At 47.4% G+C, this 112580-nt stretch carries 117 protein-coding genes, 1 tRNA gene and 1 riboswitch (2 of these 119 running past the window's edge); of the genes, 69 read left to right on the top strand and 49 right to left on the bottom strand.

Annotation, left to right across the window (positions count from 1 at the left end):
* Positions 1–211 carry the 3' end of a phosphotransferase family protein gene (locus tag UM402_RS07690; RefSeq protein WP_322295275.1) on the top strand. Its footprint begins 872 nt before the window's first position, so 211 of the gene's 1083 nt are visible here — the last part of the coding sequence; its start codon lies beyond the left edge, outside the window; it ends in the stop codon at positions 209–211.
* Between the two features lie 29 nt (positions 212–240).
* Complete coding sequence (locus UM402_RS07685) at positions 241–1011, top strand: SDR family oxidoreductase (RefSeq protein WP_058578980.1); 771 nt, start codon at positions 241–243, stop codon at positions 1009–1011.
* Positions 1012–1013: 2 nt separating this feature from the next.
* Here UM402_RS07685 and UM402_RS07680 read toward each other — a convergent pair whose 3' ends face one another.
* Positions 1014–1466: a hypothetical protein gene (locus UM402_RS07680; protein ID WP_058578981.1), complete on the bottom strand. Its 453-nt coding sequence runs from the start codon at positions 1464–1466 to the stop codon at positions 1014–1016.
* Between the two features lie 102 nt (positions 1467–1568).
* Here UM402_RS07680 and UM402_RS07675 point away from each other — a divergent pair, with 102 nt between their 5' ends.
* From UM402_RS07675 to glnS, 6 genes are read left to right on the top strand one after another with little or no spacing between them, the layout of a single operon-like run.
* Entirely contained in the window at positions 1569–1832 is a 264-nt protein-coding gene (locus UM402_RS07675; protein ID WP_058578982.1) for a hypothetical protein, read from the top strand.
* Positions 1833–1861: 29 nt separating this feature from the next.
* Positions 1862–2269 carry a hypothetical protein gene (locus UM402_RS07670; protein WP_053952355.1) on the top strand — a complete coding sequence of 136 codons (408 nt, stop codon included), beginning with the start codon at positions 1862–1864 and terminating at the stop codon, positions 2267–2269.
* The gene (locus UM402_RS07665; protein ID WP_058578983.1) at positions 2270–3025 is read left to right on the top strand and encodes a 5-oxoprolinase subunit PxpA; all 756 of its coding nucleotides are present in this window, start codon (positions 2270–2272) and stop codon (positions 3023–3025) included. It begins immediately after the preceding gene.
* Entirely contained in the window at positions 3018–3746 is a 729-nt protein-coding gene (gene pxpB, locus UM402_RS07660; RefSeq protein WP_058578984.1) for a 5-oxoprolinase subunit PxpB, read from the top strand. The genes UM402_RS07665 and pxpB overlap by 8 nt, the downstream gene beginning before the upstream one ends.
* Positions 3743–4696: a biotin-dependent carboxyltransferase family protein gene (locus UM402_RS07655; RefSeq protein ID WP_058578985.1), complete on the top strand. Its 954-nt coding sequence runs from the start codon at positions 3743–3745 to the stop codon at positions 4694–4696. The genes pxpB and UM402_RS07655 overlap by 4 nt, the downstream gene beginning before the upstream one ends.
* Before the next feature lie 48 nt (positions 4697–4744).
* Positions 4745–6430, top strand: a complete 1686-nt coding sequence (glnS, locus tag UM402_RS07650) for a glutamine--tRNA ligase (protein WP_058578986.1) — start codon at positions 4745–4747, stop codon at positions 6428–6430.
* On the opposite strand, the gene UM402_RS07645 is transcribed toward glnS, so the two are convergent.
* The 5 genes from UM402_RS07645 to UM402_RS07625 all read right to left on the bottom strand — a co-directional run bounded on the left by UM402_RS07645 (position 6417) and on the right by UM402_RS07625 (position 9656).
* Positions 6417–7454 (bottom strand): saccharopine dehydrogenase family protein, encoded by a 1038-nt coding sequence (locus tag UM402_RS07645; RefSeq protein ID WP_058578987.1) that lies wholly within the window; start codon positions 7452–7454, stop codon positions 6417–6419. The genes glnS and UM402_RS07645 overlap by 14 nt on opposite strands.
* Before the next feature lies 1 nt (position 7455).
* Entirely contained in the window at positions 7456–7902 is a 447-nt protein-coding gene (gene fur, locus UM402_RS07640) for a ferric iron uptake transcriptional regulator (RefSeq protein WP_053952349.1), read from the bottom strand.
* A 46-nt stretch (positions 7903–7948) separates the two neighbouring features.
* Positions 7949–8482: a flavodoxin FldA gene (fldA, locus tag UM402_RS07635; RefSeq protein ID WP_053952348.1), complete on the bottom strand. Its 534-nt coding sequence runs from the start codon at positions 8480–8482 to the stop codon at positions 7949–7951.
* A gap of 94 nt (positions 8483–8576) precedes the next feature.
* On the bottom strand, positions 8577–8792 hold the full coding sequence (locus UM402_RS07630; protein WP_053952347.1) for a DUF2788 domain-containing protein: 216 nt from the start codon (positions 8790–8792) through the stop codon (positions 8577–8579).
* An 87-nt stretch (positions 8793–8879) separates the two neighbouring features.
* Positions 8880–9656 carry an alpha/beta fold hydrolase gene (locus UM402_RS07625; RefSeq protein ID WP_058578988.1) on the bottom strand — a complete coding sequence of 259 codons (777 nt, stop codon included), beginning with the start codon at positions 9654–9656 and terminating at the stop codon, positions 8880–8882.
* 107 nt (positions 9657–9763) lie between these two features.
* Between UM402_RS07625 and UM402_RS07620 the strand changes: the two genes are divergently transcribed.
* Both UM402_RS07620 and pgm read left to right on the top strand, forming a co-directional pair.
* Positions 9764–10252, top strand: coding sequence for an N-carbamoyl-L-amino acid amidohydrolase (locus UM402_RS07620; RefSeq protein ID WP_058578989.1), 489 nt, complete (start codon positions 9764–9766; stop codon positions 10250–10252).
* Positions 10252–11892, top strand: coding sequence for a phosphoglucomutase (alpha-D-glucose-1,6-bisphosphate-dependent) (gene pgm / locus UM402_RS07615; protein ID WP_058578990.1), 1641 nt, complete (start codon positions 10252–10254; stop codon positions 11890–11892). The genes UM402_RS07620 and pgm overlap by 1 nt, the downstream gene beginning before the upstream one ends.
* Positions 11893–11899: 7 nt before the next feature.
* Here the strand turns inward: pgm and UM402_RS07610 are convergent, their stop codons facing one another.
* Positions 11900–13198, bottom strand: a complete 1299-nt coding sequence (locus UM402_RS07610) for an MFS transporter (RefSeq protein ID WP_058578991.1) — start codon at positions 13196–13198, stop codon at positions 11900–11902.
* Between the two features lie 152 nt (positions 13199–13350).
* On the opposite strand from UM402_RS07610, the gene UM402_RS07605 reads away from it, so the two are divergent.
* Together UM402_RS07605 and hda are read left to right on the top strand one after the other, a co-directional pair.
* Positions 13351–14436 (top strand): DUF2066 domain-containing protein, encoded by a 1086-nt coding sequence (locus tag UM402_RS07605; protein WP_058578992.1) that lies wholly within the window; start codon positions 13351–13353, stop codon positions 14434–14436.
* Entirely contained in the window at positions 14436–15149 is a 714-nt protein-coding gene (hda, locus tag UM402_RS07600) for a DnaA regulatory inactivator Hda (RefSeq protein ID WP_058578993.1), read from the top strand. The genes UM402_RS07605 and hda overlap by 1 nt, the downstream gene beginning before the upstream one ends.
* Here hda and UM402_RS07595 read toward each other — a convergent pair.
* From UM402_RS07595 to arsC, 3 genes are read right to left on the bottom strand one after another with little or no spacing between them, the layout of a single operon-like run.
* Complete coding sequence (locus tag UM402_RS07595; protein WP_058578994.1) at positions 15146–15535, bottom strand: DUF2069 domain-containing protein; 390 nt, start codon at positions 15533–15535, stop codon at positions 15146–15148. The two genes, hda and UM402_RS07595, sit on opposite strands and share 4 nt — an antisense overlap.
* 9 nt (positions 15536–15544) lie before the next feature.
* The gene (gene wrbA / locus UM402_RS07590) at positions 15545–16102 is read right to left on the bottom strand and encodes an NAD(P)H:quinone oxidoreductase (protein ID WP_058578995.1); all 558 of its coding nucleotides are present in this window, start codon (positions 16100–16102) and stop codon (positions 15545–15547) included.
* Positions 16102–16449, bottom strand: coding sequence for an arsenate reductase (glutaredoxin) (gene arsC, locus UM402_RS07585; protein WP_053952338.1), 348 nt, complete (start codon positions 16447–16449; stop codon positions 16102–16104). The genes wrbA and arsC overlap by 1 nt, the downstream gene beginning before the upstream one ends.
* Before the next feature lie 58 nt (positions 16450–16507).
* On the opposite strand from arsC, the gene UM402_RS07580 reads away from it, so the two are divergent.
* Entirely contained in the window at positions 16508–16954 is a 447-nt protein-coding gene (locus UM402_RS07580) for a TlpA disulfide reductase family protein (protein WP_058578996.1), read from the top strand.
* 2 nt (positions 16955–16956) lie between these two features.
* Here the strand turns inward: UM402_RS07580 and UM402_RS07575 are convergent, their stop codons facing one another.
* On the bottom strand, positions 16957–18408 hold the full coding sequence (locus tag UM402_RS07575; RefSeq protein ID WP_058578997.1) for a M48 family metalloprotease: 1452 nt from the start codon (positions 18406–18408) through the stop codon (positions 16957–16959).
* 152 nt (positions 18409–18560) lie between these two features.
* On the opposite strand from UM402_RS07575, the gene UM402_RS07570 reads away from it, so the two are divergent.
* Positions 18561–19655, top strand: a complete 1095-nt coding sequence (locus UM402_RS07570) for an AI-2E family transporter (protein ID WP_058578998.1) — start codon at positions 18561–18563, stop codon at positions 19653–19655.
* Between the two features lie 34 nt (positions 19656–19689).
* On the opposite strand, the gene bcp is transcribed toward UM402_RS07570, so the two are convergent.
* The gene (gene bcp / locus UM402_RS07565; protein ID WP_058578999.1) at positions 19690–20157 is read right to left on the bottom strand and encodes a thioredoxin-dependent thiol peroxidase; all 468 of its coding nucleotides are present in this window, start codon (positions 20155–20157) and stop codon (positions 19690–19692) included.
* Between the two features lie 186 nt (positions 20158–20343).
* Here bcp and dapA point away from each other — a divergent pair, with 186 nt between their 5' ends.
* Genes dapA through purC form a run of 3 tightly spaced genes read left to right on the top strand, consistent with a single transcriptional unit; the run spans position 20344 to position 23052 of the window.
* Positions 20344–21234, top strand: coding sequence for a 4-hydroxy-tetrahydrodipicolinate synthase (dapA, locus tag UM402_RS07560; RefSeq protein WP_058579000.1), 891 nt, complete (start codon positions 20344–20346; stop codon positions 21232–21234).
* On the top strand, positions 21234–22319 hold the full coding sequence (bamC, locus tag UM402_RS07555; protein WP_058579001.1) for an outer membrane protein assembly factor BamC: 1086 nt from the start codon (positions 21234–21236) through the stop codon (positions 22317–22319). Before dapA ends, bamC begins: the two co-directional genes overlap by 1 nt.
* Before the next feature lie 22 nt (positions 22320–22341).
* The gene (gene purC, locus UM402_RS07550) at positions 22342–23052 is read left to right on the top strand and encodes a phosphoribosylaminoimidazolesuccinocarboxamide synthase (protein ID WP_053952331.1); all 711 of its coding nucleotides are present in this window, start codon (positions 22342–22344) and stop codon (positions 23050–23052) included.
* Here the strand turns inward: purC and UM402_RS07545 are convergent.
* Genes UM402_RS07545 through UM402_RS07525 form a run of 5 tightly spaced genes read right to left on the bottom strand, consistent with a single transcriptional unit; the run spans position 23049 to position 25845 of the window.
* Complete coding sequence (locus UM402_RS07545) at positions 23049–23210, bottom strand: DUF2897 family protein (protein WP_058579002.1); 162 nt, start codon at positions 23208–23210, stop codon at positions 23049–23051. The genes purC and UM402_RS07545 overlap by 4 nt on opposite strands.
* Positions 23183–23893, bottom strand: a complete 711-nt coding sequence (locus tag UM402_RS07540) for a M15 family metallopeptidase (protein WP_058579003.1) — start codon at positions 23891–23893, stop codon at positions 23183–23185. Before UM402_RS07540 ends, UM402_RS07545 begins: the two co-directional genes overlap by 28 nt.
* On the bottom strand, positions 23887–25017 hold the full coding sequence (gene dapE / locus UM402_RS07535) for a succinyl-diaminopimelate desuccinylase (RefSeq protein WP_058579004.1): 1131 nt from the start codon (positions 25015–25017) through the stop codon (positions 23887–23889). The genes UM402_RS07540 and dapE overlap by 7 nt, the downstream gene beginning before the upstream one ends.
* Entirely contained in the window at positions 25014–25358 is a 345-nt protein-coding gene (locus UM402_RS07530) for an arsenate reductase (protein WP_058579005.1), read from the bottom strand. The genes dapE and UM402_RS07530 overlap by 4 nt, the downstream gene beginning before the upstream one ends.
* Before the next feature lie 7 nt (positions 25359–25365).
* Entirely contained in the window at positions 25366–25845 is a 480-nt protein-coding gene (locus tag UM402_RS07525) for a PTS glucose transporter subunit IIA (protein ID WP_322295274.1), read from the bottom strand.
* 214 nt (positions 25846–26059) lie between these two features.
* On the opposite strand from UM402_RS07525, the gene yfbV reads away from it, so the two are divergent.
* Positions 26060–26494 (top strand): terminus macrodomain insulation protein YfbV, encoded by a 435-nt coding sequence (gene yfbV / locus UM402_RS07520; RefSeq protein WP_058579007.1) that lies wholly within the window; start codon positions 26060–26062, stop codon positions 26492–26494.
* A gap of 2 nt (positions 26495–26496) precedes the next feature.
* On the opposite strand, the gene xthA is transcribed toward yfbV, so the two are convergent.
* Positions 26497–27306: an exodeoxyribonuclease III gene (xthA, locus tag UM402_RS07515; protein WP_058579008.1), complete on the bottom strand. Its 810-nt coding sequence runs from the start codon at positions 27304–27306 to the stop codon at positions 26497–26499.
* A gap of 120 nt (positions 27307–27426) precedes the next feature.
* On the opposite strand from xthA, the gene UM402_RS07510 reads away from it, so the two are divergent.
* Positions 27427–27750 (top strand): DUF3392 domain-containing protein, encoded by a 324-nt coding sequence (locus UM402_RS07510; protein ID WP_058579009.1) that lies wholly within the window; start codon positions 27427–27429, stop codon positions 27748–27750.
* Between the two features lie 15 nt (positions 27751–27765).
* On the top strand, positions 27766–28833 hold the full coding sequence (locus tag UM402_RS07505; RefSeq protein WP_058579010.1) for a hypothetical protein: 1068 nt from the start codon (positions 27766–27768) through the stop codon (positions 28831–28833).
* A gap of 12 nt (positions 28834–28845) precedes the next feature.
* Here the strand turns inward: UM402_RS07505 and UM402_RS07500 are convergent, their stop codons facing one another.
* Positions 28846–29316: a hypothetical protein gene (locus tag UM402_RS07500; protein ID WP_058579011.1), complete on the bottom strand. Its 471-nt coding sequence runs from the start codon at positions 29314–29316 to the stop codon at positions 28846–28848.
* A 96-nt stretch (positions 29317–29412) separates the two neighbouring features.
* Here UM402_RS07500 and UM402_RS07495 point away from each other — a divergent pair, with 96 nt between their 5' ends.
* From UM402_RS07495 to UM402_RS07480, 4 genes are read left to right on the top strand one after another with little or no spacing between them, the layout of a single operon-like run.
* Positions 29413–31350 carry a PAS domain-containing hybrid sensor histidine kinase/response regulator gene (locus UM402_RS07495; RefSeq protein ID WP_053952321.1) on the top strand — a complete coding sequence of 646 codons (1938 nt, stop codon included), beginning with the start codon at positions 29413–29415 and terminating at the stop codon, positions 31348–31350.
* A gap of 43 nt (positions 31351–31393) precedes the next feature.
* Positions 31394–32227, top strand: coding sequence for an AAA family ATPase (locus UM402_RS07490; protein ID WP_053952320.1), 834 nt, complete (start codon positions 31394–31396; stop codon positions 32225–32227).
* Between the two features lie 5 nt (positions 32228–32232).
* Complete coding sequence (locus UM402_RS07485; RefSeq protein WP_058579012.1) at positions 32233–33402, top strand: vWA domain-containing protein; 1170 nt, start codon at positions 32233–32235, stop codon at positions 33400–33402.
* Positions 33399–34784, top strand: coding sequence for a phospholipase D-like domain-containing protein (locus UM402_RS07480; protein WP_058579013.1), 1386 nt, complete (start codon positions 33399–33401; stop codon positions 34782–34784). The genes UM402_RS07485 and UM402_RS07480 overlap by 4 nt, the downstream gene beginning before the upstream one ends.
* Here the strand turns inward: UM402_RS07480 and UM402_RS07475 are convergent.
* A complete protein-coding gene (locus tag UM402_RS07475) occupies positions 34781–36592 on the bottom strand; it encodes a DUF885 domain-containing protein (protein WP_058579014.1) in 1812 nt (603 codons plus the stop codon). The two genes, UM402_RS07480 and UM402_RS07475, sit on opposite strands and share 4 nt — an antisense overlap.
* Positions 36593–36707: 115 nt before the next feature.
* Here UM402_RS07475 and UM402_RS07470 point away from each other — a divergent pair, with 115 nt between their 5' ends.
* The 5 genes from UM402_RS07470 (at position 36708) to UM402_RS07450 (ending at position 41777) form a co-directional block, all read left to right on the top strand.
* Positions 36708–37757: an NAD(P)-dependent alcohol dehydrogenase gene (locus tag UM402_RS07470; RefSeq protein WP_058579015.1), complete on the top strand. Its 1050-nt coding sequence runs from the start codon at positions 36708–36710 to the stop codon at positions 37755–37757.
* A 32-nt stretch (positions 37758–37789) separates the two neighbouring features.
* Positions 37790–37951: riboswitch (Lysine riboswitch) on the top strand.
* A gap of 50 nt (positions 37952–38001) precedes the next feature.
* Positions 38002–39357 carry a lysine-sensitive aspartokinase 3 gene (gene lysC / locus UM402_RS07465; protein WP_058579016.1) on the top strand — a complete coding sequence of 452 codons (1356 nt, stop codon included), beginning with the start codon at positions 38002–38004 and terminating at the stop codon, positions 39355–39357.
* Between the two features lie 71 nt (positions 39358–39428).
* Entirely contained in the window at positions 39429–40226 is a 798-nt protein-coding gene (locus UM402_RS07460; RefSeq protein WP_058579017.1) for an undecaprenyl-diphosphate phosphatase, read from the top strand.
* Positions 40227–40229: 3 nt separating this feature from the next.
* Positions 40230–41081, top strand: a complete 852-nt coding sequence (locus UM402_RS07455; RefSeq protein WP_058579018.1) for an ion transporter — start codon at positions 40230–40232, stop codon at positions 41079–41081.
* A 3-nt stretch (positions 41082–41084) separates the two neighbouring features.
* A complete protein-coding gene (locus tag UM402_RS07450; RefSeq protein WP_058579019.1) occupies positions 41085–41777 on the top strand; it encodes a M48 family metallopeptidase in 693 nt (230 codons plus the stop codon).
* On the opposite strand, the gene UM402_RS07445 is transcribed toward UM402_RS07450, so the two are convergent.
* Positions 41774–41995 (bottom strand): hypothetical protein, encoded by a 222-nt coding sequence (locus UM402_RS07445; protein ID WP_053952634.1) that lies wholly within the window; start codon positions 41993–41995, stop codon positions 41774–41776. The two genes, UM402_RS07450 and UM402_RS07445, sit on opposite strands and share 4 nt — an antisense overlap.
* A gap of 85 nt (positions 41996–42080) precedes the next feature.
* Between UM402_RS07445 and UM402_RS07440 the strand changes: the two genes are divergently transcribed.
* From UM402_RS07440 to UM402_RS07430, 3 genes are all read left to right on the top strand, one after another.
* Positions 42081–42521, top strand: coding sequence for a VOC family protein (locus UM402_RS07440; RefSeq protein ID WP_058579020.1), 441 nt, complete (start codon positions 42081–42083; stop codon positions 42519–42521).
* A gap of 74 nt (positions 42522–42595) precedes the next feature.
* Positions 42596–44821 (top strand): NADP-dependent isocitrate dehydrogenase, encoded by a 2226-nt coding sequence (locus UM402_RS07435; protein WP_058579021.1) that lies wholly within the window; start codon positions 42596–42598, stop codon positions 44819–44821.
* A 90-nt stretch (positions 44822–44911) separates the two neighbouring features.
* Positions 44912–45382, top strand: a complete 471-nt coding sequence (locus tag UM402_RS07430; RefSeq protein WP_058579022.1) for a hotdog fold domain-containing protein — start codon at positions 44912–44914, stop codon at positions 45380–45382.
* Positions 45383–45444: 62 nt separating this feature from the next.
* On the opposite strand, the gene UM402_RS07425 is transcribed toward UM402_RS07430, so the two are convergent.
* Together UM402_RS07425 and UM402_RS07420 are read right to left on the bottom strand one after the other, a co-directional pair.
* Positions 45445–46998 carry a peptide MFS transporter gene (locus UM402_RS07425; protein WP_058579023.1) on the bottom strand — a complete coding sequence of 518 codons (1554 nt, stop codon included), beginning with the start codon at positions 46996–46998 and terminating at the stop codon, positions 45445–45447.
* A gap of 133 nt (positions 46999–47131) precedes the next feature.
* Positions 47132–49297 (bottom strand): putative bifunctional diguanylate cyclase/phosphodiesterase, encoded by a 2166-nt coding sequence (locus UM402_RS07420; RefSeq protein ID WP_058579024.1) that lies wholly within the window; start codon positions 49295–49297, stop codon positions 47132–47134.
* A gap of 171 nt (positions 49298–49468) precedes the next feature.
* Here UM402_RS07420 and UM402_RS07415 point away from each other — a divergent pair, with 171 nt between their 5' ends.
* The 5 genes from UM402_RS07415 to prpF are packed head-to-tail and all read left to right on the top strand — an operon-like array spanning position 49469 to position 55979.
* Positions 49469–50167 carry a GntR family transcriptional regulator gene (locus tag UM402_RS07415; RefSeq protein WP_053952306.1) on the top strand — a complete coding sequence of 233 codons (699 nt, stop codon included), beginning with the start codon at positions 49469–49471 and terminating at the stop codon, positions 50165–50167.
* Entirely contained in the window at positions 50164–51042 is an 879-nt protein-coding gene (prpB, locus tag UM402_RS07410) for a methylisocitrate lyase (RefSeq protein WP_058579025.1), read from the top strand. The genes UM402_RS07415 and prpB overlap by 4 nt, the downstream gene beginning before the upstream one ends.
* Before the next feature lie 22 nt (positions 51043–51064).
* The gene (gene prpC, locus UM402_RS07405; protein WP_058579026.1) at positions 51065–52189 is read left to right on the top strand and encodes a 2-methylcitrate synthase; all 1125 of its coding nucleotides are present in this window, start codon (positions 51065–51067) and stop codon (positions 52187–52189) included.
* Between the two features lies 1 nt (position 52190).
* On the top strand, positions 52191–54788 hold the full coding sequence (gene acnD, locus UM402_RS07400) for a Fe/S-dependent 2-methylisocitrate dehydratase AcnD (protein WP_053952303.1): 2598 nt from the start codon (positions 52191–52193) through the stop codon (positions 54786–54788).
* Between the two features lie 12 nt (positions 54789–54800).
* A complete protein-coding gene (gene prpF, locus UM402_RS07395) occupies positions 54801–55979 on the top strand; it encodes a 2-methylaconitate cis-trans isomerase PrpF (protein ID WP_058579027.1) in 1179 nt (392 codons plus the stop codon).
* Positions 55980–56028: 49 nt separating this feature from the next.
* Here the strand turns inward: prpF and UM402_RS07390 are convergent, their stop codons facing one another.
* Positions 56029–56637: a hypothetical protein gene (locus UM402_RS07390; protein WP_058579028.1), complete on the bottom strand. Its 609-nt coding sequence runs from the start codon at positions 56635–56637 to the stop codon at positions 56029–56031.
* Between the two features lie 17 nt (positions 56638–56654).
* Here UM402_RS07390 and UM402_RS07385 point away from each other — a divergent pair, with 17 nt between their 5' ends.
* On the top strand, positions 56655–57638 hold the full coding sequence (locus UM402_RS07385) for a GGDEF domain-containing protein (RefSeq protein WP_322295273.1): 984 nt from the start codon (positions 56655–56657) through the stop codon (positions 57636–57638).
* Here UM402_RS07385 and UM402_RS07380 read toward each other — a convergent pair.
* From UM402_RS07380 to UM402_RS07360, 5 genes are all read right to left on the bottom strand, one after another.
* Positions 57635–58372, bottom strand: a complete 738-nt coding sequence (locus tag UM402_RS07380; RefSeq protein ID WP_058579030.1) for a 3'-5' exonuclease — start codon at positions 58370–58372, stop codon at positions 57635–57637. The genes UM402_RS07385 and UM402_RS07380 overlap by 4 nt on opposite strands.
* Positions 58373–58374: 2 nt before the next feature.
* Entirely contained in the window at positions 58375–60231 is a 1857-nt protein-coding gene (locus tag UM402_RS07375) for a DUF294 nucleotidyltransferase-like domain-containing protein (RefSeq protein WP_058579031.1), read from the bottom strand.
* 52 nt (positions 60232–60283) lie between these two features.
* Positions 60284–61978, bottom strand: a complete 1695-nt coding sequence (locus UM402_RS07370) for a BCCT family transporter (RefSeq protein ID WP_058579032.1) — start codon at positions 61976–61978, stop codon at positions 60284–60286.
* Between the two features lie 200 nt (positions 61979–62178).
* A complete protein-coding gene (locus UM402_RS07365; RefSeq protein WP_058579033.1) occupies positions 62179–62787 on the bottom strand; it encodes an outer membrane beta-barrel protein in 609 nt (202 codons plus the stop codon).
* Positions 62788–62888: 101 nt separating this feature from the next.
* Positions 62889–64064: a M14 family metallopeptidase gene (locus UM402_RS07360; protein WP_273268661.1), complete on the bottom strand. Its 1176-nt coding sequence runs from the start codon at positions 64062–64064 to the stop codon at positions 62889–62891.
* A 245-nt stretch (positions 64065–64309) separates the two neighbouring features.
* Here UM402_RS07360 and katG point away from each other — a divergent pair, with 245 nt between their 5' ends.
* Positions 64310–66565: a catalase/peroxidase HPI gene (gene katG, locus UM402_RS07355; RefSeq protein ID WP_058579035.1), complete on the top strand. Its 2256-nt coding sequence runs from the start codon at positions 64310–64312 to the stop codon at positions 66563–66565.
* Positions 66566–66597: 32 nt separating this feature from the next.
* Here the strand turns inward: katG and UM402_RS07350 are convergent, their stop codons facing one another.
* The gene (locus UM402_RS07350) at positions 66598–67209 is read right to left on the bottom strand and encodes a DUF502 domain-containing protein (protein WP_058579036.1); all 612 of its coding nucleotides are present in this window, start codon (positions 67207–67209) and stop codon (positions 66598–66600) included.
* Positions 67210–67333: 124 nt separating this feature from the next.
* On the opposite strand from UM402_RS07350, the gene UM402_RS07345 reads away from it, so the two are divergent.
* A complete protein-coding gene (locus UM402_RS07345) occupies positions 67334–68350 on the top strand; it encodes a helix-turn-helix transcriptional regulator (RefSeq protein ID WP_058579037.1) in 1017 nt (338 codons plus the stop codon).
* A 1-nt stretch (position 68351) separates the two neighbouring features.
* On the opposite strand, the gene UM402_RS07340 is transcribed toward UM402_RS07345, so the two are convergent.
* Positions 68352–69275, bottom strand: coding sequence for a metallophosphoesterase (locus UM402_RS07340; protein ID WP_058579038.1), 924 nt, complete (start codon positions 69273–69275; stop codon positions 68352–68354).
* Between the two features lie 12 nt (positions 69276–69287).
* The gene (locus tag UM402_RS07335; protein ID WP_058579039.1) at positions 69288–69725 is read right to left on the bottom strand and encodes a hypothetical protein; all 438 of its coding nucleotides are present in this window, start codon (positions 69723–69725) and stop codon (positions 69288–69290) included.
* A gap of 305 nt (positions 69726–70030) precedes the next feature.
* Between UM402_RS07335 and UM402_RS07330 the strand changes: the two genes are divergently transcribed.
* Positions 70031–71734, top strand: a complete 1704-nt coding sequence (locus UM402_RS07330) for a class I SAM-dependent methyltransferase (RefSeq protein WP_058579040.1) — start codon at positions 70031–70033, stop codon at positions 71732–71734.
* 49 nt (positions 71735–71783) lie between these two features.
* On the opposite strand, the gene UM402_RS07325 is transcribed toward UM402_RS07330, so the two are convergent.
* Positions 71784–72071 (bottom strand): type II toxin-antitoxin system RelE/ParE family toxin, encoded by a 288-nt coding sequence (locus UM402_RS07325; RefSeq protein WP_273268645.1) that lies wholly within the window; start codon positions 72069–72071, stop codon positions 71784–71786.
* Positions 72072–72073: 2 nt separating this feature from the next.
* Entirely contained in the window at positions 72074–72304 is a 231-nt protein-coding gene (locus tag UM402_RS07320) for a ribbon-helix-helix domain-containing protein (protein ID WP_058579041.1), read from the bottom strand.
* A gap of 396 nt (positions 72305–72700) precedes the next feature.
* Between UM402_RS07320 and UM402_RS07315 the strand changes: the two genes are divergently transcribed.
* Entirely contained in the window at positions 72701–73141 is a 441-nt protein-coding gene (locus UM402_RS07315) for a helix-turn-helix domain-containing protein (RefSeq protein ID WP_058579042.1), read from the top strand.
* Between the two features lie 95 nt (positions 73142–73236).
* On the opposite strand, the gene UM402_RS07310 is transcribed toward UM402_RS07315, so the two are convergent.
* Entirely contained in the window at positions 73237–74235 is a 999-nt protein-coding gene (locus UM402_RS07310; protein ID WP_058579043.1) for an NADP-dependent oxidoreductase, read from the bottom strand.
* A 203-nt stretch (positions 74236–74438) separates the two neighbouring features.
* On the opposite strand from UM402_RS07310, the gene UM402_RS07305 reads away from it, so the two are divergent.
* A complete protein-coding gene (locus UM402_RS07305; RefSeq protein ID WP_058579044.1) occupies positions 74439–75032 on the top strand; it encodes a hypothetical protein in 594 nt (197 codons plus the stop codon).
* A 9-nt stretch (positions 75033–75041) separates the two neighbouring features.
* On the opposite strand, the gene UM402_RS07300 is transcribed toward UM402_RS07305, so the two are convergent.
* Positions 75042–75118, bottom strand: a tRNA-Val gene (locus UM402_RS07300).
* Between the two features lie 98 nt (positions 75119–75216).
* The gene (locus UM402_RS07295; protein ID WP_058579045.1) at positions 75217–76260 is read right to left on the bottom strand and encodes a DUF3080 domain-containing protein; all 1044 of its coding nucleotides are present in this window, start codon (positions 76258–76260) and stop codon (positions 75217–75219) included.
* Between the two features lie 30 nt (positions 76261–76290).
* Here UM402_RS07295 and UM402_RS07290 point away from each other — a divergent pair, with 30 nt between their 5' ends.
* The gene (locus tag UM402_RS07290) at positions 76291–76899 is read left to right on the top strand and encodes a riboflavin synthase (protein WP_058579046.1); all 609 of its coding nucleotides are present in this window, start codon (positions 76291–76293) and stop codon (positions 76897–76899) included.
* On the opposite strand, the gene UM402_RS07285 is transcribed toward UM402_RS07290, so the two are convergent.
* On the bottom strand, positions 76893–77102 hold the full coding sequence (locus UM402_RS07285; protein WP_053953839.1) for a CPXCG motif-containing cysteine-rich protein: 210 nt from the start codon (positions 77100–77102) through the stop codon (positions 76893–76895). The genes UM402_RS07290 and UM402_RS07285 overlap by 7 nt on opposite strands.
* 282 nt (positions 77103–77384) lie before the next feature.
* Here UM402_RS07285 and thrS point away from each other — a divergent pair, with 282 nt between their 5' ends.
* The 7 genes from thrS to UM402_RS07250 all read left to right on the top strand — a co-directional run bounded on the left by thrS (position 77385) and on the right by UM402_RS07250 (position 84331).
* Complete coding sequence (gene thrS / locus UM402_RS07280) at positions 77385–79298, top strand: threonine--tRNA ligase (RefSeq protein WP_058579047.1); 1914 nt, start codon at positions 77385–77387, stop codon at positions 79296–79298.
* Between the two features lie 22 nt (positions 79299–79320).
* The gene (infC, locus tag UM402_RS07275; protein WP_129496489.1) at positions 79321–79866 is read left to right on the top strand and encodes a translation initiation factor IF-3; all 546 of its coding nucleotides are present in this window, start codon (positions 79321–79323) and stop codon (positions 79864–79866) included.
* Between the two features lie 73 nt (positions 79867–79939).
* Positions 79940–80137, top strand: coding sequence for a 50S ribosomal protein L35 (gene rpmI, locus UM402_RS07270; RefSeq protein ID WP_053953836.1), 198 nt, complete (start codon positions 79940–79942; stop codon positions 80135–80137).
* Between the two features lie 14 nt (positions 80138–80151).
* Positions 80152–80505: a 50S ribosomal protein L20 gene (gene rplT, locus UM402_RS07265; protein ID WP_053953835.1), complete on the top strand. Its 354-nt coding sequence runs from the start codon at positions 80152–80154 to the stop codon at positions 80503–80505.
* A 134-nt stretch (positions 80506–80639) separates the two neighbouring features.
* Entirely contained in the window at positions 80640–81620 is a 981-nt protein-coding gene (gene pheS, locus UM402_RS07260) for a phenylalanine--tRNA ligase subunit alpha (RefSeq protein WP_058579049.1), read from the top strand.
* Between the two features lie 26 nt (positions 81621–81646).
* Positions 81647–84034, top strand: a complete 2388-nt coding sequence (gene pheT / locus UM402_RS07255) for a phenylalanine--tRNA ligase subunit beta (RefSeq protein ID WP_058579050.1) — start codon at positions 81647–81649, stop codon at positions 84032–84034.
* Between the two features lie 3 nt (positions 84035–84037).
* Positions 84038–84331 carry an integration host factor subunit alpha gene (locus tag UM402_RS07250; RefSeq protein WP_058579051.1) on the top strand — a complete coding sequence of 98 codons (294 nt, stop codon included), beginning with the start codon at positions 84038–84040 and terminating at the stop codon, positions 84329–84331.
* 26 nt (positions 84332–84357) lie between these two features.
* Here UM402_RS07250 and UM402_RS07245 read toward each other — a convergent pair whose 3' ends face one another.
* From UM402_RS07245 to UM402_RS07235, 3 genes are all read right to left on the bottom strand, one after another.
* Positions 84358–85038, bottom strand: a complete 681-nt coding sequence (locus tag UM402_RS07245) for a ChrR family anti-sigma-E factor (RefSeq protein WP_058579052.1) — start codon at positions 85036–85038, stop codon at positions 84358–84360.
* Positions 85028–85648, bottom strand: coding sequence for a sigma-70 family RNA polymerase sigma factor (locus UM402_RS07240; RefSeq protein WP_058579053.1), 621 nt, complete (start codon positions 85646–85648; stop codon positions 85028–85030). Before UM402_RS07240 ends, UM402_RS07245 begins: the two co-directional genes overlap by 11 nt.
* Before the next feature lie 82 nt (positions 85649–85730).
* Complete coding sequence (locus tag UM402_RS07235; RefSeq protein WP_058579054.1) at positions 85731–86312, bottom strand: LON peptidase substrate-binding domain-containing protein; 582 nt, start codon at positions 86310–86312, stop codon at positions 85731–85733.
* A 137-nt stretch (positions 86313–86449) separates the two neighbouring features.
* Here UM402_RS07235 and UM402_RS07230 point away from each other — a divergent pair, with 137 nt between their 5' ends.
* The 11 genes from UM402_RS07230 to UM402_RS07180 all read left to right on the top strand — a co-directional run bounded on the left by UM402_RS07230 (position 86450) and on the right by UM402_RS07180 (position 95142).
* Positions 86450–87418 carry a YbgA family protein gene (locus UM402_RS07230; RefSeq protein WP_058579055.1) on the top strand — a complete coding sequence of 323 codons (969 nt, stop codon included), beginning with the start codon at positions 86450–86452 and terminating at the stop codon, positions 87416–87418.
* Positions 87419–87430: 12 nt separating this feature from the next.
* Complete coding sequence (phrB, locus tag UM402_RS07225; protein WP_058579056.1) at positions 87431–88837, top strand: deoxyribodipyrimidine photo-lyase; 1407 nt, start codon at positions 87431–87433, stop codon at positions 88835–88837.
* Positions 88830–89264, top strand: a complete 435-nt coding sequence (locus tag UM402_RS07220; protein ID WP_053953826.1) for a nuclear transport factor 2 family protein — start codon at positions 88830–88832, stop codon at positions 89262–89264. Before phrB ends, UM402_RS07220 begins: the two co-directional genes overlap by 8 nt.
* Entirely contained in the window at positions 89261–89986 is a 726-nt protein-coding gene (locus tag UM402_RS07215; protein WP_058579057.1) for an SDR family NAD(P)-dependent oxidoreductase, read from the top strand. The genes UM402_RS07220 and UM402_RS07215 overlap by 4 nt, the downstream gene beginning before the upstream one ends.
* A complete protein-coding gene (locus UM402_RS07210) occupies positions 89987–91261 on the top strand; it encodes an NAD(P)/FAD-dependent oxidoreductase (RefSeq protein WP_058579058.1) in 1275 nt (424 codons plus the stop codon). It abuts the gene before it with no gap.
* Entirely contained in the window at positions 91258–91977 is a 720-nt protein-coding gene (locus UM402_RS07205; protein WP_058579059.1) for a DUF1365 domain-containing protein, read from the top strand. Before UM402_RS07210 ends, UM402_RS07205 begins: the two co-directional genes overlap by 4 nt.
* Before the next feature lie 21 nt (positions 91978–91998).
* Positions 91999–93234 (top strand): SAM-dependent methyltransferase, encoded by a 1236-nt coding sequence (locus UM402_RS07200; protein WP_058579060.1) that lies wholly within the window; start codon positions 91999–92001, stop codon positions 93232–93234.
* A 27-nt stretch (positions 93235–93261) separates the two neighbouring features.
* The gene (locus UM402_RS07195) at positions 93262–93762 is read left to right on the top strand and encodes a DUF2878 domain-containing protein (protein WP_058579061.1); all 501 of its coding nucleotides are present in this window, start codon (positions 93262–93264) and stop codon (positions 93760–93762) included.
* Entirely contained in the window at positions 93759–94277 is a 519-nt protein-coding gene (locus UM402_RS07190; RefSeq protein WP_058579062.1) for a chalcone isomerase family protein, read from the top strand. Before UM402_RS07195 ends, UM402_RS07190 begins: the two co-directional genes overlap by 4 nt.
* Positions 94277–94807 carry a DUF3833 domain-containing protein gene (locus UM402_RS07185; protein WP_058579063.1) on the top strand — a complete coding sequence of 177 codons (531 nt, stop codon included), beginning with the start codon at positions 94277–94279 and terminating at the stop codon, positions 94805–94807. Before UM402_RS07190 ends, UM402_RS07185 begins: the two co-directional genes overlap by 1 nt.
* A 77-nt stretch (positions 94808–94884) precedes the next feature.
* Positions 94885–95142 (top strand): DUF3912 family protein, encoded by a 258-nt coding sequence (locus UM402_RS07180; RefSeq protein ID WP_058579064.1) that lies wholly within the window; start codon positions 94885–94887, stop codon positions 95140–95142.
* A 75-nt stretch (positions 95143–95217) separates the two neighbouring features.
* Here UM402_RS07180 and UM402_RS07175 read toward each other — a convergent pair whose 3' ends face one another.
* Positions 95218–95634, bottom strand: a complete 417-nt coding sequence (locus UM402_RS07175; protein ID WP_058579065.1) for a hypothetical protein — start codon at positions 95632–95634, stop codon at positions 95218–95220.
* 139 nt (positions 95635–95773) lie between these two features.
* On the opposite strand from UM402_RS07175, the gene UM402_RS07170 reads away from it, so the two are divergent.
* The 3 genes from UM402_RS07170 to UM402_RS07160 are packed head-to-tail and all read left to right on the top strand — an operon-like array spanning position 95774 to position 98192.
* Positions 95774–96535 (top strand): Nif3-like dinuclear metal center hexameric protein, encoded by a 762-nt coding sequence (locus tag UM402_RS07170; RefSeq protein ID WP_058579066.1) that lies wholly within the window; start codon positions 95774–95776, stop codon positions 96533–96535.
* An 11-nt stretch (positions 96536–96546) separates the two neighbouring features.
* Positions 96547–97326 carry a methyltransferase domain-containing protein gene (locus UM402_RS07165; protein WP_058579067.1) on the top strand — a complete coding sequence of 260 codons (780 nt, stop codon included), beginning with the start codon at positions 96547–96549 and terminating at the stop codon, positions 97324–97326.
* A complete protein-coding gene (locus UM402_RS07160) occupies positions 97323–98192 on the top strand; it encodes an NAD(P)-dependent oxidoreductase (RefSeq protein WP_058579068.1) in 870 nt (289 codons plus the stop codon). Before UM402_RS07165 ends, UM402_RS07160 begins: the two co-directional genes overlap by 4 nt.
* Positions 98193–98309: 117 nt before the next feature.
* On the opposite strand, the gene UM402_RS07155 is transcribed toward UM402_RS07160, so the two are convergent.
* Positions 98310–99659: a DUF1329 domain-containing protein gene (locus UM402_RS07155; protein ID WP_058579069.1), complete on the bottom strand. Its 1350-nt coding sequence runs from the start codon at positions 99657–99659 to the stop codon at positions 98310–98312.
* Between the two features lie 162 nt (positions 99660–99821).
* Between UM402_RS07155 and UM402_RS07150 the strand changes: the two genes are divergently transcribed.
* Entirely contained in the window at positions 99822–100997 is a 1176-nt protein-coding gene (locus UM402_RS07150; protein WP_058579070.1) for a WD40/YVTN/BNR-like repeat-containing protein, read from the top strand.
* 2 nt (positions 100998–100999) lie between these two features.
* Positions 101000–103333: an efflux RND transporter permease subunit gene (locus UM402_RS07145; protein ID WP_058579071.1), complete on the top strand. Its 2334-nt coding sequence runs from the start codon at positions 101000–101002 to the stop codon at positions 103331–103333.
* 30 nt (positions 103334–103363) lie between these two features.
* Here the strand turns inward: UM402_RS07145 and UM402_RS07140 are convergent, their stop codons facing one another.
* From UM402_RS07140 to UM402_RS07130, 3 genes are all read right to left on the bottom strand, one after another.
* Positions 103364–104998, bottom strand: coding sequence for a GMC family oxidoreductase (locus tag UM402_RS07140; protein WP_322295272.1), 1635 nt, complete (start codon positions 104996–104998; stop codon positions 103364–103366).
* Complete coding sequence (gene sbcB, locus UM402_RS07135) at positions 104976–106415, bottom strand: exodeoxyribonuclease I (protein WP_322295271.1); 1440 nt, start codon at positions 106413–106415, stop codon at positions 104976–104978. The genes UM402_RS07140 and sbcB overlap by 23 nt, the downstream gene beginning before the upstream one ends.
* Before the next feature lie 92 nt (positions 106416–106507).
* A complete protein-coding gene (locus UM402_RS07130) occupies positions 106508–106747 on the bottom strand; it encodes a hypothetical protein (RefSeq protein ID WP_058579124.1) in 240 nt (79 codons plus the stop codon).
* Between the two features lie 89 nt (positions 106748–106836).
* Here UM402_RS07130 and UM402_RS07125 point away from each other — a divergent pair, with 89 nt between their 5' ends.
* Positions 106837–107868, top strand: coding sequence for an isoaspartyl peptidase/L-asparaginase family protein (locus UM402_RS07125; RefSeq protein ID WP_058579125.1), 1032 nt, complete (start codon positions 106837–106839; stop codon positions 107866–107868).
* 11 nt (positions 107869–107879) lie between these two features.
* Entirely contained in the window at positions 107880–111803 is a 3924-nt protein-coding gene (gene hrpA / locus UM402_RS07120) for an ATP-dependent RNA helicase HrpA (RefSeq protein WP_058579126.1), read from the top strand.
* A 35-nt stretch (positions 111804–111838) separates the two neighbouring features.
* On the opposite strand, the gene UM402_RS07115 is transcribed toward hrpA, so the two are convergent.
* The 3 genes from UM402_RS07115 to nrdB form a co-directional block, all read right to left on the bottom strand.
* The gene (locus UM402_RS07115) at positions 111839–112105 is read right to left on the bottom strand and encodes a GrxA family glutaredoxin (RefSeq protein WP_053953811.1); all 267 of its coding nucleotides are present in this window, start codon (positions 112103–112105) and stop codon (positions 111839–111841) included.
* 115 nt (positions 112106–112220) lie between these two features.
* A complete protein-coding gene (gene yfaE, locus UM402_RS07110) occupies positions 112221–112481 on the bottom strand; it encodes a class I ribonucleotide reductase maintenance protein YfaE (protein WP_058579127.1) in 261 nt (86 codons plus the stop codon).
* A gap of 3 nt (positions 112482–112484) precedes the next feature.
* On the bottom strand, positions 112485–112580 hold the end of the coding sequence (gene nrdB / locus UM402_RS07105) for a class Ia ribonucleoside-diphosphate reductase subunit beta (protein ID WP_053953809.1). 1038 nt of this gene lie beyond the right edge of the window; 96 of the gene's 1134 nt are visible here — the last part of the coding sequence; its start codon lies beyond the right edge, outside the window; it ends in the stop codon at positions 112485–112487.

The raw sequence follows: 112580 nt of genomic DNA, 5'->3' as shown, positions 1-112580 counted from the left end.
AATTATCGATTACTACTGCGAACGCACTGGCACCAAGGTGGAAGACTTTGCCTTTTATGAGGTGTTTGGCTTGTTTCGCTTGGCGGTTATTGCGCAGCAAATTTACTATCGGTACCACCATAAGCAAACCAATAACAAAGCTTTTAAGAACTTCTGGTTCCTGGTGAATTATTTGCTGTGGCGCTGCCGTCGCCGTATCGCTAAAGCTTAACGAATTATAATAAAAAAGAGAGCTCAACAATGCCGCAAGAACGGAAGACTATTTTAATTACCGGTGCCAGTTCTGGCTTAGGACAGGGCATGGCGCGCGAATTTGCTGCAGAGGGCAAAAACTTATGCCTGTGCGCCCGCCGTTTAGATCGCTTAGAGGCGCTAAAAAACGAACTGGAAGAAAAGCATTCCGGTATAACTGTCAGCATTAAAACGCTGGATGTAAACGCTCATGACGACGTATTCCGCGTCTTTCAGGAATTTAAGCAAGAGCAGGGACACATTGATCGCTTTGTTATCAATGCCGGCATGGGCAAAGGCGCGGCGTTAGGTACGGGTTATTTTGAGGCTAATAAAGCCACGGCAGAAACAAACTTCGTAGCGGCGCTGGCGCAATGCGAAGCCGCTATGGAAATTCTGCGCGAGCAAAAGGGTGGGCATTTGGTGACTATTTCGTCCATGAGTGCCTTCCGTGGCATGCCACGGGCGATGACGGTGTATGCGGCAACCAAAGCTGGTTTGGCGTCGTTAACCGAGGGTATTCGTGCGGACTTAATGAAAACCTACGGCAGCAACAGCCCAATTAAAGTGTCGACCATTTATCCGGGTTACATTCGCTCTGAAATTAATGAAAAAGTGAAAAATACGCCTTTTATGGTGGATACCGAGACAGGTTGCCGATTACTGGCGAAGGCCATTAATAAAGAGCCAGTAAAAGCCTATGTTCCTTACTGGCCCTGGGCGTTAATGGCGTTCCTAATGAAACGCCTGCCACTGAAATGGGTGTTAAAGCTCGCCTAGCTTTACTTGCCAGAACAAGCGGCGTCGCCGGCGGTAGACACTTGTACCGATAGTGACTGACTCACTCCGTTGGCGTCGTTATATAAAAATACCGGTTCCACCAAGTTCATATTGCCGCGATCACCGTCGTGGTTAATGTCCAATTGCTGCTCGCTCAGCGTTAATTTCATGCAGCCGTCGTGCTCGGTTGTCAGTATACGCTGCCACTTTTCAACACGGGGCTCATAAAGCCACACTTCATGTCCTTGCCACTGCTTGTCGCTACCGCGCTCACACCAGTAGGCATGTGCTTCTAAAGAGCCGTCGCCATTATTCACCAGTTGCTGAATATTGCAGTCTTCGTCGGTGGGTAAGTCGGGCTGCATGGTGGTCTTTTGGTAAATAACCGCGCTGCCAAGAATAACCCCAACGGTAATAATAATGGCGGCAAGTGCTAGTAGAATTCGTTTTAACATATGGCCTCAGAAGCTGATACAGTATAGAGTCAGTACAGTAAAACGATTAGTATAAAGCGATTAACAACAAGAACAACTATAAGAACAAAACGTGGGGGATGTATGTGGCAAAGAGTACTTGCTCTTTTAATACTAATAGCCGGGCTGTTAATGGCGGTTTTGGGTGTTGTTAGTGACAACGACACCAATGTTCGCCTGGCCGGTGCGGCATTGATGTTGGTAGGTATTATTTGGCTGTATCGCCAGCCAACGCTGAGCTCGCTCGACTCAAAAGGGCAGACAGCACCGTTAAAATGGTATCAGTCGCCTATTTTGTGGATACCCATTATCGCGATTATTATTTTTATTATCAGCCTCTTCGTTTAAGAGCCTAATTAGGACATCGGGAATTATTCATGGATTTAAAAAAGCGGATTGTCATTTTAGCCGGTGCAGTAGGGCTGTTTTTCTACTCAGCCACTCAAGAGCAGCTGATTAGCGTTATAGCGGACTACAACCTGGGCTGGTATCAGCTGGGTATGCCAATTGCCTGGGGGGTGGTACTCGGCGGTGTTTGCGCGTTGCTGAAATTTCGTTGGTTGCTGTCGTGGTTACCGCCGGTTGTGTTAATTGCCAGTGCCATAACGACTATGGGTATTATTGGTGGTGTGGCTGTTTATGTGAAGCATCAGCTGTTTGTACTGGCGTTACCGCCGCTTCAGCTGGGCGCTATAGGTATTGGCTTGTATTTGTTTGCAGTCAGTTTGACGCGACTGTTAGGTGACATTGAAGCACGAAGCTCAGAGTCAGAGAAAAAGTCGTAAATGAAGAAGGTAACTCTTAACGCAGATATTGGTGAGAGCTTTGGTGCCTGGAAAATGGGCGCCGATGAGCTCATTATGCCGCATATAGACTGTGCGAATATTGCTTGTGGTTTTCATGCGTCTGACCCGCTCACTATGATGGATACCGTACGTCTGGCGAAAGAATATGGGGTTACTATTGGTGCGCACCCTGCGTATCCCGATTTGGTCGGTTTTGGGCGTCGGCACATGGTTTGTAAGCCGGAAGAAGTGACGGCGATGGTGCAGTATCAGGTGGGTGCTTTGCAGGGCATTTGTGCCGGTGAGCACGCTAAAGTGGAATACGTAAAGCCACACGGTGCGCTGTATAATGACATGCTGAATGACGGACCACTGTTCGACGCTGTATGTCAGGCCATTGCGGCTTTGCAGGGTAACGACGAGTTGCCGCTTATGATTATGGCAACACCAGAGAACCACGCATGGAAAGAACGTGCCGCACAATTTGGTGTAACCTTATGGTTTGAGGGCTTTGCTGACCGCGCCTATGACGACAACGGTAAGCTTCGCTCGCGTAAGCACGACGATGCGGTACACAGCGAAACCGAAGCTATGCTGGAGCAGGCACAGGCCTTTACCGAAGGAAAGCCTATTACCAGCGTTAATGGTACGCCACTGAGTATTCAAATTGATTCGTTATGTGTGCATGGCGACAACCCCCGGGCCATAGACACCGTCAAACAGTTGAGAGAAATAGTAAAAGGAAGTGATGAGTAACGCAGAGAGTGCTTTTCCTAAAATAGTCACCGCCGGTGCTGACGCCATTTTGGTGTATCTGGGCGAAGGTATTGACCCCGAGGTGAACGATCGAATCATGGCACTAACTAACCGTGTTAGCAGCGCATTAGGTAACAACCTCTATGATTTGGTGCCTTCATACAATTCTCTGATGATCTACTACAACGTGCTGTCGCTTTCTGAGGACGAGCTGCGTGAATGTGTGCGTAAGCTTATTGATGAATTGCAGCAAGACGGTGATGCAAGCGGTGCTTCCAAGCAGAGCGCCTTGCATACCATTGACGTTTACTACGACCCCAGCGTCGGGCCAGATTTAGAGCGTGCGGCAGATCAAACCTCCTTGTCGATTGATGACATTATTAAAATGCACACCGAGCAAGAGTATCGAGTGTACGCTATGGGCTTTGCGCCGGGGTTCGCATATTTAGGTGAGTTGCCAGAGAAGCTGCGCTTGCCGCGCTTAGATAACCCAAGAACTAAAATACCAGCGGGCAGTGTGGCCATAGCAGAGGCACAAACGGCGGTGTATCCGTCGGCCTCGCCAGGGGGGTGGAACATTATTGGCCGCACGGCAGAAACTCTCTATGACCCGCAGGCAGACAGCATTAGCCCAATGAAAGTAGGCGATCGAGTGCAGTTTAAAGCGGTCTCGAAAGATGAATTTGAGCAAGCCGGTGGCTCGCTGGAGTCGTTGTCATGATAAAAATTCTTGATGCAGGCATGAGAACGACGGTTCAGGATTTTGGCCGTTTCGGTTATTTGTCCAAAGGTTTAACTCGCGGCGGTCCGGTGGACGAACACGCATTTTTATGGGCAAATCGGTTGCTTGGCAACAACTTTAACGCAGCCCAGCTCGAAATTACTCTGGGCGGTTTGGAAGTTGAGTTTCAGCAAGGTGGCTGTTTTGCACTGACTGGTGCTGACGCTGAGGCGCATCTGGACGATGAGCCGTTAACTTTGTGGCAAAACTTTGAAGTAAAAGCTGGGCAACGCTTGAAAGTTGGCTATGCTAGAGCAGGCTTACGCTTATATTTGGCGGTGCAGGGTGGTTTTCAGGTAGAGCCAAAATGGCACAGTTGCGCCACGGTTGAACGCGATAGTGTCGGTGGCTTGTCGGGTGACGGCTCTCCGTTGCAAAGCGGTGATACTCTGCATTTTCACTGTGACACACCGCAACCGTCCAGGCGCGTGAGTTGGGCGTATCGCAGCGACTACACGAAGGCTCCCGTGCTGGGGCTTATCCCGGGGTATCAGTATGACGACTTCCCAATGTCGGCGCGTGAAGCCTTTTGCTACGAAGATTTTGAAGTCAGTAAAGACAGTAACCGCATGGGTATTCGTTTAGCCGGCGAAGCGCTGGAAACGCCGAAACAAGGTTTGGTTTCCGAAGGCATTAACATTGGTTCGGTTCAGGTGCCTTCAGATGGACAGCCTATTATTATGATGCACGACCGACAAACGCTGGGCGGATACCCGAAACTGGGGGTTATTAACCCGGTCGACCTGGGCAAGCTGGCGCAATTACAGCCAGGCCAAAAAGTGCGTTTCAGCCGTGTTGAAGCGTCGGTTGCACAACAGCAGTTGCGCCGCTTTTATCAGTTTTTTAATGTGCGTCTGCCTTGTCAGGGCGGCGATAACCTGCGATCATAGCGCCTTTCTAATTTCCCGTGTTCATTCTGTAGCGGAGACAACAATTTAATGGCTGATACCGATTCTCGTCCCAGTAACTTTATTCGCCAAATCATCGATAAAGATTTGGCCAGTGGTAAACACTCAACAGTGCACACCCGTTTCCCGCCGGAGCCGAATGGCTTTCTGCATATTGGTCATGCCAAATCAATCGTGTTGAACTTTGGCATTGCGGAAGACTACAAAGGTACGTGCAATTTACGTTTTGACGACACCAACCCTTTGAAAGAAAAGGTCGACTACGTTAATTCGATTAAGCAGGACGTTGAGTGGCTGGGGTATCAATGGGAAGGCGAGCCACGTTATTCGTCAAATTACTTCGATCAGCTGCACGCCTATGCGGTAGAGCTTATCGAGAAAGGCTTGGCCTATGTCGACTTTTCGTCGCAGGAAGAAATGCGCGAAATGCGCGGCACTTTAAAAGAGCCGGGTAAAAACAGTCCTTATCGTGACACCTCGGTTGAAGAGAACCTGAAACACTTTGCTGACATGACAGCCGGTAAGTACGAAGAAGGCAAAGCAGCGCTGCGAGCCAAAATCGATATGAGCTCGCCGTTTATGTGTATGCGTGACCCGGTTATTTACCGTGTGCGTTTTGCGCATCATCATCAAACCGGTGACAAGTGGTGTGTCTACCCAATGTACGACTTTACCCACTGCATTTCCGATGCGCTGGAAGGCATTACGCATTCTTTATGTACGTTGGAGTTCCAGGACAACCGTCGTCTGTACGACTGGGTACTGGACAACATCAGCATTGACTGCCACCCGCAGCAAATTGAGTTTTCACGCTTAAACCTGCAGTACACGGTCATGAGTAAGCGCATTATTAATACGCTGGTAGAAGAAGGCAAAGTAACCGGATGGGATGACCCCCGTGTTGCCAGTATTGCCGGTTTGCGCCGCCGCGGTTATACACCGGAGTCTATTCGTGAATTCTGCCGTCGTATTGGCGTGACGAAAATGGATAACCAGGTTGAAATGAGCATGCTCGAAGCCTGTATCCGTGACGATTTAAACGAAAATGCGCCGCGTACAATGGCTGTGATGGATCCGGTTAAAGTGGTTATTGAAAACTATCCGGAAGGCCAAACCGAGTCGTTAAATGCGCCGAATCATCCGAATAAGCCGGAAATGGGCGAACGTGATGTTACCTTCAGTCGCGAACTGTGGATAGAGCGTGAAGACTTCCGTGAGTCAGCGAATAAGAAGTTCAAGCGCTTGGTGCTGGATAAAGAGGTGCGCTTAAGAAATGCGTACGTTATTCGTGCCGACAGAGTCGAGAAGGACGCTGACGGCAACATCACGACTATTTACTGTCACTACGACGCAGACACTTTGGGCAAAGACCCGGCGGACGGCCGTAAGGTCAAAGGTGTCATTCATTGGGTATCGGCAGAAACGGCGAAAGACGCGGAGTTCCGTGTGTACGATCGCTTATTCCAGGTACCAAACCCGGCCGCCGAGGAAGATTTATTCTCAACGCTAAACCCAGAGTCTTTGGTCATTAAGAAAGGCTTTGTGGAAGCGAACCTGGCGAACGCGAAGTTAGGTGAAAACTTCCAGTTTGAACGCTTGGGTTACTACTGCTTAGATACGGATGCCGAGAAAGAAGGGCGTCTTATTTTCAACCAAACGGTCGGCCTACGCGACAGCTGGGCGAAAATAGAGCAGCAACAGGCTACTGAATCGTAAATTGGTCCAGTAGCTTAGCGCCGTATAAACGAGAGGGGGTGTAAAAGCCCCCTGTGTGTTTCTGGCTTAAGGTATGTACGGCCAACTCAACAGCACCCTCGGCTGTTAACGAGTAACCGTTTTTCACTTTTACGCGCAACTCTTTTGTGTTGCCGCGACCATCAGAAATTTCGCCCCAAACATAGGTCGGGTTGTCTTTTCGTTCTTTCTCTTCTGGGCCGGCTGGCTGAGACTCGAGCTTTTGCTTCAGTTTGCGCTGTACCCACTTCCAGTTAAAGACAAAGCGGAACCAGTTCATGCGGCGCATTTTCTTGACCAAACGCGGACTGGCTGGAATGTACACCTCAATGTTGGGAATATCAGTGGTGTAGTAAGCGGTTGAAACGTCGCCCCACGGAATGGTCATGGCGCATTTTTTACCGTTACCAAAGTCTATCCATTGCGAATGCCAGGCGTGCGGTACATCGACGATTTGTCCATTTACCCGCGCAGCGCCACCGCGGCCTAAGCGTTCAATACTGGTTTTAGCGGTACCGCGACTCATGCGCGAGCCGGAATCAAAGCCGAGTTTTAAGCGCGTTGCTTCGGGCATTTGTGCGTTTAAACGCGCCGCCACACAGTCGGTTGGAATAACGTCAAAGCCAACACCAGGACATAGTACAATACCGGCGTCTTTGGCTGCCTGATGTTTGGAGTGGGCGTATTCGAACACATCAATTTCCCCGGTAATATCCAGGTAATGTGTTTTGGTATCGATACAAGCTTGAATAAGAGGGGCGGCTGTTTTGCTAAACGGCCCGGCGCAATTCAGAACTAAATCGACATCGCTCAGTTGGCTTTTAAGAGTGTCGATATTGTCTAGCGGGAAACTGCGGTATGCAAATTCGAGATGACGCGCCACTGGCTCCAGTGACGCTTCATTACGACCGGCGAGAATAGGGTGGTAACCTCGGCGTTTGGCTTGATGTGCGATAAGCTTCCCTGAATACCCGTAGGCACCATAAATGAGCCATCGCAATGCCATACTATTCTGCCTCTATTGCCAGTTTGTACTCACAGTTTTCACCGCGCTGGCATTCACCGTACAAATACAAGCTGTGGTTGGTCAACGTCAGTTTATTAGTCTTCGCCACTTTTTCCTGGCGCTCTTCAATGACGTCGTCTTCAAACTCAAAAACGTGACCGCAGGTCAGGCACACTAAGTGGTCATGGTGCTCTTTAGCGCTCAGTTCGAATACCGAGCGACCACCTTCAAAGTGGTGACGAGTAATAATGCCTGCATCGTCAAACTGGTTCAGAACACGATAAACCGTGGCTAAGCCGATTTCGTCTTTTTGCTCAAGCAGGATTTTGTACACGTCCTCAGCGCTAATGTGCTGGTTCTCTGGCTTTTTCAGAATCTCCAGAATTTTCATGCGTGGAGATGTGACTTTTAAGCCTGCTTTTTTTAACTGTTCGTCGTTACTCGCCATAATTATTCTTAATCTCAGTCAAACTTAGTAAACAGCATACCCTGTATTAACTGTCATTTGCCAGTTCTGCCAGGCACATTTCTTCGTAGACTTGTTCGCACCACTTTTTGACGCGCTCTTTAGTCAGTTCAGGCTGACGGTCTTCGTCAATACCCAGACCGACAAAGTGGTCGTCGTCGACTAAGCCTTTAGAGTCTTCAAAGTTGTAGCCTTCGGTTGGCCAGTGACCAATAATGATGCCGCCTTTAGCCTCAACAATGTCACGCACCATGCCCATAGCGTCAAGGAAGTACTCTGCGTAGTCTTCTTGGTCGCCACAGCCAAAAATGCCGATTAATTTATCGGTAAAGTCGATTTCTTCCAGCTCTGGGAAAAAGTCGTCCCAGTCGCACTGAGCTTCACCGTAGTACCACGTAGGAATACCGAACAGCAGTAAATCGTAATTGGCAATGTCTTCTTTGCTGGACTTAGCGATGTCTTTTACATCGACCAGCTTTTTCCCAAGCTCTTTTTGAATCATCTGAGCGACGGCTTCTGTGTTGCCTGTGTCGCTACCAAAGAAAATTCCAACCGTTGCCATAAATTATTTTCACCTGTTTATACGAATCAACAATACTGAATGGATTATTTCGTAATTAAATAGAACGGAACCATTCAGTGACGTAAATAATTTTTTAAATACCCGACTCCCACAGGACTTGGATAATGCCTTTTGCAATGAAGCCAAAACAACCCAGGAATAACACCAGCCAAACAATAATTTGACCAAACTTGGGTACTGAGGAGCGTTTTAAAACGTCTCGTATTGCCAGACCAATCAGCAAGAAAAGAATTCCCAGCGTTATATTGGTGCCAAGAATTTCCAGTTGTTCATAATATTCAGCCAACATACAACGACTCCTTGCTGACATCTGTCACTAATACGGGACTTGTTTTGAGCCGCCGTAGAATAGCATAAAGTCGTTAAAGTAGCGACCTTAGGCCGTTAGAAAGTCGCGCACCAAACGGTTAAATATACGAGGTTTTTCGGCATGCAGCCAATGACCTGTGTCATCAATAACCTTAACCGATGCGTTGGAAAAACGCTTTTTCACGGCGTCTTCGTGTTTCTCCGTCAGATAATTCGAGTTTCCGCCTTTAATAAAAAGTGCTTTCCCGTCGTAGGTGTTTTCACTCACAGCGCCGGATATTTCGCTGTAGCACTCTTTCAGTGCGTTTAGGTTTAAGCGCCACTGATAACCGTCGTCGGTACGTTTCAGGTTCTTCAGCAGAAACTGACGCACGCCTTTCTCAGCAATGGCATCGGACAGTTGCTTGTCTGCGTCACCACGGCTTTTAACCTGAGAAAGGTCAAGTGCACAAAGTGCCTCCATAATGCGGTCGTGGGTGCCTTCATAAGCTGCAGGAGATATATCGGCGAATACCGCTGACAACACTCGTTTGGGAGCGCTCATAGCAACTTCCATAGCAATTTTGCCACCCATAGAGTGACCGACTAAATGAAACGAATCTAGGTTAAGGTCGTCGGCAAGCGCAATAATGTCACCAGCCATGCTTGGGTAGGTCATGTCGTTGCTGTGGAAGGAGTCGCCGTGGTTTCTGACGTCTGTTAATACACAGAAAAAGTCAGACTCTAGCTCGCGAGCCAGTCGCTTGAGGTTGTCTTTGTCGCCAAAAAGCCCGTGAATGATGATAACTGCCGGGTTCTTAGAGTTACCAAGCGTTTCATGATTCAATTGTTTAGAGTCTGCCATCGAGTCGCCTTTAGTGATAAACTTTGCGGTCTATTTTCAAGGCTTTGTAGTGCCGATGCAAGCGACAAAGCCATACATAATGGTTTATTAGAGGTCGGTCATTAATAATGAAACGGATAGACATTGACGACGATTTGTACGCCTATATAGCTAGCCACACTCGCGAAATTGGAGAAAGTGCTTCCGATATTCTGCGCCGTCTGCTGGATGTTGATAAAACGACAGAGCCGGCACCTGCCAAGCCGGAAAAGACGAAAACAGACAGTGTTTTTAACCGCTTGAATGAGCAGGACGTGCGCATTCAAAAGAGTGTTGTTGCCCGCTTTTTATACATATTAAGCATGCTGTACAAAAGTCACAGTGACCGTTTTGCTGACGTGTTGGACATACGCGGCCGTGACCGTCAGTACTTTGCGCGCACCGAAGACGCGCTGCTGAGCACCGGTAACAGCACCAATCCGAAACAAATACCCGATGCGCCGTACTGGGTTATAACCAACACCAATACGACCAAGAAAAAGTCAATGCTGACGCAGGTTGCAAAGACGTTAGGCTACAGCTCTGCTGATGCAGAAAAGATAAGGGATTTTTTATAATGGCAAATTCATCGCGCGCCGGGCAATTGGCGCAAGCTAGTGACTTAACCAATATTGCACAGTTGACCAGTGCCTACTATGTGTACGAGCCAGACCCGCGCAAAGCCGAACAAAAAGTCAGTTTTGGTACTTCGGGTCACCGAGGTAGTTCGTTAAAGCGTTCCTTTAATGAAGCACATATTTTGGCGATTGCACAAGCGATTTGCGCGTACCGCGAGGAGCAGGGCATTACCGGTCCTATTTTGGTGGCTAAAGACACTCACGCACTGTCTGAGTCGGCGTATTTAAGTGCTTTAGATGTGTTTTTAGGCAATGGTCTGGAAGTGCATGTTCAGGCAGCGCACGACTACACGCCAACACCGGTATTGAGTCGAGCGGTTATTCAATGGAACAAGAATAATAGCGCCAAAGCCGATGGTGTGGTTATTACGCCGTCGCACAATCCACCGCAGGACGGCGGCTTCAAATACAACCCGCCACACGGTGGTCCAGCGGGCGGTGACGCCACTAAGACCATTGAAAAGTACGCAAATGCGTTGCTGTCGTCGGGGCTCATTGGTGTGAACACCTGTGAAAGTGAAGATGTTCTCGAACACCCGGGGCTGACGTTTGTAGATTGGCGCAAAGATTACATTGAGCATTTAACCGACTGCGTGGACATGGACGCTATTGCGAAAGCTAACTTAACTCTGGGCGTTGATGCTATGGGTGGCTCGGGTGCAAAGTACTGGTTACAAATTGCTGAGCATTATGGGCTCAATATTGATGTCAAAAACGCGGTAGTCGATGCGACTTTCTCGTTCATGTCGCTCGATAAAGACGAAAAGATCCGCATGGACTGCTCGTCACCTCATGCCATGGCGTCACTGCTGGAGCTGAAAGACAAATACGATTTAGCCATGGGTAATGACCCGGACTATGATCGTCACGGTATTGTGACACCAACGCATGGTTTGATGAACCCAAACCATTATTTATCGGTCGCTATTGATTATTTGTGTAAGCACCGTTCCTGGTCAGACGCTGCCGCTATCGGTAAGACTTTGGTGTCCAGTGCCATGATAGACCGCGTTGTCGCCGCAAATGATCGAAAACTGATGGAAGTGCCGGTTGGTTTTAAATGGTTTGCGGAAGGCTTGGCGGATAAGAGTATTGCATTTGCCGGTGAAGAGAGTGCCGGAGCAACCATGCTGGACCACAATGGTGATACCTGGACGACTGACAAAGATGGTATTGTTTTAGCCTTGCTGGCCGCTGAGATTCTGGCGACAACGGGCAAGAACCCCAGTCAGTACTATGATGAACTGTGCGAGCAGCATGGTACGTCGTTTTATCGCCGTGTTGATACGGCATCCTCAACAGAAATGAATCAGCGCTTTAAAGGCATTCGTGCCTATAAAGTGAAGTTGCCAACGCTTGCTGATGAAGTTGTGACGGATATTACGACCAAAGCGAAAGGGAACGACGCGCAGTTTGGCGGCATTAAAGTGACCACAGAGAATGGTTGGTTTGCAGCGCGGCCTTCAGGCACTGAGCCGGTTTATAAGATCTACGCTGAAAGCTTTGTTGGTGAAGAGCATTTAGATGCGATACTCCAGCAAGCCGCTGAGTGGGTCAACGACTTACTGGCTGATAAATAACCTTCTGCTAACGGAGGATAGCGTTACTTTCTATTTCGCTATCCTCGTCTTCCTCTTCTTCCTCAAGACTTTCAGGCGCTTCTTCCGCCATTGATGTTAAGAGCTCGTCAGAGGTTTGTGACGGTGCCAAAATAGCGAAGTTGCTGTGTAGCTGGTCTTCTGCTTTTGCACGACGAGTCACTCGATACAGCGTATACAAGCACACCAGCGCGGTAAGACTGGCCAACAGTAAGAAGAAGAAATTTATGGCGCCAAACTGCATGAGTGCGGCAACGGCCGGTGCGCCGATAATAGAGCCTGCACCACCTATTTTGATAATAGCGCCGGTGGCACCAACCATCTGATCCTTTTCCAGGTAGTCATTGGTGTGCGCCATGCCTAGCGAGTACAGAGGCAAGATAAAGGCACCCAGTAAACCTACCGCCAGGTAAATTAAAATAGCGTTGGATGCGCCCAGTTGTGAGAGCAATACGGCAACACCCGTGCCGCCGGCCGCACAAATAGCGATAACAAAACGGCGGTCAATTCTGTCCGATAAAAGCCCAAATGGCGCCTGCGAAATGAGTCCGCCTAAAATGAAGGCCGCCATAAAGATGGTAATTTGGAAGACACTTAGGCCAATGTAAGAGGCATACATGGGTCCAATGCCGTAAAACATTGCGTAGCAGGCCTGCATAACGAACGCATTCACAACCCCTAACGGCACCGTTTTCAACAACAGTGAAACCGGCACTTTTTTGTTTTCATGAGTGGTTGGCTCGACCGTAACGCTGACCAAAATGGGTATAAGCGCCAGGTTAATGAGCAGGGCAACAATAGCGAAAGCAACGAAGCCAGCAGGGTCGGCGACGCCTAGTATCAGCTGGCCGGCAATGAGTCCGCTGTAGATAATCACCAGGTAAACAGACAGCAGGGTGCCGCGGCTTTTGTTGTCGGCCATGGTATTGAGCCAGCTTTCAACAATGACGAAAATACCGGAAATGGCAAAGCCGGTAATAAAGCGCATAACAAACCAGACAACCGGGTCGACCCATATTGCCTGCATTAAAATACTGAACGCGGCAAGAGCGGCGAGGCCACCAAACGAGCGAATATAGCCGACACGACGAATGTCTTTAGGTGCGCGGGTTGACCCAAATAAATAGCCAATAAAATAGGCTGACATGATAAAACCGGTGACTAACGTACCGAAGTCTTCGATAGTGGCACGTAAACTTAACAGGGTACTGGTCATTCCCACTACAACACCAATGAGACTGATGCTGGTAAGCAGTGAGCTGATTCCCCGAAGTTGTTGTTTTAGCATGTCTTTACCGCTGTTTTTGAATTTATGGCAATCATAGCGTCAGTTGCCGTTTTTTCATAGGGGAGATTCCCACAAGCTTATCCACAAGTTGTTACTTGCTGTTCTGGTTTTGGCTGTTTAATATGCTCTCAAAGTCTTATTAGGATGATGTCATGTCACGGTTGCTAAGTCGCTTTGTGTTTATTGCGTCAATTACATTGCTGACAATGCTATACAACGGCAGCGCTCAGGCAAAGCTGGTTGATAACCTTTATGCAGCGGAGGTTGAAGTTGCCTCGCAAAGTAATTCGCATCGGCAACAAGCCATTCGAGAAGCGTTTGAACGGGTTATTTTGAAAGTGACCGGACAACCTGAGTCTATCGAGCACGAAGCGGTTGAGCGGGCGCTACGCAGCGTCAGTAACTATCTCATTCAGTACGGTTACAGTGACAACCAAGGGCAGCGCACATTAACCGCGACCTTTGATGGTACCAAAGTACGTTCATTGTTAGCAGAGCATCAATTGCCGTATTGGGGTAGCCGCCGACCAGAGCTGTTAATGTGGATTGTGACCGAAAACGAAGATGGTCGCAGAACCATACTCGACAGTTCCGGACAGTCGGTTTTTCAGCAGCAACTCAGTTTTTTCGCACGCCAGTTAAGTTTGCCAATACGTATGCCTTTAATGGATTTAACGGACTCTTTTACGATTTCGCCAACCGATGTATGGGCGCGTTTCATGCAACCTATTAAAGAAACGTCTAAACGTTATGGTTCCGATGGACTTTTTGTCGGAAAAATAATGCGCAACGCGGAAAGTGAAGAGCCATGGGTTCTGGACTGGTCAGTGGAAGTGGGCGACAGACGTTTGTACGGTAAAGTCTCTGCAACAAGCAAAGACTGGTTGGCAGAGCCGTTAATGCAACAGTTGATGGCTAAGCTGTCTTCTATCTACAGCGTGACAGCGTCGGACGAAAGTGTGAGCCAAACCATGGCCATAAAGGTTGAAGGGCTAAACAAACTTCAGCATGTATTAGCGCTTGAGTCGTTCTTAAAAAGTATTGTGTCAGTGCAGGACGTGACATTAAAACATTACTCTCAGAGTCTTTCTGAGTTCGATATTGTGATTAACGGCTCGTTAGATCATGTTATTCAGTCGATAAACCTCGACGGTCGTTTAAAAGTGCGTGACATGGGACCTTTTGTCAGCATGAGCGAGAATCAGGTACAGACTTATGAATGGCGCGGGGGCAATTAATGCCTCCTCAGCAGTTGCCTTTAGCCGTTCAGTTACCTGACGATGAGACCTTTGAAACCTTTCACAAAGGCAGTAATGAAACGGCGTTAAAATGGTTGCATACGTTGCCTCAAAAGCAGGCACCGTTAGAAACCAGTGAACAGCTGACCTGGCTGTCCGGGCCTGAGGGCGTTGGCAAGAGCCATTTGCTGCATAGTCTGGTTGCCTCTTCTTCTAACACTAACCGCGTGTTTTATTTCCCGCTGAAGGAGCTTGTAGAGGTTCAGCCGGGCGCTGTGCTTCAGGGAGCTGAGAAGGCCAGTATTATTTGCCTGGACGACGTCGACCGCGTTACCGACAATGAGAGCTGGTGTTACGAGCTGTTTGCACTGATTAACCGCGTAACTGACAACGAATACAGCCGCTTAGTTATGACTGCGCAGCAGTCTGCCGTAAAAACAAACGTCAGTTTGCCCGATTTACACTCCCGTTTTCAGTGGGCAACGGCTTTTCAGTTACAACCATTAACCGATGAAGATAAGGCGCAGGTACTGTCCTTAAGAGCTCAGTTCCGGGGGCTGGAATTACCCGATGATGTTGCGGCTTTCATGATACAACGCCTGGGGCGCTCAATGCGCGAGCTAATGAATACGTTGAACGAGTTGGATAAGGCGTCGATTACTTATCAACGCCGTTTAACCATACCTTTTATTAAAAAGATCTTGTCGGTTTAGTCCTGATCTTTCAATTTCTTTAAGCCCAATCCTAATTCGCGACCTTTATAGCGGGCAAAACCCGTTGCTCCGATAAAAGCACCAACCGCAAAAAGTAACTCTAATGCAGCCCATACGCGCTCATCCGGGTGTGTCCATAAAGTGGTTAAAGCATGCAGAAAGTAAAGCATCAGAATAAAGTTCGCCCAGGCGTGCGTGTATGGCTTACCGCGCACAAGCCCGGTTAGCGGGAATAGCAGCGGTAATACCCAAAACAGCAAAGAAAGCGAAGTAGGCAAGGATCCCGGCTCCGAACTCGGTAGGCTATGCCACAAGATGACAAGAACCAGCAGGGGCCAGTAACAAAGCTGCGTTAAGACACGATAAAACTGTGGAGATGTTGGCATGAATAAATCCTAAGACATTAGCTTTTGAGCGGCTGAGGCAACGCGTTTACCCAAAGCAACCGCAAGTTGGCGTTCATGCTCGGTGAGTTTACCTGAGCCGTCGACATGACTTGCACCATAAGGAGACCCGCCAGACTCGGTTTTATGCAGAGCGGGTTCAGAGTAGGGCAAACCCACCAGCAGCATACCGTGATGCAACAACGGCAGAGCCAGGCTTAGTAACGTCGACTCCTGACCACCATGTAAAGAGCTGGAGGAGGTAAAAACAGCTCCGGGTTTGTCGGCTAAGGTAGCGGATAGCCACTGGGCAGATGTGCCTTCCCAGAACTTCTGTAGGCTTGAGGCCATGTGCCCGAAGCGTGTAGGGCTGCCAAGAATCAGTGCATCGCATTGCTCTAAGTCATCGTTGCTGACATCGAGATCGCGTTCGCTGGCAGCATCACTGGCCGTATTAACGGTTCTCAATACGGCCTCGCCACCAGCGCTCGCAACACCTTCAGCAATAGCATCGGCTAACTGCTGGGTTGCTCCACTGCGGCTGTAATAGAGGATTAGAACTCTCGCCATTAAAGAATATCCAGTACCGACTCCGGAGGCCGCCCAATAGCCGCTTTATCGCCTTTAATGACTATAGGGCGTTCGATAAGCTTAGGGTTATTGACCATGGCGGTAATCAATTCATTTTCGTCACTGACACCAGCAAGCCCCAACTCTTTGTAGATAGCCTCTTTTTTCCGCATAAGCTCGTCTGCAGAAAGTCCAAGTTTGCTCAGAATGTCTTTTAATTCAGCAGCGTTTGGCGGCGTTTTGAGGTACTCGACAACTTCTGGTTCAATAGACTTCTCTTTGAGAAGCTCAAGGGTTTGTCTTGATTTTGAACAACGTGGGTTATGATAAATTGTTACTTCACTCATTTTTGTCGTACCTTGTAGTCTCTCGTAATGCATTAATACTAACTAAACGGGGTTAAGAATGAAACTCGCAGTCATTGCTTTCGTTGCTTCTTTTATGTTGTTGGGCTGCTCTGAGTCAGCCGATGTCAAGACCGATACCGGTAACACTTACGACTGGTCTTCAATGCAGGGGCAAACGGTGGTGGTTAACTATTTTGCCGAGTGGTGCGCTCCGTGCTTAAGAGAGTTACCCGAACTGAATGAGTTTCACCACCAAAAGCCTGAAAACGTCACGCTTATTGGTGTCAGCTTTGATCCTATGTCGAATGAAGATTTAGCCGCGTTGAAGAAAAAGCACGGTATTGAATTTCCGCTGTCACTGACTCAGCCGGCACCCGCATTTCCATTCGAGCGACCCAATATGCTGCCGGCAACCTATGTGATCCGACCGGATGGCAGTGTTGATGGACCGCTCATGGGCGAGCAAACGTTGGACTCCCTGAATAACGCTGTGGGCGCCGAGTAACATCACATAATGTTTCTGGCTTGGTTTTCGAGCGCTCGCAGTTGGTCTATGCGAGCGTTAATGCGCTTACGGGTAATATCATTGGCCGTGTGGTTATGCGCTGTGTGCAGCTGATTAATGGCCAGCGAAAAGTTGCCACGTAACGCCAAAGCCTCGGCGCGAGTTTCGTACATGGCGGCTCGCTTCCCACTTTTCTCATACACGCGGGTCAGTAAGTCGAGTGCTAACGGGTGGTTCGGGTTTTGCAGCAAAAACTCGCGCAATAGCTTTTCAGCGAGCTTACCGTTACCGGATGTGAGTGCTGCATTGGCAAAGTTAATGGTAATAACAGGCTCTGTCGGCTGACGGATATACTTACCTTCCAGCCAATCCATAACGTATTCGTAGTTTTCCTGCCCCAGTAAAATATCGGTTTGTACGTCAATGTAAAACGGGTTGTTCGGCTCGTCTTTAAGCAAGGTGTTGATATGCTCTGAAGCTGTGTTGTAATGGCCCCGGTCGAGAGCAATTATCGCCAGGCCATAAGTGCCGGCACGTTGGTTAATTGGGTTACTGCTGTTCGCCATATCCTGGAAGTCGGAGACCGACGGGTTCTCGGCGTAACGAGCTTCAACACGAGCTTTCGCTAATGCAAACTCAAGACTGGGTTTTACATCGATACGACGCATCGACTCCGCGCGTGCTCGGGTGTCAGCAATACGTGATTCGGGGAGCGGGTGAGTCATGAGCATTTCCGGTGGTTTACTGACGTAACGATATTTTTCCGCTAAACGACCGAAAAAATCCGGAGCCCCCATGGGATCAAAGCCAGCGGCTAACAGAACAGACAAACCAATGCGGTCAGCTTCTTTTTCATATAGCCGAGTGTAGTTAATTTGCGACTGTCCAGTTGCCCCCAATGTCGTATACAAACCAGCCATACCGGCTTCCGGGTTAGCCATACCTAAGAGAATTGAGCCAATAACGCCGGCAATGGTCATGGGCATATTCTGTTGTTGCTCTTGCATGCGGCGGACAATATGGCGCTGTGTGACGTGAGCGACTTCGTGCCCGAGCACAGCGGCCAGCTCGGACTCCGTACGGGCTTCCTGAATAAGCCCGGTATGCACACCCACGTAGCCGCCCATAAACGCAAAGGCGTTAATTTCGTTATTGCGTATCCAGAAAAAGTTAAAGGGGTATTTCACGCCACTGCTGTGGCGCACGAGGCGCTGCCCTAAATTGCTCAGGTAGCTTTCGAGTACCGGGTCATAAATAATAGGTGCCTGAGCCCGTACCTGACGCATGTAAAAGTCGCCAACCACTTGCTCGCGCTCAATGCTTAGAAATGCTGCGCCAGTGGTGCCTATTTCAGGAAGTCTGCGACTGTCTTGTGCGCTGTAAGCAAATGCAGTAAAAAAGGTGGTAACAGCAATAACAGCGGGCAGCAAAGTTTTTAGCAGCGTTTTATACATCGACGACTCAATTAGTGAAGTTACAAATACTCAGGTTTTGTCACTGATAAGAGTGATTTTTTCATCTTTAGTTCCTTTTTACTCTATGGGGTTATGGAAAGATTGCAAGGACTGATATTATCCTTGTAAGAATCTCCGGGAGATAACAGTTCATGTTTGATTACATAAAGCAGTGGTATCAACGTAAGTTTTCAGATCCTAACGCGGTTACCTTATTCCTGTTACTGGTGGTGACAGTCGTTGTCATTGTTCTGTTTGGTAACTTACTGGCGCCGCTTATTGTTGCTATTGCGCTTGCTTACCTGCTTGACTGGCCGGTGACTCGTCTTATGTATATGGGAATGTCGCGGTTAACGGCCACTATTATCACTTTTGTAGCGTTTTTGGCGCTGGCTGTTCTGGTGCTGCTGACACTGGTTCCGGTTATATGGCAGCAAAGCACCATGCTTATTCAAGAGTTACCAAATATGATAGGTAACCTACAGATATGGCTGCATAAACTGCCGGAAATGTTCCCAAGTGTTATTGATGAAAGCCAGATTAATGAGCTGACTCAGTCGTTGAAGAATCGTGTTGTTGGCTTTGGCGAAAGCCTGGTAACAGTCTCTGTCACTTCGTTAATAAATCTTATGGCTATGTTGGTTTATTTAATCGTCGTGCCGCTGCTTATTTTCTTCATGCTGAAAGACCGTGATGTGTTAATGGCTAACTTCAGTAAGTTACTGCCTTCTAACCGCGCACTTATTACTCAGGTCGGGCAGGAGATGAACCTGCAAATTATGAATTACATTCGCGGTAAGGTTATTGAAATTATCGTTGTCGCTATAGTGTCCTTTGTAACCTTTAGCTTATTTGGGCTTCAGTATGCGTTGTTATTGGCTATTTTAGTCGGCTTCTCAGTTCTTATTCCATACATTGGTGCAGCGGTGGTCACAATTCCTGTCGTTTTAGTCGCGTTGTTCCAGTTTGGACCTACTGCCCCGTTTGTTTGGGTGACGGTTGCTTATCTTATTATTCAGGCGCTCGATGGTAACTTACTGGTGCCGCTGCTGTTCTCCGAAGCAGTGAGTTTAAACCCGGTCTACATTATTGCTGCGGTATTGATATTTGGTGGTATTTGGGGGTTCTGGGGTGTGTTCTTTGCGATCCCGCTGGCTAGCTTGGTTAAAGCTGTGATAACCGCCTGGGACACCGGAACTAGCAATATAGAACAAACGGAAGCGAAAACAGAAAAAGCCTCGTCATAAAGTGACGAGGCTTAGTGTCTAATATGAGTAAAGCTTAGCTTTTCAGGTGCTCTAAGACCACGTCGTGGTGTTCTTTGGTTTTGAACTTATTGAATACCTTTGAAATGGTTCCGCCTTGTTCAACCAAAAAGCTAATACGATGAATACCGTCGTATTCTTTGCCCATAAATTTCTTCAGGCCCCAAACACCGAAGTCTTCAGCAACTTTATGATCTTCGTCGCTAAGCAGGGTGAAGTTCAATTCGTCACGTTCAGTGAACTTCGCCAAACGCTTAGGAGCGTCAGGGCTAATACCCACTGAAACAACGTTATGCTTCGCCAGCTCGTCGCGCTGGTCTCGCAGGTTTTGAGCTTGCACGGTGCAGCCTGGTGTCATGGCTTTCGGATAAAAGTAAACCAGTACACGGTGCTCTTTCAGCAAGTCTTTTAGCGACACTTCGTTTTCATTTGCGTCTAGTAGCGTGAACTCAGGCGCTTTGTCGCCAGCTTGTAATGTATTCATGACTGTCTCCTTAGTCTTCCAATAAATGAATAGGGGTATCTTAACCAACAGCTTATACGTTAGGAAAGCTTAGTCCGGTTTTTCTTAGGTTTACGGAACCTTCTGACTAAGATACGTTCCTATCACTTGTGTTTCGTTAGGGCTGGCATTAACATTGTTGCCCAAAATTTAGGACTTGGAGAAGGTATGCTGAAAGGCAGTATCGTTGCACTGGTCACTCCTTTTACCAAATACGGTAATGTGGACTACAGCGAACTTGAGTTTCTGGTAGAACAACATATAAAAGCAGGAACCGACGCTATTGTTGCCGTGGGAACAACAGGCGAGTCAACGACATTAACCCACGAAGAGCATATTAATGTGGTCAATGCGGTGGTGGAGCTGAGCGCTGGGCGTATAAGTGTTATTGCCGGAAATGGCTCAAACTCTACCAGTGAAGCCGTGCAACTGACCGAAAAAATGACCCAAGCCGGCGTTGACGGCTTTTTGAATGTCACACCATATTACAATAAGCCTTCTATGGCTGGACTGATGGCGCACTTCGAAGCCTGTGCCGACGTTACCGACAAGCCTCAAATTCTTTATAACGTGCCGGGCAGAACTTGCTCTGACATGACGCCGGATATCATCGAGAAGCTGGCGCAGATTCCAGGCGTGGTTGGTGTAAAAGAAGCCAATGGCGATGTCAGCCGTGTGGCCGAGCTTAAAAAACGCTGCGGTGACGATTTTATTTTGCTAAGCGGCGATGACCCAACGTCTCGTGAGTTCATGCTCGCAGGTGGTCATGGTGTTATTAGCGTCACAGCAAATATAGCGCCAGAGCAGGTGAAAGCCATGGTTGATGCAGCCGTTAAAGGCGACTCTGAGACCGCAAACAAACTCGATGAACAACTAGCGCCGCTGCACGACATGCTATTTATTGAATCTAACCCTATTCCAGTCAAATGGGCGTTAGCGCTCATGGGTTGGTGCAGTGCCAATTATCGCCTTCCGTTAACACCGCCAGAAGAGGCTAATCAGGCCATTATTGAGTCGGTGTTGGAGAAAGCTAATCTTATTAATACTCAGGAGTCATAATGAAATTGTCCTACCTTGCCCTGGCGCTAACCGCAGCGACGCTTGCTGGTTGTTCCGCGGCAGATAGAGAAAGAGCCAGTGGCGGTTTTGATTACGTCAATATTCAACCAACTGATACCTTGACGTTGCCTGGCGATCTTGAGCGTCCTGAGCGGGATTCTGATTACGCTGTGCCGCAGACCGATATAAAAAATGCTCTGATTGGGCAGCGTGTCAACATTACAGCCCCTCAACAAGTGCGTCCATTAGGCCTAGGTAGCCGGGTACTGGAGACTGAAACTGAAACGCGGGCGTATTTCGATATTGTTGATGGTATGGGTGATTCTGTTACTGAATTTGTAAAAGAGGCCGCAGAAACGGTGCTTGAGCGTCGTGGTATTAGCTATGACGTGCAAAGTGATGGTCACTGGTTAACTGAAACGATGAGTCTTCAGCAAACACTGGACGGCGAGGGTGGTTTTCTCGGCTTTGGTGGTGAAGAGGATAAGCTACAAGAGCGTACATTCCGTTACGAAATTATTCAGGAAACTGAGTCGCACAACCGCACCACGTCACTGCGAGTTAACATTGATAACTTTACGCAAAAAGTTGATGGTCGCACGGTGGATGTTGCGCCAGTAGTCGGAAATAACCTCGAAGCAGACTTACTTAATGCTATTATTTCTGAAGTAAACCGTAAGCAACAGCAGGCTGTGGCACAGCTTAAAGCTGAAGGTATTGATACCCAGCTGACTCAGTCTGACGCTGGAGAAAATATCTTGTTGGTTGAAGATAGCTTTGATCAAGCATGGCCATTGGTGAATCTTGCGCTACAAAGCATTGGCTTTGAAGTCGAAGACTTAAACCGTGAAACCGGTACTTATTTTGTTAGCTACAGCGAACCGGACAGCGGCTTCTTGTTTATTGGCGGCGACGACTACGAACCGCTGAATATCGAAGAAGGTGAGTACGAATTTAGATTGCTTGAGTCTGGAGAGAATACTGCTGTACGCGTCTATCAAGATGATACAATGGTACCTGAGCAGTGGCTGCAAGCGGTTTATGAGAATTTCCGAGCAGCTGTCAAACAGCAAAGTAAACTGTAATTAAGTGCGAGTGGAACAATCAATGGAAAAGCGCAGTGAGTTGTACCGGGGTAAAGCGAAGACGGTTTACCACACCGATGATCCAGACCGTTTAATTCTGGAGTTTCGTAACGATACATCGGCTTTTGACGGTGAAAAAGTTGAGCAGCTTGACGATAAAGGCAAGGTAAACAATAAGTTTAACCACTTTATTATGAGTAAGCTGGAAGAAGCCGGTATTCCAACCCAGTTGGATGAATGTATCAGCGATACCGAGTCGGTAGTGAAAAAGCTCGACATGATTCCAGTCGAGTGCGTGGTGCGCAACTATGCTGCGGGCTCTTTGGTTAAACGCTTAGGCGTTAAAGAAGGTATGGAATTAAATCCACCAACCTTTGAGTTCTTCCTGAAGAACGACGCGCTGCACGATCCAATGATCAACGAGTATCACATTCAGGCATTTGGTTGGGCAAAAGCTGAGCAAATTGAGAAAATGAAAGAATTGACGTTCAAAGTGAACGATGTTCTGAAAAAGCTCTTTGCTGATGCAGGCTTGCTGCTGGTTGATTATAAGCTTGAGTTTGGTGTCTTTAACGGCGAAATCATGTTAGGCGACGAATTTAGCCCGGATGGCTGCCGCTTATGGGACGCCGAAACCCGTGAAAAGCTCGACAAAGATCGTTTCCGCCAGGGTCTTGGTGGTGTTGTTGAAGCGTATCGCGAAGTAGCTAAGCGACTAGGCGCGGATATTTAATCCTGCTTGTCTTTGTGGTCCGTTTCAGAGTCGTCTTTCTTTTCTGACGACTTTGTTCCGGGCCATTTAAATTTCGCACTGTACTTTAAGACCATCAGGTTACTGACAATAACGCCTATTACCAGGGCTATTAGTAACCACACCAAATGTTCGTCCATCCTTCATCCTCAGTTATTGTATCAATATAATGTTTTTTTATCGTTGGCAGGTTATCCAGAATACAGGGTTTGCCTTCAAGATCGAGCGCACTGATAGTGCCCTCCAGAACCTCTAATGACAGCAGCTTGTGACACTGACTGGAAATTGGCCGGTAACTTAAGTGCCAGGGCTCTTGTGCGACACCGCCCTGATAACGGGCATACGGGAAAAAGAAGCCATACTCATGAGCGTGCTGAGTAAGCCATTGCCATAGTTCATAGCACGGGCCGGATTCATTGACGTACTCACTGGGCACGAGCTCCAATTTTAGCGTTTTGTCAGCTTCGAAAGGGCGCGGATCATAAACGTCTAAATCTGTTCCCCAATGATGTCGACTGCCACCTGGAAGTGCCGACCAGTGCAATATCGCCCACAACTTTTCAGTATCGCTTAAGGCATTGGCGTTAATAATATCGCCATTTTTATTGCGCAGAGTGAGCTCTCCCCGCCACTTGCGATTCCAAATTGACAGCTGGCGATCTAAAGAACGGAATCCCGATGCAATACGAACTTCAATGCCGTTATTCGAAGCCGCTTGTTTGAGCTTAACGTAGGCCCTTGCCGCTTGTTCTTCGAGTCGCTGGTTTTCTATATCGACCAAATGCGATTCGTCGGCGCCGGTGACTTGCCTTAGCGTTAACACAGCAGGTTCTCCATACAACGCAGGTAGAGCGCGCTGAGTTTGTCCAGATCGTCGGCCTTCACTCGCTCGTTCACTTTATGAATGGTGGCATTCACCGGCCCTAACTCAACGACTTGTGCACCGGTTGGCGCAATAAAGCGACCGTCAGATGTGCCGCCGCCGGTAGATAACTCAGTCTCGAATCCGCATTCATCCTGTATGGCGTGGGTAACCGCTTCAATTAAACCGCCGGAATCGGTTAAAAATGGTGGGCCGTTGAGCTTCCATGTCAGTGAGTATTTTAAGTTGTGCTTGTCCAGAATAGCTTCTGTGCGCTGTTTTAATTCTTCAGCAGTGACTTCTGTGGAAAAGCGAAAATTAAACTGGGTGTCTATACGACCGGGTATCACATTGCCCGCACCGGTGCCGGCGTTTATGTTGGACACTTGAAACGTTGTCGGAGGGAAGCTTGCGTTGCCTTCGTCCCATTGCTCATTAACCAGGTCACTTAACGCGGGCGCTATTTTATGCACTGGGTTATCCGCCAGGTGAGGGTAAGCAACATGCCCCTGAATGCCCAGTACCGTTAAGTCGCCGGTTAAACTGCCACGGCGCCCGTTTTTAACCACGTCACCGAGCTTATCGGTGCTTGACGGTTCACCAACAATGCACCAATCAATTGGCTCATTACGTGCTTGTAAAGTCTCTATCACACGTTTGGTGCCGTTTATGAAAGGGCCTTCTTCGTCACTGGTAATGAGAAAGGCGATATCCGCATCAACATTGGGGTGTTTTTCGATAAAAGCTTCGGTGGCCGTCACCATAGCCGCCAGGCTGCCTTTCATGTCGGCAGCACCTCGGCCGTATAAGTACCCGTCATGAATAGTGGGTTCAAATGGCGGAAACTGCCAGTCGTTGACATCACCCGGTGGAACAACATCTGTGTGCCCGGCAAAGCAGAACACTCTACGCCCCTGACCGCGGCGTGCCCATAAGTTGGTGGTGTCTTCAAACACCATGGTTTCCAGTTCAAACCCCAGTGCTGCCAAACATTCACCAATAACTTGCTGGCAACCTTCGTCTTCTGGTGTGACAGAGGGCCGGGAAATAAGCTCTTTGGCTAATGCCAGTGTTTCGGAACTCATAAGTAGCGTTCACTCCACTGTGCATCTTTAAAGCCACAGTGAATACCGTCACTGTCTTTTACTAATGGACGTTTAAATAAGGTCGGTTGCTCTGCTACCAGTTCGGCCAGCTGGTTATTATCGGTTAAGGCTTTTTGGTCGTCAGAAAGATTACGCCAACTGGTGCTGCGTTTATTAATGAGTTGCTCAGCCGGCAGTTCACTCAGCCAGTCCAGAACCGTTTCTTTTTCCAGAGGTTGCTCACGAACATCAATAAACTGATAGTCAACGCTGTGTTTATCTAACCACTTCAGCGACTTCTTAACAGTGTCACAGTTTTTAATTCCGTAAATGGTCAACATACTTCTATTACTCCGGTTCTTCGTTAAGACAGGTTTCATTGGCAAAAACACGGCCGCTTTGCAGCCAGTGCACGGGCAATTCACTTGCTTGCTCGGTTAATGCAGATAATAACACGCTTAACCCTTGCTGTGACTGCGGTAAACTGCGTAGTCTGGGGAGGTTTAACGAGGCAAGCGGTGCACCTTGCTCCACTCGCTTGGTCTGGCGGCAAAGCACTTTTAGCGCGTCATGCGTTAAGTATTGTTCACCACGACCTAAAATGAGTTGCAGGGAAAAGTGCTCGTTGACTTTAATGGCGATATAATCGCCACTCTGGCTTAAGTGCAGCAATTCGCCGGATACTGGCGCATATAAGGTACTGCCTGTTATGCTGAGTTGCAGGCCTCGGCCAAGCAATTCGCTTCCCGGAATAGCAGAGGCAGAACGCGCCGACTGAACCCGCCCGGTTATGGGCGCGTATATTGATGGAAGCTGAGGTTGGGGCACTGCGGTTGACCCTCTTATGGCGTTAATTTTAAGAGTATAGTGACAAAGCGCGGGAAGCTTATCAACTGTATCCACATTATCTGTGGATATCTTTGTGCACTACACGGTTGTAACAGTGTAAGGCACTGAAAAGTAAAGGTTATTTGTAAAGGTCGAATATCGTACAGCGGTCATTTAATTGATCATTAATGCAGCGGTTTTAGGAGTTATTCAGTTGAGCCAGTCGTTTTTTCAAACACTTCGTGACGGAAAAACCTACGCTGAAACGTGGCCTCACCACTCAGTGGTTGCGGCAATGACAGAGTCCCGGGTTATTCCAATGACACGTAAAGGTGTCAAATGGGTGCCGGGTATAGCAGTAATTAATGCATTACTGACCTGGCAGTTTTTGCCACAGGAGCAGTTGGCAACAGGCATTATGCTGTCGTTGATTATGCTGAGTTTACCGTTACAGGGAATCTATTGGCTGGGGTGGCGTTCACAGCAGCAGCTGAAGCCGCAGTTAAAACGTTGGTATTTGGAGCTAAGGCAGAAGCTTGAGGCGCAAGGTATTCCGGTTAAAGCGGCTAACAACAAAGCGCCTCGATACATGGATTTAGCCATTGTTCTGCGACAGGCGCTTGATCAGCTCCCGCCGCATGAACATTAATATTACACGTTAAAGGTCGACCAAACCGGAGCGTGGTCAGAAGGCTTTTCTATACCGCGAAGCTCGTAATCAATGCCGGTATCTTCACATTTCTCGGCCAGGCTCTCGGTCGCTAAAATTAAGTCAATGCGAAGGCCCCGGTTGTCGTCAAAGCCACGAGAGCGATAGTCAAACCAGCTAAATTCGTTGTCCGTATCCGGGTTCAGCAGGCGGTAAGTGTCCTGGAAGCCCCAGTTCATCAGTGTTTGAATCCACTCACGCTCTTCGGGTAAGAAGCTGCATTTACCGGTGCGTAGCCAGCGCTTGGCGTTGTTTTCACCAATACCAATGTCATGGTCAATGCGCGAAATGTTCATATCGCCCATAACAATCACCGGGTCGTCGGCAGAGAGTTCGGTATTCAGGTAATTCATTAAGTCCTGATAAAACTTCTCTTTAGCCGGGAATTTGGTGGGGTGGTCACGACTTTCGCCCTGTGGGAAGTAGCCATTCAATACACGTACACGTTGACCACTTTCAAGTGGGTAGTCACCCATAATCATTCGGCGCTGCGCGTCTTCACCGTCAGTCGGGTAGCCAAACTGTGGGTTTTCTAACGGCTTTTTGCTGAGCATGGCAACACCGTAGTGACCTTTTTGGCCATAATAAATGACGTGATAACCCATCGCCTCGACATCTGCCAGGGGAAATTGGTCGTCATGAACTTTGGTTTCCTGCAAACCGATAACATCGGGCTGGTGTTTATCGATAACCGCCTGAAGTTGGTGCAAACGTGCGCGAATACCGTTGATATTGAATGATATTACTTTCATTGAGTGTCCTGTCGTCATGCAATTTTGCCAAAAGCATAACATAAGCGGAGAAAAACTTGGGATGCGAAAATATAAGAAAGTTCGTATACTCGGGCGGGCGTTAGGTAGGGAGAATAAGACGTGCAGCAGCTACTTAATAATTTAGGAATGATGATTCGTCCGCATTTTTATGAAATTGCGATGATGATTGTGGCCACTTTGTTGGTCATTTACGGTAATGAAATTAATAAAATGGTAAAGCGCCAGGTCGCGCATTGGCACTTCCTTTTCAGAACCTTAGTGTTTGTAGTCGTGTGCGCCTTTGGCTATGGTTGGCTGTTGGTTTGGTTTACACCGGTTTTAGCCGGCTGGCTGGGTCACATACCACTTCAGTTTGTAGCTGTCAGCACTATAGGCATTGTCTTTTTGCTGGGTATTCTCGCCGAACGAAAGAAACAATTATAAATCAGGGACAGTAGTATGAGCGACTGGATTGATATTAAAGCCGGTGCGCAAGCGTATCAGCACATTCAGGAAAAGCAGTTAACCGCTGACGACATTGGCTTGTTGTTGGGCGCCTCAGGCGGACCAAAGTGGTTTGTGCTGCAGGGCATTGACCGTTGGATGTTCGGCGACTTTTTTAAAAATAACGACAAGCCCTTAAACACACTGGGCACCTCTGCCGGTGCATGGCGTTTTGCGGCGCTTGGTCAGCAGGACCCGGTCGCTGCCAGTGACTTGTTTTGTCAGCTCTACAGCACACAAACCTACAGTGAAAAGCCCGATCGGGCGGAAATTACCCGCGAAGCCAAAATACTGCTCGATAAGTACATTTCTGACAAAGCCGTTGAAGAAATATTGGGGCAGTCAGCGTTCCGTCATCACTTTATTGTTGCCCGGTGTCGCGGGTGGACAGCCTCGGAGTCACGTCGACAACTCGTTGGACTGTTGAATTCAGCGGTTGCCAATGGCATTAACCGACGTTGGTTAGGTCGCTTTTATGAGCGTGTTATTTTCCACCATCCGGACTCTGATGCCGCGTTTACAAAAGACTGGAATGATTTACCCACTACCCGAGTCGCGCTGAGCCAAGAGAACTTCCAGCCCGCTATTTTGGCGACTGGCTCAATTCCTTTAGTGCTCGATGGAGTTAAGGACATTCCTGGTGCGCCTAAAGGCATTTACCGTGACGGCGGTGTCACTGACTACCACTTCGATCTCGACTTCAGCAATGTCGACGGTTTGGTGCTATACCCGCACTTTAATCGCGACGTTATTCCGGGCTGGTTCGATAAACGACTTACCTGGCGTCGGACTACTGGCAAGAAGTGGCCTAATGTCATTTTTATTAGTCCGTCAGAAGCGTTTATAAAATCGTTACCTTACGGAAAAATTCCGGACAGAACCGACTTTGCTAATTTAGATGCAGAAACACGGATGAACTACTGGCGTAAAGCAATTGACGCTGGACGTCGAATGGGTGACCAATTACAAGACTGGGTAGAAAACGGCACGTTAAGAGAAAAAGTAAAACTCTGGACGCCTTAGTTGTTAAAACCCTTACAAGCCGTGAGTATCAAAACTGGCGTCGCATAACTGTTCAAAACGCTCGGCGGCCAAGCGTCGGGCGCTATTCAGTTGTTTTGCGGTTAATTGATGAATCAGTGACTGCAGCAGTTCGCTTGCTCCCTCTTCACCGGCATTTTCTGCCAATGTTAACCAACAGCAGGCATGAAAAATACTGTGGGGTAAGTCGCGACCTTGCATAAACATTTGGCCTAAATACAGCATGGCTTTGCTGTGTCCGAACAGTGCAGCGCGGCGAAAATGCTTAGCTGCTTCAAAACCCTGACCTTCTTTCATTAAATTGGCTGCTCGTACGTAGTGGTGTTTAGCAAAGCGTTGCCAGTACTCAGGACCACGAACCGTGGGTTTATTTTTAGCGGGCAGGCGAGTCTTGGCCAGCTCAATGAGCTGATCAACCTGTTGTAATAATGCGTTTTGCCATTCGTTGACGTTCGCCTGACTCATCCGGAATTGGTTATTTTTATGTTATTGTTGGCGTCAGTGTACACTATGTTTTTCAGTGGGCAAACTGCCTGAGTAACAAGGACTATTCGCGCTTCAATGAAAACGCCAATTTCAAATGATAACCTCGCCGCGCTATTAAACGCAGGGAACTGCCTGAGTCTTTTTATTTGGGAAGATGTGCCGGGCTGGCCGGTTCTGTTCGTGTCAGACAATGTCGAAGCGCTTTTGGGTTACCCGAAAGACCAGTTAATGAATCGCGATATCGAGTATCAGTCGCTGGTGCACGAAGAAGACTTGCCTCGGGTTCTGACAGAAGTTGAAGCACTCACCAGTCTTGAGTCTGGAGAGTCTATTACTCACGAAGACTACCGCTTAAAGCATGCCAATGGGCACGATATTTGGGTATCGGATACCACGGTGGTTATCACCGACGATGATGGCGTGAATTACTTGTACGGGTATCTTATTGATATTACCGAGCGTAAGCAGTTGGAGCTAGCCTTAGAAACAGAGCGTAATCGCCTTAAACTCTTGCTGGATGCGACACGTTTGGGTACCTGGGAATGGAACCCGCAAACCGGTGTGACTTTGTATAACGAGCGCTGGGCACAGATGTTTGGTTGGGAGCTGCATGAACTAGAAGCGCACGTGGCGAACTGGTCCAGTATTTTGCACCCCGACGACTATGAGCAAGTGTGGGAGTCGATAAAGAACCACCTTGATGGTGTAACGCCTTATTACGAGAGCGAGCACCGTATTCGTCACAGAAATGGCAGTTGGGTTTATGTGTTGGACCGCGGAAAAGTCATTGAGCATGACGAAAACGGCAGAGCCACTCGTTTTACCGGAACCGTGACTGACCTGACTGAACAGAAGCAGTCTGAATTAGACGCAAAACGAGCAGCGCACGCGAAAAACGTATTTTTGGCGAACATGTCTCATGAAATACGCACGCCATTGCACGGTATTCTCGGAGTTACGTCGGTTTTAGAAGCGTCAGAGCTCAACAGTAAGCAGCGTGATCTGGTTGAAACCATTAAAGACAGTGGCGACTATTTGCTGACTACTTTGAACGATATTCTCGACCTGACCAAAGCGGAAGAAGGGCAGTTAAAGCTGGTTTTGGGCTCGCATTCGCCTAAAAAAGTGCTTGAGCACATTGCGCATTTGTTTGAAAAGCCAATCGTCGACAAAGGCCTCAAGTTTACTCTGAATATAGCCCCGGATATTCCTGAAGTGACACAAATGGATCAGTCGCGTACGGCGCAAGTGGTCAGTAATTTGGTGAATAATGCCATGAAGTTTACTGAGACCGGCGAAATTAGTCTTTCTGCTAGCTGGGACCGGGAGTCTGACTTTGTCGGAGAGCTTATTATAGAAGTGAAAGACACCGGCGTAGGCATTGAAAATACCCAGCGTATTTGGCAGCTGTTTGAGCAGGAAAAGTACGGTTTGAACAGGCCGAAGGGCGGCAGTGGTTTGGGACTGGCAATTGTCCGAAGTTTGGTGCAGTTGCTCGATGGCACTATTCGGGTCGACAGTGTGCCCGGCGAAGGTTCGTGTTTTACTGTCGTGCTTCCCATGAGGACACAAACAGGAGCAAGTGCGCATACGCCCAAAAGAGAGCTGCCAAGCCTTGCGACCCACCGTGTTTTGGTGGTTGATGACAACCGAGTTAACCAGCTAATTATCAAAGAAATGCTGATGTCGCTTGGGCAAAAAGTGGAAATTGTCAGCAATGCCGAAAAGGCCTTTAAATTGTTCGGTACGCATTCCTACGACGCGCTGTTTATGGACGTGCACATGCCGAATATTGACGGCATGCAGGCTACCCAAAAGCTGCGTGGAATGAAGATAAAACAGCCGTATATTGTGGCGCTAACAGCGGATGCCTTTCCCGAAACTCGCAGACAAGCGATAGATGCGGGGATGGATGATTATGTCACTAAACCTTTTGTTAAAATGGATATTGCCGAAGCCCTTAAACGCTTTGAAGAGCGTCAGAATTCGCACACGCATAAGCGTTTGCGATAGTATGGGCACCACTTTTAAGACAAAAACAGAATAGGATCGCCGAATGGAGTTTAACAGTCGTTCTTACGTAGTATCTAAAGAGTTGGCGACAGCCGTTAATGCAGCGGTAACACTGGAGAAACCCTTATTACTAAAAGGGGAGCCTGGTACTGGTAAAACACGCCTGGCAGAAGAGTTGGCCGATGCATTGAGCACCGAGCTGCTGACCTGGTCTATTAAGTCGACCACTAAAGCGCAACAGGGGCTGTATGAATATGATGCCGTGTCGCGCTTGCGCGACAGCCAACTCGGTAGTGACAAAGTTCATGACATTAGCAACTACATTCGCCCCGGTAAACTTTGGCAGGCCTTTACTGCCGATAGACGGCCGGTACTGCTCATTGATGAAATTGACAAAGCCGATGTGGAGTTTCCCAACGACTTACTGCATGAACTCGACCAAATGGCGTTCCATGTTTACGAAACCGGAGAGCAAGTAAAGGCGCGTGTACGTCCTATTGTTCTCATTACCTCGAATAACGAAAAGGCGTTGCCGGATGCTTTTTTAAGACGCTGTTTTTTCCACTACATCCAGTTTCCTGACGAGGCGACTCTGAAACAAATTGTTGATGTGCATTATCCGGATATTCAGAAAGAGCTGATTGATACAGCATTGTCGCTGTTCTTTGATTTGCGCGAAGTGCCCGGGCTTAAGAAAAAGCCGTCAACATCTGAACTGTTAGATTGGTTACGCCTGTTACTGACTGAAGATGTCAGTGCCAGCCAGTTAAAACAAAGCCAGCAAAGTGGTGACTTATTGCCGCTCTCTGGTGCGTTATTGAAACATGAGCAGGATATTGAACGAGTGACTGAACTTGCCCGCATGCAGCGCCGGTAGTTGTTATGTTTGTTGAGTTTTTTCAGACATTACGTCGACATGGGCTAAAAACCAGCATTACGGAGTGGTTAGATTTATTGGCGGCAATGAAGGCTAACCTCGCGTTTGCCGATGTTGACCAGTTCTACCATTTGTCGCGGCTCATTCTGGTTAAAGATGAGTCGTACTATGACAAGTTTGACCGCGCGTTTAGCGAGTACGTCGAAAAGGTGGCAAAGACCGATGTCGCCGACAAAATTCCGAACGACTGGCTTGAGAACGCCTTAAAGCGTGAGCTTAGTGAGGAAGAAAAACAAAAAGTTCAGCAGCTTGGTAGCCTGGAAGAGTTAATTAAAACCTTTCACGAGCGCCTTAAGGAGCAGCAAAAGCGGCACCAAGGCGGTTCTAAGTGGATAGGCACCGGTGGTACCTCGCCGTTTGGGGCTTACGGGTATCATCCGGGCGGCATTCGCATTGGCCAGGACGGTAATCGGAATCGCAGCGCGTCAAAGGTTTGGGATAAGCGAGAGTTTAAAGACTTAGATAAGAACGCGCGGCTGGAGCAACGGGGCTTTCAGGTCGCGTTGCGTAAATTAAGGCAATTCGCGCGTACCGGAGCTGCGTCAGAGCTTGATCTTGATGAAACTATAGCCGCAACGTCCAGAAAAGGTGGTTTGCTTGATTTAAAATGGCGAGCAGAGCGGCATAATGCCGTTAAAATCATTCTTCTGCTGGACGTTGGCGGCTCAATGGACGACTACATTTATCAGTGTGAACAGCTATTTACGGCACTGAAAAGTGAATTTAAACACTTAGAACTGTTTTATTTTCACAACTGCGTGTATGAAGGTGTTTGGCGTGCGAACAGCCGTCGCCGGGAAGAGCAGATTCCTACTCAGCAACTGATTCAAACCTACGGCGAAGACTATAAGTTGTTGTTTGTGGGGGATGCCACTATGGGTCCGTACGAAATTGCTTACCCCGGAGGCAGTGTTGAGCATTGGAATGAAGAACCTGGTCAGGCATGGCTGGAGCGCTTAACTCGCCATTTTGACAAAGTGGCTTGGTTAAACCCGCAACCTAAGCAATATTGGCAGTATTACATGTCGGTTCGAATGATAAACGACTTAATGGCCGGTCGAATGTATCCGCTGACCATTGAAGGACTTGAAGAGGCTATGGAAAAGCTACGATGACACCCAAGGCTAAAGTTGCACAGGCCAGTCAATTTCAACTGCTGTCCGATGCGCATCAGGCACTTATTGAGCGGGTAAAGCTGTTGCGCTCGGCGAAGCAGCATATTGCTCTGCAATACTACCTGTGGCGACCGGATACCAGCGGTTTAACGCTGTTGAAAGAGCTGCTTAACGCGGTTGAGCGGGGCGTTACTGTCGACTTGTTACTCGATGATCACCACAGCAAGCCCATCGAGCCTTTACTACGCGACCTGTCCAGTCGCAGCAACTTTAACGTTAAGTTTTTTAACCCATTCAAACACCGCCGCTGGCGCTGGGTGAACTGGCTGACAGACTTTAAGCGTATGAACCGGCGGATGCACAATAAAGCCATGATCATCGACGATCGCATTGCTATTGTCGGAGGCCGTAATGTCGGCGACGAATATTTCGGTACGCATGCTGGTCAGCTTTTCTCGGACTTAGACGTAATTGCCCGAGGCCCGGTAGTTGCCAAAATAATGGAAGACTGGCGTCACTATTGGCTGTGTGCACTGTCTCGGTCTATTTCGCTGATAAAACGAAGTCACCGCAGTCGACTGTTTGAAGAGATTTGGAAAGTCTTTGAGTCTAAGCAGGAAACCAAAGATTTGAATCAATACGTGTTGTCCGATAAACAGCTGACGGATGATACCAAAGCCATACCGGCATTTTCGGCGTTGGCACAAGTAGTGAGTGATGACCCTTTAAAAGCAGACCTATCCTCAAAACCAAAACGCTCTTTAACCCAGCAGATAGCGAAAACTATTGGTTCGGCCAGGCAGTCTATTTTGTTGGTATCGCCATACTTTGTACCAACGGCAACAGGTGTGAAAGAGTTAGAAAAACTGGCAGAGCAGGGGGTTGAGGTACGAGTATTGACCAACTCCCTGGCGGTGACGGACGTACCAGCGGTGCATGCCGGTTATCAGCGTCGCCGTCGTCGTTTATTACTGGCCGGCGTAAAGTTGTTTGAACTTCGCCGAACAGAAGAAACGCTTCGAAAAGACATGAAACCGTACTTTCGTCGTTCGGCGTCGAGCCTGCACGCAAAAACAGTAACGGTTGACGGTAACAAGGTATTCGTTGGTTCGTTTAACTTCGATCCAAGATCAGCTCAGATTAACACAGAGTCCGGTATTATCATTGAATCGGAAGCGATGGCCATGCAAATTAACTCAATGTTTGACCACGAGTTACCCATGCGTACTTACGAAGCGAGGTTGAATCGGTTTTATAAACTGTATTGGCTTGATAAAAGCCAAATTCCGGCGCAAAAGCTTTACAAAGAGCCTGGGGCAGGCATCGGCAGACGCTTAACGGTGTGGTTAACCGCACGCCTGCCGGTCGATCATCTGCTCTAAAGTCGTTCGGCTATCCAACGTCTGACCTTTTGCTCCAGTATAACCAGCGGTACAGCGCCGTCTTCCAGTACCACACGGTGAAACTCTTTAATATCAAATTTGTCACCAAGCTTGTCTTCCGCACGGCGACGTAATTCACTGATTTTTAATTCACCGACTTTGTAGGCAAGAGCTTGCCCCGGTAGCGCCATAAAACGCTCTGCTTCAGAAACTGCCCGCGCCTCAGCTACCGGCGCATTTGCATACATATAGTCAAGCACCTCCTGACGCGTCCAGCCTTTTGAATGAATGCCAGTATCCATGACTAATCGAATAGAGCGCCACAATTCAGCAGCCAGCTGGCCAAAGCGTTGGTATGGGTCGTCATATAAACCTAAATCGTAACCCAATGCTTCAGAATACAGTCCCCAGCCCTCTGTATAAGCGGTTTCACGACCGTACTTGCGGAACTCGGGCAAGTCTTCAAGTTCCTGCTGAATGGAAATTTGAAAGTGGTGGCCCGGCGCGGCTTCGTGTAAAAACAGTGCCGTTTTAGCCCAATTCGGGCGCGAGCCTAAATCATAGGTGTTCAGGTAAAATATCGCCGGGCGTGAGCCATCGACAGGCGCTGACTGATAAGACCCCGAACTGGCTGATTGCTCGCGGAATTCTTCCACTTTTCTGACTTCGTAGTCTGCTTTAGGAAAAATATCGAAAAGTTGGCTGACTCGTTCGTCGACCTTGCTGCGCAGTGAACGGTAGTCTTCAATCATAGCCTCGCGGCTTTCGTAAATAAATTGCGGATCATTGGTCATGAAGTCAAAGAACTGCGCTAAGTTACCATCGAATTCAATTTCTTCCATAATGTCGCGCATTTCCGAGTGAATGCGCGCTACTTCGTCTTTGCCTATTTTATGAATGCGATCGGCGCTGAGTTGAGTCGAGGTGTTGGCTTCAATTCTGTGTTGATACCATGCATCGCCACCCGGGAGTTGGCCAATGCCAAAGCTTTCGGTGCGAGTGTGTGGTAAATATTCTTCTTTTAGATAGGTGGCCAACTTTTTATAGGCAGGCATAACTGTATCACTTAATACCTGTTTGTAGCGTTGTTGAAGCTGCTTTGCTTCTGACTCTGTGACAGACTCCGGCATATTAGTTATAGGTGCCCAAAACAAGGTGTTTTCTACATTCTCATCAATGTGTGCGGTAATTTGCGGTATGGCTTTTTCAATCAGCACGCGTGGTTGAACAATGTTTTTTTCTACACCTTCTTTCATATTGGCAATGGCTTGTTCAAATAAACGCGGAATTTGTTCCATTCGCAGTGCCCAGTTTTCATAATCCTGAACTGTATTAAAAGGTTGTGCAGACTCACCGGAGCCAAGCATCGCTAAACGTCCTGCGAGGTTATAAAACTGGTTAATTGGAATAAGATGCTCTGGATACTTCAGACCTTCTAGCTCCAATTCCAGCTTGCGTTTAAAAATGTCGTAGCTGATGCGTTGACTGCGCGACAATTGTTCGACATTAATGCCGGATATTTTCTCCAAAAAGCGCTGGTTTAAGTCACGCTGCTTGGCAATATGTTGTTTGGAAAGGTAATTGGGTAACTGGTCATTGTACCGCTTATCGCCAATGTAAGTCGCCAGCAGCGGGTTCAGTTTGAGGTTCTGTTCAAAGTAGTCGTTATAAATAGTATCGAGCTGCTCGGAAACGGATGACTGCTTGATAACTGAACCGGCTTTTTCAGAGCCAGAGCTATTGGTTGCATCGCCGCAGCCACCTAGTAGTAAAGAAATAGAAACCGCAATCAGTGCCTTTTTCATCATTGAACCTTTAATTATCGTTATTGTTGCTAAAATACTAGGGGTTTGGATGTTATGGTGCAATCCAAAATGCGAAATGCACAGTAGAAGTACTACACCGTTTTAAGAAGGAGTTTTTATGACCAAGGCATACGCAGCAGAATCTGAACACTCAGGTTTAGCCCCTTACGGTATTGAACGTCGCGAACTAAGAGACGATGACGTTGCTATCGATATTCTTTATTGTGGTGTGTGTCATACAGACATTCACTATGCTGAAAATGATTGGGGCGGCACCATTTATCCGGTGGTTCCGGGCCATGAAATTATTGGTCGCGTCACGTCTGTAGGTAAGGATGTTAAGAATTACAGCGAAGGTGACTTAGTGGGTGTTGGCTGTATGGTCGACTCATGTCGTGAGTGCAGTTCGTGCGACCAGGGCTTAGAGCAATACTGTCTGAATGGCATGGTGCCAACATACAACGGCGAAGACCTGCATGATAAAAGCATTACTTACGGTGGTTACTCAGAAAAAATTGTTGTCAGTGACCGTTTTGTGGTTCGGGTTCCTGAAAATCTGGATGCTGCGAAGGCGGCGCCATTGCTTTGTGCGGGTATTACAACCTACTCACCGCTACGACACTTCGGTGTGAAAGAAGGCCATAAAGTTGGTGTCATTGGTATGGGTGGCTTAGGTCACATGGGTGTAAAGTTTGCCAAAGCCATGGGTGCTGAAGTCACTATTTTCACGCGCTCTGAGAGCAAAGTCAGCGAAGCTAAAAAGCAAGGCGCTGACCACGTTATTATCTCGACCGATGAAAAACAAATGGAAGAGGCGACAGAAACCTTCGATTTCCTGCTCGATACGGTACCGGTTCAGCACGACTTAAACCCTTACATTAACTGCCTGAAAGTCGATGGCACGCATATTCTGGTTGGCTTATTGGAGCCGGTGGATCCTGCTTTGCAGGCTGGGCAATTAGTGCTGAAACGTCGCGTACTGGCCGGGTCACTTATTGGTGGTATTCCTGAGACTCAGGAAATGTTGGACTTTTGTGCTGAGCATGACATTCACTGCGACGTTGAAATGCTGGATATCAAAAACATCAATGACGCGTTCAAACGCATGAAAAAAGGCGATGTGAAATATCGTTTTGTGATTGATATGGACACGTTAAAGCAGTCGTAGATTGAATTTAAACCACAATTTGTGGTTTACTAACGTCTGGAAGAGGTGCGGTACTCAGGCAGCTTAGCAAGCATCTACCAAAGAGCTAAGCGAGGGGAGTAACCGCCGAGGCGCAAGTGCATGGAATGGCTTGCGTCGGCCGTCGAGTTTGAACACTTGCGGCTGTCACCGCTAGGTGGAGAGCTTCTGGAGACCCTCCTTTTTAAGCTCTCTGAACGTTGTTGTATTCAGTTCAGGGGAAACTATGTTACCCATTCATGTTGCGAAGTTCGGCGGCACCAGTATGGCCAATGCCGAATCGATACAAGCCTGTGTCGACGTTGTTGAACGTCAGGATAATCCGACGCTTGTTGTGGTCAGCGCTTGTGCCGGTGTCACCAACCGCTTAGTTGCAATAAGCCATTCTCACACGCAAACAGAACGCCAACGCTTGTTCGATGAAATTGTCGATATTCATTGCCAGGCGGCGTCTGCGTTACCTAAAGAAAATGCGGTACATCATCATCTCTCGCAGTTGCATCAGCTGTTACACATTTTGGTTCAACAAGCGCCTGACGCATTGGAAAGCCATCAACGGCAAAAGCGGGATGAGCTATTAAGTTTTGGTGAGCGCTGTTCGTCTCGTTTGTTTGCGGCCTACTGGTCAAAAACATCAGCGACAAATGCCGAAGTCGCTGATGCGCGCTCTTTGCTGGTGACCAATAATAACTTTGGTAATGCGTCCCCCAATATTGAAAAGACCCGAGAGCACTGTGCTGATTTACGGGAACAGTTAAATCAAGGCGCCAGAGTGGTGACTCAGGGCTTTATTGGCTCCAGCGAGGAGGGCAATACTACGACCTTAGGGCGCGGAGGTAGTGACTACAGCGCGGCAATACTGGCTGCTGCCCTCGATGCTGAACAGCTGAATATCTGGACGGATGTCGCCGGTATTTACACAACTGACCCGCGTATTTGCTCAGACGCCAGACCTATAGAGCAAATTAGCTTTGCCGAGGCTGCAGAATTGGCGACCTTCGGTGCAAAAGTGCTGCATCCTAAAAGTCTGAAACCTGCTATTGAAAACGGCATTAAGGTCTTTGTGGGTCATAGTCGTTATCCAGAAAAAGACGGCACGCTTATTTTGCCTGAGCCCGATGAACGCCCCTCTATTCGTGCATTGGCGCGCCGGAAAAATCAGACGCTGTTGACGGTAAATAGTGTCGATATGTTGCATGCGACCGGCTTTTTAGCGCGTCTATTCGACATTCTGGCACGCTATGATATCAGTGTGGACTTAGTGACCACCTCTGAGGTGAGCATTGCACTGACTCTGGACGAGGAAGGCTCGCAAGCGAATGGCCTTTCTGTGTTACCCGAAGCCATGTTGGAGGAGTTGCGGGAATTTGCGACCGTAACGATTGAGCAGGGTCTGAGTCTTATTGCTGTCATTGGCAATGATATTGGCCACTTTGGCGATATTTCTCCCTGGGTGTTAGAAGCTGCATCGCCAGTGCCTATACGTCTGATTTGTCAGGGAGCAAGTCGGCATAATCTGTGCTTTTTAGTGACAGACGAACAGGCGGAAAACATCATTAAAAAACTTCATGCAAAACTATGACGGTAGTGCCCACTTCGGTTTATAATGCTCGCCAATTTCTGGGCAATTAAAGACAAAGAGCGAGTCGTTAAATGGAGCTTTGGCAAGCCATTATACTAGGGATAGTGCAGGGTATTACTGAGTTTTTACCGATTTCTAGTTCAGCGCACCTTATTCTCATGCCAGTGCTTACTGGTTGGGATGACCAGGGCGTTGGCTTTGATTTGTCGGTGCATGTGGGGACTTTGCTGGCGGTTATCCTGTACTTCCGAAAAGACGTCGGTGCGCTGTTTTCAGACGGTCTTCGCTCTATTCCGGCCCAACAAAATGTTGGCCGTAGTAAGCTGGGCTGGATGGTTGTTATTGCCACCATCCCTGCCTGCGTTTTCGGCGTACTTCTGCTTGACTATATTGACACGGTATTACGAGCGGTGTGGGTGATTATCACGACCACGGTGGTGTTTGCAGTGCTACTTGCTGTTGCTGACCGTTGGGGACGCGGCCGTCGCCAGCTTGATGCTATTGGGCTGAAAGATGCCATTATTGTCGGTCTGGCTCAGGCCGTTGCGCTTATTCCCGGCACCTCGCGTTCAGGAGCGACAATTACCGCAGGCCTGTTTATGGGGCTCGATCGCGAAACGGCTTCAAAGTTCTCGTTTTTTATGGCCATACCAATTACGACAGCCGCTGCGTTAATAAAGCTGCTGAGCATATACAACGACGGCATAGCGGTTGACTGGAATGGCTTTATCGTGGGCGGTGTCGCTTCTTTTATTACCGCTATTACCGCCATTCATTTCTTTTTAAAATGGCTTAATGACTTTGGTATGTGGCCTTACGTTATTTATCGCCTGGTGCTTGCTGCTGTCCTATTTTGGGTGTTTGCGTAAACCATGTACGAGAATGTAAAAAAACAATTATTTGCGCTAAAAAGTAACCGGATTTTTGAATTTGCGGTTATTGCCGTCATTATTATTTCTGCATTAGAAATTGGTGCGAAAACTTATGAGCTTCCGGGCATCGCTAATAACCTATTGTTGGGCTTGGACTGGTTTATTACCATTTTCTTTGTGGTTGAAATTAGCATTCGCTTCATTGCTGATCACGATAAAAAGAACTTCTTTAAAAACGGCTGGAATGTATTTGACACTCTGGTTGTTGTGGTCAGCCTGATACCAATAAATGACTCAGAGCTGGCGCTTTTAGCCCGCTTAGTTCGAATATTCCGCGTGCTTCGGATGATTTCTATTATCCCTGAGCTTCGCACCCTTATTACCTCGCTGTTAAAAGCACTGCCGCAAATGGGTTATGTGGTATTGCTGATGTTTATTATCTTCTACATCTATGCCGCAGTAGGCAGTTATTTGTTTGCTGATATTAACCCATTCTTGTGGGAAAACATTGCGGTATCTATGCTGACACTGTTCCGTGTTATGACCTTCGAAGACTGGACGGACGTTCAATACGAAACCATGGAAGTGTATCCGTGGAGCTGGCTATTTTATATGTCCTTTATATTCCTCACCGCTTTTGCGTTTTTGAATATGGTCATTGGTATTGTCGTGAATGTCATGGACAAAGAAAGTCAGGCTGAGGCCGAGGAATTACGCCAGCAGCTTGAAGAAGAGCAGGGGCCCGAGCCGACTATGCGAGAACTGCAGGATGAGATTCGAGAGTTAAAAACTTTATTGCAGGGCCAGCATGCACAAGTCAGCCAGCACTCTGCACGAGAAACAAGTGAGTAAATCATGTATGTAGGCGATTGCAAAGTTGAGTTAACTCGCAAGCGCATTAAACACCTTTACCTACGGATAAAAGAGCCCGGCTGCGTTCATGTGTCAGCACCAAAACATTGGCCGGGAGACTATATACAGTCGGTTATAGAAGCCCGAAGTGAATGGATAAAAGAGCAACAGCAGAAGCTGCTGCAGAGGCAAGAAACAACGCCCCGGGCTCAGTCTTACGAAGACCACGAGGAGATAGTTGTTGAAGGGCAAAGCTACTGTTTAAAGGCGGTACGAAAAAGCGCATTTCCCCAGCTTAGTGCGGTAACGCTTTGCCGTGAAACCAAGACACTCACCTTAAGTATGTCTGATCCGTCCAACTTAGAAGCCCGTAAAAAACAACTGGATAAATGGCTTCGGGCCCAGTTAAAAGAGCGTATTGCGCAGCTACTGGAACATTGGCAACCCATTATGGGCGTAGCTGCCAGTGACTTTGGCGTACGGAAGATGAAGACCCGTTGGGGCAGCTGTAATATTCGTACCCATAAAATTTGGTTAAACTTTGATTTAATGAGTAAAGCGGCTGAGAGCCTCGAATACGTTGTGGTGCATGAACTCACGCATTTGTATGAGCGTTACCACAACAAACGCTTTTATCGTCTTATGGACAAGTATCTACCAGACTGGCGAGAGCGCAAACAACGGCTGAATAGTTAGCGCAGACTTTGCCCTAACTGATTTTGCGCAATAAGACGGAAAACATAAGCGACTTTAAATAAGCCGGCTAGAATCACTTGCGATAAGTGTAGGAACACGAGCAGCATCAGTGGCAGGTTTTCTTCCTGAAACCAAGCTAGATAAAACACAACAATTGAAAGCAGAAGAAACACCACCATAGAGGTGTTAGAGGTTTTGAGTAACGTATTAGGTTTCATAATAAACATTCCCAATGCATGTTTAATAAGTGCATATTAAATGTATCTTTAATATAGATCAAGAAAAATGCTCAAGGAGTAGGCAATGCGATATTTACATACAATGGTTCGGGTTCACGATTTGGAACGTTCGTTACACTTTTATTGCGACTTGCTTGGTATGAAAGAGGTGTCGCGTAAGGAAGTTGAGAAGGGCCGATTTACCTTGGTTTACCTTGCTGCTTCTGATGACTTCGAGCTCGCTAAGGAAAAGCGCTCTCCAGAGCTTGAGCTCACTTACAACTGGGATCCAGAAACCTATAGTGGCGGTCGTAACTTCGGGCACTTAGCTTTTGAAGTAGAGAATATTTATGAGTTATGTCAGAAGCTAAAAGATAATGGAATTATTATTAATCGCCCACCGCGCGATGGTCATATGGCGTTTGTTCGCTCACCAGATAATATTTCAATTGAATTGCTGCAAAAAGGTGAACGCTTACCAGAACAGGAGCCTTGGGTGTCAATGGAAAACATTGGTACATGGTAATTTAAGGCCAAATCGCCTATAATCGTGCCACTTTTTTTGCATATTTACTTTAGGTCCAACGAATAGGAATGACTATGTCGACTGATAAAGCAAAGATTATTTACACTGAAACGGACGAGGCGCCACGCTTGGCGACATACTCGTTGTTGCCAATTATTGAAGCGTTCACAAAAGCGGCTGGTGTTTCAGTGGAGACCCGCGATATTTCTTTGGCTGGTCGTATTATTTCGCAGTTTCCGGAGTACCTGACCGAAGAGCAACGTCAGTCGGACGCTTTAGCTGAACTGGGCGAAATGGCGAAAACCGCTGAAGCAAACATCATTAAACTGCCAAACATTAGTGCGTCTATTCCACAAATGACGGCTTGTATTAAAGAGCTTCAGGAACAAGGCTACAAACTGCCTAACTTCCCGTTTGACCCGCAAACAGACGAAGAAAAAGACGTTCGCGCACGTTACGACAAAGTTAAAGGCAGTGCGGTAAACCCAGTGTTGCGTGAAGGTAACTCAGACCGTCGCGCACCAAGTGCTGTTAAAAATTATGCAAAGAAGAACCCACATCGCATGGGCGAGTGGTCTAAAGATTCTAAGTCTCACGTAGCTCACATGAGCGACGGCGACTTCTACAGCAGCGAAAAATCAATGACATCTGCTGCTGATGACAGCTTCAAAATTGTCTTAGAAGCGAACGGTGAGCAAAAAGTACTGAAAGAATCTGTACCAGTACTGGCCGGTGAAGTGATTGACGCTGCAACAATGAGCAAAAAGCAGTTGCAGGCGTTCTTTGAAAAAGAAACTGCTGCGGCAAAAGAAGAAGGCGTTTTACTGTCGTTGCACTTAAAAGCAACCATGATGAAAGTGTCAGATCCCATTATGTTTGGCCATGCTGTACGTGTTTTCTTTAAAGACGTTCTAGAGAAGCATGCCGATGTCATGAAAGACATTGAGTTTGACGCCAGCAACGGTATTGGTGACTTGTACAATAAGCTTGAGAAGTTGGACGCTGATAAGCGCGCTGAAGTTGAGTCTGACCTGGAAGCGGTTTACTCGAAGCAGCCAGAACTGGCTATGGTTAACTCGCACAAAGGTATTACTAACCTGCACGTACCGAGTGATGTCATCATTGACGCATCAATGCCTGCAATGATTCGTGATTCGGGCAAAATGTGGGACAAAAACGACAGCCGTCAAGACGCCAAAGCAATGATCCCTGATCGCTGCTATGCCGGCCTTTACCAAGAAACCATTAACTTCTGTAAAGAAAACGGCGCGTTCGACCCATCCACTATGGGTACAGTACCTAACGTGGGCCTAATGGCACAAAAAGCAGAAGAGTACGGTTCGCACGATAAAACCTTCGAAATTCCGGCAGACGGTGTTGTCAAAGTCTTAAACAAAGCGGGCGACGTTGTGTTTGAACACAAGGTTGAGGAAGGCGATATCTGGCGTATGTGTCAGGTGAAAGACGCACCTATCCGTGACTGGGTGAAACTGGCGGTTAACCGTTCACGCTTAAGCGGTATGCCTGCGGTATTCTGGCTGGACAGCAACCGTGCACACGACGCTCAGTTAATTAAGAAAGTCGAAGAGTATTTAAAAGAGCACGACACCGACGGTCTTGATATCCAAATTATGGCGCCGGTAGAAGCGACTCGCCACACATTGCAGCGTGTTAAAGAAGGTAAGGACACTATTTCGGTTACTGGTAACGTTCTGCGTGACTACCTGACCGACTTATTCCCAATTCTGGAACTGGGTACATCAGCGAAAATGCTGTCTATTGTGCCTCTGATGAACGGCGGCGGTCTATTTGAAACAGGCGCTGGCGGTTCTGCACCTAAGCACGTTCAGCAGTTTGTTGAAGAAAACCACTTACGTTGGGACTCTTTAGGTGAATTCCTGGCGCTGGCGGCATCTCTTGAGCACCTGAGCCGCACTTTTGACAATAAACGTGCACAAGTGCTGGCTGACAGCCTTGACGTAGCAACGGCCAAGTTCCTGGATGAGAACAAGTCGCCGTCGCGTAAAGCCGGTGAGATTGATAACCGTGGTTCTCACTTCTACCTGGCTATGTACTGGGCAGAAGCGTTGGCGAATCAAAACGACGATGCTGAGCTTAACGAGCGCTTCAGTAAGTTGTCTGAAAAGCTGTCTGGCAATGAGCAAGCGATTATTGACGAGCTGAACGGCGTTCAGGGCAAGAAAGTGGATATTGGTGGTTACTACCAGCCAAACCCAGAGAAAGTGTCTGCAGCAATGCGCCCTTGCTCTGTATTGAATGAAACCTTAGCAAGCTTATAATTAAGCGAGCTAAGCTCATTGAAAAAGCAGGCTTCGGCCTGCTTTTTTTATTGCTTATAAGTTATCGACTAAATTTCAGGAGTATAACGAGTGGCCAATGGCAACTATTTAATTAATTTGTACGAGCGTTGTTTGAAACTGCCGTTTGGGCGCAAGATTTTCTCTGCAATGTTTGCTCGAAAAGCGCCTTATTTTGCAACCATTAAACCGCTTATCACTGAATTAGAGCCTAACTTTTGTCAGCTTACGTTCAAAAAGCGCAAAGCTGTTCAGAACCACATTGGTACGGTGCACGCTATTGCGGTGTGCAATGGTATGGAAATGGCGATGGGAGCATTAGCTGAAGCTTCTATTCCAAAGCATTTGCGTTGGATCCCCAAAGGTATGAATGTTCAGTATCTGGCAAAAACAAACAGTGACGTGACTATTGAGGCGAAGGCATCAGATCAGACTTGGCAAGTGGGTGAGCAACCAATAACCGTGGAAGCGAAACGGGATGATGGTACCGTGGTTGCTGCTGGTGAGATTATTATCTACGTTTCCGAAAAGCCTAAAAAGTAAATCGGACATACTAAAAAAGGGACCCAAAGGTCCCTTTTTAAATGCTAATTTCTTAACCTTTATTAAGGCTTGCCAACCGGCTCGTTAGCATCAATAACTGCACCTGGGTGTTCGTCTTCGCCATCGTCCGGCGCCAGTTTTTCCCATTTACGGGTAAACAGAGCCAATACGAATACCGCCGCACCAACGCTTACACCGAACACAAAGATGGTCCAGTAAAGCTCAGGCATTGCTTGTGGGTTCTCCGGGTCAAGGCCACCAGCCAACAAGCCAGCAACAACGTTACCGATGGAGTAGGTGAGTACGAAGATACCCATCATCTGGCCTGCCATACGCTTCGGTGACAACTTACTCACAGCACTCAGGGCAACTGGGCTTAAGCACAGTTCACCAACGGTGTGAATGAAGTAAACCGCAACGAGCCAGTATGGCGCCACTTTAAGTCCACTTGCAGCGGCTTGTGAGGCGAAGAACATGACAATGAAGCCTGTCGCCATAATGATAAGGCCAATAGCACTCTTAAAGCCGTACGACGGGTTGATCATACGCTTGCTTAGGTTAATCCAAAGCGCAGCGAAGAACGGCGACATAATGACCAGGAATATTGAGTTCAGCGACTGGAACCAAGTGGTTGGTATCTCAAAGTCACCGACCATACGGTCTGTTAAGTCACGGGCAAACAGGTTAAACGAAGACCCTGCCTGTTCGAAGCCTGCCCAGAACATGGTTGAGGCGATACAAACCAAGAATAGAGCGCCGAGGCGCTTCATTTCGTCCCGGGTGAGCTTACCGAAGATAAAAACTGACAGGTAATAAAGGAAAAAGATAACCGTAAAAATAATAGCGACATTTTCAGCAACGATTGTAGGATTAATCGTTACGTAGTCATTCAGCGCTAAGTAGGTATAAACGGCTACGCCGGCTAACAACAGCCAAATGATTCCCCAACTGCGTTTCGTACCTTTAGGACTCATTGGTTTCGGTGGCTTTTCGCCAACGCCGTTCAATTTACGCTGAGTCAGTTTGTACTGGATAAGACCGAATGCCATACCAACAGCTGCTGCACCGAAACCCCAATGGTAACCCGCGTTTTCCATTAGGTAACCGGTAACAAAGTAACCGATGATTGAACCAATGTTGATACCCATGTAATACAGGGTATAGCCACCATCACGACGATCATCGTCAGAGCTGTACAGCTGACCGACCATAGCAGTGATGTTTGGCTTTAACAGGCCGGTACCCAGTACCACCAAAATCATACCAACAAAGAAGCCTGCTTCACTAGGAATGGCCAATACAATGTGGCCAAGCATAATGATGATGCCGCCGTACCAGGTGGCGCGTTGACCACCTAACAAACGGTCGGCAATCCAACCGCCTGGTAAGCCCATGAAATAGACCGCACCGGTGTATAGGCCGTAGATAGCGGTTGCAGAGGCAACGGTTATTGCGAGTCCACCTTCTTGCAGACTGGCGGTCATGAATAAAACGAGTAGCGCGCGCATGCCATAGTAACTCATGCGCTCCCACATTTCGGTAAAGAACAGGGTTTGTAAGCCCCCTGGCTGTCCGAAAAAGCTTGAGTCTTTATCGACTATATTTTTAGGATCCATTCTTGTTATCCATTTTGTTATTTAACATCAAATAGTTATGTCTATTTTTAGCTTATTCGACTAAAGTCGGAGTCGAAAAAGGTGGCAATACTTTACTAGCGGTAGCCACAGAATGGAACCGAAAACGACGAATTCACTGGTTTTGCTGTCTAAACTCGGGCTCGGCAACAGGTTTGCTGAATAAATAGCCCTGGAAGTAGTCACAGCCTAATGAAGACAGGTAGTCAAAGTGCTTTTCTGTTTCGACACCTTCGGCAACCACTTTAAGCCCCAGGTTATGTGCCAGCTGCACAATCGTCTGCACAATGGCTTCTTTTTGCTTAGACTGAAACATATCGCGCACGAACGACACATCAATTTTCAGAACGTCAAACGGCAGCTTCATCAAATAGGAAAGAGATGAGTAACCCGTACCAAAGTCATCGAGCGCGAACTGAATGCCTAGTTGCTTCAACTCGTTAATTTTGTGAATGACTTCATCCAGGTTTTGCATTAACACGCTCTCAGTCAACTCTAGTTTAAGTTGGCCGGCAGGCACGTCGTAATGCTTCAACAGGCTGTTTAGCTTGTCGACAAAGTCCAGTTGCTGAAACTGCGGTGCGCTGACATTAATCGAAAGAACCCAGTCGTTTAAACCCAGCTGTTGCCACTGACGAATAATTTGGCAGGCTTGCTCATTAATTAAGTCACCCAGACCAATAATAAGACCGGTTTCCTCGGCCAGCGGAATAAATTCCGCAGGAGAGACCATTCCCCGCTCGCTATGATGCCAACGAATAAGGGCCTCTGCGCCAATAACAGTTCGGTTTTCATTAAGCTGGGGCTGCACATAAAGCTCTAAGCCGGTGCGCGTTTCTATCGCATGGCGTAAATCTGACTCAAGCTTCACTCGCTTTTCAATCGCATCGGCCATTTCAGGGTGATATAAGCGAATTTCGCCCATGCCATTGCGTTTTGCTTCGGCTAAGGCTAATGCCGCCTGAACCAGTATGTCTTCTGACGATTTGGTTAAGTCGCTGATAACTGTTGCACCAAGACTCATTGAGCACTGATGACGGTAATCTTTTAATGAATAGGGCGCTTGCAGCTCTTGTTGCAGTGTTTTAGCCATGCTCAGCGCGTGCGACTGCGCCTGTACCGGATTATTGCTCTTGCGCACCCGGGCAACCACGGCAAACTCGTTAGAGCTGGGGCGTGCAACCATATGCACGTTTAAATTGACGCGCTCGAGTCTGTGAGTGACTGATTGCAACAGTAAATCGCCCAGGGTCGGTCCAAGCGTGTTATTCAGAACTTTGAACTTGTCGATGTCGAGCAAAAATAGAACAAGGTGTTCGTCTTCAGGTATTTCCTGCTGCTGTTGTGATAAGTAGTCCAAAAGAGAGCGGCGATTCGGCAAACCTGTTAGTGCATCGTTGAAAGCTAGCTCCCGAATGCGCTTGTCTGATTGACGTATGGCTCGGTAATTATGCTGAAAACGCCGATCAATAACGGATGAAACCCAGGAGGTAAGCGCGATAAGTGCGACGGCAATGACAATAGCGTAAATCAGCCATAAATGTTGGTGTTGAGCACCGGCTGTTAAGCTACTGGTGGTTTCATTTGCGTAAAAGCGAGCGGCCAGCATCGCAACATAGTGCATACCACTAATAGCGGCAGCAATAATCAGCGCAGTGACAAACTGTATTTTTCGAAGTTCGCTTTTGGCGCCGCGAATGGTGTTCGAGCGGCTATAAGTACTCATGGCAAGAGTACCTAGAGCCACCGCAATAACTATGGAAGTCGCAAACCAATAGGGCGAGTAAAGTAGCTCTGCATTTAACTGCATAGCTTCCATGCCCAGGTAGTGCATTAGTCCAATACCGGCGCCTAGAATTGTGCCCGAAAGAATGTTTGTTTTGCTTGAAACCTGGTTGCGTACTCTTTTGAAACTAGCCAGTTTGTCTGCGGACAGGTGCAAAGAATAGGCAAAGTAATTGCCGATAATAGCCGGGGCTATCGAGGCCAGAGTCAATCCAATACTGTGTGAAACCACCACAGGCAACTGGAACGCTATCATGCCTATAAAGTGCATGCTCCAGACGCCAATGCCGGCAACAATTGCGGTAATAAGCGTCCAGGTTCGCTGTTGGCTGACTGAACGATGACGATGAGCACGCTCAAATATCTTTAACGCGGTAAATGACGCTATAAAAGCAACAAGGTAGGACAGGGCAACAAGCCAATAATTGTAATTGCCGGGTAGCGGAGCTTGTGAGTACTGCCCCAGATCAAAAAAAGTCATTAAAACGTCATTCATAAAAGCATCTTATCAGATCATTAAACGGCATTGCTAAGCCAAATTTCCCCAAGTGCAGGAGTGCTTAAATTGTCGACAATGCGATTGTTTTGGAATTGAAAAACGTGGTTATTTAGACTACCCTGTGTAGATTGTCGACAACCAAGTATTTTCTACTTATTTAAATAATATATGCAGACTTTTTACGATCAGTCGTACTCATTCAGATCACCCGTCACGTCAGCCGATCGTGTTCTTGTTGCGGTGCAAAAAGCGATTGTTGAAGGCGATATTGCCGCAGGCAGTAAAATTAGTGAAGCGGGTCTTGCTAAACAGTTTAATGTTAGCCGGGCACCATTGCGTGAAGCACTGGCAAGGCTGGAGCGTTGTCACTTGGTTGAGCGGACACCGAATGCAGGAGCTCGCGTTGTCACATTAACCTATGAAGGCTTAATTGCGTTGTATCAAATACGTGAAGAGCTGGAGGGGTTAGCCTGTCGTCTTGCGGCGGAACAAATGGCCGATGACGAAATTGATGCCTTGTCTAAATTGTTAGAACAACATTTGGAAAATCAACGGGTGCGTGAAGGCGAAAGTTATTATCAAGAGGCGGGGGATGTCGATTTTCATTACCGCATTATTCTTGCCAGTAAAAATCAGTACTTAATTAATATGCTCTGCGACGAGCTTTACTTTTTAGTTCGCATGTACCGTGTTCAGCTTGGTATGAATGGTCCGCGTGTGTCGCGTGCTTTTGATGAACACAAAGCGATTATTACCGCCATTGCGAACCGCGATGGCGAACTTGCCGATTTGTTGATGCGCCGCCATATCAGTGCATCACGCAAAAACATTGAAACAAAACTACAAGCACATAAGGAAGTATCATGAGTCAATTACAAAGCCCAGGTGCGAAACTGCGCCAAGCCGTAGCCGACGAGAGCCCACTGCAAATTGTCGGTACCATTAATGCTTACACAGCCATGATGGCTGAAAAAGTCGGTCATAAAGCGTTGTACTTGTCAGGTGCTGGCGTGGCTAACGCGTCTTTTGGCTTGCCTGACTTGGGAATGACTTCGTTGAACGACGTATGTGAAGACATTCGTCGTATTACCGGTGCCAGCGACTTACCACTGTTGGTGGACGCCGATACCGGTTGGGGTGGCGCATTCAACATTGCTCGTACTGTAAAAGAAATGAGCCGTGCCGGCGCCGCAGGTTTTCATATTGAGGATCAGGTCGCGCAGAAACGCTGTGGTCACCGTCCAAACAAAGAAATAGTTAGCCAGGGCGAAATGGTTGACCGTGTCAAAGCGGCTGTCGACGCGCGTATTGATGATCAGTTCTACATTATGGCACGCACCGATGCATTCCAGCAGGAAGGTATCGAGTCTGCTATTGAGCGCGCGCAAGCTTGTGTAGATGCAGGTGCAGACGCAATTTTTGCCGAAGCGGTGCACACGCTGGAACACTACAAAGCCTTTACTGATGCACTAGATGTGCCGGTACTGGCCAATATTACCGAGTTTGGTGCGACGCCGCTGTTTAACAAGCAAGAACTGGCCGATGTGGGCGTAGAAATTGTGCTTTATCCATTAAGTGCTTTCCGAGCTATGAACAAAGCGGCACTGAATGTCTACAATAGTATTTTAGAAAACGGTGACCAGAAAGCGGTTGTCGATGACATGCAAACGCGTGCGGAATTGTATGAATTTCTGAACTATCACGATTTCGAAGAAAAACTCGACCAATTATTTAAAAAATAAACAAATTAAGAAGGGAAAAATCATGGCAGAGAAGAAACTAAGTGGCGCAGGTTTGCGCGGACAATCAGCCGGCGAAACGGCACTATGTACAGTTGGTAAAAGCGGCTCAGGCTTAACCTACCGCGGCTATGACATTAAAGAGCTTGCCGAAAAAGTCAGCTTTGAAGAAGTGGCGTACCTGCTGGCAAAAGGCGAATTGCCGACTCAGTCGCAACTTGACGACTACCGCAAACGCTTAAAGTCACTGCGCGTGTTGCCACAGGAAGTCAAAGACGTGTTGGAGCGTATTCCAAAGTCAGCACACCCGATGGATGTGATGCGTACCGGTTGTTCAATGCTGGGTAACCTGGAAACAGAAGAAAGCTTCGATGAAGCCGACGACCATATCGAGCGTTTCTTAGCGACATTCCCTGGCATCGTGCTGTACTGGTATCGCTTTACTCACGACGGCGTTCGTATCGATACGGACTCAGAAGAAGAGTCAATCGGCGCGCACTTCCTGCGTTTATTGCACGACAAAACACCGTCACAGCTGCATGCTGATGTGATGAACACCTCACTTATCCTATACGCAGAGCATGAATTTAATGCGTCGACCTTTACTGCGCGCGTTTGTGCATCGACATTGTCTGACATTCATTCATGTGTTACCGGCGCGATTGGTTCATTACGTGGCCCACTGCACGGTGGTGCAAACGAAGCAGCAATGGAACTTATCGAAGACATGAAAGACGCCGACGATGCCGAGCAAACGCTGATGGGCATGTTAGAGCGTAAAGAAAAAATCATGGGCTTCGGTCATGCGATTTACAAAGAGTTTGACCCGCGTAACGACATCATCAAAGCGTGGTCGAAGAAACTGTCTGAAGAAGTCGGCGATAGCCGTTTGTACGATGTTTCTGTACGCTGTGAAGAAGTTATGTGGCGCGAGAAGAAGTTGTTCCCGAATGCGGACTTCTTCCATGCCTCTGCCTATAACTACATGGGCATTCCAACCAAATTGTTTACGCCAATTTTTGTTATGTCGCGGGTAACCGGCTGGACCGCGCACGTTAAAGAACAGCGTGCTAACAACCGTATTATTCGTCCGTCTGCGGACTACACCGGTCCAGAGGCGCGTCCAGTTCCAGCTATTGGTGACCGTTAATATGAACAATGAATATCGTAAAAAACTAGACGGCACGACGCTCGAGTATTTTGATACTCGAGCAGCCGTTGAAGATATAGAACCGGGCGCTTACGACAAACTGCCGTACACCTCACGGGTACTGGCAGAAAACCTGGTACGCCGTTGTCCGCCGGATATTTTAACGCAGTCGTTAGAGCAATTGATTTACGGCAAAAAAGAGCACGATTTTCCGTGGTTCCCGGCTCGCGTCGTTTGCCACGACATTCTCGGGCAAACGGCGTTGGTTGATTTAGCTGGCTTGCGTGATGCTATCGCCGAAAAAGGCGGTGACCCGGCTAAAGTGAATCCGGTCGTGCCTACGCAACTGATTGTTGATCATTCACTGGCGGTTGAGCACGCCGGCTTCGAAAAAGACGCGTTTGAGAAAAACCGCGCCATTGAAGATCGCCGTAACGACGACCGTTTCCACTTTATTAACTGGACTAAAACGGCGTTTAAAAACGTCGATGTGATACCACCGGGCAACGGCATTATGCACCAGATTAACCTGGAGAAAATGTCGCCGGTGGTGCAGGTTCGTGACAACATCGCTTTTGTTGATACCTGTGTCGGCACGGACAGCCACACGCCGATGGTTGATGCGTTAGGCGTTATTTCTGTAGGTGTAGGTGGTCTGGAGGCCGAAAGTGTGATGCTGGGGCGCGCCTCTTATATGCGCCTGCCTGATATCGTAGGTGTTGAACTCACGGGCAAATTGCGTCCGGGCATTACCGGCACCGATTTAGTGTTGTCGTTGACTGAGTTTTTGCGTCGCGAACGAGTGGTTGGCGCCTACCTTGAGTTCTTCGGTGAAGGTGCAGAGGCATTGACTGTTGGCGACCGTGCCACTATATCTAACATGACACCGGAATACGGTGCCACCGCAGCAATGTTCTACATCGATAACCAAACTATCGACTATTTGAAACTAACCGGTCGTGATGACGATCAAGTGGAGTTGGTCGAGAAGTTTGCTAAAGAAACCGGCTTGTGGGGCGATAGCCTGAAAACTGCCGAATACGGTCGAGTCTTGCGTTTTGACTTGTCAAAAGTCGAGCGTAACCTGGCAGGGCCGTCTAATCCGCATGCTTTATTGCCGGCAGCTGAACTCAGTGAGCGTGGCGTAGCCAAGCATATTGAACAGCCGGAAGAGGGCAAAATGCCTGACGGTGCGGTGATTATTGCGGCGATTACCAGTTGTACCAATACCAGTAACCCACGCAACATGATTGCAGCAGGTTTGATTGCGCGTAACGCTAATAAACTAGGCTTAACGCGTAAGCCTTGGGTTAAATCGTCTCTGGCACCGGGCTCTAAAACCGTCAAAATGTACCTGGAAGAAGCTGACTTATTGCCGGAACTGGAAGATTTAGGTTTCGGTGTGGTGGCGTTTGCCTGTACCACGTGTAATGGTATGAGTGGCGCGCTGGATCCGAAAATTCAGCAAGAGATCATCGACCGTGATCTGTTCTCAACCGCGGTATTGTCGGGTAACCGAAACTTTGACGGACGTATTCATCCGTATGCTAAGCAGGCGTTTTTGGCATCGCCGCCGTTGGTTGTGGCGTATGCGATTGCCGGCACTATCCGCTTTGATATCGAAAAAGACGTGCTGGGGTATGACCACGATGGTAACCCGGTAACGCTTAAAGATATCTGGCCGAGCGATGAAGAAATTGACCGTATCGTCAAAGAGAGCGTTAAGCCTGAGCAGTTCCGCAAGGTCTATGACCCCATGTTCAATCTGAGTGTCGACTACGGCGAGAAAAACAATCCGCTGTATGATTGGCGCGAAATGAGCACTTATATTCGTCGTCCCCCTTATTGGGAAGGTGAGTTAGCCGCAGAGAATACGTTAACCGGTCTGCGTCCGTTGGCGGTACTGGGTGATAACATCACTACCGATCATTTGTCACCGTCCAACGCCATTATGGCTGACAGTGCTGCAGGTGAATACCTGACTAAAATGGGCGTGCCGGAAGAAGACTTTAACTCTTATGCTACCCACCGCGGCGATCATTTAACCGCACAGCGTGCCACCTTCGCTAACCCGAAGTTGTTTAACGAAATGGTACGTGACGACAATGGTGACGTGATTCAGGGATCGCTGGCGCGGATTGAGCCGGAAGGCAAAGTCGTGCGCATGTGGGAAGCTATTGAGCACTACATGAACAATAAGCAGCCGCTGATTATCGTGGCCGGCGCTGATTACGGTCAGGGCTCATCGCGCGATTGGGCAGCGAAAGGTGTTCGCTTAGCGGGTGTTGAAGTTATTGTTGCCGAAGGTTTTGAACGTATTCACCGTACCAACTTAATTGGTATGGGCGTATTGCCACTGCAGTTTGAAGAGGGCACTACGCGCAAAACCTTAAACATCGATGGTACCGAGACCTTTGACGTTAAAGGTACGCCGGCACCGGGGGCTGTATTGCAGCTGACTATCCACCGTAAGGACGGGTCGTCACAGCAAGTACCGGTTATTTGTCGGCTGGATACCAAAGAGGAAGTCTCTATTTACGAGGCTGGTGGTGTATTACAGCGCTTTGCACAGGACTTTTTAGAAGCGGAAGCAAGCTAAGGAGTTTGAGCTATGGCGTTTAAACCACAAATCAAAATTCCCGCCACCTATATGCGTGGCGGGACCTCAAAGGGCGTATTTTTCCGTTTGCAGGACTTGCCTGAAGCAGCACAGCAACCGGGGGCGGTGCGAGATGCCATTTTGTTGCGTGTCATTGGCAGCCCGGATCCTTACGCCAAGCATACCGATGGTATGGGCGGCGCGACGTCCAGTACCAGTAAAACGGTTATCGTTTCTAAAAGCGAACAGCCGGATCATGACGTGGATTACCTGTTTGGTCAGGTGTCCATAGACAAGCCATTTGTCGACTGGAGCGGTAACTGCGGTAACTTGTCCTCTGCTGTGGGGCCTTTTGCCATTGCCAACGGTTTGGTAGCGCCTGAACGCATTCCTGAAAATGGTGTTTGCGAAGTCCGTATTTGGCAGGCCAATATTGGCAAAACTATTGTCAATAAAGTGCCTATGGTCAACGGTGAAGTGCAGGAAACCGGTGATTTTGAGCTGGATGGTGTTACCTTCCCGGCAGCGGAAGTGCCCGTAGAGTTTATGGACCCATCAGCTGATGGTGAGTCGATGTTTCCGACCGGTAATCTGATCGATGATTTAGACGTTCCGGGTATCGGCACCCTAAAAGCAACACTGATTAACGCCGGTATTCCGACCATTTTCCTGAATGCAGAAGAAATTGGCTATGATGGCACCGAACTGCAGGAAGCTATTAACGGCGACCCGGCAGCTTTGGAGCGTTTCGAAACCATTCGTGCGCACGGTGCAGTAAAAATGGGCTTGATAGACGACGTTTCAGATGCAGCTAATCGCCAGCATACGCCGAAAGTGGCGTTTGTCGCGCCGCCGAAAGACTATATCGCCTCCAGTGGTAAGAAAATTGCCGCCAGTGACGTGAATCTGTTGGTGCGTGCTATGTCGATGGGCAAACTGCATCACGCCATGATGGGCACAGCCGCAGTGGCTATCGGAACTGCCGCAGCCATTCCGGGTACTACTGTTAACCTGGCGGCTGGCGGTAATGACCGTACCATGGTTAACTTTGGCCACCCGTCGGGTACCTTGCAAGTGGGCGCCGAATGTAAGCAGGTAAACGGGCAATGGACCGCCATCAAAGCCATTATGAGCCGCAGCGCGCGCGTTTTAATGGAAGGTAACGTGCGTATTCCAGGTGAAGTGCTGTAAATGCAAGAAGTCGCGCTTAGGCGCGACTTCTTATTAGTGTTTTTCAAACCTAGTCCGCATAGCCCCATGGAGTAGGGGGAGTATCAACGGTTTCTGTTAAATCAAAATCCACCCGAAATTCTCTGCCTTCGCGAATTAAGCGGTAGGTAAAGGTGTCGTCGTGAATATACATTTGCCAAATATTGGTATTCGACTGCGGCACACCCAATTCAATAAATAATTCTTTTGAGTAGGCGTCAGCCGGGAACGACTGTGCAGTCGGGTAGCCTTTGTCGACCGTATGACCACCATACATAGTTAGCGGGTCATAGTTGCCGTCGGGTTTGCGGTGATCATGTTTAAGGCTAATGCCAGACCCTGTTTGCGTTAAAATCCAGGTGCGCGAATGGTCATCGCCAACATGAAAAGGAATTTCAATTTTCGCATCGCCGCACTTACGCACATGCATAATCAACGGGCCTTCAAAACCGTCGCTCGCTGGTGTATCAACAGTCACCTCACCTGCGTATGAGTTGCCGCAATGCTGGTTAATTGCTGCAAAAAATTCAGCTTGAGCCTGGGTAGTCACCTGCGGTGCAGGCTTAATTACCTGAGCAGAGCTGGTAAATGGTGCAAAGCTTGCGACGGCAATTGACGTAAGAAAAACGATTTTTTTCATTTTTAGACCATTGGATAATGTTTAATTCTGAATTATATGAGAAAGTAAAACCTGACATGAATCAAAGGCACATGCCAGTATTTTTACGTAAACTTATGATACCAAGTGCAGTAACCGAAATTTCCGATCTCCAACATATTCTGGATAGTCTCGACGCCGTTGTGTACGTATCTGACGTTGAAACTCACGAACTGCTTTTTATGAACAAGTATGCGCTAAAGAATATTGGCGGCGTAAACCAGTTCGATGATGTTAAAGGCAAGCGTTGCTTTGAGGTTTTACAGAAAGGTCAAAAAAAGCCTTGTGATTTTTGTACTAACCCTTTACTCCCGAAAAGTGGTGATACGTATCTTTGGGAGTTTAAAAATACACGTAATAATTGCTGGTACCAATGTCGTGACCGCTTGATCCGTTGGCATGACGGACGCCAAGTGCGACTAGAAGTCGCAACAGATATTACTGAGCGTAAGAGTGTAGAAGAGCAACTGCATGAAACACAAAAGGAATTAAAGTTTCTCGCAGAAGTGGACAGCTTAACTCAGCTATATAATCGTCGCGCATTTTTTATGTACGCGGATAATTTGCGAAAAAGCCTTCCAAAATCAGCCAGTTTGGGCTTAATGATTCTCGACTTGGACTATTTTAAAGACATTAATGATAGCTATGGGCATGAAGCTGGTGATACGTTACTAGCGGCAATCGGGCAAAAGCTTCTTTCATTTTCCGGTGATGGCACTGTGGTGGGACGTATGGGCGGTGAAGAGTTTGCTATCGCCTTCCATGAAACAGAGAAACGGGAAAAGTTAGGCTTTGCAAACGGAGTTTATAATGCAGTGAGCAGCGTGAAAGCGCTGTACTTTAAAGATACATTGCAATGTACAACAAGCATCGGCGTGTCATCACAAATGGCGGCTACAGAACTTCGAGATATTATGCGTGAGGCAGATAATGCATTGTATCAAGCAAAATCAGCCGGTCGCTCTCAGATAAAAGAGGCCTAGGGCAGCCAAATATCTCCAATGGCGGTTTCTGGCGAAAAGTGATGCGCAATTTGCGCTTGCAGCAACTCGCCGCAGGCAAGAGCGTCGGTCATGGCGTCGTGGGGGGCGTAAAAAGGCAGATTGTAACGCTCCCGGCTGTCAGCCAAACGGATAGAAACAGGCTTTTTGCCGGTTAACTTATCCCACAAACTGCGTTTTTGGCGATGAAAGCGTGCCTCAATTTCCATGGTATCTATGAGTGGGAAGTGGATGGTTTCGTTCAAACGCTCTTCAAAAGCACCTTGTAAAAAAGGGCGCTCAATACCATTGTAATGGACGACCCAAACTTTGCCTGCAACAGCGTTTAACAATGGATCAATGATTTCAGCCAAATCTGGTGCTTGCTCTATCTCGCTGTGCGTTATGCCATGAATAGTAACTGACTCTTCAGTGAGCAAACGCCGGGGCTTTACTACCCACTGTTGTGCTTTGCTCATGTCTATTCGACTGAGTGTCATAGGTACCACAGCGATGCTGATAATTCCGTGTTTGTCTGGATTCATACCAGTAGTTTCAAAGTCGACAGCAACCATTGGTACGTTGTCAATAGAAGTGTCTGCGCTAGCTATGCCAACTTCATAATAGCGTTTAAGCGCAGGATGCTTCGCTGTTTTTGCAAGCTCCTGAAAACGCTCCGGCCAGTTTACTGCGCTTTTCTCTTGTTTATTCTCGGCGTCTGGCGGCAAATACAGCACAATTAGCCTCCAGAATATTTGTAACGCAGGTATTTCTGCGCGTTACTGAGAATTTGGAAAGCGTCTTTTAAATTTTTACGCTCAAAATCAGACAAGTCCTCCGGTGCCACGTTGTTATCCGGTGATTCACCGGCTTCTAATGCCAGAGCCTGGTGACGAATGCGCACCATAGAAATCAATTCCAGCGCATCGCGTAAGTCGGGACCACGACCTTTTGGCAATATATTAGCGTCAATAATTTCCTCGAGGCGGGCAAATGAGTTTTGACGTTGAGCACTAATCGCCAAAGCATGTACACGAATTAAGTCAGCGACAGGACCGGTTCCACGGCGCTTTGTATTAATGCTGTCCCGGTGTTTGCCGTCTTTTTCCATGACAAAATCTTTGAAAAAACCGAGTGGTGGCGTACGGTTTAACGCGTTACGTGCCATAGAGCCCAGAAAGCGCTTGTGCTTAGGCGCTTTTTTACGAATGAGCTGGTTGAGCTCTTTGGCAAAACGCATTTCACCACTAACACCGTCTAAGTCAAAAAAAATTGACGAATGCAGCAGTTTTTCAGGTGAGGGGTTTTCTATCCAGTCCGTGAAATACTGCTTCCATTTTGATAAAGGCTGACGCCAGTTACGGTTTGTCGCCATAATATCGCCGGTGCAATAGGTATAACCACAGGCGTTTAGACCATCGGAAACAAATTGCGCGATATTTAAGAAATATTCATCATGTAGTTTAGGGTCAAAGCTGTCATCGAGCACCATTGCGTTGTCCTGGTCGGTCACCACGGTTTGCTCGTCTCTAGCCATAGAACCCAGTGCTAAGAAACAGTAGGGCACTGGTGGTGGTCCGTATTTCTCCTCGGCTAACTCCAGTAGTCGCTGTTTAAAGCTACGACCAATAGTCGCCATAGCGGAGCCAATAATGCGTGAATTAGCGTCTTCTTCAACCATACGCACAAAGCTTTTATGTACGTCAGGGACTAACTGTGAAAGCTCTTCAATACTGGTTTGTTTAAAAATACTGGAAACGATGTACAAACTGCTTTGGGATTCATGTCGAGCTACATCAGATAAAGCAATAACGCCAGTAACTTTGGATTGGCGCAGTACTGGCAAATGGTGCAAGTTGGTGCGCAGCATAGTTAGAAATGCTTCAAACACTCGATTGTTGTGCTGCACGAACACCAGGTTCTCAGACATAATATCGGCGACTGGGTCGGAGGCGTCTTTGTCGACCGCTAGTACGCGTTTACGCAAATCTTTGTCGGTGATTATGCCCGCAGGAATATCACGCTTTTCGTCGTCATAAATGAGTAATGATGACACTTTCTCGTCCGTCATTAGACAAGCAGCTTCGCGTATTGAAGCACTTTTATTAATAGCAATAGGCTCGCGTGTAATTAAAGTCTCAACTCGGGCTGATAATGTTCGGTTACGACTCTCATGTTCTTTTACCGCATGACTGACACGGCGCTGCTCTTCAACTTCAACAGCGTCGGCAAAGGCATCGTACTCGTCATAAAAGCGATTAAATAAGTCGCCGGGAATGTAATACAGCAGTGTATCTTCAATGGTTTTAACCGGAAAGCGTACGCGGCCTTTGCGGAGCAGGCCAGCTTCACCGAAAAAGCCACCTTCATCTAATCGGTTAAACAGTGATCCGTCTTTGTGATAAGTCTCAATTGAGCCACTTCTGACAACATGGAGTGCATCAATATGCTGGTTGAACTCAAGAATTTGAGTGCCGGCTTTGAAGTAAGCTACAGAGGTATTTCGTGCCGCTATTTGAAGCTCTTCTTCAGGTAACTCGTTAAAAGGAGAGTACTTGTGTAAGAAGTTCAGAATTTCGACGTGCTCAGCTTCCATATAAGCACCTTAAAAAAGATGAGCGACACCCAGAGGTGTCGCTCGTGGTCGGTTATTTTGTGGTTTTACCAACTCTTGGCTCAGAGCGCAAGCCTTGGACTAAAGCCACGGATGCTGCTAAAAGCACAATAGTAAACGGTAGGCCTGCTGATACTGCCATGGCTTGCAGAGCCACTAAGCCGCCGCCAAGTATCAAGGCAATTGCAACGAGCCCCTCAAAGGTACACCAGAATACACGTTGTGGTACAGGTGCTTCGACTTTACCGCCTGCACTGATGGTATCAATAACCAACGAACCAGAGTCAGACGATGTAATGAAGAACACCATAACTAGTATAATACCGATGAATGAGGTAATGCCTGTCCAAGGTAAACCTTCTAACATCACAAATAGCTGCAATGACAGGTCGACGTTAGCAACTTCTTCTGCGCCAGCCAGGAACTGCTCAATAGCGGCTGTGCCGAAAACGCTCATCCAGAATACACAGGCGAGTGAAGGAATCAGCAATACTGAAACCAAGAACTCACGTACTGTGCGACCACGCGAAACGCGGGCAATGAACATACCGACAAACGGTGACCACGCTATCCACCAAGCCCAGTAAAATGACGTCCAGCCTTGTGAATAGTTTAAGTCTTCTCGTCCAACTGGATTAGACAGAGCAGGTAAGTTCACAATGTAATTGTAAAGGTTGTCAACGAAGCCTGTCAGAATTGCGACAGTAGGCCCAACAATGATAACGAACAGCATTAATAGTGCTGCCAATGTCATGTTGATTTGAGATAAGCGTTGTACACCTGACTCGAGACCGGCGAGTACTGACACTAAAGCAACGGCAGTGATACCAATGACCAACAATACCTGTGTTGTATTACCTTCGTCCCAGCCAAACAGGAAGTTAAAGCCTGAGGCTGCCTGCGACGCGCCTAAACCTAACGATGTAGCTAAGCCGAACAGAGTTGCCAAAATAGCAACAATATCGATGATGTGGCCTGGCCAGCCCCAAACTCGCTCACCCAGAATAGGGTAGAAAATAGAGCGAATGGTTAAAGGTAAACCTTTGTTGAAAGAAAAAATAGCAAGACCTAAAGCCAGAACCGCGTAAATAGCCCACGGGTGCAGTGCCCAGTGGAATATTGTTGCAGCCATACCTAAAGCAACCGCTTTCGCCTCGTCACCCTCTGCGCCACCAAGTGGAGCCCAATCGGTACGAAGCCCGTTAGATCCGGTTTCAGTGCCTCCTAAGGCTGTACTGAAGTGAGTTATGGGCTCTGAAACGCCATAGAACATAAGGCCAATACCCATGCCCGCTGCGAACAGCATTGAAAACCAGCCGAGATAGGAAAAGTCAGGTTTGGCTTCTGTGCCCCCTATCCGAACTTTGCCTAGCGGTGAAACCACCAATACCAGACACAAAATAACAAAGATGTTAGCGGCGCTGATAAAGAACCAATCTAAGTTAGCCGTTAACCAATCTTTGGTATTCGTAAATATTGGGCCAGCCTGATTTTGAAAAGCTAACGTAATGAATACGAAAGCCACAATGGCTAAGCCCGAAATAGCAAAAACGCGGTTATGAAAATCGAGTCCAAATGGACCTATTTTCATGACAACGTTGTCTTGTCCTACCTGATAGTCTGTATTGATGGGGTTAACTTCACCATCGGGAATCATGGGATCATCTGCTTGGCGTTCGCGTTCTAAATCCTTGTCGCCGCGCAGTACCTCTTCTTCTTTTTTGGTCATTTAGCTTCCCCTTTATTAAAAATAGGCGCTGATACGCATTTGAATTTAAAGCTAATTTTAAATTCACGTGTAGAGTATAGGAAGCTACGGAGATTTCTTAAAGTTAGATCGGTAGAAAATTAGAATTGTTTTTCAAATTAGAGTAGAGGAAGGCTGGGGGAAGCTAACGGATAATCCTTTATCCGCCAGCTTATAGGGGGTTAGAAGCTATAACGAACGCTCGCACCTATAGTATCGATATCCTGATCAATTTCATCTAGATCATACAGTTTATACCCAACACCCAGCGATAAGTTAGTGGTCAGATGGAAAAACGCTGAAGCGTCATAACGAATGGCGTTTTCATCGTCAATATCCAGATAGTCAGCTTTGACAGATAACTCGAAGAAGTCGGTAATCATAGAGCGGATACCCAGACCGGCCCCGTAGCCCGATTCGTCAAAAGACTCTGAGCCTATGGCATCAATAGAGCCAACAAGCTCCAGTTTTTCGTAGGTGACGGTAGCGAAAATGTCCGTAGAGTCGGTAATGCCATGGTTAAAGCCTAGACCGGCATTGAGTGAGTCTAAATCGACATCACCAAAGTCTGACTCGTCACCCACTGAGTCAAAGTTTGCCAGAACAAAAACGGAGTCACTAAGCGACAGGGAACCAGATACCGCGTAACCATCCATTGAAATATCTTCATCAAGCGGTGTTTCGATATCGGTTTCGATATAAGTTGCCTGAATTTTGTCCCAGTTGGGAGAGTCCGCTAAAGCGCCTGTTGAAGTCCCAATTAAAGCGAGTGCAATGATTGTCTTTTTCATGATACTTCCTTATTGGTTAGTTGCTAAACATAGTGCTTTTCCGTTGTTATGACTAAAGTTAGGGTGGGTCGAAAAAAGCTTCAACCGCTTTTACGAAACCTTTAATCTAAGCGGTTAATTAAGGAAATTAAGGCGGCTTCAGCAACGCGTTTAATATTGTCACGCTCTTCGCTGTCACTGACTTCGTAAGTGACTGCATGAGCTGCGAACTTATCAGTGATGAACTGCTTAAAAACACCGCTGTCAGGGTGTGCACCAGGCTGATAGTCAAGTTCAACGGAGTCGACCATTTCAGCGATTTCTTCAATCCAGTTATAAACTCGTTGAGGGTTTCTTAAAGGCACTCCAGAACTAGGTTCATAGCCTTTAGGCATCGTATAAAAAACATTTCGGTGCGTTGAGTGAAAATCAATGGCGAACTCAATTTTACCGCCACCTTTAGTTAATTTTGTTAAGTATTTAGCCAGTGCCTGGGTTTCCGGCAGCGTTTGGTTTTTCCAGTCCCTGTTCATATCGACACCGGCGGCTGTTAAGCGCCAATTGCCGTGATAAACCCCGTCTGGGTTCATATTTGGAACCAGTAAAATATTGTATTGCTTGCGAAACTCAGAAACGTATTTTTCATCGCTAAATAGTATTTCTCCAAAGTGGAGAAGGGCAATTGCGCCAGTCACTTCCGGTGGATGTTGACGGCCAATAAGTATCAGCCATTTATCGCTTGAAGGAACTGTATGCTCTAATGCAGCCAAGTTTCTTCCTTCACTGGAGACCCCGAGAGAAATAACTTTGGAGTGCTCAGGCTCTTTAATTAAGCTACTTAGCCATTCTATATAATGGACGTTATCGATAATTTCCTGTCCGGCGATAATTTCTTTTTCTTGGGCCGGTAGGGTGACTTTAAACTTTAACCAACCATCGCCTTCTGAGAAAGGGACCGGGTGCCACATATCTTCGCCGATACTGCTGCGTTTGGGCTTGTACCTTGAAATACCTTTGTCAGCAAACAAAGTAATCGTAAAGGTCTTACTCTCATTCGCCAGGTTTTCAACGGCAAATGCGTACCAGGGGCTAGGGTTTATATCTTCTTTTTCTGGCTTTAAATAGAGCTTAAATTGACCTTCCTGCTCTCGCTCACAATGATGTAAACGTCCCGCAGCAAAGTCAGTCGTAAACTTGACTTGCTCGAATGAGCAGCCGTCAGGATTCCTAGGTTTGTCCTCCTGAGGCTGCTGAAGCGTTAACTGGCTAAATAACGCAACGCTGGCTAAAGAGAGCATTTAGTCCTCAAGTAGATACGCGGTTCCTCACTTCTTAGTCACCCATATCTATAGATATATACGCAGCCTGATACTTTTACCTCCATATTTATTTTTTCTTAACAATTGATAAGGCATCCCGAGTAAATAAGAACCTCCCGATTACCCCAATCTATTTTTCGAATCTATTTGAGCCTACCGAAATTGCTGGTTTGGTCTATTATTATTTGCGCCCAAACTGGTGTTTAACAAAAAGGTAATAAACCATGTTTAAGAAAACACTTCCTATACTTTCTGCGGTATCAATTGCGGTATCGTTGTCGGTAGCTTCTGGCATTGCTAGTGCACAGGACAATATGTCTTACGACGTGAACAAGCCAGAACCTAAGCCCAATGAATTTTGGTGGCCAAACAAGTTAAACCTTGAGCCTCTGCGCCAGCATAGTCCTGAATCAGACCCCTACGGTGATAACTTCGACTATGCTGAAGCCTTTAGCAAACTTGACCTTGAGCAGGTTAAAAAAGACATTGAAGAATTAATGACGTCTGACCAGGACTGGTGGCCAGCTGATTATGGACATTACGGTCCTTTCTTTATTCGTATGGCTTGGCACGGTGCTGGTACTTATCGCGTGCAAGATGGTCGTGGTGGTGCAGCTGGCGCTCAACAGCGGTTTGAACCTCTAAACAGCTGGCCGGACAATGTCAGCTTAGACAAAGCGCGCCGTTTATTATGGCCAGTGAAACAAAAATACGGTCGCAGCTTGTCATGGGCTGACTTAATGGTGTTAACAGGAAACGTCGCTTTAGAGTCGATGGGTTTTGAAACCTATGGCTATGCTGGTGGTCGGGAAGACGCCTGGGAGCCGGATATTGTCTACTGGGGGCCAGAGACTGAGTGGCTTGGCGGCGACAAACGCTACAAAGGTGATCGTAAGCTGGAAAACCCATTAGCAGCAGTACAGATGGGGCTCATTTACGTAAACCCGGAAGGTCCTAACGGTAAACCTGATCCGTTATTAGCAGCAAAAGACATTCGCGATACCTTCGGCCGTATGGCTATGAATGACGAAGAAACCGTGGCACTTATTGCCGGTGGCCATACCTTTGGTAAAGCACACGGTGCGCACAAGCCGGAAGAGTGTTTAGAAGCAGAGCCTGCGGCTGCTCCTGTTGAACAGCAAGGTCTTGGTTGGAAAAACAAGTGTGGTAAAGGTAATGCTGAAGACACTATTACCAGTGGTTTAGAAGGTGCGTGGTCGGTTAACCCAACTGCTTGGACGACCCAGTACCTGGATAACCTGTTCGGCTTTGAATGGGAACAAACTAAGAGCCCGGCGGGAGCTATTCAGTGGATTCCTGTTGATGGTCAGGCGTCTAACTTAGTGCCGGATGCGCACGTAGAAGGTAAACGTCATGCGCCAATTATGTTTACCACTGACTTGTCACTGAAGTTTGACCCTGAGTATCGCAAAATTGCGAAACGCTTCCATGAAAATCCGGAAGAGTTTGAAAAAGCCTTTGCGAAAGCCTGGTTTAAGCTGACTCACCGTGACATGGGACCTAACCAGCGTTACTTAGGTGACATGGCACCAACAGAAGATCTGATTTGGCAGGATCCTATTCCAGATGTTGACTTCGAGCTTATTGACTCAAACGATGTAGCTGAGTTGAAAGAAGCATTATTGGATTCAGGTTTGACGGTTCAGCAATTAGTTCGCACAGCCTGGGCGTCGGCTTCAAGCTTCCGTGGCACAGATATGCGTGGCGGTGCAAATGGCGCACGCATTGCGTTAGAGCCGCAAATTAACTGGGAAGCGAACAACCCGGAAGAGCTGAAAGATGTTCTGGCAACATTGAAAGAAGTACACGAAGACTTTAATGATGATCTGTCAGGCGACAAGTACGTGTCACTGGCTGACGTTATTGTGCTAGGTGGTGCGGCAGCTATTGAGAAAGCCGCTTCAGACGCGGGCTACGATGTGACAGTTCCATTCGAGCCGGGTCGTACTGATGCCACTCAGGAAATGACCGATGTCAATTCGTTCTCTTTCTTAGAGCCAAAAGCGGATGCATTCCGTAACTACTTTGGTGAAGACAACCGCTTATCACCAGCTCAGATGATGGTTGATAAAGCCGACCAATTAACTCTGACGGTTCCTGAAATGACAGTCCTGATTGGCGGCTTACGCACTATTGGAGCGAATTACGACGGCTCTGAGCACGGCGTATTAACTGACCAACCCGGTACGTTGAATAATGACTTCTTTGTTAATCTGCTAACTATGGATAACGAGTGGAAGAATTCAGAAGACAATGAAGCGGTGTATGAAGGTTATGATCGCGAAGCGGGCAAACTGAAATTTACAGCAAGCCCGGTTGATCTTATCTTTGGTTCAAACTCTGAACTGCGCGCAGTCTCTGAAGTGTACGCAATGAGCGACGCTAACGAGAAGTTCGTCAACGACTTTGTTCTAGCATGGACAAAAGTGATGCAGTTGGACCGCTTTGACCTGCAATAAGTAAGGTTAAATTGGTGAAATAAAAAGCGGCGCTATGAGTTAGCGCCGCTTTTTTTATGGTTCTTGCCAATACCAGCGCTAATAGTCAGTTGTAAGGCTTCTGCCGGCTTCATGTCGAGCGATTCAACGCAGTCCTTCGGCACCATGATCATGTAGCCACCAACGTTATAACTCATCGGTAAAAAAACCGCGACTTGCTCGTCTTCGAGAATTTCCGATAACTTGTCATCACTGGCGCCAGGCTTTTTGGTTACAATGCCTATAAGCTTCGTATTACTATTCGGCAGCGTTACCATCACGACGGACTCATCGGCAAAGTCTTTACCTGACATCATTTCAAATACGTCATTTACCGTGCCATATAAGCTGCGTAGCAGCGGCATTTTGTTGATGAGTTTGCCCGGCAATTGCCAAATAGAATTGAACAGGCTCCAACGTGAACTAAAGCCAACGAGCAGGGCAAGGATAAGGAAGCTAATAAAGGCAAGGCCAGGAAAATAATAAGCATCTCCGCCTAGTGCCATCCAAACAGGCTTTAGCGATTGCTCAATAGTTACCAGTAACCAACGAATGAGATAAACGGTAATAACTATCGGCAGTAAAATCGCCAAGCCTTTCAAGAAGTAATTCAGTATTTTTTTCATAAGTCTGCTTTTTAGTTCGAGTTTTGATACAAGCTTAGCGGTTTTTTAGGGTTCGTGAAATTCTTTACGGTTTGTTAATGTAAGAGAGTAAAAATATATAAGCTAATTGCAAAAGGAGCTTGCCATGTCTTCACAGGGGTCACGTCAAACATTGGTACGGCAGTGGGAGTTACTGAAGCTGCTGCCGACAAGACCACCGGGAATAACAGCCAAAGACATTTGTCAGCAGCTTAACGACGAAGGCTTTGAAGTGTCTAAGCGGCAGGTTGAACGCGACTTAGACCAGCTGTCGCAGTCATTCGCACTGGAATGCAACGACAAAGGTAAACCCTACGGCTGGCACTGGATGGAAGGGGCTGGTGCCGATATGCCGGCAATTTCAGCCGCTGAAGCGCTGTCGCTGACCATGGTTGAGAAAGTTTTGAAGCCACTAGTGCCCAATACCGTGCTTAAGTCTATTGCGCCGCGATTAAACCAGGCGAAAGACAAACTGACCAAACTGCATCAGGGCGCGTCGCTTGGCAGCTGGCAAAGCAAAGTGGCCTATGTTCCGGCAACATTGCAGCAACAAGCACCGGCAATTAACGACGACGTGTTAAATAACGTACAACTGGCATTGCTGCATAACCAGTGTGTCGATGTGAGTTATCAGCCCGGTTCACAGCCCGACACAGTAAAAGACTACACTTTACACCCGCTGGCTATAGTTCAACGTGGCGTCAGCACCTATTTAGTGGCCTGTGTTGACCCTTACGACGACCCGTTATTGTTTGCCTTGCATCGCATTCGTGAGGCCGTACCTCGGGAAGATAAACACGCCAAGACGCCTGAAAACTTCACCTTAAAACGCTATTTAGAGAAGGGTGCGTTGCAGTTTTCTGACGGCAACACGCTAAAACTAAAAGCCCGCATTAACGACAATTTAGCCATGCACTTAACGGAAACACCGCTTAGTGACGACCAGCAAATAACGGCCGACGGCGAAACTAATATACTGACGGCAACCGTTATCGACTCATGGCAACTGCACTGGTGGGTGAAGTCTATGGGGGCTCAAATACAAGTTCTGGAGCCCAAAGCATTGCGTGACAGTGTTGTTGAAGAGCTTAAAGAAACTCTCTCAGCTTATAGTCGTGAATAAGTCAGAAAGACATTGCTTCAACGCTTTCTGACGTAAAAAACTGAGCGTTCTTCAACGGCTGTCCGTTTAGCCGGTAGCCGACCATAGGGCCGTCTTTGCCCGCCGACCAGTCAACGCAGGCAATGTGGTCGGTTTGTACGCAGGGTTTGCCTTGCATCCAGTAATGGCCAATAAACAGCGGCTTTTTGTTGTCGTAACCGGGCATGGCAGCCCCGGGGATTTCAGCGTCGGGCAGGTTGTTAATGTCGTCTACACCAATGGCCAGTTCGCGATAATGCGGATGCGCCTCGCGCCACCAGCGAGTGCGAATTTCAGTGCGCGGGTGCCCGCTTTTATCTAAAAACGAGTAGCCTTCCGGTAGTGTGACTTCCCAACCTTTGCATAGCACCTCGATGGCATTGAACAGTTCATGATGCTTGGTGTTAGCGAGCACCCAAGCGTTTTCGTGCAATACACCGTTGGTCGCATAATTCGCTAATACCTCTAGCGACGGCCGATGCCAGCAGGCATGCACCACACGTAAATTGGGTAAGTCTAAATACATGGGCAAGGTTTTAAACCAAGCGATGGTGTTAGCGTACCAGGTAGGGTCTTGTTCAGCTTCTTTTAAAAAGGCCCCGTGCTGCTCGAAGTTTTTCTGAGAGTGCTCGCGCAGGTAGTTGCCTTTGTGGTCCTCAGTAGCCCAGGCCACCGCATTAAACTCGTGGTTACCCATAATGCAAAGCGCCTTACCATGCTCAACCATGCGGCGGATAGTATCGACAGAGCGCCGTTGCTGTGGTCCACGGTCGACTAAGTCGCCTACCGAAATTAACGTGCGTTCCGGGTGTTGGTACACACCATTCACTTCCTCATAACCCATATTGCTGAGTAACGCTTCAAGCTTGTCAGCGTGTCCGTGAATGTCTCCAATAATGTCGTACATTTATGTCCTTATTTATTTCGGTAACGGTAAATTATTGCGCTGGTGCTTCGGTTTTTTATCGTAATAAAAAATAGCGCCGTTGGGTGTAAACTCGATATCGTACAGATGGTTAAGATGCCGATGCAAGCGCTTGGCAAAACGCTGATACGGCTTCGCTTTACGGCTCGTATTTGCAATTAACGTAAACTTGGGTGGTTGCTTTTCTGCCATGCGCCTCGCCATAACAGGCATAATGTTAACGGTAAGCGCAAACACGTTAGTGGTTAGGTGTAAATCGTCAACTAGCAGGTCGTCATCGTCTCCGTAAAACACTAGCGACGAGTTTACCCGTCGACGGTTACCAATAGGTTTATTGACGTAAGCTAGCTCGAAATCACGTCCGTTGTAGCACAACCTGTACTCGAAAGAGCCAACAGTAATAGTTTCTGAAAAAGTTGGAGAGTTTGTCATTATCGCTTGCGTTGCGTCCTAAATTGCTTAACACAGGAAAATAATAAAGCTTAGGTGCGACATAGCGCGTCGCACTGTAAAAGAGGGCGGATTTTGGATGCGACTCATATTGTCGCAGTAATGGTTTAACTTCTTAAAGCATGGACATCACAAGGGAGGTGAGTGGGCAGGGAGGCTGCTTGATAAATGGTTTTTAGAGTTATATTAGGTGTGATTAATAAGCTAGGGCTGTAATGAGGCTCAGTTGGATTTAAAACGGCTCAGTCCCCTTTACAGCTTTGCAAAAACCAAGCACATTATGGAACATGAAATACCACAATAAAAATATCACCTACTACTCCAAAAACGCCGAAACCCTAGCGGACAACTACAACAGCGTACCCGTCGAGTCGGTGCATAAAGATTGGCTGAACGAGTTGCCAAAAGAGGGCATGGTGCTGGATGTCGGTGCCGGTTCGGGGCGTGATGCGCGGTTTATGGCCGCTAAAGGCTTAAATGTGGTAGCAGTAGAGCCTGCCGAGGGTATTCGTGAAGTCGCGCAAAGCTACACGGTCGGCAAACCGGTGCACTGGCTTAACGACAGCCTGCCCGATCTCAGCCAGGTATTTGCACTGCAAACCAAGTTTGACCTCATTTTGCTCAGCGCCGTTTGGATGCACATTCCGTCGTCACAACGCGAGCGCAGCCTGCGTAAGTTAAGCTCACTGTTAAAACCCAACGGGAAATTGGTGATTTCGCTGCGTCACGGTGCCTGCCATGACGATCGCACCATGTACGAGGTTTCCGCCGACGAACTGGCGCAATTAGCCAGTCGTTTTGGTTTAACCTATCAGTTACTGACACCCGAACAACAAAGCGACAAGCTTGGCCGTGGCGATGTCAGCTGGCAAACCGTACTGCTGACCTTACCCGATGACGGCACCGGCGCCTTTCCGCTGCTGCGCAACATCGTGGTTAATGACAAAAAGACCTCTACTTACAAAATAGCGCTTCTAAGAAGCTTACTGCGCATCGCCGAAGGGCATCCCGGCGCGGTATTGGACCAAACCGAGGATCACGTCGCACTACCGATGGGTCTGGTGGCACTTTATTGGTTAAAACTGTATAAGCCATTAGTTGATCATTTTGGTATGCAACAAAATAGCAATTCAGCTGCCGGTCTGGGCTTTGTTCAACAACACGGTTGGGGTCAGTTACACGATAAAAGCTCCGCAGATTTCTACATTGGTGCGCATTACACAAGGGCAGAAAGCGCACAATCTTTGTATCAGACACTCAAGGACATTGCCGCGACCATTAAAAAGAACCCGGCCACTTACACTACCTTGCCCGGTAGCAATACTGCCGTGTTTGAGGTTGAATTGAATCGTACCAACAAGCCAACAAACGGCCTGACCCTGGATCTGCCGTTTTTAGCCTCGCTCGGGACCTTTTATGTGCCCAAACACATCTGGGATTCGTTAAACCGTTTTAGTGTATGGATAGAGCCGGCGCTGGTGAACGAGTGGGCGGCGTTGATGCACAGTTATGACGTCAACCGGCAACAATTTAACCGCACCGATTATTTAGATGCATTGGACTGGAAAGACGATACCCGCAGCACCAACCGTGTTCGCAGTCGGGTTAATGAACTACTCGCAAACGACGGGGTTGCTTGCTGTTGGTCTGGAAAACAAATAAAAAACAGCGATTATGCCGTTGATCACGCATTTCCGTTTGCCCGATGGCCCAATAACGATTTATGGAATTTATTACCCACCCGCAGTGCCGTAAACGCCAATAAATCTGACCGCCTGCCAAGCAGCGGCAAGCTCATATCCTCGCGCCAACTGATACTGCATTGGTGGCAACAAGGCTGGAGCGACAACCACAATGAATTCTTTACGCAAGCTAATTTGGCACTGCCGAACCTAAGCCATAATAACCGAAGTTTTAGCGATGTGTTTGAGGCATTTGCTCTGCAGCGCGACCGTATAAAAGATATTCAGCAGTTGGCGGAGTGGGGGTAGTTGCATTTTTGAAAGCGTTATCTTGTTCAAGTTTTGATTCGGGGACGGGCTAAAGCCAAATTTCAACATTTTGACCTTTAATTATTGCGACTATCTCAACATGCGTTGCTTTTATTCGATAATAAATACTGTCACTACCGCACGGACAACGACGATAGCCAGGTCGGATGTGATCAACAGCAGGGTAGAGCAAAGGATTGTATGCAATGTTCGCGAATGCATCTGTTAATCTAGCAAAATAAGTATCTGCCTGCTGTTCACCAAAAGTTGTAACACCGTACTCATAAATACGGTAAAGATCCTCTTTGGCATTGGCTGTAAGCTTGTAAGAACTCAAGGTTATCGTTTTATTCGGTACTTGAATTCTTTAAGCATGTCTTCAGGTGACTGCTCAACGAGCCCACTGTTTTCAGAGGCCTCAAGCTTTTTGTTGATTTCCTCAACGCGTCGAGCCCTGCGCACTAAGTCATTAATCAGCTCGCTTTTCGTGTTGTATTCGCCGGTTTCCTCTACCTGGTAGCGCAACCAAGCATCATTTTTGTCGGTTAATGTAATACTTTGTCTACTCATGATTTTTACCTGCGTGAGCAATATTGATGCAAATTTACACCAATATTGCTCACATGTCACTATTGCTCAAACTATATGCGCATAGGACCTTTAATACTAGCTACAGCTTAACCAACAACTTCCCTTTATTATCACCGCTAAAGAACAGGTTAAGTCCGTCGATGGTGGACTCCAGGCCTTTTTATTTCCGATATGGACTAACTTTGCTGTGCGACGTGTCGTAAATTGAAACCAGAAGCTACTCCATCAATTATCCTTCTCTTCTTGGTTCTGAAACAATTTGACAACGCACAGGGAGGGTATCAAAATGACACCTATCATTTTGATAGTTTTCGGCGGGTAAGATAAATCACCACTGTCAGTTCTTGTTACTGTTTGGATTCATTAGGGGGTTATATGTATCATTACACTGAAAGCGGACTGCCGAATGTTTATCTCAAAAATGGTTACACTGCTGCGATTATCGGTGGCGAAGAATGCACAAGCATTGAGGATATTGACGGCTTACACCAAGCGATAGCTGAAAGCATTATTGCTAATAAAAAGTCACTGTCTAAAAGCGAGTTTAAATTTTTACGAGTAGAGCTTAATCTCTCACAAAAAGTACTTGGGAAACGGTTTGGCGTAAGCGAGCAGACTATTGCACGATATGAAAAAGGACAATCGGTTATTCCTAGAACAACAGATGCAGCTCTGCGCTCTTTGTATGCTGAGAGTCGATATAAGAACAACCCCGTTAGCTATTTTTTAGACTTATTAGTTGATGTGGAAGCCCGGCAGGCAGAAGAAAAAATATTGCTGCAAGAAATACATAATCATTGGGAGAGGGTAGGCTAGATGCTTTTTTCCAAAGAGGAACATGCAGTCGTAATAGAGTATGCGCATCCGTCACACTATTTCTGAAACGAATGCGCACTTCGTTGTGGTAATGGCTACAGCTTAACCAACAACTTCCCTTTATTATCACCACTAAAGAACAGGTTAAGTCCGTCAATAGCGGACTCCAGGCCTTCCAGCGTGTGCGCACGGTATTTGATTTTGCCGCTCATGACATACGGGGTGAGTTTTTCCAGCAGGCTAGGTACTTCGTGGAAGTGATCCGGCATGGTGAAGCCCTGAATGCTTAAACGCTTTTTAATTATAGGAATCCAACTTGGGCCGGGCGCTGGTTCAGCTTTGTCGTAGTCGGCTATCATGCCGCAGACCACAATACGGCCGTGGGCATTCATGTGCTGCATTACATGATGCTGAATAGGGCCGCCGGTGTTCTCAAAGTACAAATCAACGCCGTCAGGCGTTAGCTCTTTCAGCTTGACGTCTAAGTCGTCAGTTTTGTAGTTTATAGCGCCGTCAAAACCTAATTCGTTGGTTATCCATTCGGCTTTTTCGTCGCTGCCGACCACGCCAATTACCCGCAAGCCATCGGCTTTAGCTAATTGCCCAACGATAGAGCCAACTGAGCCAGCGGCTCCTGTAACCACCAGAGTTTCGCCTGACTTGGGCTTGCCGACGTTGAATAAACCTTGGGTGGCGGTTAGGCCGGGCAGGGCAAACACTGACAATACCATCTCGTCGGGCACGTCAGCTTGGACTTTATTAATACCCTGACCATCGCTTAGCGCGTATTGTTGCCAGCCCATCATGCCCATTACACGGTCGCCTTTGGCAAAATCCGGATGCTTGCTTTCCACCACTTCGCCAACACCGGAGCTGCGCATCACGGTATTTAGCTCCACCGGCGGAATATAACTTTCGGTGTCAGGGCTCATCCAGCCAAACATGGCCGGGTCTAATGACATGTGAGTTTGCTTAATTAAAAACTGACCGTCGTTAACTGTTGGTAGCTCTTTTTCAACCACCTCAAAAATATCCGCATTGACCGGCCCCGGATTCGGGCGCTTAACCAAGTTAATCGCTTTGTAAGTTGTCATATTGTTCCTTGTTACGTCTTTATTGTGTGCCGTTAGCATAACGCTGTGGTTTGTATACGTAAAAGGAAAATAAACAGGTGTTTGAATTTATTGAGTGCTGGTTAGGAAAGTAATGTAATAAAAAAATTATACGTTGTACGAATTCTATCGTACTATCGAGGTCGGTAATAAACAAAGGTAACAACTATTGGGTTGATGAAGACATGAGAATTTTTAAAGTTGGTGACACTCAGAAAGTCATGTGTGAATCTTGCCAGTCGCCAGAAACAGCAACATTCGGTTTGCGTGATGTTCCTTTTAGTGACGGCCATGGCTTAGTTAAAAATGTTTTGGTTGGTGTGTGTGACAAGTGTGACCGGGTTGCGGTAATACCCCAACAATCGGTGCCTGCAATAAAAAAACAGTTAGACGCAAGGAAGAAACCTATTGAGAGTCGAGTTCCTGCTCATATGGTAGATATACTGAATTTGGCGAGTAGCTCTCTTGGGGCGAGTACAGACTTTTCAGCGGCACTTATTAAGTATTTTATTCACACAATTTATGAGAATGAAAAAACGGCTGACAGTTTGCTTAAATACCTGGACAGCGATCTTGCAGAAGGCAAAGCCCAAAAGCGCATATCTCTAAAAGGGCGGCTGGTTTTGGACGAGCTAAAGACTATTAGAGTGCGTGCGCATTTAACGAGCAATACCGATGTTTTAAAAGCGGTAGTGCTTAAAATAAACGATGATGTTTTGGTGAACCCAAAAGCTCAACTCATTAATGAACTGAAAAGTGTTGCGGCAACTTACGCTTAACTTGAAAAGTGGTGCGTCCGAGTTGACTCGAACAACCGACCTCTGCCATGTCAAGGCAGCGCTCTAACCAACTGAGCTACGGACGCACATTTTTGAGGTATGTCGTGAAGACGGGCGGTATATTAGTTATTTGCGGCCGCTCGTGCAAGTCATTTTTTGCAAAAAGTGACTGTTTGTCGAATTTCTAGTCAGGCGCTGGTGTGAAGTTGCACGCGCTGTAAAAACGCTGCCAGGGCCGAACAAAGTGAACGGTGGCATCGGTCAACACTTTGCTGAGCTTACCGAGCTCTGCAATATAGTCCTTCAGCGCTGGCTGTGGCGCTATTCCCTGAAGGTTTTCCAGTGTCATTAACAGGCGCTGATGCTGCTCAATAACTTCTGCAATGTCGCCCTGCATTTCTTTAATGTATATGTTGTTAAACGAGTCTCTCAGCTGTTCTGCTTTTTTGGGGACACTGCCATTAGGACAGTGCAGGGCTTCCGAAATTTCCGGTAACTGGTCACGCATGGCCTCTAGTTTGTGTGCGTAGTCCAACATGGTTCTGAATAAGTCGGGTAAATAGTTACTGCGCTCAAGTCGTCCCAGCATTTTTATCATTTCTGACGGGTCATCCGGTTCTTTTGTGTAATTCCAGCGTTCTAAAATTCGGGTGAAACGCTCTAGCGCGTTAACGGCATAGTTGTATTCGGTGACATGAATTTGTGGCAGTGGATTGTTGCCAATAGACAGTGCTTTACGGAGGCCTTCTTCGTAGGCAAAGGCATTGGCCAAGCTAGCGCTTAATTGCGACTTTTTGTGCGCTAATGCTTCTTCTAGTTGCGCTTTTACGTTAGCGGACTCAGGGTGTTCAATGCAGTCTTCCAGCGCTTCTACCATGGCTAAATCAGCATGGTATTTGCTGAAGCCGTCTTTTAACTTACCTAGCGAGCTGTTGTTTTCGGCAATTTCCTGACCCAGCCGACAATGATTCAGACGCATACTGTCCATAAAGCCGAGGCTGGTGCGCTCAACGTCACGCTTTAACTCACTTTTTGCAGGATACTGCAGCACTGGCTTCTCTGGAGTGATGGAGCGGGCCGGTAACTCGAGTGTGTCATGCACGTCGCTGTGCAGTTTGTCCGCGTACTCGGTTAACCCGGGATTGTCTGAGCAAGCGACCATTCCCAGTGCGCTAAAGGCAATGAGTGCATAGCCAACGGGCCTAAAAATAAGTACACTTCGAGTCATTTCTCCGGTTCCTTGTCACACGGGTGGTTCATGTTTACAGGTATTGTACAAACACAAGCTACGATATTTTCGGTCTCTGACCAAGCTTCTTTTCGACATATTGTGGTCGGAACTGAACCTAAATTTTTAAAAGACTTAGCCATTGGTGCCAGTATTGCTATTAACGGCTGTTGTTTAACGGTCGTTGAATTCAGTGATACGCAAGTGCATTTTGATGTAATCGATGAAACCCTGCGTTTAACGAACTTAGGCAAGTTGAAAGAAGGTGACAAGGTTAACTTTGAGCGGTCACTGAAGGTTGGTGACGAAATTGGCGGCCATGGTGTATCGGGACATATTCATTGTTCAGGTAAAGTAACTGACGTGGAATTGTCGGAAAACAACTGTGCTATGTGGATTCAAATACCAGAAAAGCATAGCAGTTACCTGTTCGATAAGGGCTTTATAAGCGTTAATGGCGCCAGTTTGACCATTGGCCAGGTTAAGGGAAATTGTTTTTCATTGCACCTTATTCCAGAAACGTTGCGCATTACCAACTTAGGTGAGTGCGAAGCGGGCTCAGAAGTCAACATTGAGCTTGACCAGCAAACCATTACAACGGTCGATACGGTTGAGCGTGTTCTGGCGAAGCGTCAGTAAAACTGTTCGTCATTGCCGTCGACTTTAATACGCGCCTGTTGGTTGATTTCATCGACCTGTAATTGCACGTGAATGAGATCACCACAGGCGGAGCACTCTTCCTGGTAGTCCTGGTTTCCCTCGGAAGCATCAATGTCTAAAAAGGTATTGTGGCCGCAATGCGGACATTTCACTGGCACACTTTTTAGGTTCTCTTCGTTCATTGCTTTGTCCTGCTCATTGAGTCTTTCTGTAACTATAGAAATAAAATGCCAATTCCGCCTAATGAGACTAAGGCACCTGTGACTGAGCGAACAGTAATTCGTTGTTTTTTCAGAAAAGAAATAGGTATTAAAAAGAGCGGTGCGGTAGGCTCTAAGGTTGCTCAAAAGTAAGCGGTCGATTATAGTAGCGTCTTGCGTTCGATGGTACCGAACGCACCAAATTTCAATAAATAGAGCATGTGGCACTTGGTAGGTGTCACCACTGGATAGGAAGGAAGTTTCATGCCTGTAATTACTCTCCCTGACGGAAGTCAACGCGAATTTGATAAACCGGTTTCAATCATGGATATCGCTATGGATATCGGGCCTGGTCTGGCGAAAGCGACTGTTGCTGGTCGCATCGACGGTGAGTTGGCCGACGCCTGCGATATGGTTGAACACGACGCTAAAGTAGAAATTGTCACACCGAAAGACGATGACGGTGTACATATTATTCGCCACTCGTGCGCGCATTTAATGGGTCACGCGGTTAAGCAACTGTGGCCAGACGCGAAAATGGCGATTGGTCCGGTTATCGACAACGGCTTTTACTATGATATTGACGTTGACCATACTTTCACCGACGAAGATTTAGAGAAAATTGAAAAGCGGATGAAGGAGTTGGCGAAAACCAACTATCAGGTCATCAAAAATAAAGTCAGTTGGAAAGAGGCGCGTGAAACTTTCGTAGACCGCCACGAGCCGTACAAAATCGAGATTTTAGACGAGAACATTCCAACCGATTCTCGGCCGGCGCTCTACCATCACGAAGAATACATTGATATGTGTCGTGGGCCGCATGTGCCTAGCATGAAATTCTGCGAACACTTTAAAGTCATGAAAGTGGCTGGCGCGTATTGGCGCGGCAACTCTAACAACAAAATGTTACAGCGTATTTACGGCACTGCCTGGGCAGACAAAAAACAATTAAAAGCCTATTTGAAGCGCCTGGAAGAAGCAGAAAAGCGCGACCATCGTAAAATAGGTAAGAACCAGGACTTATTCCATTGGCAGGAAGAGGCGCCGGGTATGGTGTTCTGGCACCACAATGGTTGGACTATTTTCCGTGAACTCGAAGACTTTGTGCGCGAGAAACTGCGTGAGTACGACTATCAGGAAGTAAAAGGTCCAATGATGATGGACCGTGTGCTGTGGGAAAAGTCGGGTCACTGGGAGAAATTCTCTGATTTGATGTTCACAACCGCTTCAGAAAACCGTGAATATGCCGTTAAGCCTATGAACTGCCCGGGACACGTGCAAATCTTTAACCAGGGGCTTAAGTCATACCGCGATTTACCGTTGCGCATGGCAGAGTTTGGTTCGTGCCATCGAAATGAACCTTCGGGGGCATTGCATGGTCTGATGCGTGTACGTGGCTTTACTCAGGATGACGCGCACGTTTTCTGTACTGAAGACCAAGTGCAGCCTGAGGTCGCAGCCTGTATTAAGATGGTTTACGAGACCTATGAAACCTTTGGTTTCGACAAAATCGACGTAAAACTATCAACGCGTCCTGAAAAGCGTTTAGGCGACGATGCAACCTGGGATCGCAGTGAAAAAGCGTTGGCCGACGCGCTGAAAGCGCACGATATCGATTTTGAATACTTGCCAGGCGAGGGCGCATTCTACGGTCCGAAAATTGAATTTACTTTGTTCGATTGCTTAGGCCGTGCGTGGCAGTGCGGGACGATTCAGCTGGACTTTGCACTACCAGGCCGCTTAGGAGCGACCTACGTGGGTGAAGACAACGAGCGTCATACTCCGGTGATGATTCACCGTGCTATTCTGGGCTCGCTGGAACGCTTTATGGGTATTCTTATTGAAGAATACGCCGGACATTTCCCGGTTTGGTTAGCACCGACACAGGTTGTTTTGATGAATATCACCGATAATCAGAGCGATTATGTGAAAAAGGTGGTAAAATCACTGAATGAAAAGGGAATTCGTGCCACGGCTGACTTGAGAAATGAGAAGATTGGCTTTAAAATCCGTGAGCATACTCTTAAACGAGTTCCTTATTTGCTGGTTGTCGGCGATAAAGAAGTCGAAGCTGGCGAGGTTGCGGTTCGTACTCGTAGCGGTGAAGACCTGGGTAAACTGGCTCTGGAAGACTTCATTGCAAAAGTTGAAGATGAAGTACGTACACGCAAAATTTAATAATTAGTTGGAGGAATAAACCATTAAAGGCGGAAAAAGAACTCAAAAAGCTGCAGATAAAAACCGTATCAACGACCAAATTACGGGCGTTGATGAAGTTCGCTTAATCGGAACCGATGGTGAACAAGCTGGTGTCGTCAGTATTAACGAGGCTCTTGATGCAGCAGCAGAAGCTGGTGTTGATTTGGTGGAAATGAGCCCTAACGCGGAGCCACCTGTCTGCCGCTTAATGGATTACGGCAAGTTCCTCTTCGAGAAGAGTAAAGAACAGAAAGAGCAAAAGAAAAAGCAGAAACAGATTCAGGTTAAGGAAGTTAAATTCCGACCTGGCACAGATGAGGGCGACTACCAGGTAAAACTGCGCAACCTGCGTCGCTTCCTCGAGGGAGGTGACAAAACTAAAGTCACTATCCGTTTCCGTGGCCGGGAAATGGCACACCAAGAGTTGGGTATTGAATTGCTAAACCGTGTTAAAGCGGACTTAGAAGAAATCTCAACTGTTGAGTCGTTCCCTAAAAGGGCCGAAGGTCGTCAGATGATTATGGTTCTGGCACCGGTTAAGAAGTGATCGTGGTTTACAAGTAGGCAGCTTGCTGTCTCACCCTTTCACACTTTCAATCAACAATGCGGAGTTTAATTTCATGCCAAAAATGAAATCAAACAAAGGCGCTTCTAAGCGCTTCAAAAAGACTGCTTCAGGCGGTTATAAGTGCAAGCAATCTCACTTGCGTCACATTCTGACTAAGAAAACTCCTAAGCGTAAGCGTCAGCTGCGTGCTAAGAGCATGGTCCACGAAGCGGACATTAAATTAGTCGATCGTATGTTACCGTACGCATAAGAGGAGATTAGCAAATGGCACGAGTAAAACGTGGTGTAATCGCGAGAGCGCGTCACAAGAAAGTCCTGAAGCAGGCGAAAGGTTATTATGGTGCCCGTAGTCGCGTTTATCGCGTTGCGGTACAGGCAGTCACTAAAGCAGGTCAATATGCATACCGTGACCGTCGCAACAAGAAACGTCAATTCCGTCAATTATGGATTGTGCGTATCAACGCTGCGGCACGTCAAAACGGTTTGTCTTACAGCCGCTTTATCAACGGCCTTAAGAAAGCATCAGTAGAAATCGATCGCAAGATCCTTGCTGATATCGCAGTTCACGATCAAAACGGCTTTGCTGCTTTGGTTGAGAAAGCGAAAGGCGCACTGTAAACAACGACTTTTTAAGTTCGTTTAAACAGATTTCAAAGGGAGCCATTAGGCTCCCTTTTTTGATCGTTTTTCTGATAGAATAACGCCTTTAAAAATCACGCTATAAAAGCCTATTGTCAGTGTTGAGGGAAACAATGCAATTAGAGGAAATCGTCGCACAAGCCGAAGCGGCCATCGCCAATGCGGATAACCCGCAAGCGTTGGATGACGTTCGTGTTCAATACATGGGGAAAAAAGGCCAATTAACAGAGCTGTTAAAAGGCTTAGGAAAACTTGACCCGTCAGAGCGTCGCGAAGCCGGCCAAAAAATTAACGAAGCTAAGCAACAGGTTCAAACCAGCATCAATTCGCGCAAAGAGTTGCTAAAAGCCGAAGAGCTAAAAGTCAAGCTAGAAGCAGAGCGTATTGATGTCACATTGCCTGGACGCAACTCTGCGGTTGGTGGTGTCCACCCGGTTACGCAGACTATTCGCCGTATTGAACAGTTCTTTGGTGATTTGGGCTTTAGTGTTAAAGAAGGTCCTGAAGTGGAAGACGGTTTCCATAACTTCGATGCATTGAACATTCCGGCGAACCATCCGGCTCGTGCAGACCACGATACCTTCTATTTTACTCCCTCAACGATGCTGCGTACTCAGACTTCGGGTGTTCAAATTCGTACTATGGAAGTGGAAAAACCACCATTGCGTATTATTTCGCCTGGTCGCGTTTATCGTAACGACTACGATCAGACCCACACCCCAATGTTTCATCAGGTCGAAGGCTTGATGGTAGACACTGACGTATCCTTTACGCAGTTAAAAGGCATTTTAGAAGATTTCCTGACTCACTTTTTTGAAGAGTCATTGCAAGTGCGTTTCCGTCCGTCCTACTTCCCATTCACAGAGCCTTCAGCAGAAGTGGATGTCATGGGTAAAGACGGTAAATGGTTAGAAGTACTGGGCTGCGGCATGGTGCATCCTAACGTGTTGAAAGCGGTTGGCATTGACCCGGAAAAATACACCGGCTTTGCCTTTGGTATGGGCGTTGAGCGCCTAACCATGTTGCGCTACGGCGTAACCGACCTGCGCGCGTTTTTCGAAAACGACTTACGTTTCTTAAAACAATTCAACTAATCCAGAATTCAGAAGGCATTTGCAGCATGAAATTAAGTGAACAGTGGTTAAGAGAGTGGGTTAACCCAGCCGTAGACAGCAACGAGCTTAGCGAGCAGCTGAGCATGGCTGGCCTTGAAGTCGACGGCGTCGAGCCAGTTGCAGCAGACTTCCATACAGTTGTGGTGGGTGAAGTGGTCGAGTGTGGCCCTCATCCCGATGCGGACAAGTTGCAGGTTACCAAAGTGAACACCAACGACGGCGAGTTGCTAGACATTGTGTGTGGTGCGCCAAACTGTCGTCAAGGTATTAAGGTGGTTGTCGCTAAGGTTGGTGCAGTTCTGCCGGGCGACTTCAAAATTAAAAAAGCGAAACTACGTGGGCATCCGTCGCACGGTATGCTTTGCTCGTTCAAAGAGCTGGGCTTAATTGACGACCATGAAGGTATTATTGAGCTGCCGGAAGACGCACCGGTTGGCAAAGATTACCGAGAGTATTTAGGCCTTGAAGACCATAGTATTGATATCGACCTAACGCCAAACCGCGGTGACTGTTTGAGTGTTCGTGGTATAGCTCGTGAGCTGGGTGTATTGAATCGACTGGATGTTAACGAGCCCGAAATTAACGACGTAGCAGCTAAAATTGATGAGCAAAAGGCGATTCATTTAGACGCGCCGGAGCAGTGCCCACGTTATTTAGGTCGTGTCATTAAAGGTATTGATGTGTCACGTCCAACGCCTATCTGGATGAGTGAAAAGCTGCGCCGTAGTGGCATCCGTAGTATTGATCCTGTGGTGGATATTACCAACTACGTATTGCTTGAGTTGGGCCACCCAATGCACGCGTTTGACTTAGATACGCTACAAGGCGATATTCACGTGCGTTTGGCAGCAGCGAAAGAAAAGCTGACACTGCTAGACGGTGAAGAAGTGGAACTCGATGACGATGTTCTGGTCATTGCTGATGAGCAAAAAGCCTTAGCAATGGCGGGTGTCTACGGTGGTAAAGACAGTGGTGTGACCGTTGAAAGCAAAAACATTTTCTTAGAAAGTGCGTTTTTTGCGCCGGACGCTATTTTAGGTAAAGCACGTCGCTTCGGCCTGCACACGGACGCATCTCACCGCTATGAGCGAGGTGTTGACCCACAATTGCAACGTACTGCTATGGAACGTGCAACGCAGTTATTGCTGGATATTTGCGGCGGCGAAGCAGGGCCAGTTACTGAGTCTGTGTCTGAGAAGCATCTGCCCGAGCGTGCTAACGTCAAGTTACGTAGCGCTCGCTTGGCCAAAGTGCTGGGCGTGCAAATTGCCGATGACGAAGTAACAGAAATTCTTCAGCGTCTGGGTCTGGAAGCAACCTATAACAGCGGCGAATGGCAGGTTCAGGTTCCGTCATACCGTTTTGACATTGCCATTGAAGAAGACTTAATTGAAGAAGTGGCGCGTGTGTACGGTTACAATGCGATTAAGGCAGCGGCGCCGGCGGCACAGCTTCGCATGACTGAGCGCAAAGAAGCTTCGGTTAGCCGCCATACGTTAACGAATGCACTTGTTGAGCGCGGTTATCAGGAAGCTATTACTTACAGCTTTGTTGATCCTAAGCATCAGGCCATGTTGTTTAACGAAACCGCAGCATTAACCTTGCCGCACCCAATTTCGGTCGATATGTCGTCTATGCGTGTCAGCCTTTGGCCTGGATTGGCCGGCGCTGTTGCGCACAACCAGAAGCGCCAGCAAGCTGTATTGGCGTTTGTCGAAACAGGCTTACGTTTTATTCCAGATGAAAGCGCTGAGAACGGCGTTCGTCAGGAGCCGGTGCTCGGCGGTATTCGTGCCGGAAAAGCACATACTGAACACTGGTCAGAAGGTGAGCGTGCTGTCGACTTTTTCGATGTAAAAGGCGACGTTGAAGCTTTATTGGAAAAAACAGGCGAGGCGCATTTGTTCCGCTTTGTGGCTGACCAGCACGATGCACTGCACCCAGGGCAGTCTGCGGCAATTTATAAAGGTGAACGTAAAGTCGGCTTCATGGGCGCTTTGCACCCACAGCATGAAAAGGCGCTAGGCTTAAATCAACGCGCTTTTGTGTTTGAAATTGAGCTGGACGCAATAGCTGTACGTCGTATTCCGGCAGCGCAGCCTGTGTCGCGTTATCCGAGTATTCGTCGTGACTTAGCCGTTATCGTTGATAAACATATTGCGGCGGGTGAACTCTTAGCTGCGATGGAAAATATTGGCGTAAAACAGTTAGTTGACCTAAACTTGTTTGATGTATACGAAGGTGACGGTGTGCCGGAGAACAAACGTAGTTTGGCATTGTCTATAACATTACAGGATGCCGATAAAACGTTAGAAGAGGCAGACGTTACCGAAATAATGACTCAATTTGTAGAGATCTTAAAAAGTGAGTTTAATGCAACACTGAGGGATTAAACTATGGCGCTAACCAAAGCAGAATTGGCGGAAGTCCTGTTCGAGAAACACGGTATTAGTAAGCAAGACGCTAAAGCGCTTGTTGAAGATTTTTTTGAGGAAATACGCGCTGCTTTGGAAAGTGGTGAGCAGGTCAAGTTATCAGGTTTTGGTAACTTTGAGCTGCGAACTAAAGGCCAACGTCCGGGAAGAAACCCTAAAACGGGTGAAGAAATTCCAATTAAAGCTCGCCGTGTGGTGAGCTTTAAACCAGGACAGAAATTTAAGAGTCGTGTAGAAAATGCAGAGCCTGAGTAAAATCAGGCTCTTTTTTATGGAAGCAGTTAAGCTCTAAAGAACAAGCTGCTGAAGGGGTTTAGCAGTCTGCTGACACCAGAAGTGAAATGCAGCGGGGCATCAAGCGTTGCCAGAGTCAGGCAGTCTTGCTCCTGAGTTTCAGGCGTATGTGTTTTAGACGGATCCAGCAGCACAAAATCACCATCTTTGTACTCATCTTTCTCGTCATTGAACACACCATCCAGTACAAGTGTCGCTTCTTTGCCTTTATGAGTATGTTCCGGAACTTTGGCGCCCGGCGCCATGTAAATCAGGTTCGTCTGATTACCATTGTCCAGAGTCAAAGGCGCACGCCACAATTTACCAACCAGCTTCGACCATTTGCCAATACGGTGGCTGTTATGAGCCAAAGTTCGGGGCAGGGTGAAACGGCGACCCTCAAGGTACAACGTCTCGTTAGGTTCGTTTTCAAGCTTACTGCAGACTGACGACTCGAAAATGGCTTCCAGCATTTGGTCGCACTGACTTTTAGTCATTGCGTTGCTGGCCACATTAACAATAGTGTCGAGGTTGTCCTCACACAGCTTTTGTTCAATGTCGCACACCGTCCGACGACATGCTTTACACATATCGACGTGAGTCCCTACGACTATCGTCATCGCTGCGCTGAGATCAGCTGCAGCGTATTGGTATAAAAGGGCTTCGCCCGGGTGCGATTTAATCATCATTTACTATCAACTCTTTTAATTTCTTAAGTGCTAACCGAGTTCGGGACTTAATAGTCCCTAAAGGCACGCCAAGCGCATCAGATACTTCCTGCTGCGACTTACCTTCAATGTAAATTTTCTCAATAACAACACGCTGAGCGTCAGGAAGTTGCGCATAATATTGCGAAATTTCCTGCATCAGCACATCGTTATCCAAACTGTAACCATCGTCTAAGCTATCGTTTTGCTCTGACAAAATAGGCCATAATTCATCGGCGCTAATGTCGTCTTTACGCTTTTTATTTTTGCGTAAAAGGTCAAAGCGAATATTACGAGCAATGGTAAATATCCAAGTAGACGGAGAACCTTTATCGGGCTTAAACAAATGCGCTTTATGCCAAACGTTAGTCATGGTTTCCTGAACCAGGTCCATGGCCGTTTGTTCGTTGCCAAATTGCCGTGTTGCGTAAGATTGCAGTTTAGGAGCGAAATGTCGGAACAGCTCACTAAATGCCGCTCGACTTCGCGTTTCCGCTATACTTGCAAGCAGTTCCGCTGCACGTTCTGCAGCGTCTGTTTGGGTGGTATTCATAGACCCCCGGGTCGATGTTCTTCCTGACACCATCTGCATAATTAGACCTGCTATCTTTCCACAATGTACTAATTAATACTTACGACCTGAGTATTCAGATCACTCGATGACAGAAATTTATTTATTTGCCCATTAAGTCTAGCAAATATTCCTGCGTTTTTAGACAACTTTCCTCTTTTATTAGGGTTTGTTTCGTGTCTGTATCGAGCGGAAGAATTTCAAGCCAACGAGAACAAAGCCAGTCAAGGCGTTCATAATTTAAGCTAGGCAATAATTCGGACAGTTCAGGGTAGGTTTCGTAAGCCTCCTGAAGCTTCTCCATTAAGTTTTTGCAGGTTTCGGGGAGTTCCGCTTGTGGCCATGGCGGCAAGAACTCAACGTTGCCGACCCGAAGATTGTCTGACTCTAACCAGTGTCCGAGAATGCGAACGCGGTTTTGTCCCTCAACAGTAATGCCCAGTAAACCGTCGTTGCGCGGCTCGAAATCAATAATTTTGACGGATGTTCCGTACGGGCGAATGTAGTCGTCCTCTGACGGTGACTTATCGTTGTCAAACATGGCAATAACGAACTCGGCGTCGTTCTGAAGCGAGTCTTTTACCAACCGTATATAACGAGGCTCAAATATGCGCAGCTTCATGCGCCCCTCAGGCAACACTTGAGAGGTGAGGGGGAAAATCGGTAACTGCTTAGACAACGACATAACACCTCATTTCGTTGAATTCGTGTGAATTACCCTCTTCTACGTGCGTTAAATCAAAGTTGGATCTATTTTTGTTACAACAAACGAAACTATTTTTTACAAAGCGTCGTAAATTAAACCAGCACAACACTGGAACGATGTTACAAGAGGGAAGCACAGTGCGTTTAAAAGTTGGTATTAGCTCCTGCCTTATGGGTGATGAAGTACGGTTTGACGGTGGACACAAACGGTCCGCGTTTGCCACGGACGAATTGACTCGTCACATTGATTTAGTTCGCTTTTGTCCCGAAGTTGGCATTGGCATGCCAGTGCCCAGACCTACGATTCGATTGGAAAAGCATGGTAACGAAGACAGCGAGACCGTCGAAGCGGTAGTACCTAAAACCGGTGAAATAGTTACAACGAAGCTGTCTGATTTTGCTGACAAAATTCAGATTAAGGCAAAAGATTTGAGCGGCTATATTCTTTGCGCAAAGTCACCCAGTTGTGGAATGGAGCGTGTGAAGCTTTATGACCCTGAAACTGGGCATGCTCGCAAAGAAGCCACGGGCATTTTTGCTTCTCGCCTGCAAGAAAATAATCCGGCCATGCCGCTAGAGGAAGACGGTCGTTTAAACGACCCTCATCTACGCGAAAACTTCATTATGCGGGTTTATGTGTATGGGCAGTGGAAGCAAATTGAGGATACGCCAACGAAGAATAACCTGTTGAGCTTCCATAGTTCCTGTAAGCTTTTGCTGTTAGCACACAACCAGCAACGCTACAGAGAGTTGGGGAAACGACTGGGCGAGGCAGATACTGTCGATGCTGAGTTTGCTACGCAGTATATCCGGGACGTAATGGAGGCATTATCGGAGCCGGCATCGCGCCGTAACCACACCAATGTACTGCAACATATTCAGGGGTATTTTAAAGGCGATTTAGAGCATCAACAGCGCGAAGAGCTCAGCGATATTATTTTGCAGTATCACGATGGCATTCTACCGTTAATGTCGCCGTTAACGCTTATAAAGCACTATTTACGCGAGTTTCCGAAAGCGTATCTTGAAAACCAGTGGTACCTGAACCCGTACCCGGTCGATTTGAAACTTCGTTATGGTCTATAAAGGGCTGAACCAATGAAAAAAGCAATTTGGTTTCGAAGCGACTTACGAACGCTGGATAACGAAGCGCTGTACCTAGCTTGTCAGTCTGAAAGTGCTCCTGAAGCTATTTTTCTGGTGTGCGAAGACACCTGGCAGCGTCATCATTGGGCACCTATCAAGCAGGACTTTTTGTGGCGCACTTTAGAGGTGTTAAATAAAAACTTGTCGGCTCTGGGTATTAAACTGCATATAAAAAACGCCGGGCGCTTCTCAAACGCTGGTGGGGCGCTTCGGGAGTTTTGCAAAGAACACAGTATCGATAAGCTGTACTTTAATGCCGAATACGCACTCGATGAGAAAAACCGTGACAGGGCGGTTACTGCAGTATTGGAGAATGATGGCGTTGAGGTAAGCCTGCAACACGGAAACCTATTAATTAAGCCCGGCATGGTTAAAAACCAGCAAGGTGAGTACTATAAAAAGTTCACACCTTTTAATAAGCGCTGGCGGGCGGTTCTAGCAAAGGAAATTGACGTAACACCGCTTAAACCGAACTCTTTCCCGAACGTTAACACCGAACCTTTACCGAACGTTTCGTTAAAAACAGAAGACTCGTCGCACTATCCAGCAGGGGAAGATGCGGCATTGAGTAAGCTCGGACAGTTTGTTGGTCACTCTGTAGAGACCTACAAGTCGGGGCGCGACCGTCCTGACCAACGCCATACGTCTGAACTTTCTGCCTACCTTGCGGTTGGAGCTATTTCTCCTGTGACAGCAGCTAGAGCGTTGCAGCAATTCTCGCCGGAGTTTCCTTATGGCTTGCCGGAAGGACCGGATACCTGGCTCACAGAGCTTGCCTGGCGAGAGTTTTATCAGCATTTAATGGACTTTGAGCCTAGACTGTCAAAAGGGGAGAGCTTCCAGAGAGAAACCGACAGTATTCAATGGCGCGACGACGAAGAAGGGTTTAAGGCCTGGTGCGAAGGGAAAACCGGCTACCCCATTGTCGATGCCGGTATGCGTCAGTTGAAAGAAACCGGCTGGATGCATAACCGCTTACGCATGATAACGGCTAACTTTTTAGTCAAAGACCTACTCATTGACTGGCGCAAAGGTGAGGCTTTTTTCATGCAACACTTAATTGACGGAAGCTTTCCGGCAAACAATGGTGGTTGGCAATGGAGTGCGTCTGTAGGCACTGACGCGGTGCCCTATTTTCGGGTATTTAACCCGGTAAAACAGAGCGAGAAATTTGATCCGCAGGGTACGTATATTCGTAAATGGGTTAAAGAGTTGGAGAGTGTGCCGGACAAACACATTCACTGGCCACATGAGTGGTTAAGTAAGAATCAACAAAATGAATATTGTCCACCTATCGTCGAGCACAAAGCCGCTCGTGAACGTTTTTTAGCAACCTTTAAGCAGGTGAAACATGGATAACAAAGAGTTGGTCGACGCACTAAAGTCTTTTTATGACGAATTAAAAACCGACAACCTTGATGACATGGACGACATGTATCACGACGAGGTGAGTTTCACAGACCCTATTCATCAGGTTGTTGGGTTAGAAGACTTAAAAGAGTACTTCAAAGGCACAATGGAGAACGTCGAATACTGCCACTTCACGTTTGACGACGAGTGCGTTAGTGAAGACAAAGCCTATTTGTCCTGGCAGATGCGCTACGCACACCCAAAAATTGGCAATGGTATGGAAGTGATATTACCCGGCGTGTCTTATATTAGTTTTGAAGACGGCAAAATTAGAGAGCAACGCGACTACTACGACTTAGGCGCGATGCTTTATGAACACGTACCACTAGTGGGCTACGTGATAGATAAAATTAAAAGCAGGCTAGTAGGCGAATGAGTATTCTAATTACGGGTGCGTCGTCCGGTATTGGACGTCAGCTGGCGTTGGACTATGCCGAAAAAAGTGAACGAGTCATTGTTTGCGGGCGTAACCAGAGTGCGCTTGAAGAAGTGCAGTCGGAGTATCCTGAGTTTATAGATACGCTGGCGTTCGATATTACCGACAAGAACGCAACCATAGAAGCACTGAATACTGTTGAAGTGTTAGACAGCGTTATTTTGTGCGCCGGTGTTTGTGAGTATTTGGATACTAACAACTTCGACGCAGATATGTTTGAGCGGGTATTCCGGGTGAATGTGTTTGGCACCATGAACTGTGTGGAGGCTGCTTTACCTAAAATGAAGGAAGGCTCGCGACTGGTTATTGTTGATAGTCTGGCAAGGCTTTTGCCGTTTACCAAGGCACAAGCTTACGGTGGCTCAAAAGCGGCTATGCATTACATAACCCGTAGCCTTGAGGTTGACTTAAAAAAACGAGGAATACGTGTTCAAAGCGTATCTCCAGGCTTTGTTAAAACCCCTATGACCGACGCAAACGAGTTTGAAATGCCAATGCGGGTAACGGTTGAAGAGGCTTCAAAAGCTATTATTAACGGCATTGAGAAAAATAAAAGAGATATCGCATTTCCTAAGCTTTTCAGTGGGATGCTCAAGTTTATGGGACTTCTTCCGGAAGGCATGCAGGTGAAGCTTTCCGAGTATATGGCAAGGAAGCAGTAAATGAAAATAGCAGTTATAGGTAGTGGTATTGCAGGGTTAACCTGCGCCTATTATTTAAGTCGCGAACACGAAGTGAGTGTGTTCGAAAAGCGGGATCGCATTGGGGGCCATACCTGCACCAATGACGTAAAAATTAACAACACGATGTACGCTGTCGATACCGGGTTTATCGTGTTTAATGACAAAACCTATCCGCGTTTTAAGCGTTTGTTGCGCGAGTTAAAAGTGGCTTGGCGGGACACAGAAATGAGCTTCAGCGTCACCGATCCTAAGTCAGGTTTAGAGTACAACGGGAATAACTTAAACACCTTATTTGCCCAGCGCCGAAACTTGTTCAGCCGTAAGTTTTACCAACTTATTTCAGGCATTCTGACTTTCAATAAAGCGGCCAAAAAAGCGTATGAGCAGGACATTGAAACCCTCGACAAGGTGACTTTGGGCGAGTTCTTAAAAGAGCACGATATTCCGCAAGTAGTGTCTGACTATTACCTATTACCCATGGTGTCTGCTATCTGGTCGTCAACACTGGCTGACGCAGAAGCCTTTCCGCTCGGTTTCTTTCTGCGCTTTTTTAATAATCATGGCTTATTAAATGTCAGTGACAGACCACAGTGGCACACGCTCATTGGTGGTTCTAAAGCTTATATTCCTATGCTGACCGAACCTTATGCCGAGCGTATTCATTTGGGCAGTGAAATAACATCGGTAACACGAGAGCATGATCAGGTAACCCTGAACTTTGCCGATGGTAAACAGCAGTTCTTCGATGAAGTGGTTTTCGCTTGCCATAGTGACCAGACATTACAACTATTGGGCGATGCCACAGATGATGAAAAAAGTGTATTAGGTAATATTCCATACCAGCCTAATGAGGTCGTGTTACATACCGATGCCTCGCTGTTACCTAAGAAAAAGCGCGCCTGGGCGAGCTGGAACTATTTATTAAGAACAGACAAGGGTGCTGAACAACAACCCAGCTCTGTGACCTATAACATGAACATTCTTCAGGGCATAAACTGCGAAGAGACCTTGTGCGTGACTTTGAACAACACCGCAATGATAGATCCGGAAAAAATCTTAAAAACCATGACCTTTGATCACCCGCAGTATTCTGTGGCGTCAATGGCAGCCCGTAACCAGCGAAACCGTATTTGCGGGCAGAAAAACACACATTTTTGCGGTGCATACTGGTACAACGGCTTCCATGAAGATGGCGTGCGCAGTGCGCTTGATGTGGTTAATCGCTTGAATAAAGAGCAGGTTCCCAACCAATGAAAAGCGGTATTTACTGGGGGGACTTATACCACGCCCGGTACAAGCCTAAAAAGCATGAGTTCCATTACAAATTCTTCCAGTGGGCAATAGACCTGTCGGAGCTGGAAGAGGCGCACAAGTTGAGCCGCTGGTTCTCCTGCAAAGGCTTTGCACCGCTATGGTTTCGCCGAAAAGACTATTTGAAAAAAGTACCTGGGACCTTGCAGCAGGCCGCTCTGGCAAAAATGTCCGAACTGGCCAATGAAAAATTGGAAGGTCGCGTGGTATTCGTCGGCAATATTCGAACTTTTGGGTTGTTTTTTAGCCCCGTTAACCTCTATTTTCTCGAGCAGCAGGATACGTACACCTATATGCTGGCGGAAGTCAGTAATACTCCCTGGTTGCAGCGGCATTATTATTTAATCGACTTAAGTGAAAAAGAGCCGACCAGTAAAAAGGTGTTTCACGTATCTCCGTTTAATCCTATCGATATGACTTACCACTGGCGTATAAAACCGCCGTCTGAAAATTTGTTTGTGCAAATAAGTGCGCATCAGAACGAGAAAGATTTTGTCGCCGGTATGAATTTATCGCACTCACCGCTAAACCAAGAAGGCATCCACCGCGTATTAAAGAAAACGCCTGTTATGGCTTTAAAAATAATAGGCGGTATTTATTGGGAAGCGTTAAAGCTATTTATAAAGCGGGTACCGTTTTACGGTCATCCAGGAAAATAATCTTAGTAAAGGAAAAGCGTTATGCCTGGTAGTGAGGTGGCATTGGAAACTCGAACTCAGCGCGGGTTTTGGAATAATCAATTTCGCCATGTGGCGTTTAAACTATTAAGCCATTTAGAAAAAGGCGAGCTGGTTATTGCCGAAAACGGACGCACGATTGAACGTTTTGGTGAAAAAAACTCTGATCTAAGCGCGACAATTAACGTGCTGTCCGCGGACTTTTATCGCCGCTTGGTGACCGGTGGAAGCATTGGTGCGGCCGAGCTTTATATTGATAAGAGTTGGGAAACCGATGACTTGACCTCGGTTATTCGCGTGTTTGCTCGCAACCTGCCTGCACTAGACAAACTAGAAACGCGCCTGGCTTGGCTGACGTATCCGTTCAATAAGTACCAGCATTGGTCAAACCGAAACCATAAGTCGCAAGCAAAGAAAAACATTTCGGCTCACTATGACTTAGGTAACGAACTGTACACTCGGTTTTTAGATGATGCGATGCAGTATTCCAGCGCTTTGTTTTTAACGGACAATGACTCGCTGGACACTGCTCAGAACAACAAAATGAAGCGCCTATGCGACTCTTTAGAGCTGACAAAAGACGACCACTTGCTTGAGATTGGCACGGGCTGGGGCGGTTTAGCGGTTTTTGCAGCGAAAAACTACGGCTGTAAAGTCACCACCACAACCATTTCTGAAGAACAATTCCAGTACGCAAAAGCGCGGGTTGAGAAAGAAGGGCTGGAAGATCAGATAACACTGCTTAAAAACGATTATCGCGACTTAGAAGGGCAGTATGACAAGTTGGTATCGGTTGAAATGATAGAAGCGGTTGGTAAGCAGTATCTACCGACCTTCTTCAAAACCTGCAATCGGTTGTTAAAGCCGCACGGTAAAATGGCGTTGCAGGCTATAACCATAGCAGATCAGCGTGAGAAAGCTTATGCGCGTTCGGTCGACTTTATTCAGAAACATATTTTCCCGGGCGGTTTTCTACCGTCTTTGAGCCAGATGACTCAGTTATTTAGAAGAAACACCAACATGGTCGTCAGAGACGCTTTTGATTTTGGTTTGAGTTACGCCAAAACCTTGAATATATGGGCGCAAAACTTTAATGAAAAAGCCGAAGAGCTGGCCAAGTTTGGTTATGACGAGCGCTTTTCACGACTTTGGAATTATTATTTCAGTTACTGTGAAGGTGGCTTTTTAGAAAAGCGTGTATCGGTTGTACAAGTTGTTGCGGACAAAAGCCAACTGTAAACCCGGGCGCTGAAACGGAAGGTATTTATGCACAAAATTATCAGCTTTGTTTTGTTTAACGGTATTTGGTTTAGCGCCGTAGTTGGGCGGAACGATTACCTTTGGCTGACAATTGCTTTAGTGCTGGTACAGGTCGTTTATAGCCTGCGTATTGGGAAGGTTCACTGGACTCTCGTAGCACGATTGTTTGCTGTAGGCCTGTTACTTGAGGCTATTAGTATCGGTCTGGGCGTTATTGATTTTGTTGGCGGTTATTTCCCGCTATGGCTAGCTTTATTATGGCTGGGGTTTGCGGCAATGGCGCCGGTGGCACTCGATTGGTTAGCCAAGAAAACGTGGTTGGCATTGTTGGCGGGCGCTGTCTCCGGGCCTATTACCTACATAACCGGCGTTGAATTTGGCGCAGCGGCTATTGAGTCAACCGTTATAACTGTCGTGACTTATGCCGTCGTTTGGTCATTGATGATGGGCTATTTCGTTTACCTTATGACGAGCAAACCTAACGAACGTAAGGAGGTATTGCCATGAGAAAATTTATGCTAGCGGCATCGGCTTTGCTAGTGAGCGCATTGAGCACTCCTGCGTTTGCGGCAAGCTGTGAAGCGTCAGTTCCCGGAGACTTCTCCAAGGTTGGTGAAACCCGCCTGAGCGTTTTGTTCTGGGATGTTTATGACGCAACTCTTTATAGCCCATCGGGTAAGTATGAAAAGAGTGAGCGTCAGGCGCTTAGACTGAATTATTTACGAGATATTGATGCTGCTGACCTTATCGAAACCACAGAAGAAGAGTGGCAGAAATTAGAGCTAGACTCGTCGGGGCATGACGAGTGGCTGGCGAAGCTGAAAGATATTTGGCCGGATATCAAAGAGGGCGATTGCCTTCTTCTGGTGGAAAGTGATAACGGTTATGCCGAGTTTTATCAGGGCGAAGAGCTGTTAGGCACAGTTGAGAGCCAGGTGTTTACTGACCAGTTCTTAGCCATTTGGTTGTCACCGGAAAGCCGCTTTGAAGACGAGCGCAACGAACTTGTAGGAGCAAAATAATGGTTAAATTAATAAGAACCTGTTTTCTTATCAGCGCTTTTGCGCTGTTGTCGGCTTGTTCAACCGGTATTGATACTTACAAGTCAGCCAAGCCCGTCTTGAAGCTGGAAGAGTTTTTTAAAGGCGACTTAGTGGCTTATGGTATGGTTCAGGACTATAGCGGCGAAGTGATACAACGCTTTACTGTTGAAATGACCGGAACCTGGGACGGCAACGAAGGTAAACTGGATGAATACTTCACCTATGCCGATGGCCGCGAGCAGCGTCGTATTTGGTACATTACCAAAACCGGTGAAAACAGCTATGAAGGCCGTGCTGATGACGTCGAAGGCGTTGCAAAAGGCACTACTGCCGGTAACGTTCTTAACTGGGAGTATCAGTTAGAAGTACAAATGGACGGAGAGCCGCTGGTTCTAACTCTTGATGACTGGCTGTATTTAGTGGATGAGAACAATATGATCAACCGTACCAACATGTATAAGTGGGGTATTCCGGTTGGTGAAATCACGCTTTATATTGGTAAAAAATAAAGGTTAAGAAACGCTGTCATAAGCCGATAACAGACGTATAATGCACGTAAGTGTTAAACGTAATCTGGGAATCGGCTGTGGCAATTAATTATCCGTCATTTACTTACAATAACCCGCGTATACAGGGACAAACTGTATTCATTAAGCGTGGCCCGCATCAGGGAAAGCTGGGTATTATTACTAAGGTGATGGACAACGAACGTTTCCTGGTATCTCAGGCGGACTTTGGCTCTGAACAGGTAATTTTCAAGCGCAGTGACTTTTTAGTGCACCGTTACCGTAAAATTAAGGTGCCTATTGACCGTGTGGCGGGTAAAAACCCCGACGTGTTATAGCAATAGCCAAGAGTTAGGTATTAAAAAAGCGACATCGTAATAATGTCGCTTTTTGCGTTTCTGACCGGCAGAAAATTAAGCAGAACTGCGCGGTAAACGACAGTCAGTGCCTTTGTCTTCCAACTTCTTCTTCCACAGCTCTTTTGCCGTTAAGCCGCCAGAGTTTGACTTTTTAACAGCCGGCTTTTTAGCGGCAGCCTTTTTAGGCGCTTCTTTCTTAGCTGCTGTTTTCTTAGGCGCAGCCTTTTTAGTATCAGACTTAGTTTCGGTTTTCTTTGCTGCCGCTTTTTTGTCTGATGCTTTTTCGGCTTTAGCCGGTTTACCTTTTGCTAAAGCTTTCGCGTCTTCGTCCAACTGCGCAAGACGAACGTTTTTGCCACCGTCAACGCTGTACCAGCCGTTACTTGCTTCAATCTTTGGCTTTTTACCATGAGCTTTTTCATAAGCTTCGGTATATTCTGCCAGTACCTTTTCTTTATCCAGTTTGCTCATGCAAATTTTCCTTTATTCAAGGGTTACTTTAAAACTCTGCTTAAAAAAGCTTCACACTTCGTTTATACCGTTTTTTCGGATTATTGTCTAATTTACGTTAATATAACGTTTTTTCAGGCCTTTTAAGCGAGAAAGCAGTATGACAATTAAGCGTTCTGAACTTCACCATTATTTGAATTCGTATTTGAACAGCGGGGCGATAAAAGACTATTGCCCAAACGGGTTACAGGTAGAGGGCTCTGAGTCTATAGGCAAAGTTATTACCGGAGTGACAGCGTGTCAGGCCCTAATTGACAGAGCTGTTGACGAGCAAGCCGACGCTATTCTCGTGCATCATGGTTATTTCTGGAAGGGCGAGCCTGAGCCTATAACAGGCATGAAAAAAGCACGTATCAAACAACTGCTGAAGCACGACATTAATTTATTTGCGTACCATTTACCGCTCGATGTTCATCCTGAGGTGGGTAATAACGCCCAGTTGGCAAAGCTTATGGGCTGGCAAATGGAAGGGCCGGTAGATGCAAATGATCCGGCGTGCCCTTTAGTTATGGGCTCTTTAAAAGAGTCGATGACAGGGCAGTTGCTGGCGAAGGAGCTTGAACAGAAACTCCAGCGCCCACTGACCTGCTGGGTAGAGCCTATTCGGCCCATTCAGAAACTAGCTTGGTGTACAGGGGGCGGACAAGGCTTTATCGACCGGGCGGCAGCGTTGGGTGCCGATGCGTTTATTACCGGCGAAGTATCAGAGCCAACTATTCATAGCGCCCGCGAACAAGGTATCGGTTTTTACGCGGCCGGCCATCATGCTACAGAGCGTTACGGAGCAAAGGCCTTAGGTGAACATATTGCTCAGAAGTTTAGCCTGGACGTTCAATTTATTGACATAGACAGCCCAGCTTAGGCGGAACGTAAATGAAAAATGAAAAACGCTCGCGTGGCGACTTTAGCGGTATCAGTAAAAAGTTCTCGAAAAACATTTACGATAGTACGAAAGGCCGCTTGAGAATGGCGGTTCTTAAGGAAGACTTACAACCGCTATTAAACGGCGAGCCTTGTCGGGTACTGGATGTTGGTGCTGGGCTGGGGCAGGCCAATGAGTGGTTTCTGGAAAAAGGCTTCGAGGTTTTGCACACTGACATTTCAGAAGAGATGGTTGAAGCCGCTCGCTTGCGCCACAAAGAGCTAGGGTTAGCCGATAACTGTCGCTACCAAACGGCCGATTTAGCGACGTTAGCAAGTAATGAAGACCAATTCCCAATAGTGCTCTGCCATGCGGTTTTGGAGTGGATGCCAGATGCCGAGACAGCGTTAACCCAGTTAAAGACGTTATTAGCACCGGGTGGTACGCTCTCGCTTATGTTCTATAACCGCAATGCAAAGCTGTTTGCTAATGCCATTTACGGCAATTTTGATTACATAGAACGAGGGTTAAAGGTTAAGAAAACAGTACGGCTAAGTCCGCAGAATCCGTTAGTGCCGGACGAGGTTCAAAACATGCTGAATGAGCTTGGGCTTAAGGTTATTCAAAAAACTGGTGTTCGCTGTTTTCATGACTATCTGAGAAACCTGGATGATCAGCAGCGCTTTGACGAACTGCTGGCGATTGAACTGAAATATAATCAGCAGCCGCCTTATCGTGATTTAGGGCGCTACCAACATTGGTTGATTAAGAAACCGGAGAACGAACAATGACAACACAGTGCGCATTTATTGGTTTAGGTGTTATGGGCTATCCAATGGCCGGACACTTGCAAACGAAAGGCTTTGATACCTGCGTGTATAACCGTACTGAAAGTAAAGCAAAAGCGTGGGTTGAACAGTATCAGGGGCGGTATGGTGCAACACCGGCACAAGCGGTGAAAAATGCGGATATTGTTTTAGTCTGTGTGGGTAACGATGACGATGTGCGTAGCGTGTTCTATGGCGACAATGGCATTTTAGGTGGTTTAAAAAGTGGGGCCATTGTGGTTGATCACACGACGGCGTCAGCAGAGCTGGCCAGAGAACTTAACGAAGCTGTGAAAAAGCAAGATGGTCAGTTCCTTGATGCGCCCGTATCGGGCGGGCAGGCAGGTGCAGAGAATGGTGTTCTGACAGCTATGATCGGCGGCGAACAGTCTGCTTTTGACGAAGTTAGCGACGCGTTAGCGTGTTATACCAAAACGCGTGAGCTGATGGGTGAAGCGGGAGCCGGGCAGTTAGCCAAAATGGTAAACCAAATTTGTATTGCGGGTGTGGTACAAGGGTTATCTGAAGGTCTACAGTTTGCGCGCAAGGTAGGGTTAGACCCGGACAAACTTATTGCGGCTATCAGCCAGGGCGCCGCTGGCTCCTGGCAAATGGAAAACCGTTATAAAACAATGTGGAATAACGAATATGAGCATGGCTTTGCGGTAGACTGGATGCGCAAAGACTTGAAAATTGCATTGAACGAAGCCGACAGACAAGGTCTTTCTATGCCGTTAACAGCCTTAGTTGATCAGTTCTACGCCGATGTTCAGAAAATGGGTGGCAACCGCTGGGACACTTCAAGCCTGTTGGCCCGCCTGGAAAAATAATCTAACCGCGGTGGCCTGATGCTACTGCATCAGGTGAAATGTCAAAAAAGAGCGCCTGGCAATAAAAAAGGAGACTCGCATGAGTCTCCTTTTTAGTGGTTTATCACCAGTATCGGCTTATCTAAAGCCTTTACGACGCAGGGCGTTAGTGGTGAACTCGTCACGGCTCACTTCAATATCCCATTCCATGTATGGGCTTTCTTCGTTACCCAAGCCAAGAGAGATATAACGACCAGAGTCTAAGTCGTACAGCGCTTCTGCAGCCATCCATGGTACGTCCTTGTTATAGAACTGAGTATTCAGTGCTTCACCAACACGCCATAGCTCACCGCGACCGTCATAGTGGTCGATGATAGAAGCTGTCCAGCTGTCTTCGTCAATGTACATTGTGCGTTTTGAGTAGATGTGACGCTCGCCTTCTTTAAGGCTACCTTCCACAACCCAAACACGGTGTTTTTCATAACGGATAAGATCCTGGTTCATGTGACCTGCCTGAATAATATCTTCATAGCTTAATTCAGGGTTCATGATCTTAAAGTTGTTATAAGGGATATAAATTTCTTTTTTGCCCTTAAGTTCCCAGTTGTACTTGTCTGGGGCACCGTTATACATATCCAGGTTATCTGAAGTACGCAGACCATCTGCCGCTGTACCCGGACCGTCATAGGCGACGTTAGGTGCACGACGGACACGGCGCTGACCGGCGTTGTAAATCCATGCGCGGCGGCCTTCTTTTACCTGGTTAATGGTTTCATGAACCAACAGAACAGTACCGGTTAAGCGAGAAGGCGCTTCAACTTCCTGCATGAAATAAAACAGAATGTTGTCATCGGCTTCCTGACGACCGGTTTCAAGGTACTCAGGGAACGCCAGAGTTTCTTTCAGCTCTACCGTCACATAGTCGCCATTTGAAAGTACCGGGAACTGCGCAATGTTACGAGTCACAGCGCCACCACGGTAACGAGTAATGTGGTTCCAAACCACTTCCAGACCGTTTTCCGGAATAGGAAATGGAATGGTGGTATCAAAGTTCTCTAAACCGTTACCACCGGCAGCCATTTCTGCGTTTTCCGCGTTTGACTTAATTTTTGGCCACAGTTCATCCGGGTAGGTTGCTGTACGGTGAGTTGGGTAAACGTGCATTTTGTAGCTCGAGTATTTCTCGAACATAGCCACTTGACCTGGCGTTAAGTTGTCTTTGTATTCGTCCAGGTTGTCGTGAGTAATAGTAAATAACGGTTCTTCATTGGCGAAAGGGTCGTTACCGCGAACAACTTCAACGGAGTTATCAGAGTAACCACCGTCCCACGCAGGGATTGAACCATCGGCATTTGCCGCTTTCTCAGCACCAATTGGTGTTAAGTCTTGACCAAGCCGTGCGGCTTCTTCAGGTGATACTTTAGCCGCAACGCTCGCGGAAATCACCGACATGGCGAATACGCCAGCTTTTAGCATCAGTTTATTCATTATGATTTTCCTTGTTGTTCTACTTTCCAACATCACTTTGCCAGAGGACTGACCTCTCAGGCAACACTTTAACGAAAAAAAGCACGAAATTAACGAAAAAAGGTTTTCAAATTATCTTGAGCTTATACAATCCTATGACATTTTGAGTACCCAGGAGGTTCCATGCGTTCGTCTTTTGCCCAATTCGGGCTGTTGTTGGGTGCGTTGTTTAGCACCGCAGTATATGCCCAGGATGGCAATACAACAACAAACACTGATTACGAAGTTATCAGTGCACCGGCACTGCCGTCTGATGAAATAGAAAGAGAAGTTCTCATTGAAATCGCATCAAATGGTCAACAATTGGTTGCTGTTGGCGCACACGGTAATGTGATTCGTCAGGAAGAGAGCGGTAGCTGGATACAGGCCAATGTGGATAGCAGCGTATTAATTACCAGTGTGGACTTTGCGAGCGCAGAAAAGGGCTGGGCGACCGGACATCACGGCGTTATTTTAACAACTGAAGACGGCGGTCAGACTTGGACGCGTCAACTGGACGGCTTTCAGTTAATGGAGCTGGAAAAAGCGTTTTACCAGAAAAAAGTAGCTACTCTTCAAGAGCGTCTGGAAACCGAAGAAGATAAAGAGGTTATCAGCGAACTTGAATGGCAGCTAGAAGAAATGCAATTCCAAATCAGCAATATTGAAGTTGCTGAAGAAGAAGGCCCAAGCAAACCGTTTTTGGATATTTTAGCGGTAGATGAGCAAACAGCTTTCGCAATAGGAGCTTATGGCACCTTCTTAAAAACCGCTGACGGTGGTGCTAACTGGCAGGTTATTTCTGACAAGCTGGAAAACCCGGGTGGTTACCATTTAAATGCGATTATTGCTCGCAACAGTGACTTCTTCATTGTTGGAGAGGCGGGCTTGCTGTTTAGTAGTGAGAATAGCGGAGAAGACTGGATGCGCTTAGAATCACCGTATCGAGGCTCCTTGTTTGGGGCGCACTTAGATAATGCCAATAACTTATGGGTGTATGGCTTGCGTGGCAACGCTTATGTGTCGGAAGACAAAGGACAGTCATTTGAGCAAATAGAAACCGGTACTCGCGTGAACTTATCGGCTGGTGTAGCAACAGACTCAGGAGAACAACTAATCGTTGGCCACTCTGGAACCATTTTAAAAGTGGATGCAGCTCTTAACGTTGAATTGTTAAGACACCCCAGCGGCTCGGTAATGACTGATATTGTTGTGGTCAATGACGGCGAATGGCTCATGACAGGACGCAGTGGTCTATTACACTGGCCCGCTAAAGTCACCGAAGAAGAAGCGTTGGCATCTCAACAAGGAGCGCAGTAACAATGGATAATCCAATATCAAAAAAGCCGGCGGGAATTATTGAGAAGTTACTTTTTGGTTTTCGAGCGCCCTGGCTGGTCATCTTTTTACTGATCACTGTTTTTCTGGGTTACAACGCCGCTCAGGTGCGCCCGGACGCAAGCCTGACCAAGATGATTCCAACGCATCATCCGTTTATTCAAAACTACTTTGAGTATCAGGATGACTTAGCCAGCTTGGGCAACGTGGTCCGTATTGCTGTTGAGCACAAAAACGGCGATATTTTTGACGCCGAATTCCAGCAAGAACTTCAGGAAATAACTGACGAAGTCTTTTTTATTCCTGGTGTTAACCGTTCAGGGCTGAGAAGTCTGTGGACCCCTAATGTTCGCTGGATGGAAGTAACAGAAGAAGGCTTTGTGGGTGGCCCGGTTATTCCTGACGGCTATGACGGCAGTGAGCAGTCGTTAGAACAGCTGCGTACAAACGTACTGCGCTCTGGCGAAGTGGGCAACTTGGTGGCGAATAACTTTGAGTCCACTATTATTTATGTTCCGCTTGACGAAGTTCACCCTGAAACAGGCGAGAAGCTGGACTATCAGGAGTTTTCAGAAAAGCTGGAGACCTTGGTTCGCGACAAATACCAAAGCGATGATATCGGTATTCACATTACGGGGTTTGCTAAGTTAATTGGTGACCTTATCGAGGGCGCTGAGCAGGTCGGTTTGTTCTTCTTGCTGGCCATCGCTATTACGTTAGCCATGCTATATGCCTACAGCCGTTGCTGGCGTAGCACTTTCACGGTACTAGGCTGCTCTATTATCGCAGTACTTTGGCAGCTGGGTATTATTAAGCTTATTGGTAGTGGTATTAACCCGTACTCCATGCTGGTGCCGTTCCTGGTCTTTGCAATAGGGGTCTCGCACGGTGTTCAGGTCATCAATGCCATTAGCCATAATAGAGTTGCAGGCTTCGACAAGCTTGAGTCAGCCAAACTGGCGTTTCGCGGCTTGTACGTGGCGGGCTTAACGGCGCTTGCCAGTGATGCTATTGGCTTTACCACGTTAATGGTCATTGATATCGAAGTCATTAGAGAGCTGGCCATTGCCGCCAGTATTGGTGTGGCAGTTGTGGTTCTGACCAACCTCGGCTTGTTACCTATTCTTATGTCATACCTGGGCACCTCAAAAAATGGTGTGGAGTATGAGAAACGCATTGAAGGCGAGCGTCATCCAATATTTGAGCTGTTCTCCAAGTTTACCCAACCCAAGTGGGCGTATTCCGCAGTAGCGGTTGCATTAGCGATGTTGGCCTGGGGCTTAATAAACAGCCAGAACATGGAAATTGGTGACCTGGACAAAGGGGCTCCGGAATTACGTCCTGACAGTCGTTACAATCAGGACAACGCCTTTATTGTCGACAACTACAGCTCAAGTACTGATATTTTTGTTGTTATGGCGGCTTCAGCCCCAGAGCAATGCATTGCTTACGACAACTTAGAGCTAATGGAGCGCTTCAGCTGGCACATGGAGAACACTCCAGGTGTGCAAGACGTTAAATCAGTCGTCTACGTGTCAAAAATGGGCATGTTCGGTATTAATGAGGGGAACTTGAAGTGGTTCAGTCTTAACCGCAACAAGTATGTTATTAACGCCTCATTAAGCCGCATTCCAGATGGTTTAATTAATAACGACTGCTCAATGGCACCAATCATCATTTACCTGGATGATCACAAAGCCAAAACGCTGCAAACGGTCGTAGACTCTGTGGAAAGCTTTAATGGTCGCTACCAGCAGGAAGGTCTTGATCTACTAATGGCTGCCGGTAATTCCGGTATTGAAGCGGCAACGAACTCCGTTATTGAAAAAGCCCAGAATAAAATGTTGTTGTGGGTTTATGGTGTCGTTATTGTGCTGTGCTTCATTAGTTTCCGCAGTTTACGAGCGGTTGCTTGTATTATCTTACCTCTTGCCTTTACGACTGTAATGAGCCAAGGCTTAATGGCGGTGCTGGGTATTGGTATTAAAGTGGCTACTTTGCCGGTTATTGCCCTGGGTGTTGGTATTGGTGTCGACTACGGCATTTATATTTACAGCAAGGTGAAAGAGGGCTTACAGCAGGGTATGTCGCTGCATGACACTTATAAATACTCGTTGGATAGCACGGGTAAAGCGGTTGGCTTCACCGGCCTAACGCTGGCCATAGGTGTCGCAACCTGGATATTCTCGCCAATTAAGTTCCAGGCGGATATGGGCATATTGCTGACCTTTATGTTCCTCTGGAATATGTTGGGCGCGCTTATTCTTATTCCGGCACTGGCACGTTTATTCCGGGTTGGCAGTAAGAACGAGAAATAACTGCTGTTAACCGGTAAATGACGGTAAAAACTAGGCGTCGGCTTTTATTAAGTCGGCGCCTTTTTCTGCAATAGCGATAGTAGGTGCGTTGGTGTTACCGCTAATAACGGTGGGCATAATTGAGGCATCTATTACACGTAAATTCTCAAGCCCCCGTACTTTCAGTGACGCATCGACAACCGCTTGTGAGTCGCTGTCGGGTCCCATTTTGCAGGTGCCTACCGGATGGTAAATAAGCCCCGTTTTCGACTTTATTTCCTCGAGTAGTAGCGAGTCGTTTGTCGCATTTTCAGTTGGAAACAAGCGCCCACCATTATGTTTTTTGAGCGCCGGTTGCGCCATTATTTCAAAGGCTTTTTTTATACCGTTTAACAGCGCCTGTTGGTCTTCTTTGCTTCTTAAAAAGCCATAAGTGATTTGAGGCTTGTCCATTGGATTATCTGGGTTTAACTGAACCATACCGCGAGCCGTTGGACGTAGCAGACAGACGTGACAAGTGAACCCATTGGTTAGCGTGGGTAACCAGTCATAACCGCTATCGTTGAACATGACCGGTAGTAGGTGCACTTGTATATCGGGCTCTTTAACCGCATTTGACGAACAATAAAAAGCACCGACTTCTGCAATTGAGTGAGCGAGCTGACCTTTTCGAGTAAACAGGTACTTTATGAAAGGCACTGAGAGCTTCAGTAAATTCCAGGGGGTCAGGGTCAGTCCATCTTTGGCTTTGTTTTTGTAGTGCAGGCTAATATCAACATGCTCTTGCAAGTTCTTGCCCACACCGGGTAAGTCATGAACGACGTTAATGCCTGCATGCTTCAATTCACCCGCCGGGCCAATACCCGAGCGCAGTAGAATCTGCGGCGAATTAAAGGCGCCAGCGCTTAAAATGACTTCTTTACTTGCTTTGGCGATACAAGAACGGCCCGAGTGTTGATAACGAATGCCGGTGGCGGTTTTTCCACAGAACAAAACACGTTCAGTCAGGCATCCGGTCAATACTCTGAGGTTGGGGCGATGCAAGGCAGGTTTAAGGTAAGCGTGGTAGGTGCTGCATCGCTTACCATTTTTCATAGTGAACTGATAAGGGCCGTAGCCTTCTAACTGTTTTCCGCTAAAGTCAGGGTTTTCGGGTAAACCGTATTCCCCACAGGCATTTAAAAATTGCGTGGAAACCGAGTAATAAGGCGCGACATCAGAAACATGTAACGGACCTTCAGCTCCATGATAAGCGTTAGCTCCACGACTGTTGTTTTCACTTTTGATGAAGTAGGGCAGTAAGTCTTTATAACTCCAGCCGCTGTTGCCTAAGGCGGCCCAGTGATCATAGTCTGATGCAAGACCGCGAGTGTATATCATGGCATTGATACCACTGCTGCCACCCAGCATTTTTCCGCGCGGCGTATAGCTGCCTTTAGACGTGGTTAAATGCGGCTCGTTTTCAGCGCGATACAGCCAGTTAAATTTGCGACTGTGCATAAAGCGGGCAAAACCCGATGGCATGTCAGAAAACAGCCCACCATGCGATGCTCCGGCCTCTAATAACAAAACGCTGTGTTTACCGCTTTCAGTAAGCCTATTGGCCAGTGTACAGCCGGCAGAGCCGGCACCGACAATAATATAGTCGAAAGACTCTTCTGTATTAGAGCGAAGAGACATAGTCATACAGTGACTTTAAAAGACGCAATTTGTGGGCGTCTTCCTGATGCTGGTTAGCCAGCTCTTCCAGGCGCAGCGCAAAAGCGTCCGCAGAGAGCATACCTTCCGGAGGATCAATAAGGCGTTGCTGACAAAATTGACGCCATTGGTTCAGCTCTTTGTCCGTTAATGTCGACGGATAGTTACGAGCACGGTATCTCAGCAGTAGCTTTTCCATACGCGGGTCTTCAAAGGCTAAATCTAACCCAGCTAATTGTTGCGGCTCGGACGCTCGAATAATTTCCATGTGCTTTTTGTCTTGCGGCGAGAAAAATCCGTCGTAAATTTGGTGGTCAACATCGGTCCTTGGGGCAAACTCTTTGGTTTGCTCGAACACTTGCATTAACTTGTCTCTGAACGCACTGTTTTCCTGCAGCCACTGCGCATTGGCAGCTACGGTTTCCATATTGAGGTCAGCTCGTGCAGAAGCATCCTCAGAGATTGTTTTAATAGGCGCAAGAAACGGACTACGGCCTAAATGAATGTTTTGTAGACCACTTTTTTGCTGCCCTTGAGCTTCCAGCTCTTTGCGGCTGGTGTAAGTCAGTTCAACGAGTTCATCGACCGACTTATCGGCAAAGAGCTTAGGATCAATGCGCAAGTCCCAGGCTATGACGTTACTGTTTTGCTTAGGATGAAAGCCCAGTGGCAATATGGCGGACAAATACCGGTTTACGGTGCCGTAAAAGCCGCTGACGTGTGCTAGAGGCTCGGGTGCTTGCCAGTTAAAAAGGTTAAGCAGCTTTTGCTTACGGCGAATACTATACGCCCACTGCCATAACTTTGGCTGCTTTTCTTTAATGAGTTTAGCCAGACCAATGGTGGCGTAAACATCGGACATTGCATCGTGCGCCTGGCCGTGTTCAATGTTATTCGCCACACTTAAGTGTTCGAGTTTCAGGCTGGGCTGACCATCATCATTATCCGGCCAGTTAATACCTTCAGGACGCAATGCGAAGCAGGCTCGGGTTACGTCAATTAAGTCCCATCGTGAGTTGCCATTTTGCCAGCTGTATTCATAAGGGTCATAGAAGTTGCGATAGAACAGGGAGCGGGTTACTTCGTCGTCAAAACGAATATTGTTGTAACCAATAATGGTGGTGTTGGGCTTTTGAAACTCTTCGGCAATGGCTTTGCTGAACGCTGCCTCACTAACACCTTGCTTTAATGCGAGCTGCGGCGTTATTCCGGTAACTAAGGTTGCCTCAGGGTTCGGCAGAAAGTCAGGCGTGGGCTGAACATAAAGCGTTAATGGGCGGCCAACCACATTAAAATCAGTGTCGGTGCGAAGCCCTGCAAATTGCGCCGGACGGTCAACCAGCGGGTTAGCCCCCCAAGTCTCATAATCGTGCCAGTAAAAAGTCTCTTGTTCGTTTTGTGCCATAACCTAAGCTGCGCTGCATAAAAGAAAAACTATAGCATGAGCTCGACACTAAATTCAGTCACTTATTGAGCCTGGGTTATCGAAACAGCGCTTTAAACCCGCTCATACCTCTTAATAATTAAGTCGTAAGCTTTCTTCAATTTTTCTGTCAGTGTTCTGTTGTCGTCATGACGAAAGGCAAGCTCAGCGTGTGGCAGCACGCGTTCGCCTACGCGACGGGCAATGGCATCTTCTAGTTGCTGCTGGTCGCCTGACGCGGCTTCGGTTGGTACTTCAACGGTAATGTCGCCTTTCGAGCCAATGTGCTCATAGTTAACACGATAAGTTGGCATAATCCCTCCATCAATCGCATTGCTAAATGCGTGTTTATCCCCTCTAATAAGACTAGACGAAATACAATAAAAAGCAGGGGATATTAGTTATGAAAAAAACACTTCTCTTATCGGTACTGGCTGGCGCACTGATTGGATCAGCGCCGCTGCAGGCGGATGACCACGGCGTTGAATACGCAATGGCAATTCACGGTGGTGCCGGTACTATCACGCGTGCGAATTTAACGGATGAACAAGAGCAAGCTTACAAAGACAAACTCAACGAAGCTTTGGAAGCGGGCCGGGCAGTATTGAAGGACGGTGGTGACAGCACCACTGCGGTTATTGCGGCTATTCAAGTGATGGAAGCGTCGCCGTTGTTTAACTCCGGTAAAGGAGCTGTATATACCTGGGACGGTGAGCATGAGCTGGATGCGTCATTAATGGAAGGCGAAAAGGGTAACGCCGGCGCGGTGGCTGGTGTGAAAACCGTGAAAAGTCCCATTGAACTGGCACGTGAAGTGATGGAAGAGTCCGTACACGTCATGCTCAGTGGCGAAGGGGCTGAGCAGTTCGCTAAGCAACAAGGTTTAGAGCAGGTTGATAACAGCTATTTTAATACTGAACGTCGTTATCAACAGCTGTTAAAAGCCAAAAAAAAGATTAAAGCCAGTGAGCAGCCAGAACAGCAAGCCTGGGAATATCTCGATTTAGATTATAAATATGGCACGGTTGGCGCTGTTGCGGTTGATAAAAACGGACTATTAAGCGCCGGTACGTCAACAGGCGGCATGACGGCGAAACGTTATGGTAGAATAGGCGATTCACCCATTATTGGCGCTGGCACTTGGGCGGACAACGACAGTTGTGCGGTATCCGCTACTGGACACGGTGAGTATTTTATTCGCTTTCACGTGGCGGCAGATATCTGTTCGCGGGTTAAATACAAAGGCCTGTCGGTCAGTGAGGCTGGCGACGATGTCATTCATGGCGTGCTGGAGCAAGCAGGTGGCACTGGTGGCGTGATTATTATCGACGCCGACGGCAACGTGGCAATGCCGTTCAATACCGAAGGAATGTACCGCGGTTACTTTAAAGGTGACGGTGACACGCACATTGCTATTTATAACGAGGAAGAATAAGTTCGGAGTTTATGAGTCGTAACAAAACGAATACCAACCCTTTCGTTAAAAAATATCAGTCTCAATTAGAGCAATGTACGTACCAAAAGGCCGCGCAACTGCGCGGTCGTTTGCGTGGGCTGGTGAAAATAAAGGATGAAAATAAGCAGCAAAAAGTGCTCAGAGCCATTAAGGCAGACATTGAGCAGGCGGAGCTGAATTACTTACAGCGCTCTGAGCAGTCTTTTCATATTGAATACCCTGAAAACCTGCCGGTTGCGCAGCAGCGAGACGATATTAAAAAGGCCATTGAGGACAACCAGGTGGTTGTTGTCGCGGGTGAAACCGGGTCTGGTAAAACGACTCAGTTACCGAAAATGCTGCTGGAGCTTGGCTATGGCCGCAAAGGTGTTATTGGCCATACGCAGCCACGTCGCTTGGCGGCCCGAAGTGTTGCCAAGCGCATTGGTGAAGAGCTTCAGGACTACGCTAAACAACAAGTCGGTTACAAAATTCGCTTTCAGGATGAAACGGCACCGACTACTGCTATTAAGCTAATGACGGACGGCATGCTGCTTTCCGAGCTGCAGCAGGATCCGTTATTACTGCAATACGACGCTATTATTATCGATGAAGCGCACGAACGCTCGTTAAATATCGACTTTTTGCTGGGTGTTTTACACACCTTGCTGCCCAAACGTCCGGATTTAAAAGTTGTTATTACCTCAGCAACTATTGAAACCGAGCGTTTTTCTAAGCACTTTCATGATGCACCGGTATTAACGGTTAGCGGTCGGACTTACCCGGTGGAAGTGCGTTATCGCGATCCGTCAGAAGGCAATAAGACGTCTGAAACGGATATTTTGCAAGGCGTTTGCGATGCAGTAGAGGAACTGCAGAGTGAAGGGGACGGTGACATTCTCATTTTTGCGAGCGGTGAGCGGGAAATTCGCGACTACGCCGACGCTATTGCCGATTTAAAACTGAGAAATACGGAAATATTGCCGCTATACGCACGGCTGTCTTCTCACGAACAAAACCGAGTGTTTCAGTCACATTCTCAGCGCCGCGTTGTTATTGCGACAAACGTTGCTGAAACATCACTGACGGTACCGGGCATTCGCTATGTTATTGACCCGGGAACAGTACGTATTAGTCGTTACAGTTATCGGACGAAAGTCCAGCGTTTGCCGATTGAGCCAATTACGCAGGCGAGCGCGAATCAGCGTAAAGGCCGCTGTGGACGTATCGGGCCGGGCATTTGTATTCGCTTGTACAGTGAGGACGATTTTTTACAGCGCCCGGAATATACCGACCCGGAAATACTACGGACGAATTTAGCGGCCGTTATTTTGCAAATGTCGGCGTTGCGTCTCGGCGATATTCGAGACTTTCCGTTTGTACAAAAACCGGATGAACGCTTTGTTAAAGACGGTTTGAATTTGCTGGAAGAGCTTAACGCCATAGAGCCGGGTAAAAAGCGGGAAAAGCCGAGGCTAACTGAAATAGGCCGGCAGCTTTCTCGTTTACCGTTAGACCCTCGGTTGGCGCGAATGGTGTTGGCCGCCAAGCAGTATGGCTGTGTACGGGAAATGCTGGTGATAACAGCAGCGTTAAGCATACAGGATCCGCGTGAGCGCCCGCACGAGTTTAAACAAAAAGCCGATGAGTGGCATCAGCGCTTCCACGATAAACATTCCGATTTCATGGCGTACCTCAACCTGTGGAATTACATAAAAGACAAGCAAAAAGAGCTGTCAGGTAATCAGTTTCGCAAGCAAGTGGCGCGCGAGTTTATTCATTTTATGCGGCTGCGAGAGTGGCAGGACATTTACACACAAAGTCGGCAGACGGTGCGGGAACTGGGTTTTTCGATTAATGAAGAGCCGGCGACTTATGAGCAGGTGCATCGCGCGCTCATTTCCGGCTTGCTGTCGCAAGTGGGTATGAAAGAAGACCGGCATGAATATCAGGGCACGCGACAAACTAAATTTCATATTTTTCCGGGCTCCGGGCTTTTTGGCAAACCGCCTAAATGGGTGGTTACCGCTGAGCTTGTCGAAACCTCGAAGCTGTATGCGCGGATTAATGCTGATATAGACCCATTATGGGTGGAGGAAGCGGCTTCTCATTTGGTGAAGAAAAGCTATTTAGAGCCACACTTTGAGAAGAAAAAAGGCAGTGTGGTGGCAGACGAGCAAGTCACTATGTTGGGTCTGGTACTGGTGCCTAAACGACGTGTGCAATACGGACCGGTCGCGCCGGCTAAGGCGCGTGAGATATTTATACGCGAAGGCTTAGTGAACAGTCAATTGCAACGTAAGTTGCCGTTTATTCAACACAACTTGAAACTGATTCAAGATGTTCAGGCTCTGGAAGCCAAGTCGCGCCGCCGCGATATCCTGGTGGACGAGGAAGTCCTTTTTGAAGCGTATGAACGGCACATACCGGAAGGCATTTATAACGAAAAGCTGTTAGCCGGCTGGTGGCATAAAGCCGCCAAAAAAGAGCCTAAACTATTGTTTTTTGAACGAGATGATCTCATTGCCGGTGAGACTGAGCACATTACCGAAAACGATTATCCGGAGTTCTGGCGACAGGGTAACTTGCGTTTGCCGCTAACTTATCACTTTGAGCCCAATGCGGTTGATGATGGGGTGAGCGTCAATATTCAATTAGGTGTGTTGAATCAGGTAAAACCAGAAGGCTTTGATTGGCATATACCGGCATTACGCGAAGAGCGCATTGCCCATTTAATTAAGTCACTACCAAAAGCGTTGCGCAGAAACTTTGTGCCTGCCCCTAATTTTGCTGGCGCCATAATGGCCGACGTTGAGCCCTTTGAAACGTCGTTGTTAGAGGCAATGACACACAAACTGCGCCGTATGACGGGTGTAACCGTGCCGGATGGCAGCTGGGACGAAAGCAGTTTGCCAGTGCATTTACGCATGAACTTTAAAGTTTTAGACGGTAAAAAGCTCGTAAAGCAGGGCAGAGATCTACAACAGTTGCAGGACGAGCTGTCTGGTAAGGTTCAGCAACGTCTGGAAAAGGCTGCCGGTGATGATATCAGCCGCGATGACGTTGAAACCTGGGACTTTGACGATTTGCCGGAGGTGGTGACAGAAGCACAACAGGGATTTGAAATTAAGGCTTATCCTGGCTTAGCGATTAAAGGTAGCCGTGAGATTGCGTTGCAGTTGTTTGACTCGAAAGAGGAGGCCGAACAGCAGCACCGACAGGGCTTGCGTCGACTGTTGTTAAAGCAAATTCCATCACCAGTAAAGCATTTGCAAAAGTCGCTATCGAATAAAGCGAAACTGGCGATGTACTTTAATCCCTGGGGTAAGGTAGAAACTCTAATTGAAGACTGTATTGCCGCAGCGGTTGATGCGGTGATTAACGAACAACTTGAAGCGGGAAATAAGCTAAGAGACGAACAAGGCTTTGAGCGCTTAAAAGAGCAAGTACGAGGCGAATTGAACGAACGAGTTGAACAGATAGCTCTTAGGGTTGAGCAATGTCTGACACATTCGCAGGATGTTCGCAAAGCGCTGAAAGGTAAAATTCCGCTCGATCAAATTCAGTCGCGAGGTGACATTCAGGACCAACTGGATAACTTAATTTTTCCGGGCTTTGTCTCGAGGTTTGGTGAACACCGGCTCGACGATATTGTGCGCTACTTAAAAGCCATGCAACGTCGTTTGGAAAAACTGCCGGTGGATCCCAATAAAGATCGCTTAATGACCATAGCGCTCAGTAATTTACAGGAAGCCTATAGTGCGGTCTTAAAACGTTATCAAACCGGCGCTTTGATTCCTGAAGATGTGGCTGAAGTTCGCTGGATGATAGAAGAGCTGAGAGTTTCGTTCTTTGCTCAGACGTTAGGAACAAAGTATCCGGTGTCTGAGAAGCGAGTGAAGCAGGCAATAGAGGCGATCAAAAAAGGCGGCTGAAATAAGCCGCCTTTCTTACGCTAACACTTACAACATTAAGCCGTGTACAAGCCTAAGTTCTCTTTTGCGTATGCTTCAAACTCAGTGAAGCCGCCAACGTGTGACTCGTCGACAAATATTTGAGGTACTGTGTGTACCGGCTTACCAACGGTTTTTTCTAAGTCCGCTTTAGAAATACCTTCTGCGTGAATATCAACGTAGCGATAATCGAAGTCATCGCGGTCTGCTTTTAATTGATCGGCAACTTCTTTTGCGCGTACGCAGAACGGGCAACCAGGACGTCCAAAAATTACTGTAAACATGAAATACCTCTTCCTTAATCAGTGTTACCGGGAATTATCCATTTTTTAGTCATAAAAACAAATGGGTCTTACCGATGACTGTAATCGATTCTGTGAATAGCCAATACGCTCGGTGCTAGTGCTCAATATCTAAGTCAGACTCTGGCACGCAACAACAGGGCAGAATGTCACCTTTTCGAACGTAAGCTAACGGCTCAGTGGTATAACGTACTTGACCAGAATTTAGTTTAGTCCTGCATGCACCACAAAATCCACTACGACAATGGTAGTGCATTTCCAGCTGGTGTTTTTCCAGCGCTTCGAGCAGGGTTCCTTCAGTCGCGTCAAGGGCAAGCTCAGGCCCGCCGTTAACGATGACTTTAAAGGTTTTAGTCATGGCTTAGAGGTCAAAGTCCCCAAGATCAGAGGCATTAACTTCACTGTCTATCTGGCCAACCAGGTAAGAGGTAATTTCCGCTTCCTGAGGGGCGACCTG

It is taken from the genome of Idiomarina sp. OXR-189 (genome assembly GCF_034373425.1).
Taxonomy (GTDB): domain Bacteria; phylum Pseudomonadota; class Gammaproteobacteria; order Enterobacterales; family Alteromonadaceae; genus Idiomarina; species Idiomarina zobellii.
This window is presented reverse-complemented; position numbering and strand designations above follow the sequence as displayed.

Bases quoted from the DNA above. Each gene is read 5' to 3' on its own strand.
- UM402_RS07285 (WP_053953839.1), bottom strand. From the start codon at position 77,102: ATGAACGAAGAGAACCTAAAAAGTGTGCCAGTGAAATGTCCGCATTGC.
- UM402_RS07125 (WP_058579125.1), top strand. From the start codon at position 106,837: ATGAAAAAAACACTTCTCTTATCGGTACTGGCTGGCGCACTGATTGGA.
- UM402_RS07335 (WP_058579039.1), bottom strand. From the start codon at position 69,725: ATGACAAACTCTCCAACTTTTTCAGAAACTATTACTGTTGGCTCTTTC.
- lysC (WP_058579016.1), top strand. From the start codon at position 38,002: ATGTTACCCATTCATGTTGCGAAGTTCGGCGGCACCAGTATGGCCAAT.
- UM402_RS07240 (WP_058579053.1), bottom strand. From the start codon at position 85,648: ATGCAGATGGTGTCAGGAAGAACATCGACCCGGGGGTCTATGAATACC.
- UM402_RS07245 (WP_058579052.1), bottom strand. From the start codon at position 85,038: ATGATGATTAAATCGCACCCGGGCGAAGCCCTTTTATACCAATACGCT.
- sbcB (WP_322295271.1), bottom strand. From the start codon at position 106,415: ATGGCACAAAACGAACAAGAGACTTTTTACTGGCACGATTATGAGACT.
- prpF (WP_058579027.1), top strand. From the start codon at position 54,801: ATGGCGTTTAAACCACAAATCAAAATTCCCGCCACCTATATGCGTGGC.
- UM402_RS07340 (WP_058579038.1), bottom strand. From the start codon at position 69,275: ATGTACGACATTATTGGAGACATTCACGGACACGCTGACAAGCTTGAA.
- UM402_RS07145 (WP_058579071.1), top strand. From the start codon at position 101,000: ATGGATAATCCAATATCAAAAAAGCCGGCGGGAATTATTGAGAAGTTA.
- UM402_RS07490 (WP_053952320.1), top strand. From the start codon at position 31,394: ATGGAGTTTAACAGTCGTTCTTACGTAGTATCTAAAGAGTTGGCGACA.
- UM402_RS07175 (WP_058579065.1), bottom strand. From the start codon at position 95,634: ATGAGCAAACTGGATAAAGAAAAGGTACTGGCAGAATATACCGAAGCT.
- UM402_RS07390 (WP_058579028.1), bottom strand. From the start codon at position 56,637: ATGAAAAAAATCGTTTTTCTTACGTCAATTGCCGTCGCAAGCTTTGCA.
- UM402_RS07165 (WP_058579067.1), top strand. From the start codon at position 96,547: ATGAAAAATGAAAAACGCTCGCGTGGCGACTTTAGCGGTATCAGTAAA.
- UM402_RS07210 (WP_058579058.1), top strand. From the start codon at position 89,987: ATGAAAATAGCAGTTATAGGTAGTGGTATTGCAGGGTTAACCTGCGCC.
- UM402_RS07320 (WP_058579041.1), bottom strand. From the start codon at position 72,304: ATGAGTAGACAAAGTATTACATTAACCGACAAAAATGATGCTTGGTTG.
- UM402_RS07415 (WP_053952306.1), top strand. From the start codon at position 49,469: ATGCAGACTTTTTACGATCAGTCGTACTCATTCAGATCACCCGTCACG.
- pheS (WP_058579049.1), top strand. From the start codon at position 80,640: ATGCAATTAGAGGAAATCGTCGCACAAGCCGAAGCGGCCATCGCCAAT.
- purC (WP_053952331.1), top strand. From the start codon at position 22,342: ATGGAAAAGCGCAGTGAGTTGTACCGGGGTAAAGCGAAGACGGTTTAC.
- UM402_RS07305 (WP_058579044.1), top strand. From the start codon at position 74,439: ATGAGAATTTTTAAAGTTGGTGACACTCAGAAAGTCATGTGTGAATCT.
- bcp (WP_058578999.1), bottom strand. From the start codon at position 20,157: ATGAATACATTACAAGCTGGCGACAAAGCGCCTGAGTTCACGCTACTA.
- UM402_RS07595 (WP_058578994.1), bottom strand. From the start codon at position 15,535: ATGCCAACATCTCCACAGTTTTATCGTGTCTTAACGCAGCTTTGTTAC.
- fldA (WP_053952348.1), bottom strand. From the start codon at position 8,482: ATGGCAACGGTTGGAATTTTCTTTGGTAGCGACACAGGCAACACAGAA.
- UM402_RS07130 (WP_058579124.1), bottom strand. From the start codon at position 106,747: ATGCCAACTTATCGTGTTAACTATGAGCACATTGGCTCGAAAGGCGAC.
- UM402_RS07115 (WP_053953811.1), bottom strand. From the start codon at position 112,105: ATGTTTACAGTAATTTTTGGACGTCCTGGTTGCCCGTTCTGCGTACGC.
- UM402_RS07425 (WP_058579023.1), bottom strand. From the start codon at position 46,998: ATGGATCCTAAAAATATAGTCGATAAAGACTCAAGCTTTTTCGGACAG.
- UM402_RS07290 (WP_058579046.1), top strand. From the start codon at position 76,291: ATGTTTACAGGTATTGTACAAACACAAGCTACGATATTTTCGGTCTCT.
- UM402_RS07675 (WP_058578982.1), top strand. From the start codon at position 1,569: ATGTGGCAAAGAGTACTTGCTCTTTTAATACTAATAGCCGGGCTGTTA.
- UM402_RS07330 (WP_058579040.1), top strand. From the start codon at position 70,031: ATGAAATACCACAATAAAAATATCACCTACTACTCCAAAAACGCCGAA.
- UM402_RS07460 (WP_058579017.1), top strand. From the start codon at position 39,429: ATGGAGCTTTGGCAAGCCATTATACTAGGGATAGTGCAGGGTATTACT.
- UM402_RS07580 (WP_058578996.1), top strand. From the start codon at position 16,508: ATGAAACTCGCAGTCATTGCTTTCGTTGCTTCTTTTATGTTGTTGGGC.
- UM402_RS07480 (WP_058579013.1), top strand. From the start codon at position 33,399: ATGACACCCAAGGCTAAAGTTGCACAGGCCAGTCAATTTCAACTGCTG.
- UM402_RS07150 (WP_058579070.1), top strand. From the start codon at position 99,822: ATGCGTTCGTCTTTTGCCCAATTCGGGCTGTTGTTGGGTGCGTTGTTT.
- UM402_RS07655 (WP_058578985.1), top strand. From the start codon at position 3,743: ATGATAAAAATTCTTGATGCAGGCATGAGAACGACGGTTCAGGATTTT.
- acnD (WP_053952303.1), top strand. From the start codon at position 52,191: ATGAACAATGAATATCGTAAAAAACTAGACGGCACGACGCTCGAGTAT.
- UM402_RS07680 (WP_058578981.1), bottom strand. From the start codon at position 1,466: ATGTTAAAACGAATTCTACTAGCACTTGCCGCCATTATTATTACCGTT.
- phrB (WP_058579056.1), top strand. From the start codon at position 87,431: ATGAAAAAAGCAATTTGGTTTCGAAGCGACTTACGAACGCTGGATAAC.
- rpmI (WP_053953836.1), top strand. From the start codon at position 79,940: ATGCCAAAAATGAAATCAAACAAAGGCGCTTCTAAGCGCTTCAAAAAG.
- UM402_RS07360 (WP_273268661.1), bottom strand. From the start codon at position 64,064: ATGCTCTCTTTAGCCAGCGTTGCGTTATTTAGCCAGTTAACGCTTCAG.
- UM402_RS07530 (WP_058579005.1), bottom strand. From the start codon at position 25,358: ATGTTGACCATTTACGGAATTAAAAACTGTGACACTGTTAAGAAGTCG.
- UM402_RS07200 (WP_058579060.1), top strand. From the start codon at position 91,999: ATGCCTGGTAGTGAGGTGGCATTGGAAACTCGAACTCAGCGCGGGTTT.
- UM402_RS07370 (WP_058579032.1), bottom strand. From the start codon at position 61,978: ATGACCAAAAAAGAAGAAGAGGTACTGCGCGGCGACAAGGATTTAGAA.
- UM402_RS07250 (WP_058579051.1), top strand. From the start codon at position 84,038: ATGGCGCTAACCAAAGCAGAATTGGCGGAAGTCCTGTTCGAGAAACAC.
- glnS (WP_058578986.1), top strand. From the start codon at position 4,745: ATGGCTGATACCGATTCTCGTCCCAGTAACTTTATTCGCCAAATCATC.
- UM402_RS07220 (WP_053953826.1), top strand. From the start codon at position 88,830: ATGGATAACAAAGAGTTGGTCGACGCACTAAAGTCTTTTTATGACGAA.
- pxpB (WP_058578984.1), top strand. From the start codon at position 3,018: ATGAGTAACGCAGAGAGTGCTTTTCCTAAAATAGTCACCGCCGGTGCT.
- UM402_RS07445 (WP_053952634.1), bottom strand. From the start codon at position 41,995: ATGAAACCTAATACGTTACTCAAAACCTCTAACACCTCTATGGTGGTG.
- UM402_RS07140 (WP_322295272.1), bottom strand. From the start codon at position 104,998: ATGACTATGTCTCTTCGCTCTAATACAGAAGAGTCTTTCGACTATATT.
- UM402_RS07440 (WP_058579020.1), top strand. From the start codon at position 42,081: ATGCGATATTTACATACAATGGTTCGGGTTCACGATTTGGAACGTTCG.
- pgm (WP_058578990.1), top strand. From the start codon at position 10,252: ATGGCAAATTCATCGCGCGCCGGGCAATTGGCGCAAGCTAGTGACTTA.
- hrpA (WP_058579126.1), top strand. From the start codon at position 107,880: ATGAGTCGTAACAAAACGAATACCAACCCTTTCGTTAAAAAATATCAG.
- UM402_RS07685 (WP_058578980.1), top strand. From the start codon at position 241: ATGCCGCAAGAACGGAAGACTATTTTAATTACCGGTGCCAGTTCTGGC.
- prpB (WP_058579025.1), top strand. From the start codon at position 50,164: ATGAGTCAATTACAAAGCCCAGGTGCGAAACTGCGCCAAGCCGTAGCC.
- UM402_RS07665 (WP_058578983.1), top strand. From the start codon at position 2,270: ATGAAGAAGGTAACTCTTAACGCAGATATTGGTGAGAGCTTTGGTGCC.
- katG (WP_058579035.1), top strand. From the start codon at position 64,310: ATGTTTAAGAAAACACTTCCTATACTTTCTGCGGTATCAATTGCGGTA.
- yfaE (WP_058579127.1), bottom strand. From the start codon at position 112,481: ATGACTAAAACCTTTAAAGTCATCGTTAACGGCGGGCCTGAGCTTGCC.
- UM402_RS07185 (WP_058579063.1), top strand. From the start codon at position 94,277: ATGGTTAAATTAATAAGAACCTGTTTTCTTATCAGCGCTTTTGCGCTG.
- UM402_RS07315 (WP_058579042.1), top strand. From the start codon at position 72,701: ATGTATCATTACACTGAAAGCGGACTGCCGAATGTTTATCTCAAAAAT.
- dapA (WP_058579000.1), top strand. From the start codon at position 20,344: ATGCTGAAAGGCAGTATCGTTGCACTGGTCACTCCTTTTACCAAATAC.
- UM402_RS07365 (WP_058579033.1), bottom strand. From the start codon at position 62,787: ATGAAAAAGACAATCATTGCACTCGCTTTAATTGGGACTTCAACAGGC.
- UM402_RS07575 (WP_058578997.1), bottom strand. From the start codon at position 18,408: ATGTATAAAACGCTGCTAAAAACTTTGCTGCCCGCTGTTATTGCTGTT.
- pheT (WP_058579050.1), top strand. From the start codon at position 81,647: ATGAAATTAAGTGAACAGTGGTTAAGAGAGTGGGTTAACCCAGCCGTA.
- UM402_RS07215 (WP_058579057.1), top strand. From the start codon at position 89,261: ATGAGTATTCTAATTACGGGTGCGTCGTCCGGTATTGGACGTCAGCTG.
- UM402_RS07645 (WP_058578987.1), bottom strand. From the start codon at position 7,454: ATGGCATTGCGATGGCTCATTTATGGTGCCTACGGGTATTCAGGGAAG.
- UM402_RS07630 (WP_053952347.1), bottom strand. From the start codon at position 8,792: ATGTTGGCTGAATATTATGAACAACTGGAAATTCTTGGCACCAATATA.
- UM402_RS07170 (WP_058579066.1), top strand. From the start codon at position 95,774: ATGACAATTAAGCGTTCTGAACTTCACCATTATTTGAATTCGTATTTG.
- UM402_RS07420 (WP_058579024.1), bottom strand. From the start codon at position 49,297: ATGAATGACGTTTTAATGACTTTTTTTGATCTGGGGCAGTACTCACAA.
- UM402_RS07190 (WP_058579062.1), top strand. From the start codon at position 93,759: ATGAGAAAATTTATGCTAGCGGCATCGGCTTTGCTAGTGAGCGCATTG.
- UM402_RS07455 (WP_058579018.1), top strand. From the start codon at position 40,230: ATGTACGAGAATGTAAAAAAACAATTATTTGCGCTAAAAAGTAACCGG.
- UM402_RS07230 (WP_058579055.1), top strand. From the start codon at position 86,450: ATGTTACAAGAGGGAAGCACAGTGCGTTTAAAAGTTGGTATTAGCTCC.
- hda (WP_058578993.1), top strand. From the start codon at position 14,436: ATGCCTCCTCAGCAGTTGCCTTTAGCCGTTCAGTTACCTGACGATGAG.
- rplT (WP_053953835.1), top strand. From the start codon at position 80,152: ATGGCACGAGTAAAACGTGGTGTAATCGCGAGAGCGCGTCACAAGAAA.
- UM402_RS07295 (WP_058579045.1), bottom strand. From the start codon at position 76,260: ATGACTCGAAGTGTACTTATTTTTAGGCCCGTTGGCTATGCACTCATT.
- UM402_RS07310 (WP_058579043.1), bottom strand. From the start codon at position 74,235: ATGACAACTTACAAAGCGATTAACTTGGTTAAGCGCCCGAATCCGGGG.
- UM402_RS07155 (WP_058579069.1), bottom strand. From the start codon at position 99,659: ATGAATAAACTGATGCTAAAAGCTGGCGTATTCGCCATGTCGGTGATT.
- UM402_RS07350 (WP_058579036.1), bottom strand. From the start codon at position 67,209: ATGAAAAAAATACTGAATTACTTCTTGAAAGGCTTGGCGATTTTACTG.
- UM402_RS07435 (WP_058579021.1), top strand. From the start codon at position 42,596: ATGTCGACTGATAAAGCAAAGATTATTTACACTGAAACGGACGAGGCG.
- UM402_RS07485 (WP_058579012.1), top strand. From the start codon at position 32,233: ATGTTTGTTGAGTTTTTTCAGACATTACGTCGACATGGGCTAAAAACC.
- UM402_RS07205 (WP_058579059.1), top strand. From the start codon at position 91,258: ATGAAAAGCGGTATTTACTGGGGGGACTTATACCACGCCCGGTACAAG.
- thrS (WP_058579047.1), top strand. From the start codon at position 77,385: ATGCCTGTAATTACTCTCCCTGACGGAAGTCAACGCGAATTTGATAAA.
- UM402_RS07570 (WP_058578998.1), top strand. From the start codon at position 18,561: ATGTTTGATTACATAAAGCAGTGGTATCAACGTAAGTTTTCAGATCCT.
- UM402_RS07450 (WP_058579019.1), top strand. From the start codon at position 41,085: ATGTATGTAGGCGATTGCAAAGTTGAGTTAACTCGCAAGCGCATTAAA.
- UM402_RS07625 (WP_058578988.1), bottom strand. From the start codon at position 9,656: ATGGCAGACTCTAAACAATTGAATCATGAAACGCTTGGTAACTCTAAG.
- UM402_RS07500 (WP_058579011.1), bottom strand. From the start codon at position 29,316: ATGAGTCAGGCGAACGTCAACGAATGGCAAAACGCATTATTACAACAG.
- UM402_RS07620 (WP_058578989.1), top strand. From the start codon at position 9,764: ATGAAACGGATAGACATTGACGACGATTTGTACGCCTATATAGCTAGC.
- UM402_RS07385 (WP_322295273.1), top strand. From the start codon at position 56,655: ATGTTTAATTCTGAATTATATGAGAAAGTAAAACCTGACATGAATCAA.
- UM402_RS07375 (WP_058579031.1), bottom strand. From the start codon at position 60,231: ATGGAAGCTGAGCACGTCGAAATTCTGAACTTCTTACACAAGTACTCT.
- UM402_RS07505 (WP_058579010.1), top strand. From the start codon at position 27,766: ATGAGCGACTGGATTGATATTAAAGCCGGTGCGCAAGCGTATCAGCAC.
- UM402_RS07475 (WP_058579014.1), bottom strand. From the start codon at position 36,592: ATGATGAAAAAGGCACTGATTGCGGTTTCTATTTCTTTACTACTAGGT.
- UM402_RS07345 (WP_058579037.1), top strand. From the start codon at position 67,334: ATGTCTTCACAGGGGTCACGTCAAACATTGGTACGGCAGTGGGAGTTA.
- UM402_RS07670 (WP_053952355.1), top strand. From the start codon at position 1,862: ATGGATTTAAAAAAGCGGATTGTCATTTTAGCCGGTGCAGTAGGGCTG.
- UM402_RS07160 (WP_058579068.1), top strand. From the start codon at position 97,323: ATGACAACACAGTGCGCATTTATTGGTTTAGGTGTTATGGGCTATCCA.
- UM402_RS07495 (WP_053952321.1), top strand. From the start codon at position 29,413: ATGAAAACGCCAATTTCAAATGATAACCTCGCCGCGCTATTAAACGCA.
- dapE (WP_058579004.1), bottom strand. From the start codon at position 25,017: ATGAGTTCCGAAACACTGGCATTAGCCAAAGAGCTTATTTCCCGGCCC.
- UM402_RS07195 (WP_058579061.1), top strand. From the start codon at position 93,262: ATGCACAAAATTATCAGCTTTGTTTTGTTTAACGGTATTTGGTTTAGC.
- xthA (WP_058579008.1), bottom strand. From the start codon at position 27,306: ATGAAAGTAATATCATTCAATATCAACGGTATTCGCGCACGTTTGCAC.
- UM402_RS07235 (WP_058579054.1), bottom strand. From the start codon at position 86,312: ATGTCGTTGTCTAAGCAGTTACCGATTTTCCCCCTCACCTCTCAAGTG.
- UM402_RS07610 (WP_058578991.1), bottom strand. From the start codon at position 13,198: ATGCTAAAACAACAACTTCGGGGAATCAGCTCACTGCTTACCAGCATC.
- fur (WP_053952349.1), bottom strand. From the start codon at position 7,902: ATGGCGAGTAACGACGAACAGTTAAAAAAAGCAGGCTTAAAAGTCACA.
- prpC (WP_058579026.1), top strand. From the start codon at position 51,065: ATGGCAGAGAAGAAACTAAGTGGCGCAGGTTTGCGCGGACAATCAGCC.
- wrbA (WP_058578995.1), bottom strand. From the start codon at position 16,102: ATGGCGAGAGTTCTAATCCTCTATTACAGCCGCAGTGGAGCAACCCAG.
- UM402_RS07605 (WP_058578992.1), top strand. From the start codon at position 13,351: ATGTCACGGTTGCTAAGTCGCTTTGTGTTTATTGCGTCAATTACATTG.
- arsC (WP_053952338.1), bottom strand. From the start codon at position 16,449: ATGAGTGAAGTAACAATTTATCATAACCCACGTTGTTCAAAATCAAGA.
- UM402_RS07545 (WP_058579002.1), bottom strand. From the start codon at position 23,210: ATGGACGAACATTTGGTGTGGTTACTAATAGCCCTGGTAATAGGCGTT.
- UM402_RS07470 (WP_058579015.1), top strand. From the start codon at position 36,708: ATGACCAAGGCATACGCAGCAGAATCTGAACACTCAGGTTTAGCCCCT.
- bamC (WP_058579001.1), top strand. From the start codon at position 21,234: ATGAAATTGTCCTACCTTGCCCTGGCGCTAACCGCAGCGACGCTTGCT.